The following is a 115,343-nucleotide window of genomic DNA, read 5'->3' on the forward strand; positions in this document are numbered from 1 at the left end:
CTTTTTTGTGACTTGAGGCAGGGTTCTTTAGTCACAGAATGAGTTTTTAAAGTATGATTTTTCTATACGCTTGCTATAGTCGAATCAAATTCATGAAATGATAAGTAAAAATAGGCTTTGGCTTGAAATAGGTGAAGCCCTTTCTATACACTTAGCGGCAGCTAAAGTTGCCTAGTTTCCATTTAGGAGTATTTTGTATGAGCAATATCGAAGAACGCGTTAAAAAAATCGTTGCAGAGCAATTAGGTGTTAAAGCTGAAGAAGTAGTAAACAGTGCTTCTTTCGTTGACGATTTAGGCGCGGACTCTTTAGATACCGTTGAGTTAGTAATGGCGTTAGAAGAAGAGTTCGACACTGAAATTCCAGATGAGCAAGCGGTAAAAATCACTACCGTTCAAGAAGCTATCGACTACGTTAACAACCACGCTTAATTTCTAGCGGCGGTTTTAAACAAGTAAAAAAGCCGTACTGCCTGAATCAGGAGTGCGGTTTTTTTTTGGCAGTTAATATGCAAAAAGGGGTTATCGCCATGTCGCGTAGACGTGTTGTGGTTACCGGGATGGGTATGGTTTCCCCGCTCGGAGCCGATGTTGAATCAAGCTGGAAAGCGGTATTGGCCGGAGAAAGCGGGATTGACGTAATTGAGCATATGGACGTCAGTGCTTTTGCTACTCAATTTGGCGGCACAGTAAAAGATTTTAATATTGAACAATATATGCCGGCTAAAGATGCACGTAAGCTGGATTTGTTTATTCAATATGCATTGGCCGCTAGTTATCAGGCACTAGAACAGTCTGAGCTAGAGGTGAGTGACGCCAATCGTGAGCGTATTGGTGTGACCATTGGTTCGGGCATCGGTGGATTGCCAAATATCGAAAACACTGCCAAAACGCTGTTTGATCAAGGCCCGCGTCGTATTTCACCTTTTTTTGTGCCTGGCTCCATTATTAATATGGCCGCAGGTACTTTATCGATTCGTTTAGGTTTACAAGGCCCTAACTACTCGGTAGCTACTGCTTGTACTACAGGTACGCACTGCATTGGTTTAGCCGCACGTAATATTGCTTATGATGAAGCCGATGTAATGATTGCTGGTGGTGCTGAAATGGCTACCTGTGGTTTAGGCTTAGGTGGTTTCTCTGCGGTTCGAGCACTCTCTACACGTAATGCTGAGCCCACCAAAGCCAGTCGACCTTGGGATGAAGAACGTGATGGCTTTGTGCTTTCCGATGGCGCTGGAATCTTGGTGCTAGAAGAACTAGAGCATGCTAAAGCACGTGGCGCTGAAATTTTTGCTGAAGTGGTGGGTTTTGGTTTAGGTTCCGATGCCTTCCATATGACTGCTCCGCCAGAAGATGGCGCCGGTGCGGCACGATGCATGGCCGCTGCGCTAAAAGACGCTAAAATGCAGCCCGAGGATGTGCAGTATATTAATGCCCATGGTACCTCGACTCCGGCGGGAGACTTGGCGGAAGTGCAGGCGATTAAAACGGTGTTTGGTGAGCATGCCCAGCAGCTTGTGGTGAGCTCGACTAAATCAATGACAGGGCACCTATTAGGCGCTGCAGGTGCGGTTGAAGCGATTTTTAGCATTTTAGCCATTCGCGACCAGATCGCACCGCCCACCATTAACTTGGAAAACCCAAGCGCCGGCTGTGATTTAGACTTTGCGGCAAATCAAGCCAAACCAATGAAAATTGAAAGTGTGCTCAGTAATTCCTTTGGCTTTGGTGGCACTAACGGCTCGCTAATTTTCAAACAATACAAATAATGCGTACTTGGATCAATGGTCAGCCAATCGCCAGTGTGTCGGTGGCTGACCGTGGTCTTGCCTTTGGTGATGGTCTGTTTGAAACCATGCGTGTGGTGCACGGGCGTATTCCTTTACTTGAACAACACCTTGCGCGCTTAAGCCAAAGTTGTCAGCGCTTATCAATACCGCTTGATGTGCCACAACTGTTGTCGGAGCTTGAAGCTTTTATTGCTGAGACGCCTGAAGGCGTGTGTAAGTTAATTTATACCCGTGGCGTAGGGCAGCGGGGCTACGCGACACCTGACCCTGTAGCTGTGCAGCGCATTTTACAGCTGTCGGCCTTGCCGAATTGGCCTGCGACAAACTTTAGCGAAGGCGTATCACTTTTTCCTTGTCAAACGCGTTTGGCGCATCAGCCGCTATTGGCAGGTATGAAGCATCTCAATCGCTTAGAGCAAGTTCTCGCTCGAGCCGAGTGGAGTAGTGCGGAGTTTGCTGAAGGGTTAGTGCTAGATCAGCAGCAGCAAGTGATTGAAGGTGTATTTAGTAATTTATTTTGTGTGCTCGAGGGCAGACTTTGCACCCCAGATTTATCTCAGGCTGGGGTCTTAGGCACTATGCGAGCATGGTTATTGGCACGAGCTCAGCAACTAGGCTATGCACCTGTAGTCAGATCAATTGGGCGCGCTCAATTGAGTAGTGCCTCCGAAGTGTTTATTTGTAATAGCCTATATGGCGTATGGCCGGTTCGCGCCTGTGCGAATGATCGCTGGCCCATAGGCCCCATTACTCAACAGCTACAGCAACAGGTGGCTGAGCTTTATTGTGGAACCTAAGGCGTGTTAAAAAAAATTTTAGTAGCCATGTTGCTGTTAGTCAGTGTCTTGGCTTTAAGCGCTGGGCTGTCGTGGCAATGGTATCAGCAAACCTTGCAACAACCGCTTAAGCTGGAGCAAGCGCAAGTCTTAGTGGCGGAGAGCGGCAGTACGCCTAGCGGCTTGCTGAGCCGTTTAGCTGCCGATGGCATTATTCAAGACAGTTTTTGGCTGCGTTTGCATTGGCGCTATTATCATCCGCAGCAAGCACTGCATGTGGGTGAATACGAGATCACGCCAACGATGACGGCTGCTGACTTGCTGCAAAAGTGGGTCAAGGGTGAGGTGGTGCAATATCGCCTGACGCTGGTTGAAGGCTGGAACATTCAGCAAGTACGCCAAGCCCTAGCCAGTCATCCCGCGCTTAAGCAAACCCTAAGCGCAGTAAGTAATGAGCAACTGATGCAGCAGCTAGGATTACCAGCGCAGCATCCAGAAGGGCGTTTTTTCCCCGATACTTACCAGTTTGTGCGAGGACAAAGTGACCAGGCCTTACTCAAGCAAGCCAATCAAAAACTCGAGCAAGTGCTGCAGCAAGAGTGGCAGCAGCGGGCCGAAAGCTTGCCTTATCAGTCTAAAGAGCAGGCGTTGGTGATGGCCTCGATTATTGAAAAGGAAACCGGCGTTGCCCATGAACGGGCAGAAATTGCCGGAGTGTTTGTCCGCCGCTTAGCGAAAGGGATGCGTTTGCAAACCGATCCCACGGTGATTTATGGCATGGGCGAGCGTTATCAGGGTAAAATTACCCGCGCTGATTTACGTCAGCCTACGCCCTATAACACCTATGTGATTGAGGGGTTACCGCCGACTCCAATTGCTATGGTTGGGCGCGAGGCAATTCATGCAGCATTGCACCCTAAAGCGGGTGATAGCTTGTACTTTGTGGCTAAAGGCGATGGCAGCCATGTATTCTCTCGAACTTTAGCCGAGCATAATCAAGCGGTGCGTCAGTATCAGTTACAACGCCGTGCTGATTATCGCTCGAGCCCAGCCCCTAGCGTTACTCCATCTGAATCGGCTCAAGGAGCCCAGCCATGAGTGGACTATTTATTACTTTAGAAGGCCCAGAAGGGGCGGGTAAAACCACCAATCGCGCCTTTCTAGCCGACTTTCTGCAGCGCCAAGGCTTGCCTGTTACCCTAACTCGTGAACCTGGAGGCACCCCATTAGCCGAAGAAATTCGGCATCTGTTGCTGGCGCCAAGAGACGAGCCAGTAGCCACTGACACCGAGTTATTGCTCATGTTTGCCGGCCGCGCGCAGCATCTTGAGCAGCTGATTAAGCCAGCCTTAGCCCGCGGTGAGGTGGTGCTGTGTGACCGCTTTACCGATGCCAGTTATGCCTATCAGGGCGGTGGGCGCGGGGTGGATCCGCAACGTATCGCAACGCTTGAACAATTTGTGCAAGCCGATTTGCGCCCTGACTTAACCTTACTCTTTGACTTGCCAATTGAAGCGGGTATGGCAAGAGCTAAGGCGCGGGGGCAGTTAGATCGTTTTGAGCAAGAGCAGACGGATTTTTTTAATCGAATTCGTAATACCTACTTAATGCGTGCTGAGCAAGAGCCCGAGCGCTTTGTGATTATTAATGCCGACCAGCCATTGGCTCAGGTGCAAGCCGATTTGCAACAACTATTTCCGCGTATCTTGGAGCAGTTGGGTGGCTAGTCTTTATCCATGGCAGCAACCTATTTGGCAGCAGCTGATAAACAACCCAAAACCAGCCCATGCGTATTTATTGCATGGACCAGAGGGCACGGGTAAATACCAGCTGGCTTTGGCTTTGGCTAAGTATTGGTTATGCCAACAGCCTAAGCAGCAAGCCTGCGGTCAATGCTCAAGTTGCAAGCTAATAGCGGCCGATTCGCATCCCGACTTGCTACAGTTATTGCCAGTTGAAAAAGGTAAAAATATCGTTATCAGCCAAGTACGGGAGCTGGTAGATACCATTATGCAAACCTCGCAACAGGGCGGGCGGCAGGTGGTGATTATTGAACCAGCCGAAGCCATGGGCGTGGCGGCAGCGAATGCTTTGTTAAAAAGCTTAGAAGAGCCAACTAAAGACACCTACTTTATTTTAGTCAGCCATCAGTTGGGCTTTTTGCTGCCGACTATTAAAAGTCGTTGTTTACTACAGCGCTGCCCATTACCTACGGTGGTTGAAAGTCAGCAGTGGTTGCAACATCAGGTGGCTGACCTGACAACTCTGCAAGCCCAGCAGTTATTACAAATTGCTGGATACTCGCCTTTATTAGCGTTGGAGTTAGCCAAGACTGAGGGCTTAGCCCAGCGGTCAACGGTAGTGGAAGGGGTGAAACAGTTATTTAAAGGGCAAGCAACGCCTAGTGATCTAGCCGGAGCTTGGGCTAAAATTCCATTAACCCTGATTTTTGCCTGGTTTGCTGCTTGGGGGCATGAGTTATTTAGTTTTAAAGTTACTCAGCTGCCAGCAGCGCTAAGTTCAACCGATATGGCGGTGGTGCTGGGCTTTTTAGCTAAGCACGCAGAGATCACAGAGATTAATCAAACTCAGCAGTGGGTGCTAGCAGAGCGGCAAAAGGTGCTGCAGCATGTGCCGTTACGGGCTGATTTATTATTAGAAAGTTTATTGATTCGCTGGCAGGCCTTATTGCGCCGCTAGCTAGGCTTGAGTTTCAAGCGAGGAGAAGGATATGGCATTAGGGCCAGGACTAGGTATTTTAAACCTTGCGATCAAAGATCTGGGCGTGCTCTATTCGTCCTATATGTCGTTTATCAAAGAGGGCGGTTTGTTTATTCCCACCACGCGCAAATATGCCATGGGTGATGAGGTGTTTGTTCTACTGTCACTGATGGATGAACCAGAGAAACTGCCAATTACCGGTAAGGTAGTCTGGATTACCCCGCTGGGAGCCCAAGGCAATAAGCAGGCTGGGATTGGTATTCAGCTGGGTGAGAAAGACCTAGCGGTGCGCAAAAAGATTGAAGCCTATTTAGCCGGTGCGCAGAAATCCGATCGCCCCACCTTTACTATTTAATTTAGGACATTGCATGTTTATTGACTCCCATTGCCACTTAGACCGTTTGGACTTAAAAGCCTATGACGGTTGTTTGCCCAGCGCGTTACAGGGTGCGCGAGATAAAGGAGTAAAACACTTTTTGTGTATTGGCATCAGTATGGACAATGCCGCTGCGGTGCGTGAATTAGCGCGTACCTATCCGGATGTGGATTGCTCGGTGGGCGTGCATCCGTTAGATGTGGAAGCTAATAAAGAGCCACAACTGGACTGGTTACTTAAAGAACTAGCACACCCTGAAGTAGTGGCAGTGGGTGAGACTGGGCTGGATTATTACTACCAGCAAGAAACTAAGCAGTTACAGCAAGACTCGTTTCGTTTGCACTTAGAAGCGGCCAAGCAAACCAATAAGCCGGTGATTGTCCATACCCGTGAAGCCCGGGAAGACACCATTGCCTTGCTACGAGAAGCTGCGCTGCCAGAGGCCGGGGTAATGCATTGCTTCACTGAAAACTGGGAAATGGCCAAGCAAGCACTGGATCTAGGCTTTTATATTTCACTGTCTGGCATTGTTACCTTCCGCAATGCCGAGGCTTTACGTGAAGTGGCCCTGCAAGTACCAGCAGATCGCTTATTAATTGAAACTGATTCGCCGTATTTAGCGCCTGTGCCGTTTCGTGGTAAACCCAATTTGCCTGAGTATGTGGTTGAGGTGGGTAAATTTTTGGCTGAATTACGCGGCGTTTCCGTTGAAGCCTTTGCCGAGCAAACCAGCGCTAACTTTAAGTGTTTATTTCCTCAGGCGCGGGTTGCCTAAACCTCGCTCAATTAAAACGCGCTGCCTGATGACTCAGGGAGCGCCTTGTTGATTTACTCTATAGCTAACTAGCGACTAAGTCATCACCGCTTGCCACTGCTTTTTCAGGCGTTTATCTGAGACTGGCATTTGTGTGCCCAGTTGCTGGGCAAACAGTGAGACGCGATACTCTTCTAGCATCCAGCGATACAGCGTAAGTTCTGGGTCATGTTTACCCTCTGCTTGATGTTGTGCGGCACGTTTATTGAGTTGTTCTTGATAACCTTGTAACTCTAAAGTCCAGACTTTATCGCGTTGGGCTTGGCTGCCCACTTTATCTAAACGCTGGGCGATAGCGCTTAGGTAGCGCGGGTATTGTTCTAGCCACTGGTAGGGGGTATTGCGCACAAAGCCAGGATAAATCAACGTTTGTAACTGGTTTTTTATATCCGTTAAGGCAAAGGCAACGCTGAGATCAATCCGGCCTTTCAAGCGCTTTTTTAGCTCATGTTGTTGTTGCAAAATCCTCAAGACTAGTTGGGCTAGCTGTTCTGCTGTGTGGGTCCAGTTGGCTCTATATTGCTCAGTAGCTTGTTGCAGTTGCTCGGCATTACGTGGCAGCTGCTCTAAAGGTGCCAGCAAGCAGCGGTCGACACTGGCCAATAAAATATCTTCAATTAACGCTTCAGTGCGACCAAATTCGCGATACAACAGGGCCAGCTGTGTCTGTTGGGAGAGCTTTTGTCGTAAGTATTTGGCTTGCTCGGGTAATTGCTGTAACAGTAAACGTTGCAAAGCACGGCGATGCTGGTAATCGGCTTCGGCTTGGGTGGAAAAGCGATTTTCTTGTACCTCGCCTTGCTCATCAACTAACGCGGGAAACACAGTTAAACTCATTCCGGCCACTTTTTGTTTAGCCGTTGGCTTGATTGAAAACGCGTGGCCGGAAACCGCTTGCTTAGCTGATTCTGGGCGACGAACTTCTAGCGCTTGTTGACTCACATCGGCAAAGCGGGCTAAGAGTGTGCTTAAACTGCGCTCTTCTCCCAGTAGCTTACCGGCAGCATCAACCACCGCAAGATTGACGCGAAAGTGGCTGTCGAGCTGTTGTTCAGCTGCCAGCCAGTGTTCATCACTGACGCGCACGCCAGTCATGCGCAGCAGTTCATGACCCAAGGCGTGATATAAGTTGCCTTCAGCAAAGGTTAGGCGCTCAACTGCGGCCCCGACAAAATCTGGCACCGGTACAAAGTTTTTGCGAATCGCTTTTGGCAGGTTACGTACTAGCGCAATACAGCGTTGCTCGAGCATGCCAGGCACCAACCAAGGCAAGCGTTCGCTAGGCAATTGAGCAAGTAGCGGCGCCGGCACGGTTAAGGTGACGCCATCTCGCGGGTGGCCAGGCTCAAAATGGTAGCTTAAGGGCAGCTGTAAATGGCCTAGGGTTAATTTATCGGGAAACTGATTGGCAGTGACTTCAGAGGCATCCCGCGCTAAGACATCACTTTCTTGCATTAACAATAATTGTGGTTGCTTAGCGCTTTCGCGGTTGTACCAACGATCAAAACTGGCGGTTTGATAAATATCTTGGGGCACGGTTTGGCTGTAATAGTTAAACAGTACCTCTTCATCGGCCAAAATATCGCGGCGCCGGGCTTTAGCCTCTAACTTGTCTAAACGCTCTAGTAATTCACGGTTAGCCGTTAGGCACTGGGCGCGGCTAAAAATATCGCCCATCACTAGGCCTTCACGGATAAACAGCTCGCGGCTGATGACTGGATCTATCGGGCCGTAATGAATCGGGCGTCTGGGGATAATAATTAAGCCATACAGCGTCACTTGCTCATCAGCGACTACTTGGCCACGGCGTTTTTCCCAATGGGGCTCTAGGTAATTGCGTTTAACTAAGTGTTCGGCTAAAGGTTCTACCCATTCAGGCTCAATTTTAGCCACCATCCGAGCAAATAGCTTACTGGTTTCTACAAGCTCTGCGGCCATGATCCATTTTGGCTTTTTACGCCCAATAACTGATGAGGGATGAATCAAGAAGCGTCGCTGGCGCGCACCTAGATAATCAGTGTCATCGGTTTTTTGTCCGATTTGGCTAAGCAATCCTGAAAGCAAGGCTTTGTGTAGCGCTGCGTACTCAGCAGCACTGTCATTGAAAGGCAGTTTAAGATCCCGGCAAATCAGGGTCAGTTGGCGATGGGCATCGCGCCATTCGCGTAATCTTAGATAATGCAGAAAGTTTTTCCGGCACCAACGGCGTAGCGCATTACTGCCAAGCGCGAGACGTTGCTCTTCAAAGCCACGCCAAATATTAATCAAGGCCGCAAAATCCGAGTCTGGATCTTTCCATTGGGCATGGGCTTGATCTGCGGCTTGTTGGCGGTCAGCCGGGCGCTCGCGTACATCCTGTACCGATAATGCGCTAGTCACAATCAGTACTTCGCGCAAACTATTGTGGTTAGCCCCTTCCAGCAGCATACGGCCTAAACGAGGATCAATCGGTAACTGCGCCAGTTGTCGACCAATCTGGGTCAGCTGGCCTTCTTTGCTAACCGCACTGAGTTCTTGTAATAAGTTAAAGCCATCATTAATCGCCCGACTTTCTGGCGGCTCAATAAAGGGAAATTGCTCAATTGCGCCCAGGCGCAAATTCAGCATCTGTAAAATAACTGCGGCCAAGTTGGTGCGCAAAATTTCTGGGTCAGTAAATTCTGGGCGGGCAAGGTAGTCATCTTCGCTGTAGAGGCGGATACAAATTCCAGGCTCAACCCGACCACAACGGCCTTGGCGCTGGTTAGCTGAAGCTTGGGAAATAGGCTCAACCGGTAAGCGTTGCACTTTAGCGCGGTAACTGTAACGGCTAATCCGTGCAGTGCCGCTATCAATTACATAGCGAATACCAGGCACTGTGAGCGAAGTTTCCGCTACGTTAGTGGCGAGTACAATTTTGCGGGCAGGGCGTGGCTGAAATATTTTTTGTTGTTCGCTCGGTGACAGCCTGGCATATAAAGGCAGAACTTCTGCGTGTTTGAGTTGGGCTTTACGTAAGGCTTCCGCACAGTCACGAATTTCCCGCTCGCCGGGTAGAAACACCAACACATCACCGGGCAACTTGCTCTGGGCACGCTCATGGGCGGCAATTTCGGCTAAGGCCTGCAAAATACCTTGCTCAACACTCAGGTCTTCTTCAACGCTTTCTTCGGGATCATCCGATTCAATCAGTAGCGGGCGATACCAGGTCTCAACCGGATAGGTGCGGCCTGAGACTTCAATAATCGGCGCATCATTAAAGTGTTTAGAAAAACGTTCTAAATCAATGGTGGCCGAGGTAACAATGACCTTAAGATCAGGGCGTTTTGGCAGCAGCTGCTTTAGGTAACCCAAGAGAAAATCAATATTCAAGCTGCGCTCATGGGCTTCATCAATAATCAGCGTGTCATAGCGCGATAAGAAACGATCATTACGGGTTTCGGCCAGCAAAATTCCGTCGGTCATCAGCTTAATCAGTGAGCCATCATGACTATGATCTTCAAAACGTACTTGATAGCCCACTAACTCGCCCAGTGGGGTATGTAATTCTTCGGCAATCCGTGTGGCTACGCTGCGCGCTGCTAAACGTCGAGGCTGAGTATGACCAATTAAACCGCGCGCGCCTAAGCCTAACTCTAAGCAAATTTTAGGCAGTTGGGTGGTTTTACCCGAACCGGTTTCACCGGCAATAATCACCACCTGATGCTGGGCAATCGCCGCCTTGATTTGTTCTTTTTTATCGGCAATCGGCAGTTGCGTGTCGTAGTGCAATGGCGGAATACTGGCTAAGCGTTGGCTAACCTGTAAAGCCGATTGAGTATAACGCTCGAGGATTTTTTCCAGTTTTTGCGCATTAGGCTGCCGATCCAGTTCGCGTAACTGGCGATATAACGGAAAACGATCACGGCAAAGCACCGCATCCAGTTGCTTGATTAACGCTTTAGGAGAAGGACTGTGTGACATCAAACCATCGCAAATAATGAAAAAAAGTATTGTCGCAGATTTAGTGTAAAACTGCTGCTTAGGGCTAATTGCTCTGTATGGCTTTTAATATGTGGGCTGAGGATTCGATTTAAACGCTGAGCGGTATCATTGAAACTGCTAAAAAAGATTGGCGAAACTGCTAACATAGGCCACTTTTATTGCCTTGCTAATTGAATCTATCTTTATGTCGTTACTCAGTCATCAACTTGAGCTGCTTAGTCCAGCCCGTGATATTACCATTGCCAAAGAAGCCATTTTACACGGCGCCGATGCAGTTTACATTGGCGGCCCTAGTTTTGGTGCGCGGCATAGTGCCAGTAACAGTGTCAGCGATATTGCACAATTAGTTGAATTTGCTCACTTATTTCATGCCAAGGTGTTTGTCACCATTAACACCATTTTGCATGACGATGAGCTAGAGCCAGCGCGTGAACTGGTTTATCAACTGTATGATGCAGGGGTTGATGCACTGATTGTGCAGGATATGGGGATTTTAGAAATGGATATCCCGCCCATTGAGTTACATGCCAGCACTCAAACTGATATCCGCACCCTAGATAAAGCAAAGTTCTTATCCCAAGCGGGCTTTTCTCAGTTGGTACTAGCCAGAGAGCTAAACCTGCAAGAAATTAAGCAAATCAGCAGCCAGGTTGACTCGGCGATTGAGTTTTTCATCCATGGCGCCTTGTGTGTGGCCTTTTCTGGGCAGTGTAATATCTCCCATGCTCAAACCGGTCGCAGTGCTAACCGCGGCGATTGCTCCCAAGCCTGTCGTTTGCCCTATACCCTCAAAGACGATCAGGGCCGCGTAGTGGCGTACGACAAGCATTTATTGTCAATGAAAGATAATAATCAAAGCGCTAACTTACGGGATTTAGTGGATGCGGGCGTGCGCTCATTTAAAATTGAAGGGCGCTATAAAGATGTCAGCTATGTAAAAAATATTACCGCTTACTATCGCCAATTATTGGACCAAATATTAGAGGAGCGTACTGATTTAACGCGTTCCTCCAGTGGCTTTGTCGAACACTTTTTTGTGCCTAATCCAGATAAAACCTTCCACCGCGGCAGTACCGATTATTTTGTGCAAGATCGCTTGATTGATATTGGTGCGTTTGATTCGCCCAAGTTTGTCGGTTTGCCAGTGGGTGAAATTCTGAGTGTAGGCAAACAGGATCTGACGGTACAAACCACCGAGCCGCTCAGTAATGGCGATGGTTTAAACGTACTGCATAAGCGTGAGGTGGTCGGTTTTAGGGCTAATACTGCCCAGCCACTGTGTGAGTTTGAACAAGAGGGGCAGCAGTTTTATCAGTACCGCATCGTACCCAATGAAATGCCCCCCGAGCTTAAACAACTGCGTCCACAGCATGTGTTAAATCGCAATATGGACCACAATTGGCAGCAGGCACTGCTGAAACCCTCGGCTGAACGGCGTGTGCTGGTAGATTGGCAGGTGCAACTAACTGAGCAGCAGTTGTTGTTGAGTGCCAGCAGTGAGGAAGGGGTGCTGGCGCAGGCAAGCCTAGCGGGACCTTTTACCTTAGCTAACAATCCACAGCAGGCCGCAGAGCAATTAAAAGATACCTTAACTAAACTAGGTACTACTATCTATCACGCCCAACGAATTGATTACCAAGCACAGCAGCCGTGGTTTGTGCCTAATTCCAAGCTTAAAGCCTTGCGCCGCGAAGTGATTGAGCAGCTAACGGCTAATCGCCTATTGGCACATCCAAAAGGCAGTCGTAAAGCAGTCAGTAATCCGCCTCCGGTGTATCCTGATAGTCATCTTACGTTTTTAGCCAACGTGTATAACGAAAAAGCCCGTGCCTTTTATAAACGTTATGGCGTTGAGCTAATTGATGCTGCTTATGAAGCCCATGAAGAAGCCGGCGAGGTGCCAGTGATGATCACCAAGCACTGTTTGCGCTTCTCGTTTAACTTGTGCCCCAAACAAGCCAAAGGCGTCACTGGTGTACGGACTAAAGTTAAAGATATGCAGTTGATTAATGGCGATGAAGTGCTGACGCTAAAGTTTGATTGTAAGCCGTGTGAAATGCACATTATTGGCAAAATGAAACACCACATTTTGCAGCAGCCACAGCCTGGTAGTAACGCCAGTATGGTGGGTTTTATTACCCCAGATGACTTATTGAAAACCATTAAGCGAAAAAACTAAGGGCTGATGAGTATCAGTTTAATGGGCGCGAATTTATGCTTTGATAGCATAATCGCCCAGCTTAAACAGCGAGTTTTGCTTGTATGAATGTAACGCGGTGTGTATCTTTGATCGTTTTTCGGCTGGCAGTTGCTAGTAACTAACTAGCCAAAAAACTGTTAGTTAATCAACAAGAACTCCGCTGGATGCAGGTGGACAAGCCTTGATGGTGCATTTACAGCGTTGAGTCAGTGACCAAAAATACCGTTTCCGTAGTGATCGAGCTGATTGCTCACTTAGGTTTTGATTTAAATGTTTGTCGTTATATAAAAATATAGGAGCATAAAATGCGGGTTATCTTATTAGGTGCACCGGGTGCAGGAAAGGGAACTCAAGCGGGTTTCATTACAAAGCAGTTCGGTATTCCGCAGATCTCTACCGGAGACATGTTGCGTGCAGCAGTTAAGGCAGAATCAGAGTTAGGCTTACAAGTTAAGCAGGTAATGGAAACTGGTGGTTTGGTTTCTGATGAAATTATCATTGGCTTAATTAAAGAGCGTATTAAGCAAGCAGACTGCGCTAACGGCTTCTTGTTTGATGGCTTTCCTCGTACCATTCCGCAGGCTGAAGCATTGCGTGAGGCCGGCGTTGAAATTGATCATGTGATTGAAATCGCGGTTGATGATGAAGAAATCGTAGGCCGTATTGCCGGTCGTCGTATGCACCCAGCTTCAGGTCGCACCTATCACATTGAGCACAACCCACCGAAAGTGGCAGGCAAAGATGATGAAACCGGTGAAGAGCTGATTCAGCGAGATGACGATAAAGAAGAAACAGTACGTCACCGTTTATCGGTTTATCATTCACAAACTAAGCCATTAATTAAGTTTTACCAAGACTTAGCCCAAGCTGAAGGCAAGCCAAAATATAGTGCTATTGCTGGGGTGGGTAGTGTTGAGTCAATTACCGAAAAAGTGCTCGCTGCATTGTCTTAAGCAACGCGCTGCACAAGGCAAAACCCGTTCCGGCGGGTTTTGCTGTTTTTACAGAAACTGTTTGTAGAAGAAGGGCATCATGACCACTATTTTAGCCATCGATACTGCGACTGAAGCGTGTTCGGTTGCACTCAGTTATCAAGGGCAAGTGTTTCAGCACAGCGAAGTTATTCCTCGTGAGCACGCTCAGCGCCTATTGCCCATGATTGAGCAGGTATTACAAGCGGCCAATTGCCAGCTCAGTGAGGTTGAGGCGATTGCGTTTGGTCGAGGGCCTGGTGCCTTCACTGGTGTCAGAATTGCTGTTGGCATGGTTCAGGGCTTAGCTTTTGCTTTGGCTTGTCCTGTGTTACCGGTGTCGAATCTTGCTGCCTTAGCTCAGCGTGCCTATCGTGAACAGGGCGCTACTGAAGTCGCAGCCGCAATTGATGCGCGAATGAATGAAGTCTATTGGGGCTGTTATCAATTGCAGCAAGGAGAAATGCGCTTAGTTGGAACTGAAGCGGTGCTGGCACCTGAGCAAGTGAGTTTGCCAGCGGCTTTTAATTCTGAAAATTTGTGGGCGATTGGTACCGGCTGGCAAACCTTTGCTGACAGCCTAGCCGTGCAGCCAACACATCTGGCGCAACAGCACTTACCGGATGCACTAGATATTTTACAACTAGCCCAGTTTGCATGGCAGCGAGGCGAGCAGTTAGCGGCAGAGCAAGCCCAGCCGGTGTATTTACGTAACAACATTGCAACACCTAAGCAGGCAAATTAATGCTGTTAGAGAATCCATCGGTCAAAATTGTCGTGCAAGCGCTGCTGCCTGAATTACACCCAGTAGCTAAACAGCTTGCCGAAGAGTTAGCGCTGCCTTTAGTGGCCGTTAATAATGCCCCTAGTGATGCTGAGTTTGCTTTGCAATGGGGGCCACAGGGATTATGGCTGCAAGAGTTAGGTAAGAAGGCACCAGGGCCAGTTCAGGTTGATTTTGTCAGCGGAGCGGCTGCCCATCGTCGACAATTTGGCGGAGGCAGTGGGCAAATGATTGCTAAAGCGGTGGGGATACAAAGTGGTGTGCGGCCGAGTATTTTAGATGCGACGGTGGGTTTAGGCCGTGATGCCTTTGTGTTAGCTTGTCTTGATTGCCCAGTCATCATGATTGAACGCCAGCCAGTGATCGCCGCTTTGTTAGCCGACGGTTTAACCAGAGCGGTACTGAGTCCAGAGGTAGCACCTATTGCTCAGCGTATGCGTTTGCTCACAGGCGATGCAATAAGTCTAATGCAAGACTGGCAAGAGCAAGCACCGCAAGTGATTCATTTAGATCCAATGTTTCCAGAGCGCGATAAAAGCGCGTTAGTGAAAAAAGAAATGCGGGCATTTAAGCCGATTGTCGGCGATGATCAAGATCAGGCGCAGTTACTTGCAGCAGCGCTCGCCTTAGCGAGTCATCGGGTGGTCGTTAAACGCCCACGTAAAGCCCCAGCAATTGATGGCATTGAGCCTAGCTATGTGCTAACGGGTAAATCCAGTCGCTATGATATTTACACTAAGAAATCGCTGAAAGCGACTGATTAGAGTCACTTACTTAGAACGTTATTTATGAAGATTCAACCAGGCATTTATCAGCACTACAAAGGCCCTTTATATCGCGTGATAGGTGCCGCTCGGCATTCTGAAACCGACGAGTGGCTAGTGACTTATCAAACCCTGTATGGTGAGTTTGATTTGTGGGTACGGCCTTTAGCAATGTTTTTAGCAACGGTTACCCTTGACTCTGGGGAACAAGTGGCGCGTTTTAAACTGATACAGCCTTTAGCCCCTTTGTAACCTTTTGTCTCGGTCTGTCAGGGTGCACAGAAACTAGAGTTAAAGGCGTTGAAGGCGCAGAATAGGTACAGGTTACTCGCTTAACACTGAGGCAAAATTGCCAGACAAATAGCAGGTCATTACTTGACCTCAGCTGTGAGCCGCTATATATATCGTGGCAAATTTTATTTAGTGCAGTGGAAAATTGATCACTGCCATGCATATTCAAATTAGGAAACTACCAACCAATGGGTAAATCGCTGGTTATCGTCGAGTCCCCGGCTAAAGCCAAGACCATCAATAAATATTTAGGCAATGACTACATTGTGAAATCCAGTGTGGGTCACATTCGAGACTTGCCAACCAGTGGCTCGGGTGGTGCAAAGAAAGCCAGCACCGCTAAAGAGCTTAAATTAACGCCCCAAGAAAAAGCCCAACGCCAATTAGTAGCGCGTATGGGGGTTGATCCTGAGCATGGTTGGAAGGCCCGCTATGAAATTTTGCCGGGCAAAGAAAAAGTCATTGAAGAGCTGCGCCGTCTGGCTAAAGATGCCGACACCATCTATCTGGCAACGGACTTGGATAGAGAAGGAGAGGCGATTGCTTGGCACTTAAAAGAAGCAATTGGTGGCGATGACACGCGCTATAAGCGCGTGGTATTTAACGAAATCACCAAAAAAGCCATTCAACAAGCTTTTGCTGAACCCGGCGAGTTAAATATTGATCAAGTCAATGCCCAGCAAGCCCGTCGTTTTCTTGATCGAGTAGTAGGGTTTATGGTTTCACCCTTGCTATGGAAGAAAATTGCCCGTGGCTTATCCGCTGGTCGCGTGCAATCAGTTGCCGTTAAATTAGTGGTCGAGCGGGAAAAAGAAATTCGTGCGTTTATTCCAGAAGAGTTTTGGCAAGTACACGCTGAGCTGGCCAATCAGGAAAAAAACCAAGCACGCTTTGAAGTCACCCGTGAGGCAGGTAAAGCATTTCGCCCAGTCAGTGAAGCACAAACCAAGGTAGCGCTAGCAAAGCTTCAAGCGGCTACCTACCAGTTAGTTAAACGCGAAGATAAGCCAACCAGCACTAAGCCGACCGCGCCCTATATCACCTCAACCTTGCAACAAGCGGCCAGTACGCGCTTGGGGTTTGGGGTGAAAAAAACCATGACCCTTGCTCAGCGATTGTATGAAGCGGGGTATATCACCTATATGCGTACCGACTCGACTAACTTGTCGCAAGATGCCATAGAGATGGTGCGCGGCTTTATTGAAAGCGAGTATGGCAAAAAATATTTACCGGCTAAACCCAGTGTTTACAGCAGTAAAGAGGGCGCACAAGAGGCTCACGAAGCGATTCGCCCCTCAGATGTGAGTCGCTTACCTACGCAATTAAGCGGCATGGAGCGTGATGCAGAGCGCCTGTATGAGTTAATTTGGCGTCAATTTGTGGCCTGTCAAATGACCCCAGCAGAGTATCTCTCAAGTAGCTTAACTGTTGAGGCGGCTGAGTTTGAGTTGCGTGCTCGGGGTCGTATTCTGAAATTTGATGGTTTTACTCGGGTGCAGCCACCCCAAGGCAAATCGGCAGAAGATGCTGTATTACCTGATATGCAGCAAGGTGAAGTGCTGAGCTTACAAAAGCTTGATCCAAGCCAGCATTTTACCAAGCCACCGGCGCGTTACTCAGAGGCCAGTTTGGTGCGAGAGTTAGAAAAGCGTGGCATTGGTCGTCCCTCGACCTATGCCGCGATTATTTCAACCATTCAGGATCGTGGCTATGTCACCGTGCAAAACCGCCGTTTTTATGCGGAAAAAATGGGTGATATCGTCACTGAGCGCCTTGGGGAAAGCTTTGCCAACTTAATGGACTATGGTTTTACCGCGCAAATGGAAGAGCAGCTCGATGATGTCGCGCAAGGTCAGTTGCAGTGGAAACGCCTGCTGGATGATTTCTATGGCGACTTTAAGCAAAAGCTTGAGCTGGCCGATAGTAAAGAAGGCGGCATGCGAGAAAATACCCCAACCTTAACGGATATACCATGTAAGGCCTGTGGTCGACCGATGGTGATTCGAACCGCCTCAACGGGTGTATTCTTAGGTTGCTCAGGTTACGCCCTGCCGCCTAAAGAGCGCTGCAAAGAAACCATGAACTTGGTTCCGGGTAATGAAATTGCGGCCGATGATGAAGGCGAGTCTGAATCGTTGCTTTTGCGCCATAAGCGTCGTTGTCAAATTTGTGATACGGCGATGGATGCTTACTTAGTCGATGAAACCCGTAAGCTGCATGTGTGTGGTAATAATCCAGACTGCGAAGGATATGCGGTTGAGCAGGGACAATTCCGGATTAAGGGCTACGAAGGCCCAAGCCTAGAGTGCGATAAGTGCGGCAGTGAAATGCAGCTGAAAACCGGGCGTTTCGGTAAGTTTTTTGGTTGTACTAATAGCGAGTGTAAAAACACCCGTAAACTGCTGCGTAATGGTGAAGCAGCGCCACCGAAGATGGATCCGGTGCCTATGCCTGAACTTAAATGTGAGAAGGTAGATGACACCTACGTCCTGCGTGATGGCGCTTCGGGATTATTTTTAGCCGCCAGTCAGTTTCCAAAAAAACGTGAAACCCGCGCGCCTTTAGTGAAAGAAATTATCCCGTATAAGGATGAAATTGATCCAAAACACCACTATCTAATGAGTGCGCCAACTGAGGATCCAGACGGTTTACCGACCATTATTCGCTATAGCCGCAAAAACAAAGAGCAATACGTACAGTCTGAAGTGGAGGGTAAAGCTACGGGCTGGCGGGCTTTTTATGATGGAAAACAATGGCAGGCCGAAGATAAGCGTAAAAAGTAAACGGCTGCTAAGTGCTAACTGCCTGCAGTGGTTTAACCATCGCGGGCAGTTTTGTTTTATTAAAATAATTTTTTAAGAGTTTAACCTTAATTATGTCGTCATCGTTTTTAGAAATTGTTGAATTATCCGACGGTCGCATTGTGTTGCGCCGCTCTGAAGAAGAACAGCCTTTAGTGACCTTAACCTTTTCCCCAGAAGTTAAGTCGTTTCTGCAAGAGCGTTATATTGATGTAGCCAAAGCCATGTTCCATACCGGTTTACAAAAAGCGGGGGGCTTAGAGGAAAACGAAGTCTGGTTGGACGATGAGGATGAAGATGCCTCCAGTACCATTCACTGACTGTCAGTGCTTAATTTTAGCTGTTGCCTGTTAGGTATTGCATAAATGCATCGGCATAACTCTGCGCTGATTGGTGCCAGCCGCGTGCATCTGCCTGCAGGTAATTGGCCTACGGTGTATGCTTTTTTATGTGAGCATTTTGCCCAAGTATCAGCGGAGCAATGGCTACAGCGTTTTAGCCGGGGGCGGGTGTTAGATCAAGACGCTCAACCCTTAGCGCTCGATACACCTTATCAGCAAGGGCGGCGGGTGTATTATTTTCGCGAAGTAGCGAAAGAAACGCCGGTGCCGTTTCAGGCAGATATTTTGTTTCAGAATGACGATTTATTGGTGGTGGATAAACCTCACTTTTTACCGGTGAGTCCGGTGGGCGTGTACGTTGAAGAAACTCTACAGCGACGGCTAATGAGACAGTTAAATAATCCGCAGCTCACTCCGATTCATCGTCTAGATCGTTTAACCGCAGGTTTAATTTTATTTTCGACTAATTCCGCCACGCGAGATGCCTATCAGCGTTTATTTCGTGAGCAGCAAGTGAAAAAGCGTTATGAAGCCTTGGCTGCCCCATTGCCTGAGCTTAGTTTTCCACGTGTGCATTGCTCTCGTTTAGTTAAGGGCGAGCCGTTCTTTTGCATGCAAGAGGTAGCCGGCGAGGCAAACAGTGAAACGCGCATTGAAGTGGCAGAAAAACAAGCGGATTATTGGCGTTATGCGCTGTATCCGGTTTCAGGTAAAAAGCATCAATTACGAGTGCATTTGGCCAGTTTAGGCGCGCCCATTATTAATGATGATTTTTATCCTCAGGTGTTACCTGAGCAAGTGGATAATTTCAGCGCGCCCTTACAGCTATTAGCTACCGACTTGTGGTTCACAGATCCAGTGACGCAGCAGCCCTTACATTTTAAAACACAGCGTCATTTAGCGCCGTTGGTTAATCTTGCTAACTAAAAACGCTCAGGCGCCATAAGCGACTGAGCGTTTTTATGGACGTTAGGATTACATTTCCCAAACTAAATTAACTGCAGCGTAACGTCCTGGTTGACTAAAGCGTGCACTATTAATATCACCGGTTTGTTGGCTTAGGCCACGCATATCAGCCCAGTGCCAATAGCGTTTATTGGTCAGGTTGTATAAGCCGGCATTGATTTGCAACTGCTCGCTCATTTGCCACCAACCATTTAAGTCTAGTACCCCGTAACCAGCAGTCTTAAACTGAGAAGGTAGTTGTTCGGTATTCACGCGATTTTTTGCAGCGACTAAGGTCCAGTTAAGATCCCCACCAAAGGTGCCATTGGGTTGCTCATAGCCTAAGCCAAATACAGCTTTCAGTGGATCAACACTGTTAAGCGGTTGACCTGATTTTTTATCTTTACCACGAGCATAGGCAAGGCTTGAGCGTGCTAGCCAACCTTCGCTAAAGCCGACCTCGTCTAAGAACAGTTCACCTTTGAGCTCGGCACCGTAAATAGTGACGCGATCTTGGTTGATGTATTGAAACTCGCCAAAGGGATAGCCGGGTTTATTAGAGGGGCGGCTGACTTGCTCAATAAAGTCATCGTAACGGTTATAAAACACAGCTAAGTCTAGATTACCGAGAGCGTAGTTAGCGCGTAATCCCAACTCAAAACTGTCACTGGTTTCGGCTTTTAGGCGGGTGTTGGCCAAGGTGCGGTACATGCCTGGATTTTCAAACTCACCGAAGATTTGTACAGCTTGAGGTGCACGATAGCCTGCGGCGTATTGTCCGTAGAGACTGTGTTGTGGATTGAGTTGATAGGTTACTCCCAGCTTCGGTGACAGCATTGAGTCGGTAAAGGTGCTGGGGTTGGCATCTTGTGCTTGGCTATTTAGATAACGCTTGGTGGCATGGGGCTGCATTTTGTAATAGTCATAACGCAGGCCAGGTAAGAACGTCCACTGACCCCACTGGATTCGATCTTGGGCAAATAAGGCGTATTCACTAGTGGTGGGGTCTGGAAAGTCACTAACCGGAAGCATTGGCTTACTAATACCCGTGCTGAGCAGGGTTTCTTGTCCCAGCCGTGCATCGCGGTTTTTATTGCGCTTGATTTCTAAACCATAGCTGAGCTGGTGCGCAGTGGCGCCCCAAGCGAATTCTGTTTGCGCCAAACTGTTTAGTACCCAGAGTTTTTCTTGGTATTTAGAATCACGACTACGGAAAGAGGCCGCACCCCGTGAAACGCGATCTTCATAGGTTTTTTGCCGGGTATCACTGGTTTGTTGGCTAAGCTGCGTGGTTAAGCGATCCAACCATGGTTGGTCTAACTGCCATTCATGTTGCAGGCTAAAGCGTTCACGCTCGGTGGTATCTTTAGCTTGCTGGGTACGAGTGGCTGCAGTGAGACTGTAGTTAGTTAAGACATTGGTGTTCGTATCTTGCGCAAAGCGATCATAGGTGAATTGTAAACGGTGCTGCTCATTAAGCTGCCAGCCGAGCTTAGCCAGTAAATTATCGCGGGTATATTCTTGCGGATTGCTTTTTCCTCGGGCGTTACCGATGCCGCCAGTTTTACTGTGGCTATCGGTGGCTTGTCCACTGCGTCGCCCAATATGCACTAGGGCATCAAGGTCACCGCTTTGTCCCGCCAGAGTGGCGCTACGTAACCAGCTATCATCGGAGCCGTCATAGCCCGTTTTTAAACGGAAAAAATGGTTTTTGCCATCGGCTAAATAATCCCGTGCGTCTTTACTGACAAAGCTGATCGCACCACCTAAGGCATCACTGCCGTATAAAGAACTGGCTGGCCCGCGAATAATTTCTACTTGCTTGATGGTGTCTAAATCGATGTAGTCGCGCTGGGCACTTAAGAAACCACCAAAAGAAAAACTATCCGCCACACTGACGCCATCCATTTGGGTGAGTACCCGGTTGCCGTCCATGCCACGAATATTAATGCCTGATAAACCAAAGCGACTATTGGTACCGCCGACCGATAACCCGGGTTCATAGCGAATTAAATCTTGAATGTTTTTGATGTTCTGCTGATCAATTTTTTGCTCAGTGTGCACCGACACCACGCTGGGCACCTCGCTGATTTTTTGCTCAGAACGAGTGGCAGAGACAGTAACGGCATTTAAGCGAGTCGCATTTTTAGGCGATTCAGCGTGCACCAGTGAAGGATTTAGACACAGAGCAATCCATAACGGCTGTAAAGCAAAGGCAGAGGATAAACGCATGGACAACAAACTCCTGAAGGGAAGTTAGACGTAAGGCAGATAGTTATTTTGCCCATACACGGTAAACGCTATTGATTGTCAAATGCAAATGGTTCTTAATAGTATTTGTTTTTTGGGGAGTCTGTGTTTAACGATGTTCAAAGCGTTGGCTTATATTTTATTGTCTTGCGCTGTACATGCTTGGTTATGGCTGAGCCTGTCGTTGCCTGCTGTGTCAGCTTCTGCAACGCAGGCAAGAGTGGCCCTCATCGCTTTGCACGTACCCAGCATGCAAGCAGCGCTGACCGTGCAAGAAAGCCAGGCACCAGCAAAACCTGTTAGCCCAGCATCACCTGCAACCGCTAAGGTGCAGTCTAAGGCTGTTGTGAAGCCGGCACCTGCTGCGCCCAAAGCCGCTGAGCCTAAATTAAAGACGCCTGAGCGCCAAGAAAGGGTAAATCATGCAGCAGCACCACGCTCAGTCGCCCAGAGCACGCAGCCGATAACCACTCATCGGGCGGGTAGAGCGCCCACGGCTGCAGCACTGAATAGCGCCGCGGCTGAAACAAGCACGCCGGCCACGCCAATTGAAGTGCTGAGTCAGCAACCAAGATTTAAGCATCAGCCTAAACCGCCGGTCTATCCGGCCTCCGCCAAGCGTAAAAACCAGCAAGGGCAAGTCTTGGTTGAGGTGCGTTTAACTGCCCAAGGGCAACAGCAAGAATTACGGATTATCCAGTCCTCAGGCGTCAGTAGCTTAGATCAGGCGGCACTGAATGCTGTACGGGGTTGGCAGTTTTTACCTGAACTGCGTCAGGGCTTGCCAGTGGCCAGTCGAGTGCAGGTTCCGGTTAATTTCACTTTAAATCATCGGCGTTAAGCCTAGGAGTCACTATGAGCCTTATGCAAACAACACTCGCTACTGTTGCAGCCGAGGAGCAAATGCAAAATTTAACAGGGCCAGAGCTGTATCAAGCTTGGCAACAGCTTAAGCAAACTCATCCAAGATTACGGGCCCGTGATGTGGCCGAGACGCTTGGCGTGACGGAAGCGGAGTTAGTTGCCAGTCGCCTAGGGGTAGATACGGTACGTTTACGGCCACAATGGAAAACCTTGCTGCCCGCCTTAGCTGGTCTTGGCAAAATTATGGCGCTGACTCGCAATCAAGATTGTGTGCATGAGCGTAAAGGCGTGTACCGTGAAACCAGCATTATGCCCAATGAGAAAATGGGTTTAGTGGTGTCCGCAGATATTGATTTGCGTTTATTTCTTAGTGGCTGGAGTTCAGTCTTTGCGATTGCCGAAGCCACCGCGCAGGGCGTACAGCGCAGCATCCAGTTCTTTGATCATCAAGGCGTGGCAGTGCACAAAGTGTTCTTAACTGAGGACAGCGATGTCGTAGCCTGGGAGCGTTTAATCCATGATTTTACTGCGGCAGAGCAAACCGCTGAACTACAGCTTAAGCCTAAGCCGCCAGCAGTGGTTGAGTTGCCCGATACACAAATTGATCAAGACCGCTTGCAGCAAAAATGGTCGGAGCTAAAAGATACCCATCACTTTTATGCGCTACTGCAAAAACATCAGGTCACGCGTACTCAAGCATTACGTTTAGCCGGTTCGCAGTGGGCTGAAGAGTTACCAGTAGAGGCTATCGCACAAGTATTTGAGCGCGCAGCAGAGCAACAAGTACCCATTATGGTCTTTGTCAGTAACCGTCATTGTGTACAAATTCATAGTGGCCCTGTGAGTAATCTGCGTTGGGTGGGTGACTGGTTTAATGTACTGGATCCTGAATTTAACTTGCACCTTAAAGTCAATGCGATCAAACAGTTATGGCGCGTTCGCAAACCCAGTACTGATGGCTTAATCACCAGTTGGGAAGCCTTTGATAGCGCGGGTAACTTAATTGTGCAGTTATTTGGTGCGCGTAAACCAGGTATTCCAGAGCTGGCAAGCTGGCGCGCAATCGCGGAGCAAACGCCCGCGCTGGAGGCGTAGGATGCCGGCTTGGTTTGGTAGCATGGGGCCGCTGGGTTGGCCTTTAGCGCTGTGTTCAGTGTTGGCCTTGGCCTTGGTGCTGGAACGCTTGAGTGTGTTCCTGCGCCTGGTGCCACTGAGTCAAAAAAAGCTGCTGCGCACGGTGGCGGCCTGTCAGGCCTGCTATGCAGAAAACTCAGCAGAAAAAAATGTCCGTAACACAGCCAACATCACCCAAGACTCACCCTGTTCAAAGCGCAGTAGCACCTTAGCTGGCTGGCGCTATGGCGTGGCGTTATTACAGCAGCATCGCCAGTTAATGGCAGAGCAACGAGAAGAAGTGCTTACCTGCTGGCTGCAAGAAGAACGCGGACGTTTAATTAAAAACCTGCGTATTTTGCAGATGATTGGCATGCTCGCTCCGATGCTGGGTTTGTTGGGCACGGTACTGGGCATGGTGACCATGTTTGCCGGTATCGCTGAGCAAAATACTGCCGTAACACCAGCTGTGTTAGCTGATGGGTTGTGGCAAGCATTATATACCACCGTGTGGGGCATGCTCATCGCGATTCCAGCATTAGCTGCAGGGCAAGGCTTTAGTTTATGGGCCGAGCGCTATTTAGAGCGAGTACAAGTACTGCTCAATCGCTGTCAGCTAGCGCTTAGTGGCTTAGCCATTGAATTACCGGGTAAGACCACCGCTGAGTTTGATCCGGGCTTGAACTGGAGTGGGGCATGATTCGTTTACCGCCCAGCATATCGCCAAACAATACGTTACTTCCAGATCTCACCCCGTTGTTAGATGTGATCTTTATCGTCTTGGTGTTTTTCTTATTAACGGCCAATCAGCCACTACTTGAAATGCCGGTTGATTTGCCCGCCACCGAAGAAAGTTTAGCACCAGCAACGGCTGAACAGAGACGGGAGGTGATTATTCTCGATCAGACTGGGCAATGGTATTACCGCAACCGTTTACAGACTGACTTTGCCAGCCTAAAGCAGCAACTGATTGGCGATTCACCGCAGCATCTGGATCTGGCGCTGCATAAACAAGCCCCGTTGGCGGATTTTTTACAGCTGATGGCACTGCTTAACCAATTGCAGATTACTGATACGCAAATCCTGATGGAGACCAAAATACCATGAAGCGCTTTACATTTTTGCTGGCAGGCATTGGCAGCCTATTAGCGATACCCGCTGCCTTAGCCGATGATTCAGTGAGCCGTATTATTAGTGTCGGTGGATCATTGTCGGAGTGGGTGGTAGAGCTAGGAGCTGAAAACCGGTTAGTTGGAGTGGATACCACCAGTAGTCATCCTAAACAGCTAACCCAGTTACCCAGTGTGGGCTATCAACGGCAGCTGGCTGCTGAGGGGGTATTGGCACTTAAACCGCAGCTGGTTTTGGGAACCGAAGAAATGGGGCCACCGCCGGTACTTGAGCAACTTGCAGCGGCCGGGGTCAAGGTGCAAATTTTGCCCAGTGATGCTGATCTATCCGTATTAAATGCCAACCTGCTGCGCTTAGGTGAGCTGTTGCAAGCTAAAGATGCAGCAGATCAAGCCTGGCAACAGTTTGAGCAGCAATTAACACAAGCCACACCTAAAGCAACAGTGAACAAACCCAAGATGCTGATGTTGTTTGGCGCACAACATGGCAGCCCATTAGTAGCAGGTAAAAACACCGTGGCCGATTGGCTAATTGAGCAAGTAGGGGCAGAAAATCTGGCTCAACATAGGGGTTATAAAGCGTTATCCAACGAGGCTTTGCTGGGGCTAAATCCTGAAGTATTAGTGATAGCCGATCGCTCGGCGGAGCAACAGCATGCATTAACCACGATGCTGAGTAGTTTACCGAGTTTGGCCAAAACTCAAGCAGTTCAACACCAGCAGGTAATCAGTATGGACCCAACCTTACTCGTTGGTGGACTGGGGCCGCGTTTACCGGCTGAAGTCGCGCGCTGGTCACAGATTATTTATCCTGCGCTCAGCCAGCAAAATAGTCAGTAAGTTAATTCCCTCCACTCGCACTAGGCGTAAGGTTGAGTTGCACTATGGATAAACAAGCATGATTGGTGAACGAGGAATCTTCATTGGCCTAACTGGGTTATTGCTGATCGTGTTTTTGCTATCACTGGCTTTAGGTCCGGTGAGTTTGGCCTTTGAGCATGTATTAAAAAGTCTTGGTTACTTGCTCGGTATTTATGCTGAAGCCGATGCAGCGCAGCAGCAAGCCAACTTAATTATTGGCCAAATTCGTTTGCCACGTACGTTATTAGGGCTGGCGGTGGGTGCTGTGCTCGCTTTATCGGGGGTGGCAATGCAGGGTTTATTTCGTAATCCTTTAGCCGATCCTGGTTTAATTGGCGTATCCAGTGGCGCGGCCTTAGGTGCGGCGGTAGCAATTGTTGGCACCACCTTAGTTTCGGTAGATATTCCACTGTTATGGCAGCCTTATGTGTTATCCATTTGTGCTTTCACTGGTGGATTGGTGATCACCGCGATGGTGTATCGGTTGGGGCGGCGTGATGGACAAACCCATGTGGCCACCATGTTATTAGCCGGAATTGCGTTGGCTGCTTTGGCGGGTGCATTGATTGGCTTATTCACTTATTTAGCCGATGACGCCACCTTACGTAGTTTAACTTTCTGGAATTTAGGCAGCTTAAATGGAGCGAGTTACGTCAGATTATGGCCGCTGCTCATCATTACAATAGGTGTGGCGTTATGGTTACCACGCAGTGCCAAAGCATTAAATGCCTTACTGTTAGGCGAGTCTGAAGCCAGACACCTAGGGATTAATACTGAACAGCTTAAACGTGAGCTGGTCTTTATCACCGCGCTGGGGGTAGGGGCTGCGGTGGCAGCAGCTGGAATGATTGGCTTTATTGGTTTAGTGGTGCCGCATTTATTGCGCTTAATTGTCGGGCCTGATCATCGCCTATTATTGCCAGCCAGTGCCTTAGCTGGGGCAAGTTTATTATTGCTGGCCGATTTAATTGCGCGTTTGGCTTTAGCGCCCGCTGAGTTACCAATTGGCATAGTGACGGCCTTAATTGGTGCACCCTTCTTTTTATATCTATTACTGCGGAGTCGAATCTGATGCTAAGTGCCAAGCAGCTAGAGGTGAAGCGCGGTAGCAAGACTATTTTGCAGGATATTAATCTGAGCTTAGTTTCAGGGCAGATAACAGGTGTACTGGGTTCTAACGGCGCAGGCAAAAGCACTTTGTTAGCCGCCTTGTGTGGTGAGTTAACACCCACTCAGGGCGAAGTGATGTTTGCAGCTAGCCCATTAGCCGACTGGGATAATCAACAACGGGCGCAGCATTTGGCCGTATTACCGCAAACCTCAACGCTTAATTTTGGCTTTACGGTGCAGCAAGTAGTGGCTATGGGACGTTTGCCCTACACCACAGGGCAAGCAGTTGATCAACAGATTATCGAGCAGGTATTGCACCAAGTGGATGCCACCCATTTAGCTGAGCGTAATTACTTGCAGTTATCAGGTGGGGAGCGGCAGCGGGTGCATTTAGCACGGGTCTTAGCGCAACTAATGCCCGTTGCTGGACGGCAGGTCTTATTGTTGGATGAGCCAACCTCAATGCTTGATCCCTTGCACCAACACAGCACCTTGCAAGCCGTTCGCGCGTTTGCTGAGCAAGGCGGTGCGGTGCTGGTGATCTTGCACGATCTGAACTTAGCTGCTCGTTATTGTGACCAACTGCTGCTACTGGATCAGGGCCAGATAGTCATTCAGGGTTCGCCAGCTGAGGTATTAACTGCCCAGCGAGTGGAGCAAGTGTTTGGTTTAGAGGTGTTGGTACAACCCCATCCTGAACGTGGACATCCAGTGGTGATTAGTCGTTAGAGGTGCTTAATGAAAGGTTTACTGATACTCGGGTTAAGCCTAGTTTTAGTGGCTTGCCAATTAACTACACAGCCTCTATCGGCGCCACCTTTACCCAGCTGGCAGCCAAGTACCGGCGTTACTTCACCCCATAGTGTGGGAGCTATTATAGATCTTGCCAGCGGCGAATTATTAACCGCTGAGGCACTGGTGCAGCAGTTGGCTAAGGTGCCTAGGGTATTAATCGGTGAAAAGCACGATAACCTTGCACAGCATCAAGCGCAGCTATGGTTATTGCAAGCAGTAGCAGCCCAGCGACCAACGGGCAGTGTGGTGCTGGAGATGTTGCACCAGGAGCAACAGCCCTTGGTTACTGCAGTACAACAACGTTTGGCTCAGGGCAAGCAGGTAGCCGACTTAGCCCAGGCGCTTCAGTGGCAAGGCTGGGACTGGCAGCAATATGCCGAATTGATCCGTTACCTCGTCGCACAATCAGCGCCAATTAAGGCGGCTAACTTTTCCCGTGAGCAGCTGCTGGCAATCTATCAACAGCCTCCATTATTGGCAGGTGTGCACTCTAATGCGGCAGAGGTGCAGCAGCAATTACAGCAACAGATAGCGCAAGCGCACTGCCAGCAATTACCGAGCAGTCAGCTGCCTAAGATGTTAGCGGTGCAACAACAGCGTGATCGTTTAATGGCTGAAGTGAGTTTGGCGGCAGCTACCCCGAGCCTTTTACTTGCAGGAAGCTATCACGTACGCAAAGATTTAGGTGTGCCTTTACATTTAAAAGATTTAGCCCCAGCTGCTGCCGAGCCTACTCAACTTAAGGTGCTGATCTTGGTTGAGCAGGGAGCTGCGCCATTGAGCCTACAGCAGGCTGATTACCTATGGATCACACCTGCTGCGCCGGCTCAAGATTACTGCGCGCAGTTAAAGAAAGCGGGCAAGCAGTAGGAAGTGGCAAAAAGTGGCAATTAGTTAAACACGTTTTGGAAAATTTCGTAGATTAAGCCCGTGGCGGCAGCGACCAGCACTACATTATTGCCTACTTGTTGCCACTCATAGCCCTGATAGTGAGGGAGCTGCTGGTATAAGGCTGGTGTAAGCTTTTTGGCGTGCCCTGGAGGTAAGGGCTTACCGCGCGCTAACTGTTTTTGAATACCAGGTGGCAAACTGCTGTAAGGCTGGTGTATGGGTTGCCCTAAGAGTAACTGCAAGATCGCGGCCCGATTCAGCTGCTCAATAGATGCATAGGGCTGATGGTGCTTAGATGGTTTGTGTTTATAACGTTTATGCTGGTGTTTGTATTTATGCTTATCTTTGTGAGCAGCTTTATGCTCATGTTTGTGTGCTTTACCATGGGCGTGAGCATGCCAAGGTGGATCAGCCAAGGCGTGGCTGCTGATGCCTAAGCCACCAATAGCTAGCAATGAGCTGAGTAAGTAGGCAGTAATAGCAGGTTTTTGCATAGTCTATAACCTCATTAATTCGATGAGGTTATAGAGCGATTGAATGCTTAAAAGTTCGAGCGGCTGATTTAGTCCTCTTCGGGTAGGCTAGGTAACGCGCGTAAGCCTTGCTCATAGCGAACTAAATCAAATGGACGGTCTTGTTCCAGCATCGCAGAAATCTCCCAGGCTAACACTTGGGCCATTAGCGTGATAATTTCATCGCGTGGTGTTTCGATCAATGTCAGCTTGTTGTATACCGCCGTAACAAACTCGGGGTTATTGGCGGCCAATTGATTTTCAATACTTTGTTCCAGCTCATTTTCTACAAAGCTGTCTTCATCTTGCTCATCAATGGCAGGGGTGGGGCTATCAGACACGGGGGACTCCTGGGGAGAGGCTGATTCTACTGGCACGCCGCCTTCATCCATTTGACACAATAGGCATTCACCATCGCTCATTTGGCTGGTTTCTACGTAACGTACTCGGCGGCTGCCAGAGTGACGATCAGCAGATACTTGAAAACGGGTGTCTCTAGATTTCTCAGTCATCATGATGCTCCTAGGGCAGAATGCAGTAAGTCAATGGACTGCATTCCGCGTAGAAAGTTAAGTAACAAGCTTGTGGCTTGATTAGTTGCGTTGGCTCAACAGTTCGCGTCCGCGCTGGACAGCTTGGCGTACTTGCGCCGGTGCTGTACCACCAATGTGGTTACGCGCATTCACTGAGCCTTCTAAGGTCAGTACTTCAAATACGTCATCGGTAATTTTATCGCTAAATTGGCGCAACTCATCTAACGACATTTCGGCTAAGTCTTTTTCTTGCTCAACCCCATAACGCACCGCTAAGCCAACAATTTCATGGCAATCACGGAAGGGCAAACCTTTACCCACTAAGTAGTCGGCCAAATCCGTTGCAGTGGAGAAACCACGAATGGCCGCTTCGCGCATAAACTCACGTTTAGGCTTAATCGCAGGCACCATATCGGCAAAGGCACGTAGGCTGTCGCGCAGGGTGTCTGCTGCGTCAAATAGTGGTTCTTTGTCTTCTTGGTTGTCTTTGTTATAGGCCAATGGTTGCCCTTTCATCAAGGTGAGTAAGCCCATTAGCGCACCAAAGACACGGCCTGATTTACCGCGCACTAACTCAGGTACATCGGGGTTTTTCTTTTGCGGCATAATTGAGCTACCGGTGCAGAAGCGATCGGGTAGGTCAATAAAGCGAAACTGCGCTGAAGCCCACATCACCAATTCTTCTGAAAAGCGTGAAAGGTGCATCATCGCAAGGCTTGCTGCTGAGCAAAACTCAATGGCAAAGTCACGATCAGATACGCCATCCAATGAGTTACCCGAGATCGCCTCAAAACCTAACAGCTCGCAAGTAATGGTGCGATCAATCGGGTAGGTGGTGCCGGCTAAGGCCGCGCTGCCTAAGGGCATGCGGTTGGTACGTTTGCGGCAATCAACTAAACGCTCATAATCGCGCGAGAGCATTTCAAACCAGGCCATTAAATGGTGACCAAAAGTGACAGGTTGGGCGGTTTGAAGGTGGGTAAAGCCTGGCATAATAGTATCGGCTTCAGCTTCGGCTAAGCCCAGCAAGCCTTCTTGCAAGCGAGTGATTTCAGCTAAAATCGCGTCAATTTCATCACGTAACCATAGGCGAATATCCGTTGCCACTTGGTCATTACGGCTGCGTCCGGTGTGTAGTTTTTTACCGGTAATGCCAATTCGATCCGTTAGGCGTGCTTCAATGTTCATGTGCACGTCTTCTAAATCAACCCGCCATTCAAATTCGCCGGCTTCAATTTCTTGCAGAATAGCGTGTAGCCCATCAGTAATGGCTTGGCATTCCTCGGCAGTGAGCACGCCGACCTTAGTCAGCATTTTGGCGTGGGCAAGAGAGCCCATAATGTCGTGCTTATACAGGCGCTGATCAAAGTCGACCGATGCGGTAAAGCGGGCTACAAAGGCATCCACGGGCTCACTAAAGCGGCCACCCCACGATTGATTGGTTTTTTCGCTGCTCATAACGGTGCTCTTACTGGGTTTATTAATAACAAAAAAGTGGCCTTATCATAGCAGAAAAGCCTTGGTAATTAATGCTAGGCCTCTTGACATCCACTAGCCCGAGGGTTGCTTGCCATAGGTAAAAGGCAGAAAAAAGGATTTCTGTAAAAACTGCTAGCGCTTAAACGTTAAATACTTTTTTCAGATAGGTAGACAAACCGTCCACGTCGCGGACGATAAAGTGTTCAGAATAGTCAAGAATTCAGCATAGGCTTTTCTGCTTGACTCACTGTAGGTAGCACAATATATAGTGCTTATTTTGTATTGGCATACAATATATAGAGTTATTTTGTTGCTGCTGTAGGCATAAAGTAGAAACCAAATAGCTCAGCTCCTAGACAACATCATCAAGCCTCGGAAAATGCAATACACAAAACCTTGGATAAGTTTTACTGAACAATTGGATCAGCTGATTGCACGTGGGCTAGAAGTTACCGACAAGCCACGCGCACTCGACTATCTGGAACGCATTGGTTACTACCGTCTGAGTGGCTATTGGTATCCGTTCCGTGAGCGTAGCGGTGCTCTGTGTCTACTGGATAATAAAGGCAGAAGTGGCAAAGTTTGTTGTTTGGTACTGGATGAATTTCAAGCGGGTGCCCACTTTCAGCACGCGCTAGACCTTTACGTGTTCGACAAGCAACTGCGACTGTTGGCACTGGATGCGTTAGAGAGAATCGAAATTGCTCTGCGCGTAGATATTTCGCATCTGCTAGGGAAAAAAGATCCGTTCGCCTACTTAAATCCCAACTTATTTCATGCAACATTCAGCACTAAGCTAGATCCAAAAAATGGGCTTACAGCGCACCACTCTTGGCTTAGTAAACATGCACAATTGATTAATCGTTCCAAAGAAGACTTTGTGCGTCACAACAAGCAAAAGTACGGTTTGCCTCTAGCCATCTGGGTGGCCTGTGAGCTTTGGGATTTTGGCAGCCTGTCGACATTATTCAATGGCATGCAAGAGAACGATCAGGATGAAATTGCCACTCGTTACGGGCTCAACAATGGCCGTATCTTTGCAACTTGGCTACGCTGTCTGAACTATCTGAGAAATATTTGTGCCCACCACAGCAGGCTATGGAATCGGAATATAGTGGACCAACCTAAGCTGCCTTCCAGTCAAGAGTTACCTTGGATTGCCTTCTTTGAAGGTAACGAACATGCAAGAGCACGTTGTTTTTTACTGCTTAAGATCACACAGCAGGTCTTGGATGTAGTCAATCCCCGGTCCAGTTGGTCAGTGCGCATGCAGGCACACCTACAAAGCTTTCCCGTAATGCCTGATCTAAACATCAACCACAGAAGTATGGGAGCTCCAGATAAGTGGCAACAAGTCTGGGAAATGCGGGCAATAAAAAACCCCTCAGCAGTTTCACCTGCCTAAGCAGAGTCAACCGAGAGGGGCCGTGTTGGCGTTAAAATTAAGCCATACAGCTGTCCTAGTCAAGAAAAATGTAGTCAACCCAAAAGGCTGCGGAGCCAAAAACTCAACGCAAAGGCCCCGGCCCCAAGGGCAAAAGGGCAGCACGGCAAAACGACCGTGTAATTTTAATCGTGAATTAGCTGCAGCAGAAAAAGAATTTAATAAAATATCTGCAGTGAATTGATCACTACATCTCGCTTGGCGAAGAAGTTAGCCTAAGTACGTTCAATATTTTTAAGTTTTGGTTGTGTGGGGAGCAGGTGTATTCGCCACCCACAAGACCGAGTCTTGTAGCGCATCGTAGGCGGTACGGGTATCTACATCTATCACTAATGTTTAATCTTTGTTTAATGGTTTTTTGCTTAAGATTAGGGTCTGCTCTGCTAACCAGAGTAGACTGCACTTAGATACCTGCAGGGGTATCAAAGTAAATCATCTAGGAGATCGAAACTATGAGTACTGCAAGCTTTTTTATGCCAGTTGTTTCCTTATTTGGAGCGAACGTTCTAAATGAGCTGCCTGATCGAGTGACATCTTTAGGTGGAAAAAAACCGTTAATTGTGACGGATAAAGGAATGACGCAATTAGGTTATACCAAGCAAGTAACTGATTTATTAGATGCTGCTGGTATTAGTTACAGTGTATTTGATGAGACCGTGCCCAACCCAACCGATGAAAACGTCGAGCAGGGCGCAAAGGCGTATCAAGCTAATCAGTGCGATATGCTAATTTCCTTAGGTGGAGGAAGTTCCCACGATTGCTGTAAAGGCGTTGGATTAGTGGTGGCCAATGGTGGGGTTATTGCTGATTATCAAGGCGTGGACGTAGCCCAAAAAAACTTACCGCCCTTTATTGCAATTAATACAACTGCGGGAACCGCCAGTGAAATCACCCGCTTTACGGTAATTACCAATACCTCTAATCATGTCAAAATGGCGATTGTGGATTGGCGCGTGACGCCAGATTTGGCAATTAATGACCCGGCCTTAATGGTCAATATGCCGCCTTCACTCACCGCTGCCACCGGGATGGATGCCTTAACCCATGCGGTAGAAGCTTATGTGTCAACGGGGGCTAATCCAATTACCGATGCTTGTGCATTACAAGCGATGCGTTTAATTGCCGAGTATCTGCGAGTGGCTGTGGCCCGTGGTGATGATTTAGAGGCACGGGACCGCATGGCTTATGCTCAGTATTTGGCAGGCATGGCCTTTAATAATGCTGGGCTTGGACATGTGCATGCGATGTCGCATCAGTTGGGCGGTATGTATAACTTGCCACATGGCGTATGTAATGCGTTGTTATTACCGCATGTCTGTGAAGCTAACTTGATGGCAGCCCAGGCGCGTTATGCGGACATTGCCGAAGCCTTAGGCGAAAACGTGTATGGCCTGCCGTTGCGTGAAGCTGCAGAAATGGCAATTGTAGCGATTCGTTGCTTGTCAGAAGATGTAGGGATTCCTGCAACCCTGAGTGAATTGGGGGTGAAGGAGTCAGATATTGAAGAAATGGTGAAGCACGCGCAATTGGATGTGTGTGCGGTGACTAACCCGCGCAAGTTAAATGATCAAGAGGTGGCCGCGATCTTTAAAGCAGCGATGTAGTAGGCATAAGTCTTTTGCTTACAGCAAGCTCAGTGATGCTTGATAAAAAATCCCCAGGTCAATTAGGCCTGGGGATTTTTTGTTTGCTGAGGATTAATGCTTAAGCTTGTAAGCGCCACGCCCGAACACTGGTGAATAGCAAAATAGCTAAGGTTAGGGGTGCCAGATACCACAGAGTGATCTCCAGTAAAGAATGTGCAGCTGGATTACCTTGGGCATTAAAAATCAAGTAGCAGGTATAGGCGGCGTAATAACCTAAAAACAGTAGGCCTTCCCAGCGACTAATTTTCCAGCCAGTATAAAAAATCGGTAAGCAAGCCGCCGCCACCACAATCATCACCGGGTAATCAAAGGCAATCGCTGCGGGTGAAATGTTAATTGGAATTGGTGAGACCAAACCGGCTAAGCCTAAAACTGCCAGCAGGTTAAACAGGTTACTGCCGACAATATTACCCACCGCCATGTCACGCTCGCCTTTAATCGCGGCGATTAGCGAAGTGGCAAGCTCAGGCAGGGAAGTACCTACGGCAACAATGGTTAAACCAATGACGAGTTCAGACATACCTAAGGCTTTCGCTAGGCTCACCGAGCCATTGACCAGTAAAGTCGAGCCGCCCACTAGCATCACTAGGCCAACAATAATAAAGGCCAGGTGCTTTAACGTAGTGAATTTGCCGCTGCTGCCATCAAGGTACTCGTCATCCACCTCAACCGCTTCGCCCCGTTGTTTTGCCCGAATACTGCTCACGACCAGGTAACCGGTATAGGCCACAATACAGCCGAACAAGATGGCGCCGTCTAAGCGATCGTATTGGCCATCAAAGCCCAAAAACCATGCCAGTAAACTGGCTAAAATCATCAGCGGCACATCCACTATGACCAAACGCTTAGAAACCACTAAAGGGGCAATCACGGCGCACAGCCCAAGAATCAGCAGGACGTTAAACAGGTTGCTGCCCACTACGTTACCAATGGCAATATCGCCTTGGGCATTAAACGCTGATTGGGTACTAACGGCCATTTCTGGGGCGCTGGTGCCAAAGGCTACCACCGTCAGTCCCACAATAAGAGGGGAAATACCAAAGCCGGCCGCCAGGCGCGCTGCGCCACGCACCAGCACTTCGGCGCCGATCACTAATAAGATAAAGCCTGCAATAAGATACAGAGCAATGGTTAAGGACATGGAATCTTCCTAGGGATTAAAGGGGACTTAAGCCTAGCAGAAAATAGTGAATCTGAAGTCAGTGCTCACCAAAAAATTATTGCTGGGGAGACGTGCGGCTGAAGGTGAAGACTCGGCTTCAAGTGGCAAACTCAGAAGCCGAGTGCTATTTGCCGTTACATTAAAAACAAGTAACCCCAAGCTGAGAGAATCACAATACACAGGATATTTAATAAGCCACCGGCTTTGAGCATATCGCTTTGTTTGATCACGCCGGTACCAAACACAATCGCATTCGGTGGAGTCGCTACCGGCAACATAAAGGCACAGGAAGCACCAATACCGATCATCATCACTAGCACTGAAGCTGGCATGCCCATTTTTTCAGCAATGCCAGCAAATACTGGCACTAATAGTGCAGCGGAAGCTGTATTACTGGTGAACTCGGTCAGAATAATAATAAAGGTGGTCACGGCGATAATAATCACCAGTGGGCTGGCGCTGCCAAAAAAGTGCGCTACTTGATCACCCAGTACGGCTGAGGCACCTGAGCTACGTAAAATCGCGCTGAGGGTTAAGCCACCACCAAATAGAAAGAGTACGCCCCAGTCGGTATTGTCGGAGATTTGTCGCCAATTCGAAACGCCAAACACCACCACCGCAATCGCGGCGCAGAGCGCTACAAAGGTGTCGGGGCTGGCAATATTAAAGGTGCTTTTAATCCATGAGCCAGAGATCCAAGCGGCGGCGGTGATCAAGAAAATAGTCATCGCAATCACGCGCGAAGTGGTCCAAGGAATGCTCTCGGTTTTTACTTCGATTTTACGGTTTAGGTTCGGCCGAAAAACTAAAAATAAAGCCAGCATCATGACCGGCATCAGTACTCCCACTAAGGGTAGGCCATAACTCATCCACTGGCTGAAATCTAAATCCAAGGCTTTGGCGGCAATCGCGTTAGGCGGTGAGCCAACTAAAGTACCTAGCCCACCAATACTGGCCGAGTAGGCAATACCTAAGAGAATAAATAAGAAGGTCGAGCGTTCGTTTTTAGCATCGAGGTGACTCATAATCCCCATGGCTAAAGGCAGCATCATGGCAGCGGTGGCGGTATTACTGATCCACATGGATAAGAGCGCTGTCACAGCAAACATAAAGAGTGCGGTAATGCCTAAGTGTGAACCTGACAAAGAAATTAACCAAAAGGCGATTTTCTTATCTAGCTTTTGCACATGTAAGGCAGAGGCAAGGGCAAAGCCACCAAAGAATAAGAAAATAATCGGATCAGCAAAAGCGCTTAAAGCTTGCTTGGTATCCATATCCGGAATGCCCATTAGCACAGCGGTGACAGGAATCAACAGCGCAGTAATGGTCACATGGATCGCTTCAGTGAGCCATAAGATGGCAATCAGTACTAACAGCGCCAGTCCTTTATTGGCTGAATCGTCAAACGGCAGAAAGCGATAAGTCGCCCAAGAGGCAAGCACCGCAAGGGCGCAAATGATTAAACCGCGAACGATTTTATTATCCAACTGCTCTGGTGTATCAGTAGGGTGTAACGGATGTTCCATAACAAGACCTAATTTTATCGTGTGCAAAAAAATCGACATTTTATAGACTTTAGCCGCAGAAGGCGCATAATTTTTTCTAATTGGACAAAATGTAGCAGTCCAGCACGAATTTTTAGCTGGCCTGCGCAGCGCTTCAGCCAAGGACTCTTGGGTGAAACAGAAAAAACATCTGACTTATTAGAATAACTGCGCTATACTTCGCGCCGCTCTAATAAAGAGCCTTCGTTCAGGTTGCATTTCTTCGAAGAGCATCTTCGACTGCTTCGCTTAGCACGTATTACAGTGACTAGCGTCCTTAACGTTTTACCATTTCATTTACCGCGTTTTGCAAACACTCGCCGATAAGCTGCCTGGGTGATTCTTGATGAATCTTTCACGGAGTGCGCAGCCTCGTTTATGGGTTTTTGCGAATGCACACGAGGCATATCCATGACCCAAGAAACCGGCGGTTTTTCCGCACTCGGCATTCATCCTTCTGTTGTTGCAGCTATTACTGCAGTTGGCTACGAAGAACCTTCCCCTATTCAGGCACAATCAATTCCGTTGATTATTGCTGGCCACGATATGATTGGTCAGGCGCAAACCGGTACCGGTAAAACTGCAGCCTTTGCCTTGCCGATTTTATCGAAAATTGATCCTAGCCGCCGCGAACCACAAGTTTTAGTGTTGGCGCCGACCCGTGAGCTAGCGCTGCAGGTAGCTACTGCGTTTGAAAGCTTTTCTAAGCAATTACCTGGCGTCAATGTCGTAGCCATTTATGGTGGAGCACCGATGGGCCCGCAGCTTGGGGCGATTCGTCGTGGCGCACAAATTATTGTGGCAACCCCAGGTCGCTTAGTTGACCACCTTGGACGTAATGACAAATTACTTGGAACCATTAAGCACCTAGTGCTTGATGAGGCCGATGAAATGTTAAAGCTCGGCTTTATGGATGACTTAGAGGTAATCTTTAATGCCATGCCGGCTGAGCGTCAAACGGTATTGTTCTCAGCTACTTTGCCTAGCTCAATTCGTGGCATCGCCGAAAAGCACCTGCGTAATCCGCAACATGTGCAAATTGCCAGCAAAACCCAAACGGTTGCGCGGATCGAGCAAGCCCACTTAATGGTGCATGCGGATCAGAAAATTAATGCCGTGCTGCGTTTGCTAGAAGTTGAAGACTTTGATGCAGTGATTGCCTTCGTACGCACCAAGCAGGCGACTTTAGATTTAGCCTCGGCTTTAGAAGCTAAGGGCCATAAAGTGGCAGCACTTAACGGTGATATTGCGCAAAATCAGCGCGAGCGAGTGATTGACTCGTTAAAAGATGGCCGCTTAAACATTGTAGTCGCCACTGACGTCGCTGCCCGTGGCCTGGATGTGCCGCGTATTACTCACGTATTTAACGTGGATATGCCTTACGATCCAGAGTCCTACGTGCACCGTATTGGCCGTACCGGTCGTGCCGGTCGTGAGGGGCGTGCATTGTTGTTAGTCACGCCGCGTGAGCGTCGTATGCTGCAAGTGATTGAGCGTGTGACCCGTCAGAAAGTAGCCGAAATGACCTTGCCCGATGCAAAAACTGTCTTACAGGCACGTATTCGTCGCCTGCAGCAAGACTTGGCACCGCGTTTAGAGTCAATTAGTGATGAGCAGAACTTCCTGCTGACTCAGCTGACCCAGGATTTAGGTTGTAGCATTGAGCAATTGGCCGGTGCTTTATTAGCTAAAGCCACTGAAGGCCAAGCCTTTACCTTAAAAGGCGTAGAAAAAGAGCAGCCGGTGATTCCAGTGGCTGCCCGTGGTGAGCGCCGTGACCGAGGCGAGCGCGGTGATCGTGGTGATCGTTCAAGCCGTGGTGAGCGCCGCGAGCGTCGTCCACATTTACCAACAGCTGAAGGTCGAGTACGTTGCCGTACTGCTTTAGGTACCCGCGATGGCATTGCTGCGCGTAACCTGTTAGGCGCGATTTTGAATGAAGGTGGGCTGGCCCGTGAAGCGATTGGCCGGATTCAGATTCGTGATACGTTCAGCTTGATTGAGCTGCCAGAAGATGGCCTAGAGCGCATCTTAGGTAAGTTAAAAGACACCCGAGTTGCTGGTAAAGCGCTAAAACTGCGTCGTTACCGCGAAGACTAAACTGTCTTTTGCGAGATAAACAATAGCCGGTCATTTGATCGGCTATTTTTTTATCTAGACTTTAAGCGTTTAGCTTACAAGGCGAGAAAGAGGCGATTTAGCGGCGACTTAACGCAGGCTGGGCAAAGTTTAGACCAGCAAAACCACTGAGCATAAATTGCCGGATATTTTGATGGTCTTGCCCATTGGGGGTGGCCAGTACCTGCTGGTAGTGCTCGCCAAAGGCTTGCAGTGCCTGTTCTTGGCTTAGCTGCTCAAGTAGGGCCAAGGAGAAAATCTTGCAAGAGCCTTGGTTTTCGCCAGCCGCATTATGCAGCGGCCCATTACTAAAGGAGCAGGGGTGATAATGATAATGCTGAGCAATAAAGGCTAAGGTATCGGCAAAGCGGTGGCTAGGCTGCTGCAGTGCCTGAATAAATTGATCAAGTGGTGTTGGCATAGATTGATTAAGAGTTGTTTTTAGCAAAAAAAATAGCTAGTTGTTCAGTGGATTGATATAGATATAGCGCGAGTCAGCGGCGAAAACTCGCCGCTTGCAGTGCCAGTGGTTGTGATTCAGTTATCTTGAGTTAGCGACCTTTTACTGGCTTGCCAGCAACTTCAGCTTGCTCTAAGACGATTTGATACTCTTTACCGTCTTTTTCTACTTGGCGTAAGCTAACTAATAAGTAATCCCAGTCTTTGGCGAACCATAATTGGGTCTCGCGTTTACTTTGGCTAGGATCACGTACTCGCTCAACTTTAATGGCCTCAATGCGACCGGCTTTAGTTTTGACTGATTCGCTGCCAACCACACGAAACTCGTAAGTATCAATATCATCGCCATCCACTACGCGATAACGCATACTTTTCTTGCCCGCTGCCACATCTTCTTGTAGTGCCAGTTGATAGGTGGATTTATCCAGTAAGCCGGGCGTTAGGGGCAGGCTAATGGCTTTGCCTTTTTCTGAACCGGTCACGGTTTTGGCGCTCCAGTCAAATGACTGTTTAATCTTTTTGCTTTTACCTAAACCGCTGCGGCTATATTCATAACTCAATGGCACTAGCTGATTGTTGGTTTGCTTAAGAGTACTGCTTTCTTTTAGGCTAGCCACCATCATTGCAGCCTGAAAGCTTAGTTGCCAAGTGTCCCCAGCTTGCTGACTGAGGGAGCGCTCTGCGGTGCCGCTAAAGGGCAGTTGTTTAAAGTCAGCGGTATAAGAGGCATGGAAGGGCTTAAGTTCAGCAGCCAAGGTGGCGCTGCTTAGTAATGAAAAAGCTAAACCAATCAATAGGCGACGCATAACTTATGCTCCAGTGATTAATAGAATAATTGTTTGCCGCTGCTAGGTAATAGTTGGCCATCTAGGCTGGCGCCTTGGGCGGTAAGCACCAAGCGCTGTTGGGCAAACCATTGCACGGCGAGTGGGTAAATTTGGTGTTCGATTTGATGCACTCGCTGGGCTAATGACTCAGCAGTGTCTTCAGCTTGTACTGTTAAAACACCTTGTATGACTGTTGGCCCACCGTCAAGTTCAGCAGTTACAAAGTGCACACTGCAGCCATGTTCACGGTCTTGGGCGTCTAAGGCGCGCTGGTGAGTATGCAGACCTTTGTATTTCGGCAGAAGTGAAGGGTGAATATTCAGTAAGCGTCCAGCGTAATGCTGAGTAAACTCAGGAGTTAAAATTCGCATAAACCCAGCCAATACCACTAAATCAGGCTGATACTGATCAAGGGTGTCGATCAGCGCCTGATCAAAGCTTAAGCGATCAGCAAAGGCGGTGTGGTTCAGGGTATGGGTGGGAATCTGTGCCTGCTGGGCGCGCTGTAAGCCATAGGCCTCATTGCGATTACTGAGCACAGCGACAATCGAGAACAGATCGGGTTGTTGTTGCGCGGTATCAATCAGGGCCTGCAGATTACTGCCAGACCCTGAGATTAATACCACTACCCGACAAGGTGAGTGAGTGGGCATTAGTGTTTCTTTAGGTTGTTTAAAACAATGCGTGGCGCATCGGCGTCCGCTGGGGTGATTTGACCAATAATCCAAGGCTGCTCGCCTTGACCGCGTAAGTGCTCAAGCGCAGTCTCTGCTTGATCTGCAGCCACACAGATAATCATCCCTACACCACAGTTTAGAACACGGTGCATTTCGGTTTCATCAACGTTGCCTTGGGCTTGTAACCAGTCAAATACTGCAGGGCGCTGCCAGCTGGCAATATCAATGACTGCCTGGGCATTTTCAGGTAGGACCCGTGGAATATTTTCCAGTAAACCACCGCCAGTGATGTGGGAAATAGCATGCACTGCTGCGGTTTCTTTGATTAGTTTAAGGACAGGTTTAACGTAAATCCGCGTAGGCGCCATTAATAGGTCGGCGAGCTTTTCGCCCTCTAGTTCAACCTGATTAATATCTGCTTGGCTGACTTCAATAATTTTACGAATTAAGGAGTAGCCGTTAGAGTGTGGGCCGGATGAAGGCAGGGCAATGATCACATCACCAGCCTGTACTTTGCTGCCATCAATAATGTCAGATTTTTCTACCACACCAACACAAAAGCCAGCCAGATCATAGTCTTCGCCTTGGTACATGCCTGGCATCTCAGCGGTTTCACCACCAACTAGGGCGCAACCTGCTTGCTCGCAGCCCTCGCCAATCCCCGTCACTACCCGCGCAGCAACATCCACATTAAGTTTGCCTGTGGCATAGTAGTCAAGGAAAAATAAGGGCTCCGCACCGCTAACCACGAGGTCATTAACGCACATCGCGACTAAATCGATACCGATGCTGTCATGTTTGCCAAGGTCCATGGCTAGGCGCAGTTTGGTACCCACACCATCAGTGCCTGAAACCAGTACCGGTTGGCGGTAGCCTGCAGGGATTTCGCATAATGCGCCGAAGCCACCTAAGCCACCAAGAACTTCAGGGCGCGAGGTGCGTTTGGAAACGCTTTTAATGCGTTCAACTAAAGCTTCACCTGCGTCGATATCAACGCCGGCATCTTTGTAGCTTATGGAAGGTTGCTTGTTGCTCATGGATAGCCCTTTACAAAACACTGCGGAAAAATGGTGATTTTATCAGGCTTAAGGGCATCGGGCTATCATCAAACCACGGAAGCCGCTAGAGGAGGCAAAATTGCGTGACCGAAGTAACCCCGTTACAGATAACTAAGTACTGTTTTCAACAACCCCCGGTGCTGCCAACAGCGCCGCGGTTACTGATTAAAGTGGTGCAGTCCCAGCCCTTAACACTACGACCGGTCAAGGGCCTAGTGGTGCTTTGGCATGGCTTATTATGTGATGCTGGCTTTTGGTTATCGCGGCGCGGCCGAGGGTTAGCGGCTTATCTTGCTGCGGCAGGTTATCAGGTGTTGATTCCAGAATGGCAACAGCTAGTCGTGAGTGGCGAGCAATTAGTGCAGCGTTATTTGCCAGCGTTTTTATGGCAGCTCGCTGTAAGCCAAACGCCGGTGCATTTAATTGCTCACTCTTTTGGCGGCTTATTAGTGACGCGGGCTCTACAGGCGTTAGCAATATCTGCTCAGGACCCATGGTCAACTCCTGATGCCGCCCCGTTTAACAGTTTGACCCTGTTAGCCGTGCAGGATCAGTACCAGCAACCAGAGTTTTTTGCAGCGGTTAAAGCCAGTATGCAGCAAGGACAGAGCTTAGCTGAAAGTTTGGGGCTATCTGGCATGACTAATCAGAGCCAGCATTTGGCGTATTTTTTAGCTTGTTATCAGGCTAAGTGCCAGCCAGTGTCTGATTTAAGCCCTTGGGTAGCGCAAGGTTTTGCTTATTCAGGGGCTGCAGATTTGAGTGATCCAGTAGCAGCTTGCGCCCAATTTTCCCAGCAAGTATTAGGCAAAAGGCAAAGCTATCAGTGTCTGTCCTTGGAACAAGGCTATCGGCAAGACTATAATCATCACTCGCTATTGATTGGTCGATCGGCGCAACAAGAAATCTGGCCATTGCTGTTGGCCAATCTCAACGCCACCAATTGATGCTTTTTACCTAAACTGGAGACGTTCATGAATATTGTTACCCCTGATCTATGCGATGAGTATCCACACGTACAAGTGGTTGAGCCAATGTTCGCCAATTTTGGTGGCCGTGATGCTTTCGGTGGACAGATTGTGACGGTCAAGTGTCACGAGGATAACTCAGTAGTTAAAGCCCAGGTTGATCAGCCAGGCGCAGGTAAAGTGATGGTGGTTGATGGCGGTGGTTCGCTGCGTCGCGCGTTATTAGGCGATATGTTAGCAGCTAAAGCAGCCAAAAATGGCTGGGCTGGAATCATCATTTATGGCTGTGTGCGTGATGTGGATGTCTTGGCAGAAACCGATTTAGGTATTCAGGCACTGGCTAGCCACCCAATGAAAACCGATAAGCGCGATATTGGTGATTTAAACGTTGAAGTAACCTTTGGTGGCGTCACTTTTAAACCTGGTGAGTACGTCTATGCCGACAATAACGGCATTATTGTATCTCCTACCGAGCTTAAGCTCTAAGTCACCAGTCAATGAGCGCCCCTGAAGTAATGCTGCAAGATAACGCCAAACCTTTATTAAAGGGTTGGGTGTTGAATGGGCAAGGGGGCGCCCGTTCTATTCAGTATCAACAATTAGCAAACCTTGAGCTGCAGGCTGATGAAACGCTGTGGCTGCATTGGGATAAGCAGCAACCAGCCACTGCGGCTTGGCTTAAAGCCAGTCACAGTATCAGTCGATTTGAGCGCCAGTTGCTCCTAGAAAAAACGACTCGGCCGCGTTTTTTGGCGTTAACCGAGCATACCTTGTTGTTGTTTTCCCGCGTGATTCAACCCAAGGCTCGGGCCGATAGCAGTGAGCTCTTTTCAGTTAGGGTGCGTTGTACCGAGCAAGTGGTGTTGTCTTTTGCTCAGCCTGGTGCAGTTTTTGGTGATGGCTTGAAGCAACTATTTAAAGAAAAGTTAGGCCCCAAAACCACAGCTGAACTCTTGCTACTTTTGATACGTGAAGCCACCGAGCAAATCGATCATGCGGTAGAAGCGCTGGCCGAATTTGTCGATCAGCAAGAGCTGCGAGTCGATCAAGAAGAAAAGTATGAGCCTGATCATCAAGAGTTGCTGCAGATTAGACGTAATTCAGCCAATTTGCGTCGTTATTTAGCACCGATGAAAGATCTCTTTGCTGCTTTGGCCAAGGCACAGCCTGCTTGGTTTGACAAAGGCACTCGACCCTATTGGAATGAAATCAGTAACATGCTGATTCGTTGCTTAGAAGAGCTGGATCTGTGCAAAGAGCGAGTAGGCTTTATTTTAGACTCTGAGCGCCGTAAGCGCGAACAGCGTACCGGGCGGGTGATGTATTTATTGGCGGTGGTAACCGCTTTTTTCTTACCCTTAAGTTTTGTCACCGGCTTATTGGGGATTAACGTGGGCGGCATTCCGGGCAGTGATGCAGGCCATGGGTTTTTAATTGCCTGTTTAATTATTGCCGGATTGGCCGCTATTCAGTTTATGATCTTGCGCGTTCTGCGTTGGCTATAAGTGTGACCATTAATGAGGAGTCTAAGCATGCATGAGCAAGATGCCTTTGAGCAAACCTTAGGCGAGCTATTTAAAGAGGGGCAAGGGCCAACCCCTGCGCTCAGTGAACAAAAAAAACTGAAAAAAGTGTTAAAGCGCGCCAACCGGCAGGTGGGTGCTTCGGCATTGTTTAGTTTGTTTGGCCGGGCGTTAGAAGCCTCGGTAATCGCCTTGCACAGTGGCTCGGCGCATATTCGTCCGGTAACCGCCTCGGCTAAAACGACGCGAGGTCAAACCGAGACAGGTACGGATGCCCTTATTAAATCTTTAGAAACAGAGAGTAGTCATGAAGCTTGATTCTTGGACGGCCGGATTAGTGCATGCGATGTCGGCACTATGGGAAAAAATAGTCAATTTTATTCCTAACTTATTGGGCGCTGTGGTGTTAGTGCTCTTAGGCTTTATTGTGGCTAAATTACTAGACACTTTAATTTCTAAGCTATTGGCGAAACTGGGTTTAGATCGCTTAATGGCCGGCACGGGCCTAAATAAGCTGATGGCTAAAGTGGGCGTGCAGTCAGGTGTTTCAGAGCTGATTGGTAAAGTATTTTACTGGTTTGTACTGTTGGTGTTTTTAGTCGCCGCCGCTGAATCCTTAGGTTTAGAACGCATTTCAACCACCTTAGATGTGCTAGCGCTGTATATTCCAAAAATTTTCGCTTCAATGCTGGTGCTGGTGTTCGGGGTATTACTGGCTCAACTGCTAAGCGGTATGGTGCGCGGGGCTGCAGAAGGTGTGGGGCTTGAATACGCCGCAGGACTTGGGCGTGTAGTGCAAGGCTTAGTTATTATTGTTAGTATTTCGGTGGCGATTGGTCAGTTAGATATTAAAACAGAACTACTTAACTATGTTATTGCCATTATTTTATTGACCGTCGGCCTAGGTATTGCCTTAGCGTTAGGGTTAAGCAGTAAAGAAATCGCTAAGCAGATTATTGCTGGTATTTATGTTCGAGAATTATATGAGGTCGGTGAGTGGATTGAGATTAATCAGGTAGAGGGTGAAATAGAACAAATTGGTACCGTTAAAACCGTACTGATAACAGAGCAGGGGCAGCGGGTATCTTTGTCTAATCAATTGCTGTTAGAGCAGCAAGTTAAAAGCCGTTAAGTGCGAACTGGCTTATTCATTCCTATCACTTATTGGTTTTAATTTTGTCGAACATAAAGTCTGTTGCAGTCAGTTATGATCCTGCAGAATTGACGGATGAAGAACTGGTTGAACGCGCTAAAACTGAGCTTTTTCACATTACAAAAGCTTATGAAGCCCTGATGTCTCGCTATCAGGGAACGCTATTTAATGTGTGTGCAAGGTACTTAGGTAATGAGCGTGATGCCGATGATATCTGTCAGGAAATAATGCTCAAAGTCCTGTACGGGCTAAAAAAATTCGAGGGTAAGTCTAAATTTAAAACCTGGCTATATAGCATTACTTATAACGAGTGTATTACTCAGTATCGTAAAGAGCGGCGTAAAAAAAGGCTGATGGATGCGTTAAGTCTTAATATGCCTGAGGATGCTGAAGCTGTAGAGCCAGACTATAAAGAAAAAAATGGGCTAGATCGTTGGTTAGCTTACGTTAACCCTATTGATAAAGAAATTTTAGTGTTAAGATTCGTTGCCGAGCTTGAGTTTCAAGAGATTGCAGATATCATGCGACTCGGTTTAAGCGCGACTAAAATGCGCTACAAAAGGGCAATAGATCGACTTCGAGAGAACTTTTCTGATAGAATTGAGGTCTGATTGATTGCAAGATCACCCGAACAGGATGTTTTTCCTTCCTAAAAAGGGTGTATTCTTACTGTGATACTATTTAATTAATAACCACATATCATAATGGGGACATAACCTATGAAGCTGAAAAACACCTTGGGCGTGGCCATCGCCTCAATTCTCGCGGCGTCTTCCTTGAGTGCATTTGCACAAGGCCAAGGTGCAGTTGAGGTTGATGCTTTTGCGAAGCGTTATTTCACTGACAGCACACGCAACATGGAAAACGGTAACCTAATCGGTGGTTCTGTTGGTTACTTCTTAACTGACGATGTATCTTTAGCACTGTCATACGGTGAGTACCACGACATCCGCTCTAAAGATCGTGAGAGCGATACTCGTGGCCGTAAAAACGTTAAGGGCAACTTAACCTCTTTAGATGCTGCTTATCACTTTGGTGAGCCAGGTGTTGGTTTACGCCCATACGTTTCAGCAGGTGTTGGTCATCAGAGCATTAGTAACCTAGCGCCACGTAGCGGCCGTGACCACACTACTTTCGGTAACATCGGTGCTGGTCTGAAGTACTACTTCACTGAAAACCTCTTTGCTAAAGCAAGCGTTGATGGTCTGTACGGCTTTGATAACCACCAAGGTGAGTGGCAAGCAGGTCTAGGTTTAGGTGCTAACTTCGGTGGCGCGCCTAAAGCAGTTGAAGAAGTAGTAGTTCCTGTTGAGCCAGTAGCGTGCATCGACAGCGACAACGATGGCGTATGTGATGACGTTGACCTCTGCCCAGATACCCCAGAAGGTACTCAGGTAGACGCTAATGGCTGCCCAATCGAGCCAGAAAAAGTACGCGTTGAGTTAGATGTTAAATTTGACTTCGACAAAGACCAAGTTAAGCGTGACAGCTACAGCGATATCCAAAACCTCGCTGACTTCATGAAGCAGTTCCCACAAACTGCAACTACTGTTGAAGGTCACACTGACTCAGTAGGTAGCGAAGCTTACAACCAGAAGTTATCTGAGCGTCGTGCTAACGCAGTACGTAACGTATTAGTTAACGAGTTAGGCGTTGAAGGTAACCGTGTAGATTCAGTAGGTTACGGTGAGAGCCGTCCTGTAGCTGATAACGCTACTCGCGAAGGCCGTGCGATCAACCGCCGCGTTGAAGCTGAAGTAGAAGCTGAAGTTCAGCAGTAATACTTCGCTAAATTTTAGGTGACTAAGATTTAGTACAAAAAGCCCCCTTAATTGGGGGCTTTTTTTTGGGTTTAAATAGGTAGGATAATATGGCAGGCAAGCAGCAGACGCACTCCCAGGCACGTCCATGGTGCTGGTTACAGTGGTGCTTGCGTTTAGTTTTTTGGCCAGTTTTTTTGCTGTTAGCTGTTTTGATTTTAGGTGCTAGCTTGGCTTTAAAGCAGCTATCCCATAGCGGATTATTTATTGACTGGCAGGGCGCTAAGCTAGAGTCTCATGCCTTGACAGTTGAGCAGCTCCGGCTTAATTATCAGGGCAGTCATTTCACTGTGCAGGATTTGCGTCTGGATTGGTTGTATCAAGCTTATCCCTTGCAGCGCCTTTATCTGGGGCGCTTGGCTGGTGAGCTGGTTGGGGGTGAGTGGTTACAGGTCAGCTCTGAATCTGAGCAAGAGTCACTTGGCTGGCAGCAGTGGTTGCAGTATTTACCTAAGCAGCTTGAGCTGCAGCAATTAGATGTCAAGGCGCCCGACTGGCTGCGGGTGCAGGGTCAGGTTTGCTTGGCGGCCAAAGAGGATCTTTATCATCCTTATGGCTTGCAGGTGGAGTTAGCGCTAAGTGAGATTAATCCTCAGCTATTAGCGGCTGTGCCCACAGAATTTAGGCCAACTCAAGCTAAATTACAGATAGTTAAACAGCGTAGTGATGCATCAGCGGTGGCTCAGTCCTTAACTGACTCAGAGTTTAAGTTGAGTGCTGAAGTCAAGGGCGCAACCCAGGCGCAACTTGAGGGAGTAGTCAGTCTAGCTGAGAGTCCGTGGCGCGCCGAGCTCAATCAAGCTCAGTTAAAGGTGCAATTACCGCGCTGGCAGTCGAGTGACCTGAAGTTGCAGCAGCTGGAGTTGCAGGTACAGCCGAGCCTTGTCATAACTGAAAATCAGGGGCAGCTGCGTTTAGCTAAGGGCTCAAAGGCGCTGATGAAGCAGCTGCAAGTTGATGATTTGCAGCTAACGAGTTTGCAGGCCGATCTTTCTCAGCTGCATCTGCAGTGGCAGCTCTCTACTACTGGCAACGCCATTGCGCAGTTAGATAGTCCGCTTAATCTCAATGCTCGGCAAGTGGCTTATCCTGGGCTAAGTAAGCAGGCATGGACGGCGATAGGGCATATCAGTGGTGAGCTGCCCAGCATCATTTTTTCGGCGCAAATTAAAGGTGCTCAAGGGCTGGCCGGTCAATTTAAGGGGCGCTATCAAAATCAGGCATTAACTGGAAACTTTGCTGTAGATGAGGTGTTTTTTCGTGGGGGGAACCCAGTTCAGCGGTTGCTGCCCAGCTACTGGCCTGAGTGGTTGATTATTAATAGTGGTCGACTGGCTGCCTTAGGTGATTTGACCTGGCGCGCAGCGACTGGGCTAACGCTGAATTTCAGTGCTAACGCTGCTGGATTATCTGGTGAGTTTAACCGCAGTGTGCTCAATGGTTTGGCATTTCAGTTAACGGGCCGCTTAGCTAAACAGCAGCTAACGCTTAATGTTGCTGACTTGCAGGTTAAAGATTTGGATCCAGGGGTACCACTGGGGCCAATTCAAGTGCAGCAGCTGAAGGTTGAAGTGCCCTTGGCTAAGGTAGAGGCTACCCATTTAGCTTGGCGGCAAGCTACGGCTGGTTTGTTAAAGGGGCAGGTCAGTGTGGCCCAAGGTGATTTGCGATTTAATCAAACAAGCCGCTTTACTGCTGAAGTTAAAGGGGTTGATATTCAGGAGCTGCTTAGGGTTTATCCGGCGGAAGGCTTGCAAGGAACCGGTATTTTAGATGGTCGCTTACCTTTTTATTTTGATTTAAAGCAGCAGCATTTTGCCGTGGAAGAGGGCTTTATTAAGGCGCGAGCGCCCGGTTACTTGCGTTTTGATAATGATAAAATTAAAGCCATGGGGCAATCGAATCAGGCGATGCGGATTGTGACCGATGCCCTTGAAGATTTTCATTATGATTTATTAAGTGGTCAGGTTAATTACAATGAAACAGGGCGCTTATTGCTTAATTTGCGGTTGGAAGGGCGTAATCCCGATTTAGAAAAGGGGCGGCCGATCCATTTTAATATTAATTTAGAAGAAGATATTCCGGCATTGTTAGCCAGCTTGCAATTAAGTGGTAAAGTGAGCGATACCATTCAGCAGCGTGTACGAGAGCGCTTAGAAAATAGAGCGAGGAAATAATATGAGGCAGCTTCAGCAGCTGGGTCTGCTAGCGGTAGTCCTAACTGGGCTGATGGCCTGCACCCCAACCGTGCAGTTAGCAGTACCCAATGAGCCGATCAATATTAACTTGAATGTTAAAATTGAGCATGAAATCTATATCAAGGTGGATAAGGCGCTCGATAATATTTTAGATGAATCCAGTGGCCTGTTCTAAGGAGGCAGTATGAAACTTAAGCAAATGATGATCGGTGGCTTGCTGGCTTTGACGCTTTCTGGGGCCGCTTGGGCGCTTGATTTAAATGGGGCAATGGGTGCCTTAAGCGCGGCTAAGTCATCCGGTTTGGTTGGTGAACAGCCTAATGGTTATCTAGGAGTGGTTAAAAATAGTGGCGATGCGGCAGAAATTGCCCGCTTAATTAATGCCGCACGTAAAGCAGAGTATCAGCGCCTAGCTAAGCAAAACAGCATTCAGTTGTCTGATGTGGAAAGCATGGCGGGTAAAAAAGCCCTAGAAAAAACTCCCGCAGGGCAGTATATCCAGGTAAATGGGCGCTGGATGACCAAGTAGGCTTTACAAAGCCTGGGCTTTGGCTTAATATCCCGCCCTGTAAATCGGGTGCAACATAGTTTGCTCAGGATTTCGTCGGGGCGTAGCGCAGCCCGGTAGCGCACTTGCATGGGGTGCAAGGGGTCGAGTGTTCGAATCACTCCGTCCCGACCAATAATTTCCCCAAAAAGGCCACTTCAATTAAGTGGCCTTTTTTATTGCGCTGGAAAAAGTAGTTACTGGTAGTCAATTGGCGCTTGCTTGTATTCTGAATAGAGGCAATTTAGCCGCGATCAAATAGTGTCAGAGTGGCTAAAATGGCTGCTAATGAATGTGGCGCTAGCCAAGGCAGGCAGCTGCGGAGTGAGAGCGAGCTAAAAATGCACCAGTAAAGGTGGGGTTTTGGACAAAATGCGCGCTAGGTTGTGGCTTGAAGCTGAACAGGGGCTGACTAAAGCTTAATTAAACGCTCTTAAAAGATCAGCTTAAGAGCGTTTAATTAATAGTTTCTAACAGCTTTGCGCGGGGCCGCCGGCTAGTTGGCAGAGCTCTTCGTTGTTAGTGATTTTAATTTCTTTGCCTTCGGCTTCTATTAGGCCGGCTTGTTGAAAGCGGGTAAAGACGCGGGATACGGTTTCTACTGCTAGGCCAAGGTAATTACCAATTTCGTTGCGTGACATGGCTAAACGAAACTGAGTGGCTGAGTAGCCGCGGGCGCTAAAGCGGGCGGATAAATTCACCAAAAAGGTGGCAATGCGCTCATCGGCGGTTTTTTTCGAGAGCAGCATCATCATTTGCTGATCATCACGAATTTCACGGCTCATAATGCGCATTAGTTGGCGGCGCAGTTGGGGTAGGGTGGCGCTCAGTTCATCGAGACGTTCGAAGGGGATTTCGCAGATTGAGGTGGTTTCTAAGGCAATCGCCGAGGTTGGATAAAGCTCGGTATCCATTCCCGACAGGCCAACAAACTCACTGGGTAAGTGAAAACCGGTGATTTGTTCTTCACCGCAATCAGATACGCTATAGGTTTTTAAGCTGCCTGAACGTACGGCAAATACCGAAGCAAAGGTATCGCCTTGACGGAAGAGGTATTCGCCTTTTTTTAGGGGGCGTCCACGTTTAACGATATCGTCTAGAAGGTCTAGATCTTCCATGTTTAAAGATAGGGGTAAGCACAGCGTCGATAGACTGCAGTCTCGACAATGCGCTTGGTGCACGCTGCGCACACTAGTATTCTCAGACATGTTTTATTCTCGTACAACAAACACAGGCAAGGCGTAGAAGGTCGCGCCACTCACCTTCTCGGAGCAAGAAGCATATAGCATAGGCTTAAAATAGCAATCATGCATTGAACTTTTTATAAAGGGGGAAACTATCCGGTATCGGGAATTATTGGCATTAAATAGACGAATATCTATGAATTGACGCAATCTGTCTTTGCAATGCAATAAACTCAAGGCTAGAATGCTCGCGCTGTAGTCATAAAAGTTGTAACAGGCTGTGAGTGGCTTGATATAAGCTGCTTGTTTGTTACGCTAGACTAACGCTGTCACAGTTCGTGTATAGTGCGTACTGCGACAGGGAAGTAAGGGAGCTCTGATCTAGGAAGAGACAACTTTTTTCCAAAAACTGATCAGAGGAAAAGCGAGGGTTGCTAGTGTGCAAGTGAGTGTATTAGGCCTTCGATTGATTCATATGTGGGCTGAAACCATAAGGCCTGCAAACCACTTAACTTAAAGAGAAGTATTATGCGTAAATCATTCACAGCATTATCTTTAGTTGCAGCGCTTTTTGCAGGCCAAGCGATGGCAGATCAAGCCACCCTAGACGCTTTGCAAGCAGCTGGCGTTGAGTTAACACCTGCACAAGCAGCAGTAATTGCAGACGCAACGGGTGACGAGTTAGTCGCGATCATTGCTGAGTTAGCCGCAGCTAACCCAGAGCAAGCAGCAGCGATTGAAGCAGCAGCTATCCAAGCTTCACCACATTTAGCAGATCAAATCAAAGAAGCTATCCGCGTTGCGTTAGGTGATGCTGGATTAACTCCTACTGGCACAAGTGGTATTACCTTGCCAAGCAACAGCATTCCTAGTGCTGGTGGCAGTGGTGGCGGTGGTAACCCAGCCGGTTCTGTAGCAAGCCCTAATTAATTTTGCTGAGCTTTAGCTGACTAACTTTAGTTAGTCAGCTAGTAGTGGTTATTTACAGTTATCCAAGGAATTTACAATGACTTATAAGCAAAGCAAACTTGCCTTAGTAGTAGCGGCTACTATTGGTTTCAGTGGTACAGCATCCGCATTAGACCCGCAAAGCATTCAAGTAACTGATGGCGTTCAGTTTACGCCAACACTTAGACTGGCAGAGCGTCATGATGACAATATTTATGCCACCAAAAAAAATCGTAAATCCTCCTGGATCACTCAGTTACAGCCATCTTTTACATTGAACTTGGATCAAGCAAAGAGTGCTTATCAGTTACAGTACTCAGCCGAGCGCAATATCTATCATTCAAGCCATAGCGATGACCACACCAATCATCACTTAACAGGTGCAGCAGGCTTTGAATTTAACAGTAAGAATCGTTTAGTGCTTGATGCTGGTTATCACAAAATGGAAGATACAGCATCAGATAATGAATTTTATCGTAATGATAAATGGAACACTAAAAACATTGGTGGGGTGTACACCTTTGGTGCTCGCACAGCACGTACTCAAGTTGATTTTGCAGCTAATTATGAAGAGCTGCGCTATGACAATAATAGTCGGCTAAATGGTGAGCGGATAAACAAAGACAAAGAGCGAGATACCAGCAAGTTTGGTGTCACGGGTTATTATCAGGTTGCTCCTAAAACTAAAGCCTTGTTAGAGGCGCGTTATACCGATTATGACTACAAGAGCAATAACAGTCGTGATAGCGATAACAAAGCATTGCTTGCGGGTGTGACGTGGGAGGCAACAGCTAAAACTACGGGTACGGTGAAGGTAGGTCGTGAGAAAAAGTCTTACGATAAGTCTGTGTACAAGGATAAAAGTATGAACATGTGGGAAGCTGCAGTTGCTTGGGCGCCACGTACTTACTCTACTTTTGATTTTAAACTGCGCCGTGGTTTTGATGAGGGAACTAACTACTACGATGTTGATGATTTAGACATCAATGAGCATGTAAGTAGTAGTATTAAAACCACTGCTTACCATGTAGGTTGGAATCATCGGTGGTTAGATCGTTTATCGACTAAGATGCATTACACTCGTACCGACCGTAAATATCAGCAAATTAGCCGAGATGACAAAATCAATCAGTATGGAATTGGCGTGAACTATGAAATGCGCCGCTGGTTGGATGTTGGTTTAGGCTACACCCACCGTGAAAATGATTCAAATATCTCTTCGCGCGACTATAAGCGTAATATTTACGCGTTAACCTTTAACGCGAGTCTGTAATAGTGCTTAAGTGCACGGTCTTTTCAGGCCGTGCACTTTTTAATGGGTACTGTTGATGTTGTTTTAAGCCGCCGTTTACTATGGTGCTAGCCAATAATAATACATGGCTAATTGGGCTATTTAATTTAGAGACATAGATCATGGCACTACGCTATACCTTTGGACTGTTTTTTACCTTGGTAATGACAATGTTGAGCTTGGTGATTTCTAGCTCAGCTGCACTAGCGCAAAACTTAGGTGAAAACTCGACCTATAAGTTAGCTTCGGGCGATATCATTCGAGTTCATGTGTTTGGTGAGCCAGACCTTAGCTTTGAAGAGATTCGTTTAACTGATGCGGGTACTTTCTCTTATCCGTTTCTGGGTGAAGTACGTGCGCGTGGTAAAACTGCTAACGAGTTAGCAGGCGATCTAACCGCAGCTTTGCAGGGTGACTTTTTAGTCGATCCGCGTGTTTCTATTAGTGTTTTAGAGTACCGCGAGTTTTTTATCAGTGGTGAGGTTAAGCAGCCAGGCGGCTATAAATATCAGCCAGGATTAAACCTGCGTCGGGCGATTGCCTTAGCTGGCGGGTTAACTGAGCGTGCCTCTACTAACCGGATTACCGTGGTGCGTGATAATGAGCCTGGGCGCAAACCGGTTCGGGTGACCCTAGATTCACCGGTTATGCCAGGCGATACGATCAATATTGATCAGGGATTCTTTTAATCCGCTTGCACTGTTGTTCAGGGTTTAGTCATTGGCGGCTAAACCGCTAAGCCATCTTACTAGCTTGAGTTACCTCTTATGGAAAGCAATCAGCAACTTGCTAACCGTCCGCTCGCTGTCGAGCAAGACGATGATGAAATTGATTTATTAAAACTATGGCAAACCATTTGGAATCGTAAATGGAGCATTATCACCTTAACCCTCGTTGTCGCGATGGTCACGGTGCTGATTGTGTTAAGCCTAACGCCTATTTATCGTGCTGCTGCCACGCTGCTGATTGAGCAAAAACAAGCCAAGGTGGTGTCGATTGAGCAAGTCTATGGCTTAGAAGGCAGTGGCAATGAGTACATGCAAACGCAGTTCGAATTGCTAAAATCGCGCTCCTTAGCCGAGCGGGTAGTGCGTGAACTGGGCTTAATCACCCATCCCGAATTTGATCCACGTCAACAAAAAGCACCATTAATTGACGTTAAAGGCTGGTTGAGTAGCGTAAATTTAAACTCCTTAGTACCTGGAGTGTTTCCAGAGGACTTAGAAGAGCAGCCAGAGCTCACTGATGAGCAGATTTTTGAGCGTGTAGTTGCTAACTTTATGGGGCGAGTAACTATTGAGCCGCAAGGTAAAAGTCAGCTAGTTCAGGTGCAAGTAGATATGGCAGATCCGCGTATGGCTGCCCAAGCTGCTAACCGCTTAGCCCAAGGCTTTATTGAAAGCCAGCTAGAGGCCAGCATGGAAATGTCAGCCTCTGCCAGCAGCTGGATGAACAGCCGTTTAGGCGAGCTGCGCAGTAAACTCAAAGAAGCCGAAACCGCGCTGCAAGCGTTCCGCGAAAAAGAAAATCTAGTGGATGTGGGTGGTGTAGCCACCATTAGCGCCGCAGAGTTAGCTGCTACCAGTGATCGCATGGTGGATGCCCGCCGTAATCGTGCCGAAGCTGAAAGCTTGTATCGCCAAGTACAATCGATGAAAAGCGGCGGCTGGCGTAAATTGGCCACAGTATCTGCTGTATTAGGTGATCCCCTGATTCAGCAATTTAAAGTGGATGAAGCCCGCGCCAAAGCCAAAATTGATGAGCTGTCTAAGCGTTACGGTGCCCGTCACCCCACTATGGAAGCGGCCCGTACTGAGTTAGCCGCAGCCGAGGCTAGTTTGCGTGGCCAAGTCGAGCAGGTGGTTGCGGCAATTGAGCGTAACTACCGTTTGGCGGTGGCTAACGAGCAGTCTCTGCGTAGCTCAGTAAACGAAAACAAAGCGCAGATTCAAAATATTTCTCGTAAAGAGTTCCAGCTCAGCGAGTTGCAGCGTGAAGTGGATACCAACCGGGCGCTGTATGACACCTTCTTAACCCGAATTAAAGAAACCACTGCTACCAGCGACTTAGATACCGCTAATGCGCGCGTGGTAGATAAAGCAGTGGTGCCAAAGACACCGGTTAAACCGAAAAAAGCCTTAATTGTGTTACTGGCTACCTTCTTAGCTGGCTTAGTCGGCGTGGGCTTAAGTCTGTTGCTTGAAATGCTTAACAACACCTTTAAATCACCTGAAGATGTTGAGCAAAAGCTGAATCTGCCGGTGCTGGGTTTGTTGCCGCTGATTAAAAAGCATGATCGCAAACAATTAGCTCACTTATTTGCCGCTGATACTAACCATAGTTTCTCTGAGTCGGTACGCAGCATTCGCACCAGTGTGGTGTTGGCTGGTTTAGATCGTGCGCAAAAAATTCTGTTGATAACTTCAACCGTGCCAGGTGAAGGTAAGTCTACGGTATCGGCCAGTATTGCTACGGCTTTAGCTCAAGTAGAAAAAGTACTGTTGATTGATGCCGATATGCGCCGTCCAACGTTGGCAAAAAACTTTGATCTGGCCGTAGGCACCCCTGGGTTGGCGAATCTGATTGCTGGAACTGCCGAGCCTGAGCAAGCGATTCAGCAGATTAATGGGGTTGATATGATCAGCGCCGGTACGGTACCGCCAAACCCATTGGAGCTGCTGTCGAGCGAGCGCTTTGCCCAGCTAATTCAGCAGTTGTCCGAGCACTATGACCGCATTGTAATTGACTCACCGCCAACCCAAGCGGTTAGTGATGCCTTGGTAGTAGGTTCGCTAGCTGATGCGTTGATCTATGTAGTGAAACATGACGACACCGCCATTCCATTGGTACAAAAAGGTGTAGGCCAGTTGCTGCAGCATAATGTGCCGGTGACCGGTGTGGTGTTGAACCAGGTAGACGTTAAAAAAGCTAAAAAACAGGGCTATAGCTATGGTGGTTACTATGACTACTATGGTTACAGCAAGGATAGTAAAAACAGCTAAGGCTGCCTCTCTGTACCTTACAGGTAACTCGCGAGCCGTTAGGGCTCGCGGGTTAGCAGGGAAGCTAACTTAAATTTAGGGTGCCTAAGGCACGTTGCGGGTAAAGCCACGTGATTGATTTACACAGCCATTTGTTACCAGGTATTGATGATGGTGCGCCAGATCTAGCCACTGCTTTGCAGTTGGCTAAGGTTGCATTAGCAGATGGCATTACCCATATGGTCTGTACTCCACATATTCATCCAGGGCGGTATGACAATACCCCACAAACTATTGAGCAAGCATTGGCAGAGCTGCGTGCCGGCTTAGCCGAGCAACAGTTAGCGTTGCAGGTGAGTGCCGCAGCGGAAGTGCGTTTTGGCATGGAGCTTATGCTAGCGGTTAAGCAGCAACAGATTCCTTTTTTAGGGCTATGGCAGCAGCGCCCAGTCTTACTGTTAGAATTTCCCCATGGTGAGTTACCCTTTGGCGCCGAGCGCTTAACCCAATGGTTATTGCAACAGGGTATTCAGCCCATGATTGCCCATCCCGAACGTAATAAAGCGTTACTGCGTGATCCAAGCAAAATCAAACCCTTGGTGCAGCAAGGTTGTTTATTTCAAGTAACAGCGGGCTCTGTAGCGGGGCGGTTTGGCCAGCCTGCCCAAGACCTAGCCGAGCGCTTTTTAAGCGAAGGTTTGGTAACGATTTTAGCCAGTGATGCCCATAACCTAGAGCATCGTCCACCGGTGTTATCTGAAGGTTTAGCCGCCGCTAGTGCACTGCTGGGCGAGGCCGAAGCCTATAAACTGGTGCAGGATAATCCTTGGCAACTGGCGCAGTCTAAGTTTGCCGCCTCTACCGCTACAGGCAGTGCAGGCTAATGGCACTCACTGGCACTTACAGCAAATCGCGTCGCCGCTCATCTGAGTTAAGCCCTAGGCAGCGGCTGTTATTGGCTGGGCTGATAGCCTGTTTAGCCTTGGGCAGTTTGTGGTTGGGCGGGCGTTTGCTGGTCTCGGCCTTTAAGAGCTATCAAGCCAATCGTTTTTTAACCAGTTGGGAGCAGCAACGGCAAATCCCCAGTGAGCAAGCATGGCAGGTGGGCTTAGCCGCGGCCGAGCAGGCTAAGGCTTGGTATCCTGGGGCTAATGGTCAGCTTGAAGAGCAGTTGGGTTATTTTTGGCAGTGGCGCGCCCAGCAGTTAAGCACTCAGCATCAGCAAGTGGCGCAACTTGCCGCCCAGCAGCAAGCCATTAGCCAGTTTCGCCAAGCCACGCAGTTACGCCCCCAGTGGCCGTTTGCTTGGGTGGGTTTGGCTTATGCCAAGTTAGTAGCCAATGAATTAGATGCCGAATTTAGCCATGCGCTTAGTTTGGCCCAAGTCTATGGGCCTGAGCGCAATCCGATTAATGCCCGGGTGGCGGAAATTGGTTTAATTGCTTGGGATCATCTAACCGCTGCTGATCAAGGGTTAGTCTTACGCAGTATGCATAAAACCCATGCCTATGGGCCCAGTAGTCGTAAACGTTTATTTACCTTAGCCAGCGAGTTACAGCGCTTGCCTTGGTTATGTCGCCAGTTAGCTGATCAGCGTGCTCCGTGCCCAGCAGCTAAGGAGCCACAAGCATGAGCCGTACTTCGGGATTACTTGAGCGCAGTTTAGTAGCCGGTGTTTTAGGCTTGCTGCTGTGGTTGCCGTTACCTTGGGGCAGTAACCGTTTGTGGTCGATGGCATTGTTGCTGATTGCCGTGGCTGGCTTAAGCATCGGTTTTGCTTGGGGCCTGTGGCGTGGCCAATGGCGTGCCAGTCGTGCGTTGCTGGCGGCTTTACCTTGGTTTGGGGTGTTGCTGTTAGTGCAGTTATGGGTCGCGTTGCAGTTAAGTTTGGGGTTAACCGCTGATGCAGGGCGCACTGTGTTGTATTTGGGCTTAGGGCTGGCCTATAGCCTGTTGTTTTTGTTGGTGGTTGGTTTATTTGCCGAGCGTAAGCGCTTAAATAGTTTGCTGGCTGTATTAGTGGTCAGTGGCATTGCTCAGGCATTTTATGGTGCTTTTATGGCGCTGTCTGGTATCGAGTGGTCGTTTTTAGGGATCACCCAGGTGAGCAAAGGGGTAGCCACGGGTACCTTTGTTAACCGTAACCATTTTGCCGGTTATTTAGAGTTAACCCTAGGCTGTGGCATTGGTTTGTTAATGGCGCTGCGCAGTAACGAGCGTTTTAGTTGGGCCAATTTTATTGAGTTAATTATGGGGCCGAAGGCGCGCTTGCGTTTAGCCTTGGTGATTATGGTGATTGCCTTGGTGATGAGTCGCTCGCGAGGGGGCAACTCGGCGTTTTTTATTGCGTTGCTGGCGGTGGGTGCTTTGTTTGTGATCCGCACTAAGCAAAACCGTAAGCGTAATATTTTGATTTTGCTCAGTATTATTCTGATCGATACCTTGGTGGTGAGTCAGTATTTTGGCCTTGAGCGGTTAAAAGATCGCATTGTTAGTACCCGTTTAGTGGATCAAGTCGCCACCAATAGCCGCGGTGAGGTGGAGGTTATTCAGCAGGCCAATGAGATTCGAGGCCAGGTGTTTAGTGATGCGCTGCCGTTGGCCCAAGACAAGCTGCTGTTGGGGCAGGGAGCCGGTAGTTTTGAGTCGGTATTTTCCCAGTACAGCAGTGCGGCGGTGCGTTTGCATTTTGATCATTTGCATAATGATTATTTGCAGTTTGTGATTGAGTACGGCGCAGTGGCTACAGGTTTGTTGGCTTTATTTGTGCTGGGTTGTTTGTGGTTTGGGCTGCGGGCGTTGTGGCAGTCGCGCTCAGAGTATCGGGCGGGTTTGGCGTTGGGTGTGTGTATGGGCTTGGTGTCTTTGCTGATTCATAGTTTAAGTGATTTTAATCTGCAAATTCCGGCCAATGCGGCCACCTTTGTGGTGCTCTGTGCTTTGGCGATCTTAGCTAAAGAACATAGCCATAAACAGCGGCATCACGCGGTAATTGATCAGTAACAAGCTGCTTGCGACAGGTTGTTAAGTTTAGGTAAGTAAGGCCAAGGGGCCAGGGGAAAATATGTTGACACTAGCAACCGTTAAGTTAGCCGTGATCGGCTTAGGCTATGTTGGGTTACCACTTGCGGTAGAGTTTGGTAAAAAACGTTCGGTAGTGGGCTTTGATATTAATCAGCCACGAATTGATGCCTTGGTAGCTGGGCATGATGCCACCTTAGAGGTGAGTGACGAAGAGCTGGCCCAAGCTCATTTGCTTAGCTATACCGCTAATTTAGAAGATTTACGTCAGTGCAATGTATTTATTGTAACGGTGCCAACCCCAATTAATGAGCACAAACAGCCAGATTTAACGCCGTTAATTAAAGCCTCGGAAACCATTGGTAAGGTGTTGAAAAAAGGCGATATCGTAATTTACGAATCAACGGTCTATCCAGGTGCCACTGAAGATGATTGCGTGCCGGTATTGGAGCGCGTTTCTGGCCTAACATTTAATCAAGACTTTTACGCCGGCTACAGCCCCGAGCGGATTAACCCAGGCGATAAAGAGCACCGCGTCACCAACATTAAAAAGGTAACTGCCGGTTCTACCCCTGAAGTGGCTGACTTGGTGGATGCGTTGTATAACGAAATTATTACCGTGGGCACCCACAAAGCCAGCAGCATTAAAGTGGCCGAAGCAGCCAAGGTCATTGAAAACACCCAGCGCGATGTGAACATTGCGCTAATTAATGAGCTGGCGATTATCTTTAATAAGTTAGGGATTGATACCGAGGCGGTATTGCAAGCAGCCGGTACTAAATGGAACTTCTTACCGTTTCGTCCAGGCTTAGTTGGCGGCCACTGTATTGGTGTGGATCCCTATTACTTAACCCATAAAGCGCAAAGCATTGGTTATCAGCCCGAAATTATTTTATCGGGCCGTCGTTTAAATGATGGCATGGGTGCCTATGTGGTTGGTCAGTTGGTGAAAGCCATGCTGAAAAAGCGCATCCATGTGCAGGGCGCGCGAATTTTAATCATGGGTTTAACCTTTAAAGAAAACTGCCCAGATTTACGCAATACCCGAGTGGTAGATATTGTTAAAGAGTTAAATGACTACGGCATTCAGGTGGATGTGTTTGACCCTTGGGTAAACCCAGAAGAAGCCCAGCGCGAGTACGGTATTTCGCCAGTAGCTAGCCCAGAGCAGGGTGCCTATGATGCGATGGTGTTAGCCGTAAGCCATGCTGAGTTTAAGCAAATGGGCGCGGCGGCTATTCGTGCCTTAGGTAAGCCTGAGCATATTTTATATGACCTTAAATATTTGCTAGCAGCAGATGAGGCGGATTTACGCCTGTAATTACAGCTAATGCCCCCTTGCTTGGTTGCCTGTGTCTGGGTAACCAAGCGTTGATTCACTGAGTATTGGATAACGACATGACAATTAACGCTTCATCTACTAGCGCTTATGCCCAGTTACAAGTAACGCTTAAGCAGGCACCTAAAACCTGGTTGGTGACTGGGGTAGCGGGTTTTATTGGTTCTAACCTGTTAGAAACCTTGCTTAAGCTCGATCAAACCGTGGTTGGTTTAGATAACTTTGCTACCGGACATCAGCATAATTTAGATGAGGTGCAGGGATTAGTCTCGGCCGAGCAGTGGGCGCGTTTTTCTTTTATTGAAGGGGATATTCGTAATCTAGCCGATTGCCAGCAGGCCTGTGCTGGGGTGGATTATGTGTTGCACCAAGCGGCTTTGGGTTCGGTGCCGCGCTCAATTAATGATCCTATTTTAACCAACAGTGCCAATATCACCGGTTTTTTAAATATGTTGGTGGCCGCGCGCGATGCCAAGGTGCAAAGCTTTACCTATGCCGCCAGTAGTTCAACCTATGGTGATCATCCGGCGTTGCCTAAGGTAGAAGCCAATATTGGTAATCCGTTATCGCCTTATGCGGTCACTAAGTATGTAAATGAGCTGTATGCCGATGTGTTTGCTCGCACTTATGGCTTTAATTGCATTGGGCTGCGTTATTTTAATGTGTTTGGCCAACGGCAAGATCCTAATGGTGCTTATGCGGCGGTGATTCCTAAGTGGACGGCGGCGATGATTCAGGGCGAGCCGGTGCTGATTAACGGTGATGGCGAAACCAGCCGTGATTTTTGTTTTATTGAAAATACTGTGCAGGCTAACTTATTAGCCGCAACTACGGATAATCCTGCAGCTAAAAATCAGGTGTATAACGTGGCGGTGGGCGATCGCACAACATTAAACCAACTGTTTGAAGCCATTCAAATAGCACTAAAAGACAATGGCGTGGATTACAAAGAAACACCGACTTACCGTGAGTTTAGAGCAGGTGATGTGCGCCATTCACAGGCGGATGTGACAAAGATTAGTACGCTGCTGGGCTATAAGCCTGAGTTTGTTATTAAAGACGGGATTGCCCAAGCGATGCCTTGGTATGTCAAGTTTTTAGGTTAATAGCCAAGTCAAATCGATAGCTAAGCCTAAATTAATAATCATAATCATAATCATAATCTGAACTGAAAATGAAAATGAAACTACAAAGCATATTGAGTTCGCGTCTATTTAAGACGCTTGCAGGCACATTTGTTGTGCGTGTATTAAGTGTAGGTGCTACTTTCTTATGCTCTGTTTTATTGGCTAGAACTCTGGGGAGTGAGAACTTTGGAGTGTATTCATATGTGCTTGCTTTAGTAAGCATTTTGGCTATGCCAGCTCAAGCTGGAATGCCAACTTTAGTTTTAAGAGAAACTGCAAAAGCAAAAGCATTAAAAGACTGGGCGCGAATGAAGGGAATCTGGCTGTGGAGTGGCTCTACAATTATCGCGATATCATTATGCATATACATTGCAGCTTTGGTTTTAAAAAACACTTTATTTTTCGATGCTTGGGGTACTAGCACTACTCAGATATTTACCTTAGGGCTTTTAATGTCCCTATTAGTTGCAATGGGTAATGTTCGTGGTGCTGCATTAAGAGGGCTTGGGTTTGTTATCCAAGGGCAGCTACCAGAAGAGCTTGTAAAGCCACTATTGTTTGCTGTTTTAATTTTTATAACTATTATCTTAGATGTTAATATTTTCCCTGCATCTGCGATGGCATTGAACCTAGTTTCTGCAATTATAGCCTTTGTTGTAGGTACTTGGTTAGTATTGAAAGTTAAACCAAAAGAGTTTAAATCAGTAAAAGCAATTACTCATACGCGAACTTGGCTTATAACATTGATGCCACTTGCCATGATGACTGGAATGCAAACTTTAAGCGGACAAATTGATATTTTAATGCTTGGCGCATTAGCTACGGTTAGTGATGTTGGTATATATAAAGTTGTTGTATCTGGTGCTGCGCTAACAGTATTTGGCTTGCAAGTCGTTAGCATAGTTATTTCGCCTAGACTAGTGACTGCTTTCGCAAAAAAAGACCGGTTAGAGATTCAACGACTTGCTTCTATCGGCTCGCTGGTTAGTTTTTTGCTGACTTTACCAGTGGTTTTTATTTTCGGATTTGGTGGCACTGAAATACTTGGATTTATATTTGGAGATGAGTTCTCTGGTGGTCACCAAGCACTATTTATTATAACAATTGGACAAGCAATAAGTGCTTTTTTTGGATCATCCATCTCTATTTTAACTATGTCTGGTAATGAGAAATATGTAATAAAAGGAATGACTATATCGGTTTTTGTAAACGTAGGATTGAATTTGTTTTTGATACCTATGTTAGGACTTAGTGGTGCTGCGTTAAGCACCTCAATATCTATAGTGGTTTGGAATTTATACTTATGGTTTGCAGTTCGGACTCAAGCAGGAGTCGATAGTACATTTATTAAACTTTTTTTGAGAAAGTACCTATGAGTAGAAAGAAAATTATTGTTGCGGGGGAGGTGTTTAGCACTAATCTTGGTGACTACGCTATATTTGATAGTTTAAGTACTATTTTGAAAACTCAGGGTATTGATGTGATACCGCTTGACCTTTCTCTTAGAAAAGGGTGGTCTAGTAGCGCTAAGATAGAACCTCATGATAAAAAAAACTGGAAAAGAATACTTCCAAAACAGATTAAGTATAATTCCTTTTTCCAATATTTAGTTTCTAGAACTTTATGGCATTTGTCTCTTAAAAATAAATCAGAAAAATATTGGGAGAAGCTGATCAGTGAAGCTGATGGCATCATTATAGGGGGAGGGCAACTACTTACTGAAAGCTCGGCTAGTTTTTATTTAAAGCTTGATATTCTTTTAAAAGTTATTCAACAAAATAAAAAGCCATTATCAATAATTGGTTGTGGTGTTGGTAGTAATATCAATAATAATAATTTAGAAATATATAAGAAAGTTCTGACTGAAGCTAAGTATATCTCTCTGCGGGACTATGAGTCATTAAGGAAAGTAAATGCCTATTTTGACTCTGAGTTTAAAATTGATGTCTACCCTGATTTGGCGTTTGCATTAGATAATCATATATCTGTAAGTAATTTTAATAAAAAAAGAGCTGTGTGTGGATTTAACGTTATGCCTCTATCTGTATTTAAAAAACATGCTCCTAGTCTCGGTGATATTAGTGAAATTGATTATCTTGTTTTTTGGAAGAAATTGGCGCGTGGAGCTGTAGATTCTGGGATGCAAGTTGTAATTATGACTAATGGTGCTTTAAGCGATGACAGGCAGGCTCGAGTTGTATACCAAGCACTTAAAGATGATGGGGTCAATGCTTTTTTATTCGACAGACCTAGAGAGCCGGCTGATTTATATCGCCAGATAGAGAAGGTAGATTATTTGGTTGCAATGCGTATGCACGCAGGCATTGTTGGACAAGCTTTCGGACGAAGTGTAGCGACAATCATATGGGATGATAAAATACCTGATGTTTGGGATGTTGTCGGCGGGAAAGAAGCTACTCTTGATTGCAGTATATTAAAAAGTGATCATCCTTGGGATAAAATAAAGTTGTCTTTTAATAAGTCTGCATCTGTTTATAAAGAACGAGCGGAATTGCGTAGAAAAATTAATGATGGCGTGAGTGATTGCTTGAAATCACTCACGTAGTACATAATTTGCTTTATGAACAATTGTTTGTTTTTTTAGATATTTAATTAAAGTGGTTCATCAACTTGCATGCTAAGAACTCTTTTATTGTGAGTGATTTTTTAATGTAGGCGACTCGAATATTTTATTTTATTAAATGTGATGTGATAATTTTAATTTTAGTTATTTGACTTGGATTGTTTATCCGGTGGAGTCTTTTTTGAAAAAAATAGCTATTTATATACCATCAATGCTTGGTGGTGGTGCAGAAAAGGTTATGCTGCTTTTGGCTAACGGGATGGCTGCGCGAGGAATAAAGGTTGATTTAGTTTTAGCAAAGGCTATTGGTCCTTATTTGAAAGAGCTTTCGCCAGCAGTACGTGTTGTAGATCTTGGTGTGAAACGTGCTGCAACAAGCCTCTTTCCTCTAGTAAGGTATTTGCGTAGAGAGCGACCGCAAGCACTGCTTTCAGCGCTTAACCATGCAAACATTATTGCTGCACTAGCTAAAAAATTATCTAACGTAAATTTCCAGCTAGTATGGAGTGTGCATAATGATATTTCTAGAGCGCGCGATGGGTCTGAATTGCTTCGTGGAAGGGCTACGTTGCCATTGCTGCGCCTGCTTTCAGCGAGTGCTGATGGTGTTGTAGCCGTATCTCAAGGTGTTGCTGATGGATTTGTAGACTATGTTGGTCTACCTAAGTCTTCTGTCAGTGTTGTTTATAACCCAGTTGATGCTGAAAAAGTACGCGAGTTAGCGAGTGAATCAACGAATTATTCGTGGCTTCAGTCTGAAGGGGAGCCAGTACTCATAAGTGTCGGTCGGTTGGTGTCACAAAAGGATTTTTCTTGCCTTATAAAAGCGTTTGCAATACTTCGAGAGTCTCGTGAAGCGAGATTGATCATTCTTGGCGAAGGGCCTTTGCGAGGAGATATTGAGCTTGAAGTTAGAGCACTTGGATTGCAGGGGAAAGTTTTTCTTCCTGGGTTTTTGGAAAACCCATTTGGAGTAATGCATCAAGCTGATCTATTCGTACTGTCTTCTGCATCAGAAGGCTTTGGTAATGTGCTTGTTGAAGCTATGGCATGTGGTATCCCAGTCGTATCTACAGATTGTCCCTTTGGGCCTTCTGAAATACTCGAAAAGGGTAAATGGGGAAGTTTAGTACCTGTTGGCGATGCTGAAGCGCTTGCCCATGCAATGTCCTCAGCGTTAGATAGTGTTGAGCACCCTGATGTAAAAACTAGAGCTTCTGATTTTAATATAAATCAAGCTGTAGATGGTTATCTAAAACTAATGTTACTTGATTAGTTGATTTCATATGATGGTTAAAACTATTTTTATATATGAATATAAGTGGTTTTTCTATTTTAATTATATACATCATAAGGGAATTTAAATTAATGAGAGTTGCTCATATTATTATTGGGCTTGGCATTGGCGGTGCAGAGTTAATGCTTAAGCGCTTAGTTGAAGGGCTGAATAGTAAAGATGGTATGCATCACTCAGTTATTTCATTAACTGACCTAGGACCTGTTGGGCAACAATTATTGGATAATGGAATTCATGTCACATCTTTAGGTATGAAAAATGCTTTGAGCTTGCCAGTCACTTTTTTCAAATTACGTCGTGAGTTAAAGAAGCAAAAGCCAGATATTGTACAAACATGGATGTACCATGCTGATTTTTTAGGTGGGTTAGCCGCTAAGTCATTAGGTATTCAGAATATTATTTGGGGTATTCGCACAACTGACGTTACCCAAGGCAGTTCTAGGCTTACAGTTATTTTGCGTAAGTTATGTGCTTGGCTTTCTTATTCGGTACCTAAGGTAATTATTTGTGCGGCTGATGCAGGGCGCAAGGAGCATGAAAAGGTAGGTTATGACTCTAAAAAAATGCGAGTGATTCCTAATGGATTTGATCCAAATTATTTAAAAAGTAGTCCTGATAAAGTAGATAAATTACGAAATGAGAATGGCTTACAAAACAAGCACATTGTGATTGGTTCTGTTGGCCGATTTAATATAGAGAAAAACCAAGAGTTATTTGTTAAAGCGGCTGCTTTGATAGCAGAAAATCATGATAGATTACGCTTTATGATAGTTGGGCGCGATAATAACTTTGAAAATTTAAAGTTAGTTAGCTGGATTAAACAGTATAAATTACAAGATCGCTTTATTTTATTAGGTGAACGTTCGGATGTCCCTATTTGTTTGTCGGCTATGGATATTTTTTGTTTGCATTCAAATACAGAAGGCTTTCCTAATGTATTAGGTGAGGCAATGGCGATGGGTATCCCTTGCGTATCAACAGATGTGGGTGATGCAAGGTTATTATTAAACTCTTATGGTTGGGTTGTGGATAGTAGCGCAGAAGCCATCGCTAACCAAATCAATAAACTTTTACAGCTGGATTTTGATCAGTTAAAAAATATTTCTGAATTAGCTCAGGAGCATCTTTATGAGAATTACTCTATATTAAGTATTCTTGATAATTATAAGGAAATTTATAGGGAGCTGAATTGATTTTTTATTTTTAATTTCTTGCGCGCTAAAATATTTTTAATAGTTAGGGGCATTTTGTAATGTGCGGTCTTATTGGTTTTAATCAGAATGGTTGTAATTCAGCCTCAATTGCTTCTGATATGTGCAAGGTAATTAGTCATCGCGGTCCAGATAGTGCTGGAGTTTGGATTGAGGATGATAGCTCTGTTGTTTTAGGGCATGTAAGGCTATCTATTTTAGAACTTTCTGAAGCCGGGAATCAGCCGATGATTTCCGAATGTGGCCGGTACGTACTTGTTTTAAATGGTGAGATTTATAATCATCAATCCTTACGTAAACAGCTTGCCGAGTCTGGCTTGGTAATAAACTGGCGCGGACATTCTGACACTGAAACTTTACTGGCTTGCTTTGTTGCATGGGGTATCGAAAAAACCTTGCAAGCAACAATAGGTATGTTTGCAATTGCTGTGTGGGATAAGCAAGAGCAAATGTTAACGCTGGCTCGCGACCGCATGGGTGAGAAGCCACTGTACTGGGGTTGGTCTAACGATTTATTGATTTTTGCATCTGAACTTAAATCTATAAAAGCCCATCCTGAGTTTGAGGCAGTCATTGATCGTGATGCGTTGACTTTATTATTACGCCACTGCTATATCCCTGCGCCTTATAGCATTTATAAAGGCATTCAAAAGCTGATGCCCGGCCATATACTGCAAATCCCCTTACAAGGCGACTTGAGCCAATCTAAGGCTGCCGCTTCTAAGCCTTATTGGTCTTTAAATAAGGTGGTTGAGCAGGGCTTGGCTAATCCCTTTGTTGGTAGCCCAGAAGCTGCAGTTGATGCTTTAGAGGAGCAGCTTAAGAAGAGTGTTGCTGATCAAATGCTCGCTGATGTGCCCCTAGGTGCATTTTTGAGTGGTGGGGTAGACAGCTCAACAATTGTTGCTTTAATGCAAGCACAATCTGATATGCCTGTGCGTACATTTACTTTGGGCTTTAATGAGCCTGGCTATAATGAAGCGGAGCATGCAAAGGCAGTTGCTAAGCATCTTGGTACAGCACATACAGAACTTTATGTACAACCAGATGATGCTTTATCTGTCATTCCTAATTTAGCCAACATGTATTGCGAGCCTTTTGCAGATAGCTCGCAGATTCCCACTTTTCTAGTCAGTCAGTTAGCTAAACAACATGTTTCTGTTGCGTTGAGTGGTGATGCAGGTGATGAGCTATTCGGCGGTTATAATCGTTACATTGCAGCTCAAAAAGTTTGGGGGGCTGTACAGAAAATGCCAAGTTTTATACGGCATTTAGCAGCGGGAGGATTACGTTCTTTATCACCAAACAGTTGGGATAAGTTGTTTGAATTTGCCAAACCCATTCTACCTAAAAAGCTTCAGCTATCTATACCTGGTGAAAAAGCTCGTAAACTTTCAGAAGTGTTAACACTGTCTAGCGGAGAAGCTTTTTATAGACAGCTCACAAGTCACTGGACAGACCCAGCTAGCGTTGTGATTAATGGCCAAGAACCCATTACACTTCTCACAGATCCTTCTGCTTGGCCAAAAACTGACTGTTTAGAGCATGCAATGATGGCAATGGATGCTCAGACTTACATGTCCGATGATATTTTGGTTAAGGTTGACCGGGCTGCAATGGCTAGCAGCTTAGAAACCCGCACACCTATGTTGGATCACCGTGTTGTCGAGTTGGCGTGGAAAATGCCTCTTGAATATAAAATCCGTAATGGACAAGGCAAGTGGGTATTAAGACAAGTTTTATATAAATATGTGCCAAAAGATTTAATTGAAAGACCTAAGGCCGGTTTCGGCATTCCGTTAGCAAGTTGGCTGCGCGGGCCTTTACGGGAATGGGCTGAAGCTTTGCTCGATGAAAAACGTTTAAGGCAAGAAGGATATTTTCATCCGGCACCAATTCGAAAGCTATGGCTTGAACATTTAAGTGGAAAGAAAAACTGGCAGTATCATCTTTGGAATATATTGATGTTTCAAGCGTGGTTAGAAAACCAGTAATTTATTCTTAATAAGAAGTGATTTTATGTTTGAAAACAACTGGTCAATAATTAGTGCTTTTATAGTTTTTAGTATTGGTTCTTTAATTTTAACTCAATTAGGCAATGCTTTTAGGTTGACTAAAAAGCGTAGTCTAACTATTTATATATGGCATTCTATTTTTTGCATAATTTATTTGCTCTATGCGAATAAGTTTGGTGCTGATGCGATTGTTTACTATCAAAAAGCCCTAGTAGGGCGATTTGACTTTACTTTTGGAACCGCTGTTGTAGATGGATTGACTAGCTTACTCGTTCATGGTTTAGGTTTTGGAATATTAAGTTGTTTTTTGTTCTTCAATATTTTTGGATCTATAGGGCTGCTTGCTTTTGATGGTTCTTTGCAGCAAGCAGTAAAGAATAAATCTAAGTTTTTAAAACGTTTAGCGACGCTTATAGTTTTTTTGCCTTCAGTTAGCTTTTGGTCTTCCGCAATTGGCAAGGATGCTATTTCATTCTTGGCTATGGGCTTAGCCATGTGGGCTGCTTTGCAGCTAAATAAGCGAGTCTGGTTGATGGTGCTTGCTGTTTTTATCATGCTTACAGTTCGCCCGCATATGGCTGGCATGATAGTTGTTGCCTTGGCTGCTTCGATTATGTTTGACCCTAAAACGAGTCTTGTTAAACGATTTTTACTGGGCTGTATTGCATTAGTGGGAGCCGCAGTGATGGTGCCTTTTGCACTACAGTATGCAGGAGTTTCAGATCCAAGCAGTGCAGAAGCTTTAATGGAATATGTTGAAACTAGGCAATCTTATAATATGGATGGTGGCGGTGGTGTAGATATTGCCAGTATGAGTTTGCCTATGCAGCTGTTTACTTATATGTTTCGACCTATTATTTTTGAGGCACGTTCAATAACCGCTATGGCAGCAGCTCTAGATAACTTAATACTTTTGTATTTGTTTATTATGGGTGGCTATGCGCTTATTAAGAAAAAAGCTAAAAGCTTTACTGAAAACCGAAAGTTTATGTGGGTATATGTTGGCTTAGCATGGTTGGTATTAGCCATGACTACAGCTAACTTAGGTATTGCAGTACGTCAAAAATGGATGTTCGCACCTATATTAATTTTCTTGCTTATTTCTTTGATCGGTAAAGATAAGAACAAGGTACAATTAACGGCTGCATCACACCAGGTAGCGCTACGGCCTAGGATTAAGTGAGATGAAATTTCTTCTTTTGGCAGGCTTTGCTGATTCATTAATTACTTTTCGTAAGCCGCTTATTCAAACTTTACTTGATCAAGGCTTAAGCGTTCATGTCGCTGCTCCTGAGCTATTAGAAAATACTCAAGTGATGGCAGAGCTTAAACAGCTAGGGGTAACTGCGCATAATATTCCTATGCAACGAGCAGGAATGAATCCTTTAGCCGATTTAAAAGCCCTGCTAGCCCTGTGGCAACTCATGCGGAAAGTCAAACCTGACTATGTATTGGGCTATACAGTTAAACCAGTCATTTACGGTAGCCTTGCTGCTTGGTTAGCAGGGGTGCCTAAACGCTTTGCACTTATCACAGGGTTAGGCTTTGCCTTTATTGATCAAGAAGGGCAGCGCAGTAAAGTAAGGGCGATAGTACAGCGCCTGTATCGCATGGCCCTTAGCCGTTGCCATAATGTGTTTTTTCAAAACCCTGATGATCAAGCGTTATTTAAACAGTTAAATATTCTTGCACCTAATGCCAAAAGCACCGTAGTTAACGGATCAGGCGTTGATGTTGCACAATTTAATGTGGTGCCACTGCCTAATACATCGGCACCACGGTTTTTACTAATTGGCCGTTTATTGGGTGATAAAGGCGTTAGAGAATACGTACAAGCAGCCAAACTGATTAAACAGCAATATCCTGAAGCCCAGTTTGATTTGGTCGGTTGGATTGATGCCAACCCTAACACCATTACTCAGCCAGAGCTGGATCAATGGATACAAGCTGGCACCATTAACTTCTTAGGACGGTTAAGCGATGTGCGCCCAGCCATTGAGAATTGCTCGGTTTATGTGTTGCCCTCATACCGTGAAGGCACGCCGCGCACAGTACTTGAGGCTATGGCCATGGGTAGAGCCGTAATAACCACCGATGCACCGGGTTGTCGCGAAACCGTAACCGAGGGTAATAACGGATTTTTAGTGCCAATTAAAGATTGCCATGCGTTAGCTGAAGCGATGCTTAAATTTATTGAAACCCCCGAACTAATCAGCCAAATGGGGCTACGATCGCGTCTATTAGCCGAGCAAAAATACGATGTCCATATTGTTAACCAGCAAATGCTAAAAGGAATGGGATTCTAGTGCTTAAACGTCTCTTTGATATTTTCGCTTCTGCCCTTGGTTTAATTATTCTTAGCCCAGTCATCGCTATTGTGGCGTGGCAGATTAAGAAAAAACTCGGCTCGCCTGTCTTGTTTCGTCAGGTACGCCCAGGCTTAAATGGCAAACCCTTTGAAATGGTTAAATTTCGTACTATGCGTGATGCAGTCGACTCTAATGGTAATCCATTACCTGATTCAGAGCGCATGACGCCTTTTGGCAGTTTTTTACGCTCCAGCAGCCTAGATGAACTGCCAGAGCTATGGAACGTACTTAAAGGCGATATGAGCTTAGTAGGGCCACGGCCATTACTGATGGAATACCTACCACTCTACAACGATGAACAAAAGCGCCGCCATGAAGCTAGACCCGGTGTTACCGGCTGGGCGCAAATCAATGGCCGCAACGCTATTAGCTGGGAAGAAAAGTTTAAACTAGATACCTGGTACGTAGATAATCAAAATCTGTGGCTAGATATTAAAATCATCTTCCTCACTATTAAAAAAGTCTTTATCCGCGATGGGATCAGTGCCGAAGGTGAGGCGACCATGAGCAAGTTTACCGGCACGCCCAAACCAACCTTAGCCATTTTAGGGGCCAGCGGGCACGGCAAAGTGGTAGCAGAAACCGCAGAACTCTTGGGTTACCAGTGTGTTTTTTTTGATGATGCCTATCCAAGCGTGCAAAATAATGAAGGCTGGCCAGTGATTGGCACCACCGAGAACTTATTAGAACAAGCGACAAGTTTTGCAGCAGTCACCGTTGCAATAGGCAATAACCCAATACGTCTTGCAAAAATACAGCAGTTACAAGATGCAGGGGCTAAGTTAGTAACCTTAGTTCACCCTCAGGCTATCGTTAGTAGTTACGCCAACTTGCAACCTGCAAGCGTAGTATTTGCAGGTGCAGTGATTAATCCCTTTGCGCAAATAGGACGTGGCTGCATCATTAATACCGCTGCCAGCATTGATCATGATTGCGTAATTGCCGATGGCGTGCATATCAGCCCAGGTGCGCATCTAGCGGGGAATGTTTCTGTTGGTAAAGAAACGTGGGTGGGAATTGGAGCAGCAGTAAAGCAAGGCATCACTATTGCCGCCAATTGCACAGTAGGAGCAGGGGCAGTAGTGGTAAAAGATGTTGTTAGTGGTGCGACAGTAGTGGGTAATCCTGCTAAGCCTTTAGAGAAAAACTGATTGCTTCTATAGGGCGTGCAAGACCCTTAAAATCCTGCCACGAAACTATCCGCACATTGCGGCCCAAGATGCTGAAACAAGTTCAGCACGACGAGGATGTTTGGGCGGGTAGGGTTTGGGGAGTAAGTGATATTTTCTTGATCTTTTTGCCGTATGTCGCAGATCAAACCAATTAAAGTACTCGTCGTGCCGGATTCAGTCCGGCACCTCAGGACTCAATGCATAGCCGTGAACCCAAATAAATCCAGGCCCTGCCACGAACTTATCCGCACTCTGCGGCCTGAGGTGCTGAAACAAGTTCAGCACGACGAGGGTGTGTGAGTGGGTGGAGTAAGTGATATTTCTTTGATTGTTTTGCCGTATATCGCAGATCAAACCAATTAAAGCACTCGTCGTGCCGGATTTAGTCCGGCACCTCAGGAGCCAATGCACAGCCGTGAACCCAAATACATCCAAGCCCTGCCACGAACACATCCATACATTGCGGCCCAAGATGCTGAAACAAGTTCAGCATGACGGGGGTGTTTGAGCGAGTGGGGTTTGGTGTGTAGGGCGTGCATTTATGCACGTGCGGTTACACCAAAGCCAATCGTGTAATATGGGTAAAAATTATCGTCGTGCCGGACCTGATCCGGCATCTCGGCAACCAAGGCACAACCTACATGGATCCCGGGTCAAGCCCGGGAAGACGGGGTGGGGGGGTAGCGTGGGGTTTTGGTTCAGCGATCGTCATCTTTCCAATCCGTCATCCCCCAATCTGTCGTGCCGGATTTAGTCCGGCACCTCAGGAGCCAAGGCAGGGCCGTAAACCCAACACATCCAAACCTCAAACCCACCCCCATATTCGTCGTGCCGGACTTGATCCGGCATCTCAGGACCCAACGCACGCTATGCATCAAATCAGCATAAGTCTAATCTCACGTCCGGAGTGCAGGGCTAGGTAATGCGCTGCAGCGGGATTAAATCAAGCTATAGACTAAAGTGTTAAAGCTGTAATAGCCAAATAAAATAAAACGAGTAAACTCAGTCTCCATTCATGTAAGCTACGGCTTCGCTCATTTAATTGCCTGTCAAGCATAGGAAGTAACAGTGCTCAATACACCTTTTTCTCCTTGGCCATCCTTCACCGAAGAAGAAGCCAACGCCGTTCGTGATGTTCTACTCTCAAACAAAGTTAACTATTGGACAGGCCAAGAAGGCCGCCTATTTGAGCAAGAATTTGCCCAGTTTGCCGGTACCCAGCATGCCATTGCCCTAGCTAACGGCACCGTAGCTTTAGATGTCGCCTTATTAGCCATGGGGATTGGCGCTGGCGATGAAGTGATTGTTACCTCCCGCACCTTTTTAGCCTCGGCCTCCAGTATTGTTAACACCGGCGCAGTACCGGTATTTGCCGACGTAGACCTAGACAGCCAAAATATCACTCCCGAGAGCATTGCCAAGGTGCTCACCGATAAAACCAAAGCCATTATTTGCGTGCATCTAGCCGGTTGGCCCTGTGAGATGGGCGGCATTATGCAATTAGCTGAACAGCATAAACTTTGGGTGATAGAAGACTGCGCCCAAGCCCATGGAGCTTTATATAACGGCCAACCCGTCGGCTCGATTGGCCATGTAGGCGCTTGGTCATTCTGCCAAGACAAAATTATGACCACCGGTGGCGAAGGTGGCATGGTTACCACCAACGATACCGCGCTGTGGAAAAAAATGTGGTCAATCAAAGACCACGGCAAAAGCTGGGATGCCGTATACGAGCGTGAACACGCACCAGGTTTTAGATGGCTCCACGAAAGCTTTGGCACCAACTGGCGGATGACCGAATTATCCGCGGTGATTGGCCGTTTGCAACTTAAGCAAATGCCACAGTGGCAACAACAGCGTCAAGTAAATGCCCAGCAGATTTGGCACACCGCCAGCCAGCTGAAGGGGCTACGCGTGCCAGAAATTCCGGCGCATATTCGCCACGCCGCTTATAAGTGCTATGTCTTTGTCGAGCCTGAGCAATTAGCCGAAGGCTGGGATCGGGATCGTATTCTAAACGCAATAACTGAGCAGGGCGTACCTTGCTATAGCGGCTCGTGCTCAGAAGTTTACTTAGAAAAAGCCTTTGACAACACCGGCTGGCGTCCAGCTGAGCGTTTAGCCAATGCCAAACAGCTAGGTGAAACCAGTTTGATGTTCTTAGTGCATCCTACCTTAACAGCAGCAGAAATTGATAAAACCTGCCAAGTACTGCAGCAGGTCATGCAACAAGCCAGCGCTTAGTCGCTGCATTCAGCGTCTGCCACTGGGGAGTGACTGGCGCTGGCTTTCTCTAGTTACGTCACGTTAATCAAGGAAATGAAAAGGGGATTACCAGCATGCGGCACTGGCTACTGCATTTAACTAGAAAACAAAAGCGAATCTTACAAGTCCTCACCGATTTGGTGTTATTACTGCTGTCGGTTTGGCTGGCTTTTGTGGTTCGGGTCGGTGCTGGAAGTGCCAATGACTACTTAATGGAAAACCTGTGGTTATTGTGGGCTGCGCCTTTAATTAGCTTTCCTATTTTTACCCGCTTGGGCATGTATCGCGCCGTATTGCGTTATATGGGGCTCGATAGCATTAAAGCTATAACCAAAGCCATTACCTGGTCCGCCATCGTCTTGGCGCTAGTAATTTATCTAAAGGGCGGCAGTGCCGATCATATTCCACGCTCTTATGTATTTAATTACTGGATTATTAACCTGATTTTAATTGGCGGATTACGCATCTTAATTCGCGATTACTTCCGTGGTGAACTGTTAAAAAATACCGCACCTTTTCTATTTCTTCCGCGTAAAAGCAATAAGCAAGCGGTAGTGATTTATGGCGCTGGGGCCTCGGGTAACCAATTGCTGCATGCGCTGCGCTCAGGTAAAACCATGGAGCCAGTGGCCTTTTTAGATGATGACCCTAATATCAGTAACCGCGTAATTGCAGGGCTAAAGGTTTATAAGCCCAAGCATATTCAGCGCATGATCAAAGAAACCGGTGCCACCCAGCTGCTATTGGCCATGCCATCGGCCAGCCGGGCTCGGCGGCGGGAGATTTTAGCTAAACTTGAACCCTATCCTTTGCATGTGCGCACCATTCCCGGGTTTATGGATTTGGTCAGCGGCAAAGTCAAGGTGCAAGACTTACAAGAAGTTGATATTGCCGACTTGCTAGGGCGGGATGCGGTCGAACCCGATGCCGAGTTATTTGCTCGCTGTATTAAACAGCAGGTGGTGATGGTCACCGGAGCGGGGGGCTCGATTGGCTCTGAGCTATGCCGCCAAATTATCAATAGCCAACCTAAAGCACTGATTTTATATGAGCATGCCGAGTACAACCTGTACAGCATTCACCGCGAGCTAGAAAAGTATCTGCACAGCCATCAGCTAGAGATCGAGTTATTACCGATTCTAGGCTCAATCCGTGAGCCTGAGCGAATGCTAGAGGTAATGCAGTACTGGCAGGTGAATACGGTGTACCACGCGGCGGCTTACAAGCATGTGCCGATTGTCGAGTACAACAGTGCCGAAGGCGTAGATAACAACGTGTTTGGCACCCTAAACACCGCCGAGGCAGCGATTTTAGCCGGGGTGGAGAACTTTGTTTTAATCTCCACCGATAAAGCTGTGCGCCCAACCAACATTATGGGCGGCACCAAGCGCTTTGCTGAATTGGTGTTGCAAGCACTCAGCCATGAACCACAGGTCGCATTAAAAAGCTTTGCGCAGCATCCTGCAGCTAGCCCGCGGGTAACCAACAACACCCGCTTTACCATGGTGCGCTTTGGTAATGTGCTGGGCTCGTCGGGCTCGGTGATTCCATTATTTCGCCAACAAATTGCCAACGGTGGCCCAGTAACGGTAACCCATCCCAATATCACCCGTTATTTCATGACCATTCCTGAGGCCGCGCAGTTAGTAATTCAGGCGGGTTCTATGGGGCAAGGCGGCGATGTCTTTGTCTTGGATATGGGCGAGCCGGTGCGAATTGCAGAACTTGCCGAAAAAATGATCAACCTTACCGGTTTAACCGTAAAATCAAAAGCCACCCCCAGTGGCGAAATTGAAATACAGTACACCGGCCTGCGCCCAGGAGAAAAACTCTACGAAGAGTTATTGATTGGCGATAACGTGGTAGAAACTAGCCACCCGATGATTATGTCAGCCAATGAAAGCTATCTGCCCTGGGATCAGTTGCGCGCAGTACTTAATCAACTCGCCGCTGCTAGCCAAACCGGTGACTGTCAACAAATTCGCCAAATACTCTGCGACCACGTCGACGGCTTCAACCCCCAAAGCGAAATCGTCGACCTGATCTACCGCCAAATACAGGTAGGCTAATCTTTATTCCTACATAGATCCCGGGCCAAGCCCGGGACGGCGGAGGGGAGAGGTCGTGTTACTCCAATCTGTCGTGCCGTATATCGCGTACAAGCCAACTAAAAATCCCGTCGTGCCGGATTTAGTCCGGCACCTCAGGAGCCAACGCACGTTATAGCTCAAATCCGCATGGATCCCGGGTCAAGCCCGGGAAGACGGGGAGTGTGGTGTTTATGGCTCAGTAATCGTCATTCTTCCAATCCGCCATACTCTCAATCCGTCGTGCCGGATTCAGTCCGGCATCTCAAGACCCAATGCACAGCCGTGAACCCAAACACATCAAGACTCAAACCCACCCCCAATCTGTCGTGCCGGATTCAGTCCGGCATCTCAGGACCCAATGCACGGCTGCGAACCCAACGCACAGCAAACCCAATTCCCAGTTGCTAAATAAGCCAGTTAATTGAATAAGCTTAAATAAAGGTCCTGCCACTCAGGATTATGTTGATTGATTAAATTAATCTTCCAAGCCCTACGCCAGCGCTTAAGCTGTTTTTCTCTACTAATTGCAGAGTACATATCAACGCAAAGCTCATAATAAACCAGCATGTGTAGATTATATTGCTGACTAAAACTGGGTACTGAGCTTTGCTTGTGTTGCCAAATACGCTGAGTTAAATGACCAAAATGCGTGACAAGCCCCGTACTTCTAGTGCAGGGAAGGATAGCGCTGGGAGGCGTTAGCCTCCCTTAATGCGGTCGGGCTTGTTGCTCAATGTATTGTCTAATCACTGAAATAGGAGCACCACCCACACTTCCCGCGTAGTAGCTGGGACTCCAGAGCGCGTTTTTCATGTATGCAGGTTTAACCAGCTCAGGGTGTAACAGTTTGAGCCTCCGGCTCGACACCCCTTTCAAACTATTCACCAGTTTCGATACCGATACTTTCGGTGGAAAGTTCACCAGCAGGTGAACGTGGTCGGCTTCGTCATTGAATTCCACTAACTCCGTTTCAAAGTCCGTACACACGCTGCGAAAGATACTTTCCAGCGACCTAAGATGATTATCGGCAAACACAGCGCCACGGTACTTCGTAATAAAGACCAAGTGAGCATGAAGATCAAAAACGCAGTGTCAGCCTGTTCTATATGTATTGTTTTTTCTCATAGACCAAATATAATCGAAAGCATGAAGCAGACCAAGACTTTAAAAGTTCGAGTTAAAGATAAGCACCGACCACTGCTAAATAACATGGCGCGGTCGGTGAACTTTGTCTGGAACTATGTGAACGAACTTAGTCACCGCTCAATCAAAGAGCGTGGCGTGTTTTTGTCTGCCTACACTATCCAGAAGTACACGCAGGGTGTGCACAAAGAGCTGGGATTGCATAGTCACACGGTGCAGAAGGTAGGTGCTGAGTACGCTACGCGCCGCAGACAGTTCAAGAAATCACGCCTTAGTTGGCGCAAGTCTGGCGGTGTACGCCGCTCACTGGGCTGGATACCGATCAATACAGGCATGGCCAAATGGAAGAATGGTCAGGTTTATCACAACGGCCACTACTTCAACGTATGGGACAGCTACGGTCTGTCACAGTATACGTTCAAGTCTGCCTCGTTCAACGAGGATGCCCGTGGCCGCTGGTACTTCAATGTGGTGGTTGAAGTTGATGTAGTGATGCCCAAGGGACAAGACTGTATCGGTATTGATCTTGGCTTAACCGACACAGCCACCTGCTCGGACGGCACAAAGCTGGAGGCGGGTCGCTTCTATCGCGGTCTTGAGGAAAAATTAGCCATAGCACAACGGGCTAGAAATAAAACTCAAGTCAAAACCATTCACGCCAAGATTGCTAACCGTAGAAAAGATACGCTGCACAAGTTCAGTCGCACGTTGGTCAACCGCTGCGGTGAAATCTATGTCGGCAATGTCAGTAGTTTAAAACTCGTTAAAACCAAGATGGCCAAGTCAGTGTTGGACGCTGGCTGGGGTCAATTAAAAACAATGCTGAAGTATAAAAGCGATCACGCTGGCATTGTTTTTAAGGAAGTGAACGAGGCATACACCACCCAAACCTGTAGCTGTTGTGGCGCACTGCCCGATAGCAGGCCGAGAGGTATCGCAGGGCTTGGAATAAGAGAATGGATGTGCAGTGCGTGTGGTGTCACGCACAGCGACCGCGATGTAAACGCGGCCAAGAACATTCTCGCGGTCGGGCATGGCCGTCTAGCTGTAGGAATCCCCGCCCTTTAGGTCGGGGAGGATGTCAAGAATCGCTCCAAGTATAGAAGAAGGAAACCATTAGTTGATTATTCCACACACCTTACAAAATCTGCAGAATCTAATGTAGGTGCTGTTTTAAGGTTACCTAAAGGCTCGCCAAAGTATAAAAAGCCTAAAATCTGCTCATCATCTTTGAGCTTTAAATAGCGATGCACAGATGGATGGTAAGCCATATCGCCGGTACGCCACACGGCGCCGATTTGTTGTGCGTGGGCGGCATAGAGCATAGCGTGAGCAGCACAACCTGCAGCCAGTTGTTGCTCTAGCAATGGCACTTTAGGGTGAGCCGTAGGAGAAACCACCACTGCCACCACCCAGGGTGCGCGTAACAACGACTTGGCCGCTTTTTCATACTGCTCAATCGATAGCTCAGGATTATCTGCTTGTAGCCCATCAGCAAAGGCGGTACCTAGATGCTGTCTGGCATCCCCTTCAATACTAAAAAAACGCCAAGGGCGTAACTGGGCATGATCTGGAGCACGCAAAGCGGCTTGAAAAATAATTTCACGTTGTGCCGCACTGGGTGCATTACCGCCTAGGCGCGGAACAGATACGCGATGCAACAAAAGATCAATGACCGTCATGGATACCCTCGTAACTATACTTAAGCTATTAAGGCTGCACTATTAGTTGTTTAATAGCTCTGCCTAATCAGAAACCGCTCCATCATAGCAGCCCCTAGCAAGCGAATGAAAAACATTAATCCATCAACCCCAAATCCGTCGTGCCGGATTCAGTCCGGCATCTCAAGACCCAATGCAGGGCCGTGAACCCAAACACATCAAGACTCAAACCCACCCCCAATCTGTCGTGCCGGATTTAGTCCGGCATCTCAAGACCCAATGCACAGCCGTGAACCCAAACACATCAATACTTAAACCCAACTCCCCAATCCGTCGTGCCGGATTTAGTCCGGCACCTCAGGAGCCAACGCACGCCCGTGAACCCAAACACAGCAAACCCCAAACCCAACTCCCCAATCCGTCGTGCCGGATTTAGTCCGGCATCTCAGGACCCAATGCACGGCCGCGAACCCAAACACAGCAAACCCCAAACCCAACCCCCCAATCCGTCGTGCCGGATTTAGTCCGGCATCTCAAGACCCAACGCATGGCCGCGAACCCAAACACAGCAAACCCCAAACCCAACTCCCCAATCCGTCGTGCCGGATTTAGTCCGGCATCTCAGGACCCAATGCACGGCCGCGAACCCAAGCAACCCAAAGCCCTGCCACGAACCTATCCGTACTCTGCGGCCTGAGATGCTGAAACAAGTTCAGCACGACGAGGATGTTTGAGCGGGTGGGGTTTGGGGAGCAAGTGATATTTCCTTGATTGTTTTGCCGTATATCGCGAATCAAACCAATTAAAGCACTCGTCGTGCCGGATTTAGTCCGGCATCTCAGGAGCCAACGCACGGCCGTGAACCCAAACACATCAATACTTAAACCCACCCCCAATCCGTCGTGCCGGATTTAGTCCGGCATCTCAGGACCCAATGCAGGGCTGTGAAACCAAGCACATCAATACTCAAACCCACCCCCAATCCGTCGTGCCGGACCTGATCCGGCACCTTGGCAACCAACGCACGCTATAGCTCAACCCCACATAGGTCCCGAGTCAAGCCCGGGAAGACGGGGTTGGGAGCACGTCGCATTACCCCCCAAAATCGTCGTGCCGGACCTGATCCGGCACCTTGGCAACTAACGCACGCTATAGCTCAACCCCACATAGATCCCGGGTCAAGCCCGGGAAGACGGGGGGTGAAAGCTCAGCTAATCCTGATCCACATTAAACACCTGCTTTAAATAAGCTAAAAAAGTGTAATCCGTACACAACGTTTTACCTGGGCTGTCGGAGAGTTTGGCCACTGATTGACCATTACAAGTAACCAGTTTAATCACGATCTGGAGCGGCTCTAGGCCCATATCATTGGTTAGATTAGTCCCAATCCCAAAGCTGGTTTGAATACGGTCACGAAAATGCAAATACAGCGCATAGGCTTTTTCTAGCGTTAAGCCATCACTAAAAGTCAGCATTTTAGTAGCGGGATCAATCCGTAAACTCTGGTAGTGTTCAATGGCTTTCTCACCCCATACATAAGGATCACCACTGTCATGGCGCAGACCATCAAAGAGCTTGGCAAAATACAGATCAAAATCAGCCAAAAAAGCATCCATGGTGATCACATCAGTCAGCGCAATCCCTAAATCACCTCGGTATTCTTGCACCCAAGCCTCAAGTGCGGTTTTTTGAAAATCCCGCAACCGCACATTCAACCCCTGAAACGCCTGTAAAAACTCATGGGCCATAGTGCCAATTGGGGTGATGCCTAGCTCTTTGGCCAGCAACACATTACTGGTGCCGCGGATAATACTAGGGGCAGCTTGATGCAAGGTAGTCACCACATGCCGTTGCCAGTCTTTAGAAAAACGACGGCGAGTGCCAAAGTCCGCGACTAAAAATTGGCTTTGCCGTGGATTAGCCGATAAGGCAAGTTGTTGCAGATACTGCGCTTTAGTTTGCAAGCGACGTTCACCTTCAGCCCGCACCTGAGGATTATCTAAACGCTGGAAAAACAACTGATTGACCAAGGCTAAAACAAAGACCTCAAAAAACATCGCCTGAATCAGAGGCCCTTGGATATGAATGTGCAAGCGTTGCTGCTCATCGCTCGATACTTGAATAAAGCGGCGCTTTAGCTGAAATAGCTCAAGGTAGTCGACAAAGTCACTTTTAATAAAACGCAGCGAGCGTAAATAGTTTAGTTCATCAGTGGTGAAGCGTAATTGGCAGAGTAAATCCAGCTGTTGTTCTAGCTCAGCCTTGAGTTCTGCTAAGGGGTATTGCACCGAATCATTATTATGGCAGCGAAACTCATAGCTACCGGTTGCCTGGGGAAACTGATGTAAGACTACTTGCAGCATGGTGAATTTATACAGATCAGTATCTAACAGCGAATGAATTAGGGCAGTCGTGGTCATAGCACACTCAATTTAATCGATACGTGAGGCCAAATTACAGCATGCAGCTAGGGATTTGCCTAGTGGACAAGGGTTGAAGCTGTTGGCCAATGAAAAAAAACAAGGAAAATATGCCTTACTTTGGTAAGCTGCGCGCTTTTATCTTGCGCTTTTGCCTTTAAAGATAAAGAGCCTATCTAATTACTCAGCTAAGGAGCCGTCTGTGGAGTGGTGGACAGCCGTTCAGGCATTAATTATTGGAATTGTTGAAGGATTAACCGAGTTTTTACCTGTTTCCAGTACCGGGCATCAAATTATTGTGGCCGACTTGCTGGGCTTTGGTGGACAGCGGGCTAAAGCCTTTAACATTATTATTCAGTTAGGCGCAATTTTGGCGGTGATGTGGGAATATCGCCGCAAGATTATTCAGGTGGTGGTCGGTTTACCCAGTGAGGCGCCTGCGCAAAAGTTTACCGCCAACTTATTAGTGGCCTTTATTCCAGCAGTGATTATGGGCTTATTATTCGCTGACCTCATTGAGCAGTGGCTGTTTAACCCAATTACCGTAGCCAGTGCGTTAGTGGTGGGTGGCTTGGTCATGCTGTGGGCCGAAAAGCGGCCGCATCAGGTGCGTGCCAAAGAAGTGGATGATATGACCTGGCAGCAAGCTTTAAAAGTTGGCTGCGCCCAATGCTTAGCCTTAGTACCCGGTACCTCGCGCTCAGCTTCGACCATTGTTGGTGGCCTGTTTTTTGGCTTGTCGCGTAAAGCAGCGACTGAGTTCTCATTTTTTCTGGCCATGCCGACCATGGTTGCCGCAACGGTGTATTCGGTGTTTAAACACCGCGAATTGTTTAGCAATGCCAGCGATATCGGTATTTTTGCCATTGGTTTTGTTACCTCCTTTATTTTTGCCATGATTGCGGTACGGGCATTGCTTAAGTTTATTGCTAACAACAGTTATGCAGTGTTTGCTTGGTATCGAATTGGCTTTGGTTTACTGATTTTACTAACTTGGCAAATCGGCGTGATTGATTGGTCAACCGCCTTAGATTAGTCCAATTTATCCAGCACTTAATGTTCGCTGGCTTAGGTTTGTTTATTTTCTTTTTGTTTGACGGATTGGCGGTATATGGCGCAAGCAACCACAATGGAACGCATCTTAGATGCAGCAGAATTACTCTTTGCCGATAAAGGGTTTGAAGAAACCTCATTGCGTACCATAACCAGCAAGGCCAAAGTGAACTTAGCCGCAGTTAACTATCACTTTGGTTCGAAAAAAACTTTAATCCAAGCGGTGTTTAGCCGCTTTTTAGATCCTTTTTGCCAAGGCTTAGGCGCGCAACTGGATGCCTTAACCGAGCAGCAACTAGAACAACTCACCCTTGAGGATTTGCTGGCGCTGTTGGTCAAGCAAATGCTGGCAGTAGAGCCCCGCAGCGGCAATGATTTATCGATCTTTATGCGCTTATTGGGCTTGGCCTTTAGCCAAAGCCAGGGGCATTTACGTCGCTATTTGCAAGTCAACTATCATCAATTGTTTAAGCGCTACACCTTACTCTTAGTTAAGGTGGCGCCGAACTTACCGCCCTTAGAACTGTTCTGGCGGATTCACTTTATGATGGGCAGCGCGGTGTTTAGTATGTCGGGGATTAAAGCCTTGCGCGCCATGGCAGAAAATGATTTTCGGGTACAGGTATCAGTGGAGCAGGTGCTCAATATGATGGTGCCCTTTATGGCAGCAGGCTTGCGTGCTGAAAGTAGTTTGCAAGATCCCCAGTTGAAGCAGGCCCAGGTGGTACGTAACCTAACAGAGGGTACGAGGCGCTGAGTTAAGTTAATGGAAGCCAAGATGCAAAGCTCAATGATTAATCGCTTAGAAATATCTATTACCGAACAGCGCCTGCAAGGGTTTGCTGATGGGCAATTAGTCGCTGAGTACAGAGTATCGACCGCGTTAAATGGCCCCGGTGAGCAAAATGGCTCGGGTTGTACTCCACGGGGGCTACATTATGTGCGGGCTAAAATTGGTGCTGGCTTACCGGAAGGAGCCGTGCTGAAAGGGCGGCGCTGGACCGGCGAAATTTGCACCCCAGAACTTTATGCCGCAGCGCCTGAGCGCGACTGGATTTTGAGCCGTATTTTGTGGCTAAGTGGCTGTGAGCTGGGCAAAAATCGCTTAGGCACGGTGGATACCTTTCGCCGTTATATCTATTTGCACGGCACCCCCGATGCCGAACCGATGGGCGTTCCCCTCAGTCATGGTTGTGTGCGGATGCGTAATACTGACATTATCCAGTTATTTGAACAGCTCGCGGTGGGGTGTCAGGTGTTGATTCGCGAGTAATCGCAAAAAAATTATTACAGTTATCGTCCGCTTAGTGAGCATCTTGAGTACAGCGCTTAAGCGGAAGACTAAGGATTAATCATGCAAGGCTCGATTATTGTTGATGTGGCAGGTACTTGGCTAACTGCTGAAGATCGCCAGTTACTGCGTCAACCCGAAGTGGCGGGAATTATCTTATTTGCCCGTAATATTGAATCACCGGCGCAGGTCCGGGATCTGTGTCGTAGCGTTCGTCAGGTGCGGGCTGATTTACTGATCACCATTGATCAAGAAGGTGGCCGAGTCCAGCGCTTGCGGCGTGATACTGTGGCGTTACCGGCGATGGGGCGTTTGGGTGAGTTAGCCTTTCACTCGCAGACGCCAGTCAATCCAGCACAGGCTGCAGAACAGTTGAAAGCAGTACAGCAACTGGCCACCGCGTGTGGCTGGCTGATGGCCACTGAAGTGCTAAATGCAGGAATTGATTTTAGTTTTGCCCCGGTGCTCGATGTGGATTATGGGCGCAGCCAGGTCATTGGTGCCCGCAGTTTTGCCCATACGCCAGAGCAAGTTACCCCATTAGCGGGGGCCTTTATTCAAGGCATGGCTGAGGCGGGGATGCCAGCGGTGGGTAAACATTTTCCGGGTCATGGTTGGGCCGAAGCTGATTCCCACGTGGCCATTCCCTATGATGAGCGGAGCCTAGAGCAGATTAGTCAAAGTGATTTACAGCCCTTTGCCCAATTAGCACCCCGCTTAGCAGGGGTTATGCCAGCCCATGTGATTTATCCCCAAGTTGATACGCAGCCCGCTGGATTTTCTTCGGTCTGGTTACAACAGGTGCTGCGTCAGCAGTTAGGCTTTACTGGGGTGATTTTTAGCGATGATTTAGGCATGGCCGGTGCACAAGTTGCCGGTGGCGCGGCCGAGCGTGTGGCTGCCGCATTAGGCGCTGGCTGTGATGTCGGGCTGGTATGTAATGATCGCAGCGCGGCAGAACAAGCGTTGAGTTTTCTGCAACAAAATGCCATAGCGCCGTGCAGCAAGTTGGCTGCATTACAAGGGCGTTATGCTTATAATCCGGCCTATCGCCAAGCACCTCGCTGGCAGCAAGCGGTCACTTTATTACGCTCTGCGCAGCTAATTTAGCGCGCTTTTGTAAGGATGAGTCCATGAGTAAGTATGCAATTATTGGTGGCACCGGTTTAACCCAGTTAGAAGGCTTAAAAATTCAGCAAGCGACCTTGGTTGATACCCCCTACGGTGCGCCCTCGGCGGATATCTTGCGTGGCACCTATGCCGGTCGTGAGGTACTGTTCTTAGCTCGCCACGGTCATCCGCATCGCATTCCACCGCACCAGGTGAATTACCGTGCAAACCTGTGGGCATTACGCTCACTAGGCGCCGATAAAATTGTTGCGATTAATGCGGTGGGTGGCATTACCTCAGAGATGACCACTGGACAGCTATGTGTTCCCGATCAGATTATTGACTACACCTCAGGCCGTGAACATACGCTGTATGCAGGGGATTTGCAGCAGGTAACCCATGTCGATTTTAGTTACCCCTATGATGAAAATCTGCGTCGCTTATTGATTGCTGCAGTAGCTGCCTGTGGTTTTAGTTGCAGTAATCGTGGCGTATACGGCTGCACCCAAGGCCCACGCCTAGAAACCATCGCCGAAATAGCCCGTATGGAGCGCGATGGTTGCGATATCGTTGGTATGACGGGCATGCCTGAAACCGTATTAGCCCGCGAGTTAGGCCTGAGTTATGCCTGCTTATCCTTGGTGGTCAACCCAGCAGCGGGTAAATCTGAAGGCATTATCACCATGTCGCAAATCCAAGAAGCGCTAAACGGTGGCATGAGCAAAGTCAAAACCATCCTCCAGCACTTACTAAAAGCCTAAACTGGCAGCACAAGCGTTGTACCACATATCGCGCACCAACCAACTATAAACCACGTCGTGCCGGACCTGATCCGGCACCTCAACAACCAAAGCACGTTGTAGCTCAAATCTCCATGGATCCCGGGTCAAGCCCGGGAAGACGGGGTTGGGGTAGCGTGGTGTTTATGGCTCAGCAATCGTCATCCTTCCAACCCGCCATACTCTTAATCCGTCGTGCCGGATTTAGTCCGGTATTTCAGGACCTAATGCACGCCCGTGAACCCACGCACATCAAACCCCAACCCCCAATCGTCGTGCCGGACTTGATCCGGCACCTTGGGAATCAACGCACGTTGTAGCTCAACCCCCTATGGATCCCGGGTCAAGCCTGGGAAGACGGGGGTAGCGTGGTGTTTATGGCTCAGCAGTTGTCATTCTTCCAACCCGCCATACTCTCAATCCGTCGTGCCGGATTCAGTCCGGCACCTCAGGAGCCAACGCACGCCCGTGAACCCAGGTAAATCCAAGCCCTGCCACGAATCTATCCATACTTTGCGGCCTGAGATGCTGAAACAAGTTCAGCACGACGGGGATGTCTGGGCGGGTGGGGGTTAGTGCGTAGGGCGTGCATTTATGCACTGAAGCTAAAAGTTACACCAAGCTCAACTCTGTAAAGCAGATTAAAAACCACGTCGTGCCGGACCTGATCCGGCACCTCAGTAACCAACGCACGTTGTAGCTCAAACCACCATGGGTCCCGGGTCAAGCCCGGGAAGACGGGGTAAAGCGTAGGACAGGATGGGTAGAGGGGCGGAATCGCCCCTTGATCACTGCGCTAAATACTTCATGCCTTCTTCAAGGCCTTCAATGGTTAGCGGATACATCTTATCGTCGATTAACTCGCGGGTGAGTTGTGTCGACTGAGTATAGTGCCAAGTATGTTTGGGAAACGGATTCAGCCAAATGAGCTTTTTAAACTTCTCGGTGAAGCGTTGCATCCACACGTAACCCGCTTCTTCGTTCCAGTGCTCAACACTGCCGCCCGCTTGGGTGATTTCGTAAGGGGCCATGGCTGCATCACCGACGAAAATCACCTTATAGTCACTGCCATACTTATGCAACAAATCGAAGGTGGAATAACGCTCGGTGGCGCGGCGGAAGTTATTTTTCCAGACCGACTCATAAATAAAGTTATGAAAATAGAAATAATCCATGTGCTTAAACTCGGTTTTGCACGCAGAAAATAACTCTTCACAGACTTTAACGTGGGCATCCATAGAGCCACCAATATCAAATAACACCAGCAACTTAACGGTATTACGTCGCTCAGGGCGCATTTGGATATTTAACAGACCACCGTCTTTGGCGGTGTGATCAATGGTGCCATGCAGATCAAACTCATCGGCGGCGCCTTGGCGGGCAAACTTACGCAAGCGACGCAGGGCAACTTTAATGTTGCGCGTACCCAGTTCTACCTGATCATCTAGGTTACGGTATTCCCGCTGATCCCAGACTTTGAGCGCTCGGCCTTGGCGTTTGCCGGCATCACCTAGACGAAAGCCCTCAGGGTTATACCCACCAGAGCCAAAGGGGCTGGTGCCACCTGTACCAATCCACTTATTGCCGCCTTGGTGCTTATCTTTTTGCTCTTCTAAGCGCTTTTTAAACTCCTCAATCAGCTTATCTAAGCCGCCTAAGGACTGAATTTGCGCGCGCTCTTCGGGGCTTAGATGACGTTCAAACTCGCGGCGCAGCCATTCATCTGGAATCAACGCCTCAATATGCTGATCAAGGCTTTCAAGACCTTTAAAATAGGCAGCAAATGCCCGGTCAAATTTGTCGTAATGACGCTCGTCTTTGACTAAAATCGCGCGGGATAAGTAGTAAAACTCATCCATATCGGCAAATACCACGTTATGCTTCAGCGCGTTAATTAAGTCTAATAACTCCCGCACGGAAACCGGCACTTTGGCGGCACGCATTTCATTAAATAAGTTCAATAACACCTAAAGGGCCTCGCAAGTCAATGGCTTTGAGCTAAGCGCTAGGCACCCCTTAGCGTTGGGTGCGGCGGCTCATAAAGGCTAAACGTTGCAGCAAGGTCACATCTTGCTCATTTTTTACCAAGGCACCGGCCAGTGGCGGAATGGCTTTGGTGGTATCGCGCTCACGCAGCACATCGGCGGTGATATTGTCGGCCATGAGCAGTTTTAACCAGTCCACCAGTTCGCTAGTTGAAGGTTTTTTCTTTAAGCCAGGCACATTACGGATATCAAAGAACACTTCTAAGGCTTCGTTAACCAATTCTTGGCTAATGCCTGGATAGTGTACGTCGACAATTTTTTGCAAAGTATCGCGATCAGGGAAGGCAATGTAATGGAAGAAGCAGCGACGCAAGAAGGCGTCGGGTAATTCTTTTTCGTTATTCGAAGTGATAATAATAATCGGGCGGTTTTTGGCTTTAATGGTTTCATCGGTCTCGTAGACGTAGAATTCCATTTTATCGATTTCTTGCAGCAGGTCGTTGGGGAACTCGATATCGGCTTTATCGATTTCATCAATCAGCAAAATAACGCGCTTATCGGCTTCAAAGGCTTCCCACAACTTGCCCTTATTGATGTAGTTACGTACATCGTGAACTTTTTCTGAGTTAAGCTGAGAATCGCGTAAACGGCTGACCGCATCGTACTCATAGAGTCCTTGATGGGCCTTGGTGGTGGATTTGATATGCCAAGTAATTAACTCGGTATCAAAGGCTTCGGCTAATTGTTCAGCCAGCATAGTTTTACCGGTTCCTGGCTCACCTTTAACCAGTAACGGGCGCTGCAAAGTAATGGCTGCGTTAACCGCCAGTTTAAGATCTTCGGTTGCCACATAGGATTCTGTGCCAGCAAACTTCATACAAAACCTCATACACATAAAGGCGTTAGAGCGCCAATCAATCAACAGGAAAGCCCAAACTATACGTGGCTTGGGCTAAAAAGTGAACGCGCAGCGCTTTTTAGTCACGCTAATCTACGCTGTAGCCAGACCTGCTTGCTGGGTTTAGTCCAGGTTAGCTTAGTACTGATACAGGACAAGGGATTGGGCCAGATTCCAGTGGGTAAAGATCAGTAAACTGAAGACCATTACCGCCCCGACAATTGACCACTGGCGCTTATCTAAAGCGGCCATCGGTTGCTCCCACTGCATAATGGCTAACCACACAGCGCTGCTTAAGCTAGCTAAAATGGCCCCAGCAATCACATCAGTCGGCCAGTGGGCACCCAAATAAACCCTAGAGATCGCAATTAGGCAAGCCGGCACCGCGGCAATCGCTAGCCAAATTAAACGGCCGCGGGGGATTTGCTCGCGTCCGGCTAAAACCCCCAGTGCTAAACATAAGGCAAAGCCTGCAGCGGTGTGGCCGCTAGGAAAACTAAAGCCAGATAGGGGCTCAATCAGTAACTCGGGGCGGGGGCGGGTGATTAGGTGCTTAAGTAAGGTGTTAAGCACAGTGGCGCTTAAGGTAACCAAGCCCACATATAAAGCAGCGCGATACCGTTTTAACAGCCAGAGGGTGCTGCAAATTAATCCAATTAACGGCACCTGGGTTTGGATATCGGCCAGTTTCGTCAGTTGCACCATGAATCGATCCAGCCCGCTGGAGCGAATCAGTTGTAATGATTGATGCAGATGGAGATCAAACACGGCCAGATAACGCCAGCCAATCACCAATGCCAGTAAGCTCAACAAACAGGCAATCGCAGCTGTAATACTGGCCCAGCGGTGCTGGCGCAGACTGCCATAGCTGGCCAAACCAATTAAACAGCAAACAATAGTTAATACGCTAAGTGCTTCCGGCCAAAAGTGTTCGGGGGTCGGGTGATCTAAGGCGGCTCCCACTAACCAACCAGGCACTGAGTAGGCGATCGCCCAGCCTAGTGCTGCCAGCAAACTGATCGCGATAAACTTAGCTTTAGACATATCCAACATGCCAGCAGTCATTGGCAAAATAGGCCGCAAAGGCCCAATAAAGCGGCCAATCAATAAGCTAACAGCCCCAAAGCGCTCGAAATAAACTTGGGCATGGCTTAGCCATTCAGGATGGGTACGAATTAACGGAAGCTTAGCAATGCTGGTTTTAAAACGCTGGCCAAACCAAAACGACAGGATGTCGCCCAGTAAACCGCCTAGCCAGGCGGCAGCAATCACTTGCCACAGGGGTAGCTGATGAGCGCCGGCGAGCGCGGTGATCGCCATCATCAAGACGACGCCGGGCAGAATAATACCGACTAAAGCCAAGCACTCTAAAAAAGCCACGATAAAAATACTTAAGTGCAGCCAGTGCGGGTTAGCACTTAGCCATGCAGTAAGGGTGTCAAGCATGGGGGGAAACCACCGTATAATCTAAGCCTTCTAGCTGACCACGGCGCAGCGGATTTTGGGTGGCAAAACGTGCAAAGTCGGCATCTACAAAGCGATAAAACAAATGCTCATCTCGTCCTTGAGGGATTCCTAAGCGGCGAGTACGAATAATCTGTGAGGGAAGCAGACCACAATCTTCAACAAAAAGTCGCTGGTAATCAAATGCCTGAGCGTCCCATTCAGGTACGGTTAAGCCTAAGCTCCTACACAGCAAAGTTTGTCCGGCGCATAATCGCTCCTTGGGACGTGGGCCTGCGGCGGGATTGGCCGGTGGATTATTAGCTTGCATTTGTGGCAAGCACAGCGCTTGGGGCGAGGCCTGATCAAAGTAAGGAAAGCCGGACTTAATCAGCACCGCATTGCCAGGGCCTTGGGCGCTAAAGTTGATCGAATCCTTGCCCCGAGCGTAGTACATATAAATAGTGCCACCTGGCATAAACAGCGCTTTGCGTTTTTCGGTGTAACCCAAGGAGGAGTGGCTGCCTTTCTCGGCCAAATAGTAGGCTTCGGTTTCAATGATGCGTGCACTTAACCACAACCCCGATGGATGCTTAAAGCGAATGACACAGCCCAGCAAGTCCTGGGCCAAGCGTTGTGCGTCGCGCTGAAAAAAGCCAGCAGCTAGGGGATAAGCCGTCCAAGGCAAAGCATGTGCAGCGAGGATTTGGGGAAAACGTTGATAGTGCGGACGAGTCAAGATAGAGGAGGCTCCTAGTCAGCGGTGAACCGGTAATAAAGATCAGTTTTATGGGGCATAGACCGAGGATAAACTCTTTTGTGCGTTTCCTGTTGTACATGGCTATAATCCCAGCTCCGATCACCTTGAGATGAGAGTTAATCCATGACTGAGTCCGTTCTCGATTATATGCAGCGTTTAGGTCAAAGTGCACGCTTGGCGTCACGGGTATTAGCCACGGCAGCCACCGCGCAAAAAAATCAGGCGCTCTTAGCCGCTGCCACAGCGTTAGATAAAGCCCGCGAGCAGGTTTTAGCGGCCAATGCCGAAGATATGGCCAAAGGCCGTGAGAACGGATTAGACGAGGCGATGTTAGATCGCTTAATGCTCAATGAGGCGCGCATTGATGAGATGATCGAAGGCTTGCAGCAGGTGGCCAGCTTGCCGGATCCGATTGGTGAAATTCAGGATATGCGCTATGTGCCCTCAGGCATTCAGCTGGGGAAAATGCGGGTTCCGTTAGGGGTGATTGGTATTATTTATGAGTCGCGGCCCAACGTGACCATGGAAGCCGCCAGCCTGTGCTTAAAATCCGGTAATGCCACTATTTTGCGCGGCGGCTCTGAAGCGATTCATTCTAACCAAGCGCTTGCCCAGTGCATTAGCCAAGGCTTAGCCGCTGCCGGGTTACCAGAAACTGCGGTGCAGGTGGTAAAGACCACTGATCGCGCGGCGGTGGGGGCAATGATTACCATGCCTGAATACGTGGATGTGATAGTGCCACGCGGTGGTAAAGGTTTGGTTGAGCGGATTAATCGTGATGCGAAAGTGCCAGTGATTAAGCACCTTGATGGGGTGTGCCATGTTTACATTGATCAGGCGGCAGATGACGCTAAAGCGATTCGAATTGCCGATAACGCCAAAACTCAACGCTACGCGCCTTGCAATGCCATGGAAACCTTATTGGTTCATCCCAGTAAGGTTGATAGCGTGTTACGGCCTTTGGCCGAGCTGTTGCTCAATAAAGGGGTAGAGCTACGGGTGTGCCCAAGAACCATGGCACTGTTAGCTGATCAATATGGGCCGGCCTTAACCGCAGCCAGTGACGAGGATTGGTACGCCGAATACAACGCACCGATTTTAGCGATTAAACTGGTGGATGATTTACAAGCGGCCATTGAGCATATTAACCACTTTGGTTCACACCACACGGATACCATAGTGACGGAAAACTTTACCGATGCGCGCCACTTTTTAACCGCAGTGGATTCCAGCTCGGTGATGATTAACGCCTCTACGCGCTTTGCCGATGGCTTTGAGTATGGGTTAGGCGCAGAGATTGGCATCTCTACCGATAAACTGCATGCCCGTGGTCCGGTTGGCTTGCTGGGGTTAACCAGTGAGAAGTACGTGGTCTTTGGTGATGGACACATTCGTGGCTAAACGCATTGGCTTGCTCGGTGGCACCTTTGATCCGGTGCATATCGGGCATTTGCGTAGTGCGCTTGAGGTGGCCGAAGCCTATAAGCTTGATGAGCTACGTTTGATCCCCAGTGCCCAGCCGCCGCACCGTGAAACGCCGATGGTGAGTGCTGAGCAACGCTTAGCCATGGTGCAATTAGCGGTGGCTAAGGTGCCGGTGTTGACGGTGGATGATCGTGAATTAAAACGAAATAAACCCTCGTGGACCATAGATACCTTGCTATCATTGCGCGCTGAACTGGCAACTGATGATCAACTGCTGTTGCTGTTGGGCTGGGATGCCTTTTGTGGCTTACCCAGCTGGCATCAGTGGCAGTCACTGTTAACCCATTGCCACATTGTGGTGTTGCAGCGGCCAGATGCCGATACTGAAGCACCGCAAGTGCTTAAAGATTTGGTGGCGGCCAAATCGGTGGCTAATGTGAATGCTTTGCAGGGTGCCAGTGGGCAAATAGCCTTTGTCTGGCAAACCCCCTTGGCTATTTCCGCGACCCAGATTCGCCAGCGTTTAGCCGCTGGGCAATCGGCCCAATTTCTGGTGCCCGATGCCGTATTAGACTATATCGATACCCATCGCCTGTATCGGGCGATGACTTAATTTAGAGAAAGAGAATTTATGCAAACTGAGCAACTGGTTGAAATCGTAGTAGACGCCTTAGAAGAGTTAAAAGGTAAAGACATTACGGTAATTAATGTTCGGGGTAAAACCAGTGTGACTGATGTAATGGTAATCGCGAGCGGTGCTTCTAACCGTCAAGTTAAAGCCATGGCTGAGAACGTACTGGAAAAAGTTAAAGCCCAAGGGGTAAAACCTTTAGGTAACGAAGGGTTAAGCGAAGGCGAGTGGGCCTTACTGGATCTGAATGACGTGGTGGTGCATGTCATGCAACCGGCTACCCGTGAGTTTTATGACTTAGAGCGTCTGTGGCAAGGTACGGCTGAAAGTCGCGAGCAACAGGCTGAAGTGAGCCAGTCTTAATGCGGATTCGGCTAATTGCAGTGGGCGGTAAAATGCCGCGCTGGGTAGAAATGGGCTGGCAAGAGTACGTAAAACGCTTGCCCCCAGAAATTACCCTTGAGCTGGTGGAAATTCCACTCTCGACTCGCGGTAAAAATACTGATGTGCAGCGCCTGATTCGTCAAGAAGGTGCGGCTATGCTGGCTAAGGTACAGCCCGGTGAGCGGGTGGTGACCTTGGAAGTAGAAGGCAAACCCTGGAGTACCGAGCAATTAGCCGAGCAATTAGATGCTTGGCGCTTGGATGCACGCACGGTGAACTTAATGGTGGGTGGCCCTGAGGGCTTGGCGCCTGAAGTCTGTGCTAAAAGCGAGCAGCGCTGGTCGTTGTCGCCATTAACGTTGCCCCATCCGCTGGTGCGGGTGTTGTTAGGTGAGCAAATCTATCGAGCATGGACCGTTCTAGCGGGACATCCTTACCACAAATAATCACTAGCCGAAGATGAGTGCTGCATGACGTCTCCGATTCGCTTAAAAGATCATGAGCGAGATGCCAGGTTAATTGGTCAGCGATTAGCCATAGGGGCAGGCTTGGTGGTAGTAGTGCTGGTGATACTGCTGGCGCGGATGTATTACTTGCAGGTCATTCAGTATGAGCATCATTCAACCCTAGCTGAAAATAACCGGATTCATGTGCAGCCCTTGCCACCGGCCCGGGGCTTAATTTACGACCGTAACGGGGTAATTCTGGCTGATAACCGCCCAAGTTTTAGTTTAACGCTGACCCGTGAGCGGGCCGGTGACTGGCCGGCGGTATTAGATACCTTGGTTGAGGTGTTAGAGCTGACGGAAGAAGACCGTGAACTGTTTGAGCGCCGGGTACGCCAAGGGCGGCGCGCTTTTGAGCCGATTCCGATTCTATTTGAGCTAGATGAGCAGCAAATTGCCTTAATTGCGGTTAATCAGTTTCGATTGCCGGGGGTCGAGGTGGATGTCAAGCTGGTGCGAACTTACCCGCAAAAAGAGCATTTTGCCCACTCGGTGGGTTATGTTGGGCGAATTAATGAACGGGACCTCAAGCGCATTGATAATGTGGCCTACAGCGGTACTCACCATATCGGTAAAACCGGCCTTGAGCGTTTTTATGAAGAGCAATTACATGGGCAAGTGGGCTACGAAGAGGTAGAGACCAATGCCCGAGGGCGAGTGCTGCGGGTACTCAATCGAGTCGAGGCGGTTTCTGGCCAAGACTTACATCTAACCCTTGACGTTAAGTTACAAGAAGCCGCCGAGAAAGCCTTAGCTGATCGTCGTGGGGCGATTGTGGTGATTGAGGTTAACACCGGTGAAGTGTTGGCCATGGTCAGTCAGCCAAGCTTTGATCCTAACCCGTTTGTTACTGGCATTGGTTTTAAAGCCTATGCTGAGCTGCGCGATTCGCCAGACCAACCACTGTATAACCGTATTTTACGCGGACTGTATCCGCCAGGCTCGACCATTAAACCGATGATCGCTGCCGCTGCTTTAGATGCGGGGGTGATCACTGGCACCAGTCGGGTGTTTGATCCTGGATTTTATCAGCTGCCCAATAACAGCCATAAATTTCGTAACTGGAACCGCTGGGGCGATGGTTGGGTGAGTTTAGATTTAGCCTTAGCCCGCTCCAATGATACCTATTTTTATGACCTAGCCCACCGTATGGGGGTTGATCGTTTACATGAATACATGACTCGCTTTGGTTTTGGTCGGCGGGTAGCTTTGGATATGTTTGAAGAGACCGGCGGCATTATGCCGTCTCGGGAATGGAAGCGCGCTCGGTTTAAGCAGGTATGGTACCCGGGAGAAACCCTGATTTTAGGCATTGGTCAGGGTTATATGCTGTCGACGCCGTTACAGTTGGCCCAAGCGACGGTATTGATGGCCACCAATGGGGTGTGGCGGCGTCCGCGCTTAGCCCGCTTGATTGGCGATCAACCACCGGTAGATCCCGAGCCAATTGCTGATATTGTGTTTAAAGACGCTAGCAGCTGGACTTTAGCTAAGCGCGGTATGGAATCAGTAGTACATGGTGCGCGGGGGACAGCACGTAAGGTTGGGCAAAATGCTGCCTATCGGATTGCCGGTAAAAGTGGTACTGCCCAGGTAGTAGCGATTAAGCAGGGCGAGCGTTATAACCGTAACAAATTAAATGAGCGTTACCGTGACCATGCGCTATTTGTCGCCTATGCACCCGCTGATCGTCCTGAAATTGCCGTGTCGGTGATGATTGAAAATGGTGAGTCAGGCTCAGGGGTGGCGGGGCCAGTGGCAAAGCAAGTCATGGATGCTTGGCTATTAGATGCTCGGGGGCAATTAAAGGAAGCGTTTCGCCAGCCACGTACTCCAGCTGAGGTGCAGCCATGAATCGTAATTTTGATCGTTACTTACCTGAAGGTGATGTGTTATTGCGTCATCGTAGCTGGTTAGCGCGTTTACACATTGATGGTTGGCTTTTATTGTTATTGCTGATCTTGGTCTGTGCCGGTCTGTTTGTGTTGTATTCAGCTAGCAGTAAAAACACTGACTTATTGGTTAAGCAAGCGGTTTCTTTTGGTTTGGGCATAGCCTTAATGCTGGCTATTGCTCAGTTTGAGCCGCGTTTTTTAGCCCGTTGGAGTTTGCTTGGCTACGGCATTGGCGTGACCTTATTGGGTGTGGTTGAAGTCATGGGGCATAACGCCATGGGGGCTACCCGCTGGATTAATATTCCGGGGGTGATTCGTTTCCAGCCTGCTGAATTAATGAAGCTGGTTATGCCGATCACCATTGCTTGGTACATTTCGCAATATAATTTACCGCCACGTTTTAAACATTTACTGGTTTCATTGGTCTTGATCGCCGTGCCTTTTGCTTTAATTGCTCGGCAACCAGACTTAGGTACAGCACTTTTGATCTCAGCCTCTGGGATTTTTGTGTTGTTTTTAGCCGGTTTGCGCTGGCAGTGGATTGTTTCAGCAATTGCCGCGGTAGTGCCTCTTGCTGTTATCATGTGGCTGTTTTTTTTACGCAGTTATCAGAAGCAGCGGGTACTCACTTTTTTAAATCCTGAGTCGGATCCTTTAGGCAGTGGTTGGAATATTATTCAGTCGAAAGCCGCGATTGGCTCAGGTGGAATTTGGGGTAAAGGTTGGCTGCATGGTACTCAATCACATTTAGATTTTTTACCTGAAAGTCATACCGACTTTATTGTGGCAGTGCTAGGCGAAGAGTTTGGCTTGATAGGGATTGTGTTGTTGTTGGCGGTCTATGGGTTAATTATTTTTCGCGGGTTGCGGATTGCTCAACAGGCACAAACCTTGTTTGGCAAGTTATTGGCCGGTTCTATTACCCTGACGTTCTTTGTTTATGTGTTGGTAAATATTGGTATGGTAAGTGGCTTATTGCCTGTAGTGGGTGTGCCATTACCTTTTATTAGTTACGGTGGTACTTCTATTGTGACGCTCTTAGCTGGCTTTGGCTTGTTAATGGCAGTGCACACTCACCGTAAATGGATTACGTAAACTGATTTAAGGTTTTGTTAATGCAAGGTGTAACGTTTAACATGAAAAAAATTATTTTATCTCTGGCATTAACGTCCGGAGCTGCGTTTGCTGCGGCTTCTGCAAGTGCCGCTGATAACTATGCGGCCGGTAATCCATTAGTGGATGAATTTATTCAGGAGATGGCTGCGGAACATGGCTTTATTCCTGAGTCACTGCACAAAGTATTTGCAGAGGCTAATAAGAAACAAAATATTTTGCATGCTATCTCACGGCCTGCCGAGCGGGTAAAAACCTGGAAAGAATATCGCCCAATCTTTATCACCCAGCAGCGGATTGACCGGGGTTTACAGTTTTGGCAGAAAAATCATGAGGCCTTAGCCCGTGCTGAAGCAGAGTACGGTGTGCCTGCGGAGTATATTGTAGCGATTATTGGGGTTGAAACTATGTACGGTGGTAATACCGGAGGGCACCGAGTGATTGATGCCTTATCGACCTTAAGTTTTGATTATCCGCCCCGGGCACCATTTTTCCGCGGACAGTTAAAAGAGTTTTTACTGCTAACCCGGGAAGAGCAAATTAATCCCTTGGTACCGACCGGTTCCTATGCCGGCGCTATGGGGTTACCGCAGTTTATGCCCGGTAGTTTCCGTGCTTATGCGGTAGACTTTGACCATGACGGTCACATTGATATCTGGACCAATCCAACCGATGCGATCGGCAGTGTTGCCAACTACTTTATCAAGCATAAATGGCAACCCGGTGAAGCAGTGGTGGTGCGGGCTAAAGTCAGTGGTGACAAGGTAGATCAAGGCTTAGGCGAAAAAATTGATGACACTAAAAGTGTCGCTGAACTGGCCAAGCTGGGCTGGCAGCCAGAAAAACCATTGCCTGCAGACTTACAGGTAATGACCTTCAAGTTTGAGGGGGTAAAAGGCACTGAATATTGGATGGGATTACAAAACTTCAATACGATTACCCGCTATAACCGCAGCACCATGTACTCCATGGCGGTGCATGATTTAGCTCAATTAATTAAAAAAGCACGTAAGGATTAATCATCGATGCTTAAACCCGCTTTTCAAGTGCTGGCTTTATCTGCCTTGAGCCTAGCACTCATTAGCTGTAGTACTAAAACCACGCAACAACCAGGGGCCACAACCTCGGGTAAAGCTGCAGGAATTAGCGGTCCTAATAATTTTAAGCGGCCAGGTAATGATGGGGCGCCCTGGTGGGATGTGGATATGTCTAATATCCCTGATGCAGTGCCAATGCCCCATACCGGTAACTTTAAAGCCAGCCCCTATGTGGTTTTTGGCAAGCAGTATGTCCCGATTCAAAATGCTCATAATTATCGCGAAGAGGGAACGGCTTCTTGGTATGGCACTAAGTTCCATGGACAAAATACCGCCAATGGGGAAGTCTATGATTTGTACGGCATGACCGCCGCGCATAAAACCTTGCCCTTACCCAGCTATGTGAAGGTCACTAATTTAGATAATGGTAAGCAGGTTACGTTGCGGGTTAATGACCGCGGCCCCTTTTACTCGGATCGTATTATTGATCTATCCTTTGCTGCAGCTAAGCGATTAGGTTATGCCGAGAAAGGTGTAGCGCGAGTGCGAGTAGAAGGAATTGATCCTGTGGCGTGGTGGGCAGCCCGTGGACAACCGGTGCCGAGCGGGCTTACCGATGCACATTTAGCTAAGGTGCAGGTGCCAGAGCCTGCACCTGGAACGACAGAGGTTTATACTCCGCCAGTGACCCAGCATGCGGGAGCCTTATTGCCGCTACAGGTGTCTGAGTCAGCATTAGAGCGTCCTGGGCATTATTTGCAGATGGGTGCTTTTGCCAATCCTGATGCCGCGCAGTTGCTCCGTGATAAACTGGCGCAACATGTAGAGGTGCCGGTCGAGGTGAGCTCAATTGCCCGCGATAATCAGGTGCTGCATCGTGTGCGCATGGGGCCAGTAAACTCTCGTTTACAGGCTGAACAATTGCAGCAACAATTAGCTGCTGCAGCATTAGGTGCTGGAACCGTAGTAGATATTAATTAATGGTGGAGAATCTTTAGTCCTTGTGCTGTAAGTAGTTAAACAAGGCAAAGGTTAGCAACGGAATAATAACTTCATTTATTGTGAAAAGAGTAAGCATGAAAATAACTCAGTATGTAAAACACTTATTTTTTGCAGCGAGTGTTGTAGTAGCTCCTGCTACCTGGGCAAATACCTCAGCGGTACCGGCTATGCCAGAGCTGGCAGCGAAGTCTTACGTACTGATGGATGCGGTGACTGGGCAGGTGATTGTTGAGCATAATGCCGACGAGCCATTACCACCGGCCAGTTTAACCAAGCTGATGACCTCATATATTGCCACCCAAGAAATTAAAGAGGGCAAATTAGCAGAGTCTGATTTGGTGACGGTCAGTGAAAAAGCCTGGCGGACCGGCGGCTCGCGAATGTTTATTAAAGTGGGCAGCCAAGTCTCGGTTGAGGATTTATTACGCGGAATTATTATTCAGTCCGGTAATGATGCCAGCGTTGCGTTAGCGGAGCATTTAGCCGGTACCGAAGAGGCCTTTGCCGAAGTGATGAACCGTAAAGCCAACAAATTAGGCTTGCGCAATACTCACTTTAAAAATGCCACTGGCTTGCCAGCACCGGATCATTATTCCTCAGCGATGGATATGGCCAAGTTATCACGGGCGATTATTTATGATGATCCTGCCCATTACGCATTGTATGCGGAAAAAGAATTTACCTGGAATGGCATTAAGCAGCCCAACCGTAACCTTTTGCTGTGGCGTGATAGCTCGGTAGATGGCTTAAAAACCGGGCATACCGATGAAGCGGGGTATTGCTTAGTGGCTTCTGCAGTACGCGATGACATGCGTTTAATTGCTTCAGTGTTTGGTACCACTAGCGAAGCCTCGCGCGCCGCTGAAACACAAAAGCTGCTAACCTATGGCTTTCGTTTCTATGAAGGTAAAACCTTTTACCGTAAAGGCACTTCGATGGCCGATGCGCGGGTTTGGAAAGGTCAAACTGATCAGCTGAAAGTGGGCACAGCAACTGATTTGGCGGTAACCTTACCCCGTGGTCAAGCGGAAAAAGTAGTGCTTAACATGAATTTACAGCCTCAATTAGTTGCACCGATTGCTGCTGGTGATGTGGTGGGCACAGTGGATGTCATGTTAGAAGATAAAGTCTTAAAAACAGAGAATGTGATCGCCTTAGAGGCCATTGAAGAAGCGGGTTTCTTTGGTCGTTTATGGGATAGTATTCGTTTGTTTTTTGCTGGTTTATTCAACTAATTAAAGGTAGCTGTACTTAAGCTAAAATACTATGACTGATACTGAACAGGTTGCACCTCCTAAAATTGAATTTCCTTGTGAGCATTATCCGGTAAAAATTATCGGTGATAATCGCCCAGGCTTTCAAACAATTGTGCTTGAGATTGTTGAACGTCACGCTCCTGGTTTTGATATTGAAACCTTAGTTAAGCGTGACAGCAGCAATGGTCGTTACTTATCGATTCAAGTGCATATTACCGCCCACAGCATTGAGCAGCTGCAAAAAATCAATGAAGAGCTACGGGCTACCGGCCTAGTTAAAATGGTGCTATAAATGAATCATTTGGGGGTTCGGCAGTTAGGGCTGGTTGACTATGAAACTGCTTGGCATGCCATGCAGCGTTTCACTGATCAGCGTACCGCCGATACCCTCGATGAGCTGTGGCTGCTTGAGCATCCAGCCGTATTTACCCAAGGACAAGCCGGTAAAGCCGAGCATCTCTTAGCGCCAGGGAATATTCCTGTGGTGCAAGTCGATCGCGGCGGTCAAGTCACTTATCATGGGCCGGGTCAGCTAGTGGCGTATTTTCTGTTGGACGTACGGCGTAAGCAGTTAGGAGTGCGCGATCTGGTGTCACGGATTGAGCAGATTCTGGTTGACTTATTGGCCGCTTATCAGCTTAGCGCCTATGCCAAGCCCGATGCACCTGGGGTGTATATTGATCAAGCCAGTGGGCAGGCGGCTAAAATTGCCTCGTTAGGTCTGCGAATTCGCCGAGGCTGTTCATTTCATGGCTTAGCGCTAAATGTGGATATGGATTTATCGCCTTTTCAGCGGATTAATCCTTGCGGTTATGCGGGCATGCAAATGATTCAGTTAGCCAGCCAAACCACCAGTCCGGTGAGCATGCAGCAGGTACAACAGCAGTTGATTTCGCTTGTTGTAGAACATCTTGAATACTCGAATTATCAGCCGTTAGCGGCGGAGTTATAGCTTTTATGTCCAGTGCAGAAACCAGCAGTCCGAAAAAAGTAGAAGCCGGCGTTAAGCTGCGTGGAGCAGATAAGGTTGCGCGCATTCCAATTAAGGTGATTCCTACCGATGAACTACCGCGGAAACCTGATTGGATTCGGGTGCGGGTGCCAGTATCGCCAGAAATTGACGCAATTAAACAGACTTTGCGCAAACATAAGTTGCATAGCGTCTGCGAAGAAGCTTCCTGCCCGAACTTAGGCGAGTGTTTCTCAGGGGGTACTGCCACCTTTATGATTATGGGTGATATTTGCACCCGTCGTTGTCCGTTTTGTGATGTGGGGCATGGTCGGCCAAAACCCTTGGATGAAAATGAACCGCGTAATTTAGCGGTCGCTATTGCCGAAATGAAGCTCAAGTATGTGGTGATCACCTCAGTTGATCGGGACGACTTGCGTGACGGTGGGGCCCAGCACTTTGCCGACTGTATTCGCGAGATTCGCGCCTTATCGCCAACGATTGAGTTGGAAACTTTGGTGCCGGATTACCGTGGGCGGATGGATATTGCCCTTGAAATTACTGCAGCAACTCCGCCTGATGTATTTAACCATAACTTAGAGACGGTGCCGCGTTTATATAAAGCTGCGCGTCCTGGCTCTGATTATGCCTGGTCACTGAATCTGCTCAAGCGCTTTAAAGAGCTGGTGCCGAATGTGCCCACCAAGTCAGGTTTAATGCTTGGCTTAGGTGAGACCGATGAGGAAGTGATTGAGGTCATGCGTGATATGCGTGCCCATAACATTGACATGTTAACCCTCGGTCAATATTTACAGCCATCGCGTGATCACTTAGCCGTCCAGCGTTTTGTGCATCCCGATACCTTTAAATGGTTTGCAGAAGAGGGACTAAAAATGGGCTTTAAGAACGTTGCTTCTGGGCCTTTAGTACGTTCTTCTTACCATGCTGATGAGCAAGCTAAACAGGTTGAGTGATTTTTAACGAATCACCCATAATGAGGCTAAGGCTAAATATTTTTACTGAGCCTTAGCCTGAGCGTGATTGAAAACTATGAGTGAGTGTTGTGACGACTGAATTAGCCCCTGAGTTAATTGAATTTTTACCTTGCCCAACCCCCAAAGCTTGGATTGAACAGGCTTTGGAGCACCAAGAGTTATTGCTGATTGATCACGCTAACTGCGAGAAAAAAGCGGCCGGCACGGCGATGACTTTAATGTTTCGCTACGCGGAAAAAGAGCAGTTACAGCAAAAGCTATCCCGTTTAGCTCGGGAAGAGTTGCGTCACTTTGAGCAAGTCACCGCGTTGATGAAAAAGCGCGGTATTAAGTATCGCCAGCTGAGTGCTTCCTTGTACGCCCAGCGCCTGCATCAGCATATTCGCAGCCAAGAACCTGAGCGCTTGATTGATACCTTAATTGTTGGTGCTTTTATTGAGGCACGCTCGTGCGAGCGGTTTTATCAGTTAGCGCCGTATTTGGATGAAGAACTAGCCAAATTTTATCGTTCCTTACTGAAAACTGAAATGCGTCATTACCAAGATTATTTAAATATGGCTGAGCTGTATGCCAAAGAGCCCATTGAGCCGCGGATTGCTTTTTTTAAGGAAAAAGAGCAGGAGGCTATTTTAACGCCGGATGAAAAGTTTCGCTTTCACAGTGGAGCGGCGGCTTAGATTAGCAAACTGTTTTAATGGATCGAGTAAAAAGCGCCGTAATTGGCGTTTTTTGCTTTCTAGTTAGCAGATTATTTAGCCCGATTCGCCTTTTGCTGCAATCTCTGCGATAGTGCTGTTACCAGTACTTTAGGAGGCCTTTGAATATGCAGTGTCAATGAGTGCGGTAACTTATCAGCTTAAACAAGATATCATTCAGTTAAATGCGCAGCATTCGCTGACCATTAAATCACTTCTCGATCATCAACAGTTTTACGATCCACAGCAACAAGCGCAACGCTTAGGTATTTGCTCAGCCGCCTGGCCAATTTTTGGACTAGTTTGGCCTTCGAGTATTCAGCTAGCAAAAAAACTATTAAAACGAACCATCGCAGCAGACCAGCGGATTTTAGAAATTGGCTGTGGTTTAGGTATTGCCAGCATGGTCGCCAAACAGCTGGGGCTTAATATCACCGCCAGTGACCGCCACCCCTTAGCGCCAAAGTTCTTACGCAAAAATACCCAGCTTAATAATTTAGCTGAAATCCCTTTCTTGCATGGGCAGTGGGGAGTTAATCAGCCGGCATCTATTTTGGATACCAATGCGCCGTTACTCTCTGGAACTTACGATTACATCTTAGCTAGCGATATTTTGTATGAGCCAGACAATGCATTGCAGGTGGCGCAGTTTATTCAGCGCTATGCGGCGCCAGAGGCGACTATCTGGTTGGTTGATCCTAACCGCGGTTACCATAACCATGTACGCCGTCATTTGGCTGAGTTCGGCTTTCAATTAGCTGAGCAGGTGCGGTTAGAGCATGGGCCAGGTGAAGAGCAGTACCGGGGCCGGTTATTAGTTTTTCAGCGCTAGCAGTGCCTGCAGGCGACGCGGGTTTAGTTGTGCGGCGTTTGATCCTGTAGGTATTCCACTAAGCTGTGAAAGGATTGGCGATTTTCTTCGTTTAAGCCCATCAGAATTTGGTGGGCTTCCAGCACTCTGGCTTTTACCGTGGCCTCAGATAGCGGTTGCGCTGGCAAATCATTTAAGCATTCAGGGCAGGGTTGCTGGGTATGCACCAGATTAAATACCTGATTAAAGCCCATCGAATCAAGTAAGTGGCTAATATCAGGGTTAGTGGAAACAATAGTAGGAAAAATACCCAGTTGCTGTTGCGATAAAATCGACAATTTAGCCAAGAGCCCAAGGGTCGTGCTGTCTAAGCTAATGGCTTCGGTTAAATCCACCAAGATTGAGGTAAAGGGCTGGGTATTTAGCGCTTTATGGATAGCCGTGCTGAGCTCATTACACAGCGTAAGACGCACATCTCCTGAGAACTTCAGAATGAAGGTCGGCATCTGGATCGCGTATTGAATTTTACCTGTATTCATTAAAGCATCCGGCTAATGGTCAATAGAGCCACATCATCGTCAATTACTTCCGAGCGGTCTAGTCTTAGCTGGCTCAGCAGCTCACTCCATTGGCCAGAGGTCTGTTCAACTAGTTCTAGCAGTTGTTGCTCTTTGGCTTGTAAACGTTGGGCATTGAGCAGCTCAAAGACGCCATCGGAAAATAGATGCAGACTAAAGGGCTGACTTAAGTCTAGGCTATTGTCGCTGTATTGAGCATTGGCAAATAAACCAATTGGCTGCCCTTTGCCACTTAAAAAACGAGCCTGACCTTGTTGCATAAACACTGGAGCGGGTAGATGACCGGCCATGCTCCAGGTGAGTTGTTGGCTACGCTGATCAATGCAACCTAAAATTAACGTGGCATGTTTTTCAATACCAATGGTAAGCCACTGCTGATTAATCGCTTGTAGGATACTGGCTGGCGTTAAATGATTTTGGCCGTTAGCAATCGCTTGGCGCATGAGTCCTTGTAACAGCACACTGCCAAGAGCAGATGCTGTACCGTGTCCCGCTACATCCGCCAGATAGAAAAAGTGCCGGTCTTGATCTAAGGCTAAGTAATCCAACGTATCGCCGGATAAATACAGTGCCGGGCGGACTAACGAATGAAAATCATAGGCCTGCCAGCTGAGTTCGGCAGCAGGTAATAAGCTGGCTTGCAGTTGCTGACCTAGGCGCTGGTCAGCCAGTACACGGTGTAGCGTCGCTGATTCAGATAACTCGGTATGAGCTAAGGAGGCGCATGCCTGAATTGGCTGCTGGGGACTTTGCATAAAAAGCCAAATGTAATCGTTATTAAGTAAGAGCTGCAAAAGGTACTCTTATCGGTACTAGGTTTCAACTTTTTAGCTTTTTCTATAGCGAAATGGAATTATTTTTTGGGTGTCCAGTCTGAATAGATAACGGATTTAAGCAGTTTATGGCGTGTTTTATCCTAGGCAACACGTCTTTAACCACAGGATTGTATTCGATCTAAAATCTGTATTTGTTTTACTACTGGAGAACTATCATGAAGAAGCTGATGACCTTAACCACTGCCTCCATTGCTGCACTGGCTTTATCTGCAGGACTGGCTCAAGCACGTGATTTAACTCCTGAAGAAATTAATCAATTAACTGGTGCTGGCACTATTCAGTCGGTTGAGCAGTTAAATCAAGTGGTATTAGAGCAGCATCCTGGTGCTGAAATTTACAAAGCCGAACTTGAGCAAGACGGTAACCGCTATGTGTATGAAGTGGATTTAAAAGATGCGCAAGGTGTGAAGTGGGATTTAGAGCTGGATGCAGCCAATGGCCAAGTGTTAAAAAACAAGCAAGATGACTGAGCCAAAGAGTAGGTGGTGTATTTGACCCCAAGGTTACCTGACCTTTGATACACAGGTTTAATTAAATAGGTGTCACTAAATAGCGAGCTTCGGCTCGCTATTTTTATGGCGCTAAATGGGGGTTGGTTGCAGTTTATCGGCAGCGCTGATCGTCTCAGGGGCAAGTGTGTTAAAATTACCCTAATTTAATTATGTGTCAGTTTAAGCTGCGAGGTAGCAGCTTAGTCAGGCGTCGTTGACGCGGAGAAAACAATGAGTAGTGATTTGCGTGCTGCCCAGCAGCAAGCGTTAGTTAAGCGTTTAGCACGAGTAGAGGGACAAATTCGGGGTATTCAAGCGATGGTCTTGCGCGAAGAAAATTGTGAAGCCATTGCCCAACAATTTAGTGCGGCACGCCGCGCGTTAGACAAAGCCTATCAAGAAATGCTGGCTTGCCTGTTAGAAGAGGCAGTGTTAAATCCTGAACTCGATAAAAGCGACACCTTGCTTGAGGTGCGCAAAATCTTTACCAAGTACACCTAACTGATTTAGGCGACTCAAGCATGCCGATCGATGCCTTACTTTTGGAAGCCTTAGCCATTGGCGGAGTGCTAGGCTTGTTGCTTGGGCTCACTGGAGCCGGTGGCTCGTTGGTAGGGTTGCCTTTATTGCTGAGTTTGCATTTGCCTCTGCGCGATGCAATTGGTGTGAGTTTAGGGGCAGTGGCTTTATCTGCGCTGATTGGTGCGATTCCCCGCTGGCGAGCCGGACAAGTTAAGCTGGTTCCGGTGTTTTTACTGGCCAGTACTGGTTTGCCGGGAAGCTGGCTAGGGCAACAAATAGGCCAGTACATTCCTGAGTTTTGGTTGATTTTAGCCTTTTGTTTACTGGTGTTATGGTCCGCGTGGCGGATGTGGCGTAATGCCAGTTTGAGCGAGCAACGGTCGGTTCCCGAGTTAAAGCCTGCAGCGTTGGTGGTAATCGGTTTATTGGTTGGCGTGTTATCCGGCTTAATGGGGGTAGGCGGCGGCTTTTTAATTGTGCCGGCACTGTTATGGTTTAGCCCTTTATCGATGCTTGCTGCAGCTGCTACCTCGATGGCGGTGATTGCGATTGTTTCGGGGGCTGGCTTTGTTATTTATCTATCCAGTGCTGAGCCTTCTACTACTTTACTGGCAGGATTAGCCTGCGGTGGCATGCTAGGTGTTTTGCTAGGTAATAAGCTGGCAGAGAGGCTCGGTGGTGTCATACTGCAGCGCATTTTTTCGATTATGTTACTGTTGGTCAGTTTGTCGATGGCGCTGCAAAAGTTAATTTTGGTTTAAGTCGTTGCCATTTGGTTGTTTTTTCTTGCGATTACTCAGTGCGTTAGTCAATTGGCACTGGGTCAAAATTTTGGAGTAAGGCTGTGGAACGCGCGTTAAAAACCTTAAAGCAAGTATTTGGGTATGACGCTTTTCGCGGTCAGCAAGCCGCCATTATCGAGCAGGTGGTAACGGGGCATGATGCTTTAGTGCTGATGCCTACCGGTGGTGGCAAATCCTTATGTTATCAGTTGCCGGCATTACTGCGAGAAGGGCTCGCGGTGGTGGTTTCACCGCTAATTGCCTTAATGCAAGATCAGGTCAGCACACTGCTAGAACAAGGGGTACAAGCAGCTGCCTTAAACTCCAGTCAGTCCTATGAAGAGCAAAAGCAGATTGCCGATCAACTACGCTCAGGACAACTCAAATTATTGTATGTGGCGCCAGAGCGTTTATTGCAACCACGGATGCTGGCCTTTTTACAGCGCCTGCAAATTAGTTTATTTGCCATTGACGAGGCGCACTGCGTGTCGCAATGGGGGCATGACTTTCGCCCCGAATATTTACAGCTAAGTCAGCTGGCTACGTGGTTTCCTAAGGTACCGCGAATTGCCTTAACTGCCACCGCCGATGCCCGCACCCAGAATGAAATCGTGCAGCGCTTACATTTAGAGCAAGCCCAGCGCTTTGTTTCAAGCTTTGATCGGCCTAATATTTTTTATCGGATTGTGGTGAAAGATCGTCCACAACAGCAATTGTTAAAATTTTTAGCCAGTCGCAAAGAGGATGCAGGCATTGTTTATTGCATGTCGCGGAAAAAGGTGGAAGAAACAGCGCAATTTTTAACCGATAAAGGCTATTTAGCGCTGCCCTATCATGCTGGGCTGGAGCCCGAAGTGCGCGCCTTGCATCAGCAACGCTTTATCAATGAAGAAGGCTTAATCATGGTGGCGACCATTGCATTTGGCATGGGGATTGATAAGCCGAACGTGCGCTTTGTCGCGCATTTGGACTTGCCTAAATCCCTTGAAGCTTACTACCAAGAAACCGGGCGTGCTGGGCGCGATGGTTTACCAGCGGATGCCTGGATGACCTACGGCTTAAATGATGTATTGTTTTTAAAACGCATGTTGGCGGAGTCTGACAGTGAAGCTAAATATAAGCGGGTTGAGCAGCACAAACTTGATGCCATGCTGGCGCTCTGTGAAGAGGCTCGTTGCCGCCGCCAGGCCTTGCTTAACTATTTTGATGAAGAACTAACTCAGCCGTGTGGCCATTGTGATAACTGCGTTGATCAGGTGCAAACCTGGGATGCAACTGAGGCTGCTCGTTTAGCCTTGTCGGCGATTTATCGTACCGGACAGCGCTATGGTGTCGGCCATGTGACGGATGTGATTGTGGGTAAAGACAATCAACGTATTCGTGAAGTAGGGCATCAGCACTTATCGGTGTATAACGCGGGTGCCAATTTTAAAATGGATGAAACTCAGTGGCGAACCTTGTTCCGTCAGTTAGTTGCCCGCGGCTTAGTTGATGTGGATGTCGAGGGGTATGGCGGCTTGCGTTTAAATGACTCTTGTCGGCCTTTATTGCGTGGTGAGCAAGCACTGGAGTTACGCCTTGATCTAGCGCCAAAGAAAACCTATAACGCCTCAGCCGCTAGCCAGCTGGTAAAAGAGCATGAGCGTGCATTGTGGGAGCAGTTGCGCCAGCTCAGACGGCATTTGGCCCAAGAGCATCAGGTGCCTCCCTATGTAATTTTTCCCGATGCCACGTTATTGGAGATGCTCCGTAGTCACCCCACCAGTTTGGCCGAGTTAGCTGCAGTCAGTGGGGTCGGCGAGCATAAGCTCAAACGTTATGGCAGTGCCTTCCTCGCGGTGTTTACCGCTGCTGAGACAGAATCTGCCGCGCAGCCAGCAGTTAAGCCCAGTGATTTAACCCACGAGCTGGTATGTTTAGCACGGGCAGGGATGTCGCCGGAGCAAATCAGTCAACAGCTGCAGTGCAGCAGTAAAAATGTTTACGCATTAATGGCCAGTGCCTTGGCCGATGGACAGCTGACGTTAGAGCAGGCTATAGATATTTCTAATCCATTAATTGAAGAGATTCAGGATGCTTTTTTAGCTATGGGCGACGAGCAACAAGGGTTACCTAAAGTTAGTGAGCTACAGCCTATGTTTAAAGGGGTTGACCCTGGAATTCTGCACTGTGTGCGGGCAGCCTTACAGCGCGAGCTTATGCAATTTGAGGAGGACTAATAAGCAAAGTTGGTGCTTTGATAGATTTATGCTATAATCGCACCTACGATTGGCTCCCTAAACTTTTTTATGTCTTGTTTAAGCATAGTTCTTCAGTTATCTAACACCTCCCTACAAAATCATCATTTCTATGAAATCGGCTGGCGCGGTGGCCGCTAGCGTACTCTCGTACCTATTGTTTTAACCTGTGTTGTTTAACGCATTTATTATTAACAATTCAGACGCGCTTGTAGATTACAAGACTCTTATTCCATGTGCAGTGGCACCTAAGAGCGGCGTCTAAACGAGGTTCACATGTATTATTGGCTAATGTTATTTCTGGCTGTAGTGGCGGAAGTAATTAGTACAATCGGCATGAAATACGCATCCAACAGCTCGCCAGTCCTAGGTTACCTAGTGATGGCAACCATGATTTCACTTTCGTTTTATGCTTTTTCTCGTGCGGTAATTCGCATTCCTTTAGCCGTGTCCTATGCGATTTGGGAAGGTTTAGGCCTGTTCTTAATTGCCATGGCTGGCATTGTATTCTTTGGTGAATACCTAAATTTAAAAGAAATTGGCGCTATTGGCTTAATGATGGTGGGGCTGATGCTGATCACTTTCGATAGCGCTAACGATGAAGCTGACAACGAACTTAAGCCTTCAGTAGAAGGACCGAAAAAAGGAAAGGTGACCCTATGATTATTCCAGCATCCTTATTAGTAGGATCGGTGACGCTGGACCTACTGGCAAACTATTGCGTAAAGCGTTCGAAAGGCTTTAAGAAAAAAGCCTGGGCTGCGGGCAGTATTGCATTAATTATCTTAGCCTTTGTTTTATTAAGTTTTGTGGTGCGCTACATTCCATTGGGCGTGGCCTATTCGGCTTGGGGTAGCCTAGGTATTTTAGGTACCGTGGCGATTGACCGCTTAGTGTTTAAATCACGCTTAGGAACTAAAGGAATAGTTGGTGTGGGTTTTATTGTGGTAGGTATTATTATTCTACAAGTTTAATCAGCATTGCTTAGCGCAAGGCCAGCCTAATGAGCTGGCCTTTTTTGTTGCTAAATAAAATAGCATTAAAACTCTTTAAGCCCATCTTGATAGTCTTGGTTATAGCCTTTAACCAATTGTACTTTTTCTTCTGCTGATAAGAGTTTACCGGCCATTTGAAAGAAACGATGCTCTTCTTCTTGTAGATGGTGTATACCAGATCGCTCAATTGCTTGGCATACACTAACCAAGTAGGACTTGAGTACTCGGTTGCTTGTAGTTGTTCAATCAATTCATCCATTTCATGGTGTTCAGCAATGGCGTGGCGGCTTAAATCTACTCCTTGGTCATACTTCATTAAGGGTAAATAGAAAAACCGCTCTTCAGCCCGAGCATGGGCTTTAAGCTCACGGACTAACTGTTGAAAGAGACTATCGCGTTCACTGGATTCACCTTGGGTGTTGCTGACTTTAGCGCAGAGTTCGCGCTGGATATCGTGGCTTTCTCGAAGTGCAGTAAAGCTATTCATAGCTCGTCATCTCTCGGTTATAAAGTTATCACTGGCCAGCTTAATTAATTATCAAACTGACCAGGTTAGAGAATAGGACTTGCCACCCGGGCTTCGGTTCGTGAAAACCGCCCAGAGCTTGTTTATTATTAGCGAATACCTAGCAATTTATGGGTTTGTAAGCTCAGCTGCCAGTGCGGCTGGCCCTGTGCTCGTTGGTTTAACCGGCCCAGCAGTTGTAAGGTTTCAAGCAAGGTAAAGGAAGGGGAAGACGTCTTGCTGCTGGATACAGTGATTTGCTCGCAAGGCGATAGATAGTAATGCTTGGCAGGCAAGTGCTGCTCAATAAACTGGCAAAAGTCAAAGACATCACCATCCACTACAATCCGCACCTCATCGGCTTGAGTTAGCATCTGACTATGATATTTCTTGGCGTAAAGCGCTTTAGGGCTAGCACTAATAAAGTCAATTTCACTGGGTACTGGCTGTAAGCCATTGGTTTCTATCGTTAGAAAGTAGCCGCGCTGCTTGAGTTGTTTTAGTAGCAGATCAATCTCTGGTACTACACTAGGTTCGCCGCCGGTAATAATGATATTGGTTGCATTCAAAGCCTCTACTTGCTTAAGAATTTCGCTGAGTGACAGCGTGCTATAGCTAAGATAATCCGTATCACACCAAGGGCAGGCGAGATTGCATTTACCAAAACGGATAAAAATAGCGTCCATCCCGGTGTTATAGCCCTCACCTTGCAGGCTTTGAAAAATTTCGACGATATTAAACTGTGGTTCTGTGGCCAGCTTAATCATCACTGGCCTCCTTGCTTGAGGGGCTGTTGCACTCAGCGTAAGAGCTGGGCGTTTCATAAAGCCGTATACGGCTGATAGGCAGCTTGGTGCTGAGTTGATCAAAGATAAACTGGCTCAGCATTTCGGCCGTGGTCCGCCCTTTAAAAGCAAAGGTTTTCATCTGCCAGCTTTGCAGTAGCTGGGCGATGGTGCTTTCTTTTTCGCTATGTATATCGTAAATAAACGCATGGTCAAGGTGATCGACTATTTGCTGTTTAACTGCTTGCTTGAGGTCGGCAAAATCCAACACCATGCCGGCTTTGGGGCCAGATTTAATCAGTGGGCCTTGCACCTCTACTTCGAGTTGGTAAGTGTGCCCATGCAGGTTTTGGCATTTACCATCATGGCAATCGAGTAAGTGTGCGCTGTCAAAACTAAAGTGCTTTACAATTTTCATCGATTACTCCTTAGCGGTGCTGGCACAGCGCTGGGCGAGGTATTCAGCAAGGCCTTTTTCCCGTAATAAACAGCTAGGGCATTGATGGCAACCGCCTTTCACGCCCTCATAGCAGGTATGGCTGTAGTCTCGAACAAACTCTAGGTGTTGTAGTTGATCGGCCAGTGCCCAGGTTTGCGCTTTAGTGAGCTGCATTAAGGGGGCATGGATTTTAAACGGAAAATCCATGGCGAGTTGCAAGGTGTTTTCCATTGACTGAATAAAGGCTTGGCGGCAATCGGGATAACCACTGGAGTCTGCCTCGCTTACGCCAATAATCAGTTGTTGAATGTCTTGGCTTTTGGCGTAAATTGCGGCGTAGAGTAAGAACAGTGCATTGCGTCCTTCAACCAGCGTATTAGGTGGCGCATCATCGTAGTCTTCAATGGGGGCGCTACTGTCCATCAGCGCATTAGTCGTGACTTGCTGTAGCAGTGAGAGATCTAGCAGAGTCTGCTTAATATTGAAGTGCTGTAAAATTTTGCTGGCACACTCTAATTCAATGGCATGCCGTTGCCCGTAAGTAAAAGTAATGGCTTCTACTTGTGCAGCGCCGTAGTCGTGAATGGCTTGAATTAAGCAAGTGGTTGAGTCTTGACCGCCAGAGAAAATAACTAAGGCTCGTGCCGTATTGCTCTGAGCGTTAGCTGGATTTGAAGGGGGAGTCGCAGAATGCATAAAGAGTCCTTAGTTTTGGTTTGGGGTAAACCCCGCGTGGGATGGGATTACGAACCACGCTAGAAAACAGAGTCAGTTGCAACTAATAGATAGTCGTTTGTATCGCTTAAGATTGGTGATCACTGACTGATAGGGCAGTGATCACCAAAAATATCTTAGTATGAGGCTGTGCTGGCTTTTTGTGGCTTCATGCTAGAAGGCACATTCGGCTGAATCGCGGTAAGCACCGCTTTAAAGCATTTAGCGTTACCCGCTACAATATGCCCACTTTCTAAGTGGCTATGGCCACCCACAAAGTCACTGACTAAACCACCAGCTTCTTGAATTAGTAGGACGCCTGCAGCCATATCCCATTCAGATAGGCCATACTCCCAGAACGCATCAAAGCGGCCAGCAGCCACATAGGCTAAATCTAAGCTGGCTGCACCGGCACGGCGAATACCGGCGGTTTGTCCGGTAAGGTTACGCAGCATGCCAAGATAGTTTTCAAAATGTTCCATCTGCGAGTCGCGGAACGGAAAACCGGTACCTAATAAAGCGCCATCGAGGCTTTTTTGCTTGCTGACTCGAATTCGGCGGCCATTTAATGCGGCACCACGGCCACGGCTAGCGGTAAACTCTTCTTGGCGAACGGGATCAACCACCACCGCGTGCTCTAAACGGCCACGGTACTTACAGGCAATACTTACCGCAAATTGGGGAACGCCACGAATAAAGTTAGTAGTACCATCGAGTGGATCGATAATCCATTGGTAATCAGCACCGGCACCGGTGCCTTGGATACGGGTACCTTCTTCACCAAGAATGGAATGATCAGGGTGAGCTTTGAGTAGGGCTTCAACGATGATTTTTTCGGCAGCGCGATCAACCTCGGTGACATAGTCTTTAGCGTCTTTCTCGCTCACGGAATTAGCATCAAATCGTTCAGTAGCGCGAATAATAAATTCGCCAGCGGCACGCGCAGCGCGCAGCGCGATATTCAGCATAGGCTGCATAGTTAAGTCACCAGAAATTGTCAAAGAACAGGGCGCAAATTCTAGCACGGGATTAGACTTTTGTCTTGCTTAAAACTACCAGTGATTAATCTTGCCAGGCCAAATGGAAAAAGCCCAAGGCTGACGTTATCTTCAGCCTTGGGCTTAATTGCTAATCAAACACAGGTTTTGGTTAGCGGTTTAGGAGTGGATTTAGAGATTAGTATTTTTCACTAAACTCTTTGAGTTCTTTCTCGGCTTGCTCTTTAGTCCAGCCATAACGCTCTTGTAACTTGCCAGCTAAGTACTCGGTATGACCTTCAGCCACATCAAGATCGTCATCGGTTAATTGGCCCCATTTTTTCTGAATATCTCCTTTTAGCTGTTTCCACTTACCTTTAATAATATCTGTGTTCATTGCGACTCACCTTTTATGGATGGTTGTAGTTGCATTAGCTAAATGGAAAGACTAGCTAGCATGCTTGAGTGCTAGCTAGCCCTACAAGAGAGAGCTTATTAATGGCCGGTGACTTTTAGACCATCGGCAGCGACATTAGTGACGCCTTTAATACCTTGGGCGCGCTCAATTGCAAGGTCGCGTTCAGCTGGCGTGTTAACGGTACCACTGAGAGATACCACACCATTGTTGGTTTCTACTTTAATATCAAGACCGCTAATCGCGTGATCGGCTAAGAAAGTTGATTTTACTTTACTGGTAATCCAAGTATCTGAGCTGGCTTCTTTTACTTCAGAAGCGGCGTGACTAACTGAATCTTTAACAGAATTTTCAGCGAAAGCTTGTGACAAAGGTAAGCCAGCCAGTAGGGCGGTAGTCATAGCAACGCAGGCAAATTTGTTAGTGGTTTTCATAATGATTACTCCGTAATTTATTATCAGTCTCACATTGGAACCTAGGCTCAGGTTCTTGCAACGCTCGTAAAATCAGAGTGGATTCACCAAAAAAATGTTCAGCTTTCCTGATAAACGGTCATAGATTGCTGTGGTAGGGATAGCGCAGCGAGGCTTACGCTAAAAGAGCAGAAGGGGAAAGCGGTTAGGGCTGAAAGGCTTGAAAAAAGGATTGTCGCCTAGAGGTTGGTTGGCCTCTAAGCGAGTCAAGGAGGGGCTTAGGCAAGCTTTTTTAAT

General features: G+C 47.7%; 109 protein-coding genes, 1 tRNA gene and 4 pseudogenes (1 of these 114 only partly in view). 84 read left to right on the forward strand and 30 right to left on the reverse strand.

Going from position 1 to position 115,343, the window contains the following annotated elements:
* The first annotated feature begins 197 nt into the window (after positions 1-197).
* From acpP to AC2T15_RS03635, 8 genes are all read left to right on the forward strand, one after another.
* Entirely contained in the window at positions 198-431 is a 234-nt protein-coding gene (gene acpP / locus AC2T15_RS03600) for an acyl carrier protein (protein WP_053101578.1), read from the forward strand.
* Between the two features lie 98 nt (positions 432-529).
* On the forward strand, positions 530-1,771 hold the full coding sequence (gene fabF, locus AC2T15_RS03605; RefSeq protein WP_486778747.1) for a beta-ketoacyl-ACP synthase II: 1,242 nt from the start codon (positions 530-532) through the stop codon (positions 1,769-1,771).
* A complete protein-coding gene (pabC, locus tag AC2T15_RS03610) occupies positions 1,771-2,589 on the forward strand; it encodes an aminodeoxychorismate lyase (RefSeq protein ID WP_486778748.1) in 819 nt (272 codons plus the stop codon). Before fabF ends, pabC begins: the two co-directional genes overlap by 1 nt.
* 3 nt (positions 2,590-2,592) lie before the next feature.
* Positions 2,593-3,666, forward strand: coding sequence for an endolytic transglycosylase MltG (gene mltG, locus AC2T15_RS03615; protein ID WP_486778749.1), 1,074 nt, complete (start codon positions 2,593-2,595; stop codon positions 3,664-3,666).
* Complete coding sequence (tmk, locus tag AC2T15_RS03620) at positions 3,663-4,295, forward strand: dTMP kinase (RefSeq protein WP_486778750.1); 633 nt, start codon at positions 3,663-3,665, stop codon at positions 4,293-4,295. Before mltG ends, tmk begins: the two co-directional genes overlap by 4 nt.
* Positions 4,288-5,268, forward strand: a complete 981-nt coding sequence (locus AC2T15_RS03625; protein WP_486778751.1) for a DNA polymerase III subunit delta' — start codon at positions 4,288-4,290, stop codon at positions 5,266-5,268. Before tmk ends, AC2T15_RS03625 begins: the two co-directional genes overlap by 8 nt.
* 31 nt (positions 5,269-5,299) lie before the next feature.
* Positions 5,300-5,644, forward strand: a complete 345-nt coding sequence (locus tag AC2T15_RS03630; protein WP_286592828.1) for a PilZ domain-containing protein — start codon at positions 5,300-5,302, stop codon at positions 5,642-5,644.
* 13 nt (positions 5,645-5,657) lie between these two features.
* Positions 5,658-6,440 carry a TatD family hydrolase gene (locus tag AC2T15_RS03635; protein ID WP_486778752.1) on the forward strand — a complete coding sequence of 261 codons (783 nt, stop codon included), beginning with the start codon at positions 5,658-5,660 and terminating at the stop codon, positions 6,438-6,440.
* Between the two features lie 75 nt (positions 6,441-6,515).
* Here AC2T15_RS03635 and hrpA read toward each other — a convergent pair whose 3' ends face one another.
* On the reverse strand, positions 6,516-10,421 hold the full coding sequence (hrpA, locus tag AC2T15_RS03640; RefSeq protein ID WP_486778753.1) for an ATP-dependent RNA helicase HrpA: 3,906 nt from the start codon (positions 10,419-10,421) through the stop codon (positions 6,516-6,518).
* 205 nt (positions 10,422-10,626) lie between these two features.
* On the opposite strand from hrpA, the gene AC2T15_RS03645 reads away from it, so the two are divergent.
* The 8 genes from AC2T15_RS03645 (at position 10,627) to AC2T15_RS03680 (ending at position 19,521) form a co-directional block, all read left to right on the forward strand.
* Positions 10,627-12,621 carry a peptidase U32 family protein gene (locus AC2T15_RS03645; protein WP_053111049.1) on the forward strand — a complete coding sequence of 665 codons (1,995 nt, stop codon included), beginning with the start codon at positions 10,627-10,629 and terminating at the stop codon, positions 12,619-12,621.
* A gap of 326 nt (positions 12,622-12,947) precedes the next feature.
* A complete protein-coding gene (gene adk / locus AC2T15_RS03650; protein ID WP_053101588.1) occupies positions 12,948-13,595 on the forward strand; it encodes an adenylate kinase in 648 nt (215 codons plus the stop codon).
* Between the two features lie 79 nt (positions 13,596-13,674).
* Entirely contained in the window at positions 13,675-14,358 is a 684-nt protein-coding gene (tsaB, locus tag AC2T15_RS03655) for a tRNA (adenosine(37)-N6)-threonylcarbamoyltransferase complex dimerization subunit type 1 TsaB (protein ID WP_053101589.1), read from the forward strand.
* Positions 14,358-15,161: a class I SAM-dependent methyltransferase gene (locus AC2T15_RS03660; RefSeq protein ID WP_486778754.1), complete on the forward strand. Its 804-nt coding sequence runs from the start codon at positions 14,358-14,360 to the stop codon at positions 15,159-15,161. Before tsaB ends, AC2T15_RS03660 begins: the two co-directional genes overlap by 1 nt.
* A 24-nt stretch (positions 15,162-15,185) precedes the next feature.
* Complete coding sequence (locus AC2T15_RS03665; protein ID WP_486778755.1) at positions 15,186-15,413, forward strand: DUF1653 domain-containing protein; 228 nt, start codon at positions 15,186-15,188, stop codon at positions 15,411-15,413.
* A 227-nt stretch (positions 15,414-15,640) separates the two neighbouring features.
* Entirely contained in the window at positions 15,641-18,235 is a 2,595-nt protein-coding gene (topA, locus tag AC2T15_RS03670; RefSeq protein WP_486778756.1) for a type I DNA topoisomerase, read from the forward strand.
* A 92-nt stretch (positions 18,236-18,327) separates the two neighbouring features.
* Positions 18,328-18,573 carry a hypothetical protein gene (locus AC2T15_RS03675; RefSeq protein WP_053101593.1) on the forward strand — a complete coding sequence of 82 codons (246 nt, stop codon included), beginning with the start codon at positions 18,328-18,330 and terminating at the stop codon, positions 18,571-18,573.
* 45 nt (positions 18,574-18,618) lie between these two features.
* Positions 18,619-19,521 carry a pseudouridine synthase gene (locus AC2T15_RS03680; RefSeq protein ID WP_486778757.1) on the forward strand — a complete coding sequence of 301 codons (903 nt, stop codon included), beginning with the start codon at positions 18,619-18,621 and terminating at the stop codon, positions 19,519-19,521.
* 48 nt (positions 19,522-19,569) lie between these two features.
* Here AC2T15_RS03680 and AC2T15_RS03685 read toward each other — a convergent pair whose 3' ends face one another.
* Positions 19,570-21,771: a TonB-dependent hemoglobin/transferrin/lactoferrin family receptor gene (locus tag AC2T15_RS03685; protein ID WP_486778758.1), complete on the reverse strand. Its 2,202-nt coding sequence runs from the start codon at positions 21,769-21,771 to the stop codon at positions 19,570-19,572.
* Positions 21,772-21,904: 133 nt separating this feature from the next.
* On the opposite strand from AC2T15_RS03685, the gene AC2T15_RS03690 reads away from it, so the two are divergent.
* Genes AC2T15_RS03690 through AC2T15_RS03725 form a run of 8 tightly spaced genes read left to right on the forward strand, consistent with a single transcriptional unit; the run spans position 21,905 to position 28,532 of the window.
* Complete coding sequence (locus AC2T15_RS03690; protein ID WP_486778759.1) at positions 21,905-22,630, forward strand: energy transducer TonB; 726 nt, start codon at positions 21,905-21,907, stop codon at positions 22,628-22,630.
* Between the two features lie 23 nt (positions 22,631-22,653).
* The gene (locus AC2T15_RS03695) at positions 22,654-23,748 is read left to right on the forward strand and encodes a hemin-degrading factor (RefSeq protein ID WP_414820327.1); all 1,095 of its coding nucleotides are present in this window, start codon (positions 22,654-22,656) and stop codon (positions 23,746-23,748) included.
* 1 nt (position 23,749) lies between these two features.
* Positions 23,750-24,466 carry a MotA/TolQ/ExbB proton channel family protein gene (locus AC2T15_RS03700; protein ID WP_053102183.1) on the forward strand — a complete coding sequence of 239 codons (717 nt, stop codon included), beginning with the start codon at positions 23,750-23,752 and terminating at the stop codon, positions 24,464-24,466.
* Positions 24,463-24,873, forward strand: a complete 411-nt coding sequence (locus AC2T15_RS03705; RefSeq protein ID WP_486778760.1) for an ExbD/TolR family protein — start codon at positions 24,463-24,465, stop codon at positions 24,871-24,873. The genes AC2T15_RS03700 and AC2T15_RS03705 overlap by 4 nt, the downstream gene beginning before the upstream one ends.
* Entirely contained in the window at positions 24,870-25,736 is an 867-nt protein-coding gene (locus AC2T15_RS03710) for a heme/hemin ABC transporter substrate-binding protein (RefSeq protein ID WP_486778761.1), read from the forward strand. Before AC2T15_RS03705 ends, AC2T15_RS03710 begins: the two co-directional genes overlap by 4 nt.
* 58 nt (positions 25,737-25,794) lie before the next feature.
* Positions 25,795-26,829: a FecCD family ABC transporter permease gene (locus tag AC2T15_RS03715; protein WP_486778762.1), complete on the forward strand. Its 1,035-nt coding sequence runs from the start codon at positions 25,795-25,797 to the stop codon at positions 26,827-26,829.
* Positions 26,829-27,596 carry a heme ABC transporter ATP-binding protein gene (locus AC2T15_RS03720; protein ID WP_486778763.1) on the forward strand — a complete coding sequence of 256 codons (768 nt, stop codon included), beginning with the start codon at positions 26,829-26,831 and terminating at the stop codon, positions 27,594-27,596. The genes AC2T15_RS03715 and AC2T15_RS03720 overlap by 1 nt, the downstream gene beginning before the upstream one ends.
* Before the next feature lie 9 nt (positions 27,597-27,605).
* Positions 27,606-28,532, forward strand: coding sequence for a ChaN family lipoprotein (locus AC2T15_RS03725; RefSeq protein ID WP_486778764.1), 927 nt, complete (start codon positions 27,606-27,608; stop codon positions 28,530-28,532).
* Positions 28,533-28,552: 20 nt separating this feature from the next.
* Here AC2T15_RS03725 and AC2T15_RS03730 read toward each other — a convergent pair whose 3' ends face one another.
* From AC2T15_RS03730 to argH, 3 genes are all read right to left on the reverse strand, one after another.
* Positions 28,553-29,047, reverse strand: a complete 495-nt coding sequence (locus AC2T15_RS03730) for an anti-virulence regulator CigR family protein (RefSeq protein ID WP_286592815.1) — start codon at positions 29,045-29,047, stop codon at positions 28,553-28,555.
* A gap of 68 nt (positions 29,048-29,115) precedes the next feature.
* Positions 29,116-29,580, reverse strand: coding sequence for a hypothetical protein (locus AC2T15_RS03735; RefSeq protein ID WP_486778765.1), 465 nt, complete (start codon positions 29,578-29,580; stop codon positions 29,116-29,118).
* Between the two features lie 78 nt (positions 29,581-29,658).
* Positions 29,659-31,056: an argininosuccinate lyase gene (argH, locus tag AC2T15_RS03740; RefSeq protein ID WP_053108636.1), complete on the reverse strand. Its 1,398-nt coding sequence runs from the start codon at positions 31,054-31,056 to the stop codon at positions 29,659-29,661.
* A gap of 400 nt (positions 31,057-31,456) precedes the next feature.
* Between argH and AC2T15_RS03745 the strand changes: the two genes are divergently transcribed.
* Both AC2T15_RS03745 and AC2T15_RS03750 read left to right on the forward strand, forming a co-directional pair.
* Positions 31,457-32,482, forward strand: coding sequence for an Abi family protein (locus AC2T15_RS03745; RefSeq protein WP_486778766.1), 1,026 nt, complete (start codon positions 31,457-31,459; stop codon positions 32,480-32,482).
* Between the two features lie 491 nt (positions 32,483-32,973).
* Positions 32,974-34,125, forward strand: a complete 1,152-nt coding sequence (locus AC2T15_RS03750; RefSeq protein WP_486778767.1) for an iron-containing alcohol dehydrogenase — start codon at positions 32,974-32,976, stop codon at positions 34,123-34,125.
* 100 nt (positions 34,126-34,225) lie between these two features.
* Here the strand turns inward: AC2T15_RS03750 and AC2T15_RS03755 are convergent, their stop codons facing one another.
* Entirely contained in the window at positions 34,226-35,308 is a 1,083-nt protein-coding gene (locus AC2T15_RS03755; protein ID WP_053101607.1) for a calcium/sodium antiporter, read from the reverse strand.
* A 155-nt stretch (positions 35,309-35,463) separates the two neighbouring features.
* On the reverse strand, positions 35,464-36,855 hold the full coding sequence (locus tag AC2T15_RS03760; RefSeq protein ID WP_486778768.1) for an SLC13 family permease: 1,392 nt from the start codon (positions 36,853-36,855) through the stop codon (positions 35,464-35,466).
* 429 nt (positions 36,856-37,284) lie between these two features.
* On the opposite strand from AC2T15_RS03760, the gene AC2T15_RS03765 reads away from it, so the two are divergent.
* Positions 37,285-38,973 carry a DEAD/DEAH box helicase gene (locus AC2T15_RS03765; protein ID WP_053105222.1) on the forward strand — a complete coding sequence of 563 codons (1,689 nt, stop codon included), beginning with the start codon at positions 37,285-37,287 and terminating at the stop codon, positions 38,971-38,973.
* Positions 38,974-39,070: 97 nt separating this feature from the next.
* Here AC2T15_RS03765 and AC2T15_RS03770 read toward each other — a convergent pair whose 3' ends face one another.
* The 4 genes from AC2T15_RS03770 to purM all read right to left on the reverse strand — a co-directional run bounded on the left by AC2T15_RS03770 (position 39,071) and on the right by purM (position 41,991).
* A complete protein-coding gene (locus AC2T15_RS03770) occupies positions 39,071-39,412 on the reverse strand; it encodes a HopJ type III effector protein (RefSeq protein ID WP_486779011.1) in 342 nt (113 codons plus the stop codon).
* A gap of 130 nt (positions 39,413-39,542) precedes the next feature.
* Complete coding sequence (locus AC2T15_RS03775; RefSeq protein WP_486778769.1) at positions 39,543-40,256, reverse strand: DUF3108 domain-containing protein; 714 nt, start codon at positions 40,254-40,256, stop codon at positions 39,543-39,545.
* Positions 40,257-40,273: 17 nt separating this feature from the next.
* Positions 40,274-40,930 (reverse strand): phosphoribosylglycinamide formyltransferase, encoded by a 657-nt coding sequence (purN, locus tag AC2T15_RS03780; RefSeq protein ID WP_053101615.1) that lies wholly within the window; start codon positions 40,928-40,930, stop codon positions 40,274-40,276.
* Complete coding sequence (gene purM / locus AC2T15_RS03785; RefSeq protein ID WP_486778770.1) at positions 40,930-41,991, reverse strand: phosphoribosylformylglycinamidine cyclo-ligase; 1,062 nt, start codon at positions 41,989-41,991, stop codon at positions 40,930-40,932. Before purM ends, purN begins: the two co-directional genes overlap by 1 nt.
* A 104-nt stretch (positions 41,992-42,095) precedes the next feature.
* Between purM and AC2T15_RS03790 the strand changes: the two genes are divergently transcribed.
* From AC2T15_RS03790 to AC2T15_RS03840, 11 genes are all read left to right on the forward strand, one after another.
* The gene (locus AC2T15_RS03790) at positions 42,096-42,959 is read left to right on the forward strand and encodes an alpha/beta fold hydrolase (RefSeq protein WP_486778771.1); all 864 of its coding nucleotides are present in this window, start codon (positions 42,096-42,098) and stop codon (positions 42,957-42,959) included.
* 27 nt (positions 42,960-42,986) lie between these two features.
* A complete protein-coding gene (rraA, locus tag AC2T15_RS03795) occupies positions 42,987-43,466 on the forward strand; it encodes a ribonuclease E activity regulator RraA (RefSeq protein WP_053101618.1) in 480 nt (159 codons plus the stop codon).
* A gap of 11 nt (positions 43,467-43,477) precedes the next feature.
* Complete coding sequence (locus AC2T15_RS03800; protein WP_486778772.1) at positions 43,478-44,485, forward strand: CorA family divalent cation transporter; 1,008 nt, start codon at positions 43,478-43,480, stop codon at positions 44,483-44,485.
* A 27-nt stretch (positions 44,486-44,512) separates the two neighbouring features.
* Positions 44,513-44,821 (forward strand): CrfX protein, encoded by a 309-nt coding sequence (locus AC2T15_RS03805; protein ID WP_486778773.1) that lies wholly within the window; start codon positions 44,513-44,515, stop codon positions 44,819-44,821.
* A complete protein-coding gene (locus AC2T15_RS03810; protein ID WP_486778774.1) occupies positions 44,811-45,635 on the forward strand; it encodes a mechanosensitive ion channel family protein in 825 nt (274 codons plus the stop codon). The genes AC2T15_RS03805 and AC2T15_RS03810 overlap by 11 nt, the downstream gene beginning before the upstream one ends.
* Before the next feature lie 44 nt (positions 45,636-45,679).
* Complete coding sequence (gene sigX / locus AC2T15_RS03815) at positions 45,680-46,267, forward strand: RNA polymerase sigma factor SigX (protein WP_486778775.1); 588 nt, start codon at positions 45,680-45,682, stop codon at positions 46,265-46,267.
* 108 nt (positions 46,268-46,375) lie between these two features.
* A complete protein-coding gene (locus tag AC2T15_RS03820) occupies positions 46,376-47,437 on the forward strand; it encodes an OmpA family protein (protein ID WP_486778776.1) in 1,062 nt (353 codons plus the stop codon).
* 89 nt (positions 47,438-47,526) lie between these two features.
* Complete coding sequence (locus AC2T15_RS03825) at positions 47,527-49,653, forward strand: intermembrane phospholipid transport YdbH family protein (RefSeq protein WP_486778777.1); 2,127 nt, start codon at positions 47,527-47,529, stop codon at positions 49,651-49,653.
* A gap of 1 nt (position 49,654) precedes the next feature.
* Entirely contained in the window at positions 49,655-49,849 is a 195-nt protein-coding gene (locus AC2T15_RS03830) for a YnbE family lipoprotein (RefSeq protein WP_486778778.1), read from the forward strand.
* 9 nt (positions 49,850-49,858) lie between these two features.
* Complete coding sequence (locus tag AC2T15_RS03835) at positions 49,859-50,203, forward strand: YdbL family probable chaperone protein (protein WP_486778779.1); 345 nt, start codon at positions 49,859-49,861, stop codon at positions 50,201-50,203.
* Between the two features lie 76 nt (positions 50,204-50,279).
* Positions 50,280-50,356 (forward strand) — tRNA-Pro (locus AC2T15_RS03840).
* 335 nt (positions 50,357-50,691) lie between these two features.
* On the opposite strand, the gene fnr is transcribed toward AC2T15_RS03840, so the two are convergent.
* Positions 50,692-51,429 carry a fumarate/nitrate reduction transcriptional regulator Fnr gene (gene fnr / locus AC2T15_RS03845; RefSeq protein ID WP_486778780.1) on the reverse strand — a complete coding sequence of 246 codons (738 nt, stop codon included), beginning with the start codon at positions 51,427-51,429 and terminating at the stop codon, positions 50,692-50,694.
* A 504-nt stretch (positions 51,430-51,933) separates the two neighbouring features.
* On the opposite strand from fnr, the gene AC2T15_RS03850 reads away from it, so the two are divergent.
* From AC2T15_RS03850 to AC2T15_RS03945, 20 genes and pseudogenes are all read left to right on the forward strand, one after another.
* Complete coding sequence (locus tag AC2T15_RS03850) at positions 51,934-52,335, forward strand: hypothetical protein (protein WP_486778781.1); 402 nt, start codon at positions 51,934-51,936, stop codon at positions 52,333-52,335.
* 76 nt (positions 52,336-52,411) lie between these two features.
* Positions 52,412-53,626, forward strand: a complete 1,215-nt coding sequence (locus AC2T15_RS03855) for an outer membrane beta-barrel protein (RefSeq protein ID WP_486778782.1) — start codon at positions 52,412-52,414, stop codon at positions 53,624-53,626.
* Between the two features lie 140 nt (positions 53,627-53,766).
* The gene (locus tag AC2T15_RS03860; RefSeq protein ID WP_486778783.1) at positions 53,767-54,333 is read left to right on the forward strand and encodes a polysaccharide biosynthesis/export family protein; all 567 of its coding nucleotides are present in this window, start codon (positions 53,767-53,769) and stop codon (positions 54,331-54,333) included.
* Positions 54,334-54,411: 78 nt separating this feature from the next.
* Positions 54,412-56,646, forward strand: a complete 2,235-nt coding sequence (locus tag AC2T15_RS03865; protein ID WP_486778784.1) for a GumC family protein — start codon at positions 54,412-54,414, stop codon at positions 56,644-56,646.
* Positions 56,647-56,756: 110 nt separating this feature from the next.
* Positions 56,757-57,509 carry a tyrosine-protein phosphatase gene (locus AC2T15_RS03870; protein WP_486778785.1) on the forward strand — a complete coding sequence of 251 codons (753 nt, stop codon included), beginning with the start codon at positions 56,757-56,759 and terminating at the stop codon, positions 57,507-57,509.
* Entirely contained in the window at positions 57,509-58,258 is a 750-nt protein-coding gene (locus AC2T15_RS03875) for a hypothetical protein (protein ID WP_486778786.1), read from the forward strand. The genes AC2T15_RS03870 and AC2T15_RS03875 overlap by 1 nt, the downstream gene beginning before the upstream one ends.
* Positions 58,255-59,628 (forward strand): O-antigen ligase family protein, encoded by a 1,374-nt coding sequence (locus AC2T15_RS03880; RefSeq protein ID WP_486778787.1) that lies wholly within the window; start codon positions 58,255-58,257, stop codon positions 59,626-59,628. The genes AC2T15_RS03875 and AC2T15_RS03880 overlap by 4 nt, the downstream gene beginning before the upstream one ends.
* Before the next feature lie 61 nt (positions 59,629-59,689).
* Complete coding sequence (tviB, locus tag AC2T15_RS03885) at positions 59,690-60,967, forward strand: Vi polysaccharide biosynthesis UDP-N-acetylglucosamine C-6 dehydrogenase TviB (protein ID WP_486778788.1); 1,278 nt, start codon at positions 59,690-59,692, stop codon at positions 60,965-60,967.
* Between the two features lie 77 nt (positions 60,968-61,044).
* Positions 61,045-62,091, forward strand: a complete 1,047-nt coding sequence (locus AC2T15_RS03890) for an NAD-dependent epimerase/dehydratase family protein (protein ID WP_486778789.1) — start codon at positions 61,045-61,047, stop codon at positions 62,089-62,091.
* Between the two features lie 68 nt (positions 62,092-62,159).
* Positions 62,160-63,488 carry an oligosaccharide flippase family protein gene (locus AC2T15_RS03895; protein WP_486778790.1) on the forward strand — a complete coding sequence of 443 codons (1,329 nt, stop codon included), beginning with the start codon at positions 62,160-62,162 and terminating at the stop codon, positions 63,486-63,488.
* On the forward strand, positions 63,485-64,678 hold the full coding sequence (locus tag AC2T15_RS03900) for a polysaccharide pyruvyl transferase family protein (RefSeq protein ID WP_486778791.1): 1,194 nt from the start codon (positions 63,485-63,487) through the stop codon (positions 64,676-64,678). Before AC2T15_RS03895 ends, AC2T15_RS03900 begins: the two co-directional genes overlap by 4 nt.
* A gap of 199 nt (positions 64,679-64,877) precedes the next feature.
* A complete protein-coding gene (locus tag AC2T15_RS03905) occupies positions 64,878-65,972 on the forward strand; it encodes a glycosyltransferase (protein ID WP_486778792.1) in 1,095 nt (364 codons plus the stop codon).
* 92 nt (positions 65,973-66,064) lie between these two features.
* Positions 66,065-67,186, forward strand: a complete 1,122-nt coding sequence (locus AC2T15_RS03910; RefSeq protein ID WP_486778793.1) for a glycosyltransferase family 4 protein — start codon at positions 66,065-66,067, stop codon at positions 67,184-67,186.
* A 59-nt stretch (positions 67,187-67,245) separates the two neighbouring features.
* The gene (gene asnB, locus AC2T15_RS03915; protein WP_486778794.1) at positions 67,246-69,198 is read left to right on the forward strand and encodes an asparagine synthase (glutamine-hydrolyzing); all 1,953 of its coding nucleotides are present in this window, start codon (positions 67,246-67,248) and stop codon (positions 69,196-69,198) included.
* Positions 69,199-69,223: 25 nt separating this feature from the next.
* Positions 69,224-70,402, forward strand: coding sequence for a hypothetical protein (locus AC2T15_RS03920; RefSeq protein WP_486778795.1), 1,179 nt, complete (start codon positions 69,224-69,226; stop codon positions 70,400-70,402).
* A 1-nt stretch (position 70,403) separates the two neighbouring features.
* A complete protein-coding gene (locus tag AC2T15_RS03925; RefSeq protein ID WP_486778796.1) occupies positions 70,404-71,525 on the forward strand; it encodes a glycosyltransferase family 4 protein in 1,122 nt (373 codons plus the stop codon).
* Positions 71,525-72,118: pseudogene (locus AC2T15_RS03930) on the forward strand (sugar transferase); the annotation flags it as partial. The gene AC2T15_RS03925 and the pseudogene AC2T15_RS03930, both read left to right, overlap by 1 nt.
* Before the next feature lie 18 nt (positions 72,119-72,136).
* Positions 72,137-72,739: pseudogene (locus tag AC2T15_RS03935) on the forward strand (acetyltransferase); the annotation flags it as partial.
* 1,089 nt (positions 72,740-73,828) lie between these two features.
* Positions 73,829-75,004 (forward strand): DegT/DnrJ/EryC1/StrS family aminotransferase, encoded by a 1,176-nt coding sequence (locus AC2T15_RS03940; protein ID WP_486778797.1) that lies wholly within the window; start codon positions 73,829-73,831, stop codon positions 75,002-75,004.
* Positions 75,005-75,099: 95 nt separating this feature from the next.
* On the forward strand, positions 75,100-77,094 hold the full coding sequence (locus tag AC2T15_RS03945) for a polysaccharide biosynthesis protein (RefSeq protein ID WP_486778798.1): 1,995 nt from the start codon (positions 75,100-75,102) through the stop codon (positions 77,092-77,094).
* A gap of 438 nt (positions 77,095-77,532) precedes the next feature.
* Here AC2T15_RS03945 and AC2T15_RS03950 read toward each other — a convergent pair whose 3' ends face one another.
* Both AC2T15_RS03950 and tnpA read right to left on the reverse strand, forming a co-directional pair.
* The gene (locus AC2T15_RS03950; protein ID WP_486779012.1) at positions 77,533-77,799 is read right to left on the reverse strand and encodes a GIY-YIG nuclease family protein; all 267 of its coding nucleotides are present in this window, start codon (positions 77,797-77,799) and stop codon (positions 77,533-77,535) included.
* Positions 77,800-77,823: 24 nt separating this feature from the next.
* Positions 77,824-78,240 (reverse strand): annotated as a pseudogene (tnpA, locus tag AC2T15_RS03955) (IS200/IS605 family transposase).
* A 21-nt stretch (positions 78,241-78,261) separates the two neighbouring features.
* Here tnpA and AC2T15_RS03960 point away from each other — a divergent pair.
* Positions 78,262-79,326 carry an RNA-guided endonuclease InsQ/TnpB family protein gene (locus AC2T15_RS03960; protein WP_053099499.1) on the forward strand — a complete coding sequence of 355 codons (1,065 nt, stop codon included), beginning with the start codon at positions 78,262-78,264 and terminating at the stop codon, positions 79,324-79,326.
* A 56-nt stretch (positions 79,327-79,382) separates the two neighbouring features.
* On the opposite strand, the gene AC2T15_RS03965 is transcribed toward AC2T15_RS03960, so the two are convergent.
* Complete coding sequence (locus AC2T15_RS03965; RefSeq protein ID WP_053109557.1) at positions 79,383-79,940, reverse strand: nitroreductase family protein; 558 nt, start codon at positions 79,938-79,940, stop codon at positions 79,383-79,385.
* Positions 79,941-81,130: 1,190 nt separating this feature from the next.
* Entirely contained in the window at positions 81,131-82,339 is a 1,209-nt protein-coding gene (gene pncB, locus AC2T15_RS03970) for a nicotinate phosphoribosyltransferase (protein ID WP_486778799.1), read from the reverse strand.
* A gap of 202 nt (positions 82,340-82,541) precedes the next feature.
* On the opposite strand from pncB, the gene AC2T15_RS03975 reads away from it, so the two are divergent.
* From AC2T15_RS03975 to AC2T15_RS03995, 5 genes are all read left to right on the forward strand, one after another.
* Positions 82,542-83,375, forward strand: a complete 834-nt coding sequence (locus AC2T15_RS03975; protein ID WP_486778800.1) for an undecaprenyl-diphosphate phosphatase — start codon at positions 82,542-82,544, stop codon at positions 83,373-83,375.
* Positions 83,376-83,450: 75 nt separating this feature from the next.
* Positions 83,451-84,149 carry a TetR family transcriptional regulator gene (locus tag AC2T15_RS03980; protein ID WP_486778801.1) on the forward strand — a complete coding sequence of 233 codons (699 nt, stop codon included), beginning with the start codon at positions 83,451-83,453 and terminating at the stop codon, positions 84,147-84,149.
* Between the two features lie 33 nt (positions 84,150-84,182).
* Positions 84,183-84,665, forward strand: a complete 483-nt coding sequence (locus AC2T15_RS03985; protein ID WP_053103588.1) for a L,D-transpeptidase — start codon at positions 84,183-84,185, stop codon at positions 84,663-84,665.
* A gap of 81 nt (positions 84,666-84,746) precedes the next feature.
* The gene (gene nagZ, locus AC2T15_RS03990) at positions 84,747-85,793 is read left to right on the forward strand and encodes a beta-N-acetylhexosaminidase (RefSeq protein WP_486778802.1); all 1,047 of its coding nucleotides are present in this window, start codon (positions 84,747-84,749) and stop codon (positions 85,791-85,793) included.
* Positions 85,794-85,816: 23 nt separating this feature from the next.
* Positions 85,817-86,554 carry an S-methyl-5'-thioinosine phosphorylase gene (locus AC2T15_RS03995; RefSeq protein ID WP_053101638.1) on the forward strand — a complete coding sequence of 246 codons (738 nt, stop codon included), beginning with the start codon at positions 85,817-85,819 and terminating at the stop codon, positions 86,552-86,554.
* An 806-nt stretch (positions 86,555-87,360) separates the two neighbouring features.
* On the opposite strand, the gene AC2T15_RS04000 is transcribed toward AC2T15_RS03995, so the two are convergent.
* The 4 genes from AC2T15_RS04000 to AC2T15_RS04015 form a co-directional block, all read right to left on the reverse strand.
* Complete coding sequence (locus tag AC2T15_RS04000; protein WP_053101639.1) at positions 87,361-88,539, reverse strand: vWA domain-containing protein; 1,179 nt, start codon at positions 88,537-88,539, stop codon at positions 87,361-87,363.
* A gap of 49 nt (positions 88,540-88,588) precedes the next feature.
* Positions 88,589-89,434 carry an AAA family ATPase gene (locus AC2T15_RS04005; protein WP_053101640.1) on the reverse strand — a complete coding sequence of 282 codons (846 nt, stop codon included), beginning with the start codon at positions 89,432-89,434 and terminating at the stop codon, positions 88,589-88,591.
* A gap of 159 nt (positions 89,435-89,593) precedes the next feature.
* Positions 89,594-90,901: a bifunctional DedA family/phosphatase PAP2 family protein gene (locus tag AC2T15_RS04010; RefSeq protein WP_486778803.1), complete on the reverse strand. Its 1,308-nt coding sequence runs from the start codon at positions 90,899-90,901 to the stop codon at positions 89,594-89,596.
* A complete protein-coding gene (locus AC2T15_RS04015; protein WP_486779013.1) occupies positions 90,894-91,604 on the reverse strand; it encodes a DNA-3-methyladenine glycosylase in 711 nt (236 codons plus the stop codon). Before AC2T15_RS04015 ends, AC2T15_RS04010 begins: the two co-directional genes overlap by 8 nt.
* Positions 91,605-91,781: 177 nt before the next feature.
* Between AC2T15_RS04015 and AC2T15_RS04020 the strand changes: the two genes are divergently transcribed.
* The 14 genes from AC2T15_RS04020 (at position 91,782) to AC2T15_RS04085 (ending at position 104,378) form a co-directional block, all read left to right on the forward strand.
* Positions 91,782-93,059: a glutamate-5-semialdehyde dehydrogenase gene (locus AC2T15_RS04020; RefSeq protein ID WP_486778804.1), complete on the forward strand. Its 1,278-nt coding sequence runs from the start codon at positions 91,782-91,784 to the stop codon at positions 93,057-93,059.
* The gene (gene nadD, locus AC2T15_RS04025; RefSeq protein WP_486778805.1) at positions 93,052-93,696 is read left to right on the forward strand and encodes a nicotinate-nucleotide adenylyltransferase; all 645 of its coding nucleotides are present in this window, start codon (positions 93,052-93,054) and stop codon (positions 93,694-93,696) included. Before AC2T15_RS04020 ends, nadD begins: the two co-directional genes overlap by 8 nt.
* A gap of 18 nt (positions 93,697-93,714) precedes the next feature.
* Complete coding sequence (rsfS, locus tag AC2T15_RS04030; RefSeq protein ID WP_053101644.1) at positions 93,715-94,077, forward strand: ribosome silencing factor; 363 nt, start codon at positions 93,715-93,717, stop codon at positions 94,075-94,077.
* A complete protein-coding gene (gene rlmH / locus AC2T15_RS04035; protein ID WP_486778806.1) occupies positions 94,077-94,544 on the forward strand; it encodes a 23S rRNA (pseudouridine(1915)-N(3))-methyltransferase RlmH in 468 nt (155 codons plus the stop codon). Before rsfS ends, rlmH begins: the two co-directional genes overlap by 1 nt.
* A 24-nt stretch (positions 94,545-94,568) precedes the next feature.
* Entirely contained in the window at positions 94,569-96,458 is a 1,890-nt protein-coding gene (gene mrdA / locus AC2T15_RS04040; RefSeq protein WP_486778807.1) for a penicillin-binding protein 2, read from the forward strand.
* Positions 96,455-97,594 (forward strand): rod shape-determining protein RodA, encoded by a 1,140-nt coding sequence (rodA, locus tag AC2T15_RS04045; RefSeq protein WP_286592774.1) that lies wholly within the window; start codon positions 96,455-96,457, stop codon positions 97,592-97,594. Before mrdA ends, rodA begins: the two co-directional genes overlap by 4 nt.
* Before the next feature lie 41 nt (positions 97,595-97,635).
* Entirely contained in the window at positions 97,636-98,631 is a 996-nt protein-coding gene (mltB, locus tag AC2T15_RS04050) for a lytic murein transglycosylase B (protein ID WP_486778808.1), read from the forward strand.
* Between the two features lie 6 nt (positions 98,632-98,637).
* The gene (locus tag AC2T15_RS04055) at positions 98,638-99,630 is read left to right on the forward strand and encodes a septal ring lytic transglycosylase RlpA family protein (protein WP_486778809.1); all 993 of its coding nucleotides are present in this window, start codon (positions 98,638-98,640) and stop codon (positions 99,628-99,630) included.
* A gap of 95 nt (positions 99,631-99,725) precedes the next feature.
* Positions 99,726-100,886 carry a D-alanyl-D-alanine carboxypeptidase family protein gene (locus tag AC2T15_RS04060; protein ID WP_486778810.1) on the forward strand — a complete coding sequence of 387 codons (1,161 nt, stop codon included), beginning with the start codon at positions 99,726-99,728 and terminating at the stop codon, positions 100,884-100,886.
* A gap of 31 nt (positions 100,887-100,917) precedes the next feature.
* The gene (locus AC2T15_RS04065; protein ID WP_486778811.1) at positions 100,918-101,199 is read left to right on the forward strand and encodes a DUF493 domain-containing protein; all 282 of its coding nucleotides are present in this window, start codon (positions 100,918-100,920) and stop codon (positions 101,197-101,199) included.
* Positions 101,200-101,859, forward strand: a complete 660-nt coding sequence (lipB, locus tag AC2T15_RS04070) for a lipoyl(octanoyl) transferase LipB (RefSeq protein WP_053101651.1) — start codon at positions 101,200-101,202, stop codon at positions 101,857-101,859.
* 5 nt (positions 101,860-101,864) lie between these two features.
* Complete coding sequence (gene lipA / locus AC2T15_RS04075) at positions 101,865-102,830, forward strand: lipoyl synthase (protein WP_053101652.1); 966 nt, start codon at positions 101,865-101,867, stop codon at positions 102,828-102,830.
* Positions 102,831-102,919: 89 nt separating this feature from the next.
* Positions 102,920-103,528, forward strand: coding sequence for a MiaE family protein (locus AC2T15_RS04080; RefSeq protein ID WP_053101653.1), 609 nt, complete (start codon positions 102,920-102,922; stop codon positions 103,526-103,528).
* A gap of 157 nt (positions 103,529-103,685) precedes the next feature.
* Positions 103,686-104,378, forward strand: a complete 693-nt coding sequence (locus tag AC2T15_RS04085; protein WP_486778812.1) for a class I SAM-dependent methyltransferase — start codon at positions 103,686-103,688, stop codon at positions 104,376-104,378.
* 23 nt (positions 104,379-104,401) lie between these two features.
* Here the strand turns inward: AC2T15_RS04085 and AC2T15_RS04090 are convergent, their stop codons facing one another.
* Both AC2T15_RS04090 and AC2T15_RS04095 read right to left on the reverse strand, forming a co-directional pair.
* Positions 104,402-104,896: an STAS domain-containing protein gene (locus AC2T15_RS04090; protein WP_053101655.1), complete on the reverse strand. Its 495-nt coding sequence runs from the start codon at positions 104,894-104,896 to the stop codon at positions 104,402-104,404.
* Complete coding sequence (locus AC2T15_RS04095; RefSeq protein ID WP_286592766.1) at positions 104,896-105,690, reverse strand: PP2C family protein-serine/threonine phosphatase; 795 nt, start codon at positions 105,688-105,690, stop codon at positions 104,896-104,898. Before AC2T15_RS04095 ends, AC2T15_RS04090 begins: the two co-directional genes overlap by 1 nt.
* Positions 105,691-105,926: 236 nt before the next feature.
* On the opposite strand from AC2T15_RS04095, the gene AC2T15_RS04100 reads away from it, so the two are divergent.
* The 6 genes from AC2T15_RS04100 (at position 105,927) to AC2T15_RS04125 (ending at position 110,777) form a co-directional block, all read left to right on the forward strand.
* Entirely contained in the window at positions 105,927-106,241 is a 315-nt protein-coding gene (locus AC2T15_RS04100) for a PepSY domain-containing protein (RefSeq protein WP_053102217.1), read from the forward strand.
* A 252-nt stretch (positions 106,242-106,493) separates the two neighbouring features.
* Complete coding sequence (locus tag AC2T15_RS04105) at positions 106,494-106,763, forward strand: metal-sensing transcriptional repressor (protein WP_053101658.1); 270 nt, start codon at positions 106,494-106,496, stop codon at positions 106,761-106,763.
* Positions 106,764-106,789: 26 nt separating this feature from the next.
* Positions 106,790-107,545: a sulfite exporter TauE/SafE family protein gene (locus AC2T15_RS04110; protein WP_486779014.1), complete on the forward strand. Its 756-nt coding sequence runs from the start codon at positions 106,790-106,792 to the stop codon at positions 107,543-107,545.
* Positions 107,546-107,628: 83 nt separating this feature from the next.
* Entirely contained in the window at positions 107,629-109,785 is a 2,157-nt protein-coding gene (recQ, locus tag AC2T15_RS04115; protein ID WP_486778813.1) for a DNA helicase RecQ, read from the forward strand.
* Between the two features lie 294 nt (positions 109,786-110,079).
* Complete coding sequence (locus AC2T15_RS04120; protein WP_053101660.1) at positions 110,080-110,466, forward strand: DMT family transporter; 387 nt, start codon at positions 110,080-110,082, stop codon at positions 110,464-110,466.
* Positions 110,463-110,777: a DMT family transporter gene (locus AC2T15_RS04125; protein ID WP_053101661.1), complete on the forward strand. Its 315-nt coding sequence runs from the start codon at positions 110,463-110,465 to the stop codon at positions 110,775-110,777. The genes AC2T15_RS04120 and AC2T15_RS04125 overlap by 4 nt, the downstream gene beginning before the upstream one ends.
* 65 nt (positions 110,778-110,842) lie before the next feature.
* On the opposite strand, the pseudogene AC2T15_RS04130 reads toward AC2T15_RS04125, so the two are convergent.
* The 8 genes and pseudogenes from AC2T15_RS04130 to nagB form a co-directional block, all read right to left on the reverse strand.
* Positions 110,843-111,285 (reverse strand): annotated as a pseudogene (locus tag AC2T15_RS04130) (hemerythrin domain-containing protein).
* Positions 111,286-111,413: 128 nt separating this feature from the next.
* Positions 111,414-112,070, reverse strand: a complete 657-nt coding sequence (locus AC2T15_RS04135) for a 7-carboxy-7-deazaguanine synthase QueE (protein WP_053101663.1) — start codon at positions 112,068-112,070, stop codon at positions 111,414-111,416.
* Complete coding sequence (gene queD, locus AC2T15_RS04140) at positions 112,063-112,506, reverse strand: 6-carboxytetrahydropterin synthase QueD (RefSeq protein ID WP_053102221.1); 444 nt, start codon at positions 112,504-112,506, stop codon at positions 112,063-112,065. The genes AC2T15_RS04135 and queD overlap by 8 nt, the downstream gene beginning before the upstream one ends.
* A gap of 3 nt (positions 112,507-112,509) precedes the next feature.
* Positions 112,510-113,223, reverse strand: a complete 714-nt coding sequence (queC, locus tag AC2T15_RS04145) for a 7-cyano-7-deazaguanine synthase QueC (protein ID WP_486778814.1) — start codon at positions 113,221-113,223, stop codon at positions 112,510-112,512.
* A 155-nt stretch (positions 113,224-113,378) separates the two neighbouring features.
* Complete coding sequence (locus AC2T15_RS04150) at positions 113,379-114,218, reverse strand: inositol monophosphatase family protein (protein WP_053101666.1); 840 nt, start codon at positions 114,216-114,218, stop codon at positions 113,379-113,381.
* Between the two features lie 199 nt (positions 114,219-114,417).
* Entirely contained in the window at positions 114,418-114,615 is a 198-nt protein-coding gene (locus AC2T15_RS04155; protein WP_053101667.1) for a CsbD family protein, read from the reverse strand.
* A 98-nt stretch (positions 114,616-114,713) separates the two neighbouring features.
* Positions 114,714-115,067: a BON domain-containing protein gene (locus AC2T15_RS04160; protein WP_286594570.1), complete on the reverse strand. Its 354-nt coding sequence runs from the start codon at positions 115,065-115,067 to the stop codon at positions 114,714-114,716.
* 257 nt (positions 115,068-115,324) lie between these two features.
* On the reverse strand, positions 115,325-115,343 hold the 3' end of the coding sequence (gene nagB, locus AC2T15_RS04165) for a glucosamine-6-phosphate deaminase (RefSeq protein ID WP_286594572.1). 731 nt of this gene lie beyond the right edge of the window; the window shows 19 of its 750 coding nt (coding positions 732-750); the start codon falls outside the window, past its right edge; the stop codon is at positions 115,325-115,327.

The organism is Thiopseudomonas sp. SA1F2-1K (assembly GCF_057443035.1).

What these genes read in the sequence shown, in the direction of transcription:
- acpP (WP_053101578.1), top strand. Translation starts at nt 198, where the DNA reads ATGAGCAATATCGAAGAACGCGTTAAAAAAATCGTTGCAGAGCAATTA.
- fabF (WP_486778747.1), top strand. Translation starts at nt 530, where the DNA reads ATGTCGCGTAGACGTGTTGTGGTTACCGGGATGGGTATGGTTTCCCCG.
- pabC (WP_486778748.1), top strand. Translation starts at nt 1,771, where the DNA reads ATGCGTACTTGGATCAATGGTCAGCCAATCGCCAGTGTGTCGGTGGCT.
- tmk (WP_486778750.1), top strand. Translation starts at nt 3,663, where the DNA reads ATGAGTGGACTATTTATTACTTTAGAAGGCCCAGAAGGGGCGGGTAAA.
- AC2T15_RS03630 (WP_286592828.1), top strand. Translation starts at nt 5,300, where the DNA reads ATGGCATTAGGGCCAGGACTAGGTATTTTAAACCTTGCGATCAAAGAT.
- AC2T15_RS03635 (WP_486778752.1), top strand. Translation starts at nt 5,658, where the DNA reads ATGTTTATTGACTCCCATTGCCACTTAGACCGTTTGGACTTAAAAGCC.
- hrpA (WP_486778753.1), bottom strand. Translation starts at nt 10,421, where the DNA reads ATGTCACACAGTCCTTCTCCTAAAGCGTTAATCAAGCAACTGGATGCG.
- AC2T15_RS03645 (WP_053111049.1), top strand. Translation starts at nt 10,627, where the DNA reads ATGTCGTTACTCAGTCATCAACTTGAGCTGCTTAGTCCAGCCCGTGAT.
- adk (WP_053101588.1), top strand. Translation starts at nt 12,948, where the DNA reads ATGCGGGTTATCTTATTAGGTGCACCGGGTGCAGGAAAGGGAACTCAA.
- tsaB (WP_053101589.1), top strand. Translation starts at nt 13,675, where the DNA reads ATGACCACTATTTTAGCCATCGATACTGCGACTGAAGCGTGTTCGGTT.
- AC2T15_RS03660 (WP_486778754.1), top strand. Translation starts at nt 14,358, where the DNA reads ATGCTGTTAGAGAATCCATCGGTCAAAATTGTCGTGCAAGCGCTGCTG.
- AC2T15_RS03665 (WP_486778755.1), top strand. Translation starts at nt 15,186, where the DNA reads ATGAAGATTCAACCAGGCATTTATCAGCACTACAAAGGCCCTTTATAT.
- topA (WP_486778756.1), top strand. Translation starts at nt 15,641, where the DNA reads ATGGGTAAATCGCTGGTTATCGTCGAGTCCCCGGCTAAAGCCAAGACC.
- AC2T15_RS03675 (WP_053101593.1), top strand. Translation starts at nt 18,328, where the DNA reads ATGTCGTCATCGTTTTTAGAAATTGTTGAATTATCCGACGGTCGCATT.
- AC2T15_RS03680 (WP_486778757.1), top strand. Translation starts at nt 18,619, where the DNA reads ATGCATCGGCATAACTCTGCGCTGATTGGTGCCAGCCGCGTGCATCTG.
- AC2T15_RS03685 (WP_486778758.1), bottom strand. Translation starts at nt 21,771, where the DNA reads ATGCGTTTATCCTCTGCCTTTGCTTTACAGCCGTTATGGATTGCTCTG.
- AC2T15_RS03690 (WP_486778759.1), top strand. Translation starts at nt 21,905, where the DNA reads ATGTTCAAAGCGTTGGCTTATATTTTATTGTCTTGCGCTGTACATGCT.
- AC2T15_RS03695 (WP_414820327.1), top strand. Translation starts at nt 22,654, where the DNA reads ATGCAAACAACACTCGCTACTGTTGCAGCCGAGGAGCAAATGCAAAAT.
- AC2T15_RS03700 (WP_053102183.1), top strand. Translation starts at nt 23,750, where the DNA reads ATGCCGGCTTGGTTTGGTAGCATGGGGCCGCTGGGTTGGCCTTTAGCG.
- AC2T15_RS03705 (WP_486778760.1), top strand. Translation starts at nt 24,463, where the DNA reads ATGATTCGTTTACCGCCCAGCATATCGCCAAACAATACGTTACTTCCA.
- AC2T15_RS03710 (WP_486778761.1), top strand. Translation starts at nt 24,870, where the DNA reads ATGAAGCGCTTTACATTTTTGCTGGCAGGCATTGGCAGCCTATTAGCG.
- AC2T15_RS03715 (WP_486778762.1), top strand. Translation starts at nt 25,795, where the DNA reads ATGATTGGTGAACGAGGAATCTTCATTGGCCTAACTGGGTTATTGCTG.
- AC2T15_RS03720 (WP_486778763.1), top strand. Translation starts at nt 26,829, where the DNA reads ATGCTAAGTGCCAAGCAGCTAGAGGTGAAGCGCGGTAGCAAGACTATT.
- AC2T15_RS03725 (WP_486778764.1), top strand. Translation starts at nt 27,606, where the DNA reads ATGAAAGGTTTACTGATACTCGGGTTAAGCCTAGTTTTAGTGGCTTGC.
- AC2T15_RS03730 (WP_286592815.1), bottom strand. Translation starts at nt 29,047, where the DNA reads ATGCAAAAACCTGCTATTACTGCCTACTTACTCAGCTCATTGCTAGCT.
- AC2T15_RS03735 (WP_486778765.1), bottom strand. Translation starts at nt 29,580, where the DNA reads ATGATGACTGAGAAATCTAGAGACACCCGTTTTCAAGTATCTGCTGAT.
- argH (WP_053108636.1), bottom strand. Translation starts at nt 31,056, where the DNA reads ATGAGCAGCGAAAAAACCAATCAATCGTGGGGTGGCCGCTTTAGTGAG.
- AC2T15_RS03745 (WP_486778766.1), top strand. Translation starts at nt 31,457, where the DNA reads ATGCAATACACAAAACCTTGGATAAGTTTTACTGAACAATTGGATCAG.
- AC2T15_RS03750 (WP_486778767.1), top strand. Translation starts at nt 32,974, where the DNA reads ATGAGTACTGCAAGCTTTTTTATGCCAGTTGTTTCCTTATTTGGAGCG.
- AC2T15_RS03755 (WP_053101607.1), bottom strand. Translation starts at nt 35,308, where the DNA reads ATGTCCTTAACCATTGCTCTGTATCTTATTGCAGGCTTTATCTTATTA.
- AC2T15_RS03760 (WP_486778768.1), bottom strand. Translation starts at nt 36,855, where the DNA reads ATGGAACATCCGTTACACCCTACTGATACACCAGAGCAGTTGGATAAT.
- AC2T15_RS03765 (WP_053105222.1), top strand. Translation starts at nt 37,285, where the DNA reads ATGACCCAAGAAACCGGCGGTTTTTCCGCACTCGGCATTCATCCTTCT.
- AC2T15_RS03770 (WP_486779011.1), bottom strand. Translation starts at nt 39,412, where the DNA reads ATGCCAACACCACTTGATCAATTTATTCAGGCACTGCAGCAGCCTAGC.
- AC2T15_RS03775 (WP_486778769.1), bottom strand. Translation starts at nt 40,256, where the DNA reads ATGCGTCGCCTATTGATTGGTTTAGCTTTTTCATTACTAAGCAGCGCC.
- purN (WP_053101615.1), bottom strand. Translation starts at nt 40,930, where the DNA reads ATGCCCACTCACTCACCTTGTCGGGTAGTGGTATTAATCTCAGGGTCT.
- purM (WP_486778770.1), bottom strand. Translation starts at nt 41,991, where the DNA reads ATGAGCAACAAGCAACCTTCCATAAGCTACAAAGATGCCGGCGTTGAT.
- rraA (WP_053101618.1), top strand. Translation starts at nt 42,987, where the DNA reads ATGAATATTGTTACCCCTGATCTATGCGATGAGTATCCACACGTACAA.
- AC2T15_RS03800 (WP_486778772.1), top strand. Translation starts at nt 43,478, where the DNA reads ATGAGCGCCCCTGAAGTAATGCTGCAAGATAACGCCAAACCTTTATTA.
- AC2T15_RS03805 (WP_486778773.1), top strand. Translation starts at nt 44,513, where the DNA reads ATGCATGAGCAAGATGCCTTTGAGCAAACCTTAGGCGAGCTATTTAAA.
- AC2T15_RS03810 (WP_486778774.1), top strand. Translation starts at nt 44,811, where the DNA reads ATGAAGCTTGATTCTTGGACGGCCGGATTAGTGCATGCGATGTCGGCA.
- AC2T15_RS03820 (WP_486778776.1), top strand. Translation starts at nt 46,376, where the DNA reads ATGAAGCTGAAAAACACCTTGGGCGTGGCCATCGCCTCAATTCTCGCG.
- AC2T15_RS03825 (WP_486778777.1), top strand. Translation starts at nt 47,527, where the DNA reads ATGGCAGGCAAGCAGCAGACGCACTCCCAGGCACGTCCATGGTGCTGG.
- AC2T15_RS03830 (WP_486778778.1), top strand. Translation starts at nt 49,655, where the DNA reads ATGAGGCAGCTTCAGCAGCTGGGTCTGCTAGCGGTAGTCCTAACTGGG.
- AC2T15_RS03835 (WP_486778779.1), top strand. Translation starts at nt 49,859, where the DNA reads ATGAAACTTAAGCAAATGATGATCGGTGGCTTGCTGGCTTTGACGCTT.
- fnr (WP_486778780.1), bottom strand. Translation starts at nt 51,429, where the DNA reads ATGTCTGAGAATACTAGTGTGCGCAGCGTGCACCAAGCGCATTGTCGA.
- AC2T15_RS03850 (WP_486778781.1), top strand. Translation starts at nt 51,934, where the DNA reads ATGCGTAAATCATTCACAGCATTATCTTTAGTTGCAGCGCTTTTTGCA.
- AC2T15_RS03855 (WP_486778782.1), top strand. Translation starts at nt 52,412, where the DNA reads ATGACTTATAAGCAAAGCAAACTTGCCTTAGTAGTAGCGGCTACTATT.
- AC2T15_RS03860 (WP_486778783.1), top strand. Translation starts at nt 53,767, where the DNA reads ATGGCACTACGCTATACCTTTGGACTGTTTTTTACCTTGGTAATGACA.
- AC2T15_RS03865 (WP_486778784.1), top strand. Translation starts at nt 54,412, where the DNA reads ATGGAAAGCAATCAGCAACTTGCTAACCGTCCGCTCGCTGTCGAGCAA.
- AC2T15_RS03875 (WP_486778786.1), top strand. Translation starts at nt 57,509, where the DNA reads ATGGCACTCACTGGCACTTACAGCAAATCGCGTCGCCGCTCATCTGAG.
- AC2T15_RS03880 (WP_486778787.1), top strand. Translation starts at nt 58,255, where the DNA reads ATGAGCCGTACTTCGGGATTACTTGAGCGCAGTTTAGTAGCCGGTGTT.
- tviB (WP_486778788.1), top strand. Translation starts at nt 59,690, where the DNA reads ATGTTGACACTAGCAACCGTTAAGTTAGCCGTGATCGGCTTAGGCTAT.
- AC2T15_RS03890 (WP_486778789.1), top strand. Translation starts at nt 61,045, where the DNA reads ATGACAATTAACGCTTCATCTACTAGCGCTTATGCCCAGTTACAAGTA.
- AC2T15_RS03895 (WP_486778790.1), top strand. Translation starts at nt 62,160, where the DNA reads ATGAAAATGAAACTACAAAGCATATTGAGTTCGCGTCTATTTAAGACG.
- AC2T15_RS03900 (WP_486778791.1), top strand. Translation starts at nt 63,485, where the DNA reads ATGAGTAGAAAGAAAATTATTGTTGCGGGGGAGGTGTTTAGCACTAAT.
- AC2T15_RS03910 (WP_486778793.1), top strand. Translation starts at nt 66,065, where the DNA reads ATGAGAGTTGCTCATATTATTATTGGGCTTGGCATTGGCGGTGCAGAG.
- asnB (WP_486778794.1), top strand. Translation starts at nt 67,246, where the DNA reads ATGTGCGGTCTTATTGGTTTTAATCAGAATGGTTGTAATTCAGCCTCA.
- AC2T15_RS03920 (WP_486778795.1), top strand. Translation starts at nt 69,224, where the DNA reads ATGTTTGAAAACAACTGGTCAATAATTAGTGCTTTTATAGTTTTTAGT.
- AC2T15_RS03925 (WP_486778796.1), top strand. Translation starts at nt 70,404, where the DNA reads ATGAAATTTCTTCTTTTGGCAGGCTTTGCTGATTCATTAATTACTTTT.
- AC2T15_RS03945 (WP_486778798.1), top strand. Translation starts at nt 75,100, where the DNA reads ATGCGGCACTGGCTACTGCATTTAACTAGAAAACAAAAGCGAATCTTA.
- AC2T15_RS03960 (WP_053099499.1), top strand. Translation starts at nt 78,262, where the DNA reads ATGAAGCAGACCAAGACTTTAAAAGTTCGAGTTAAAGATAAGCACCGA.
- AC2T15_RS03965 (WP_053109557.1), bottom strand. Translation starts at nt 79,940, where the DNA reads ATGACGGTCATTGATCTTTTGTTGCATCGCGTATCTGTTCCGCGCCTA.
- pncB (WP_486778799.1), bottom strand. Translation starts at nt 82,339, where the DNA reads ATGACCACGACTGCCCTAATTCATTCGCTGTTAGATACTGATCTGTAT.
- AC2T15_RS03980 (WP_486778801.1), top strand. Translation starts at nt 83,451, where the DNA reads ATGGCGCAAGCAACCACAATGGAACGCATCTTAGATGCAGCAGAATTA.
- AC2T15_RS03985 (WP_053103588.1), top strand. Translation starts at nt 84,183, where the DNA reads ATGATTAATCGCTTAGAAATATCTATTACCGAACAGCGCCTGCAAGGG.
- nagZ (WP_486778802.1), top strand. Translation starts at nt 84,747, where the DNA reads ATGCAAGGCTCGATTATTGTTGATGTGGCAGGTACTTGGCTAACTGCT.
- AC2T15_RS03995 (WP_053101638.1), top strand. Translation starts at nt 85,817, where the DNA reads ATGAGTAAGTATGCAATTATTGGTGGCACCGGTTTAACCCAGTTAGAA.
- AC2T15_RS04005 (WP_053101640.1), bottom strand. Translation starts at nt 89,434, where the DNA reads ATGAAGTTTGCTGGCACAGAATCCTATGTGGCAACCGAAGATCTTAAA.
- AC2T15_RS04010 (WP_486778803.1), bottom strand. Translation starts at nt 90,901, where the DNA reads ATGCTTGACACCCTTACTGCATGGCTAAGTGCTAACCCGCACTGGCTG.
- AC2T15_RS04020 (WP_486778804.1), top strand. Translation starts at nt 91,782, where the DNA reads ATGACTGAGTCCGTTCTCGATTATATGCAGCGTTTAGGTCAAAGTGCA.
- rsfS (WP_053101644.1), top strand. Translation starts at nt 93,715, where the DNA reads ATGCAAACTGAGCAACTGGTTGAAATCGTAGTAGACGCCTTAGAAGAG.
- rlmH (WP_486778806.1), top strand. Translation starts at nt 94,077, where the DNA reads ATGCGGATTCGGCTAATTGCAGTGGGCGGTAAAATGCCGCGCTGGGTA.
- mrdA (WP_486778807.1), top strand. Translation starts at nt 94,569, where the DNA reads ATGACGTCTCCGATTCGCTTAAAAGATCATGAGCGAGATGCCAGGTTA.
- rodA (WP_286592774.1), top strand. Translation starts at nt 96,455, where the DNA reads ATGAATCGTAATTTTGATCGTTACTTACCTGAAGGTGATGTGTTATTG.
- mltB (WP_486778808.1), top strand. Translation starts at nt 97,636, where the DNA reads ATGAAAAAAATTATTTTATCTCTGGCATTAACGTCCGGAGCTGCGTTT.
- AC2T15_RS04055 (WP_486778809.1), top strand. Translation starts at nt 98,638, where the DNA reads ATGCTTAAACCCGCTTTTCAAGTGCTGGCTTTATCTGCCTTGAGCCTA.
- AC2T15_RS04060 (WP_486778810.1), top strand. Translation starts at nt 99,726, where the DNA reads ATGAAAATAACTCAGTATGTAAAACACTTATTTTTTGCAGCGAGTGTT.
- AC2T15_RS04065 (WP_486778811.1), top strand. Translation starts at nt 100,918, where the DNA reads ATGACTGATACTGAACAGGTTGCACCTCCTAAAATTGAATTTCCTTGT.
- lipB (WP_053101651.1), top strand. Translation starts at nt 101,200, where the DNA reads ATGAATCATTTGGGGGTTCGGCAGTTAGGGCTGGTTGACTATGAAACT.
- lipA (WP_053101652.1), top strand. Translation starts at nt 101,865, where the DNA reads ATGTCCAGTGCAGAAACCAGCAGTCCGAAAAAAGTAGAAGCCGGCGTT.
- AC2T15_RS04085 (WP_486778812.1), top strand. Translation starts at nt 103,686, where the DNA reads ATGAGTGCGGTAACTTATCAGCTTAAACAAGATATCATTCAGTTAAAT.
- AC2T15_RS04090 (WP_053101655.1), bottom strand. Translation starts at nt 104,896, where the DNA reads ATGAATACAGGTAAAATTCAATACGCGATCCAGATGCCGACCTTCATT.
- AC2T15_RS04095 (WP_286592766.1), bottom strand. Translation starts at nt 105,690, where the DNA reads ATGCAAAGTCCCCAGCAGCCAATTCAGGCATGCGCCTCCTTAGCTCAT.
- AC2T15_RS04100 (WP_053102217.1), top strand. Translation starts at nt 105,927, where the DNA reads ATGAAGAAGCTGATGACCTTAACCACTGCCTCCATTGCTGCACTGGCT.
- AC2T15_RS04105 (WP_053101658.1), top strand. Translation starts at nt 106,494, where the DNA reads ATGAGTAGTGATTTGCGTGCTGCCCAGCAGCAAGCGTTAGTTAAGCGT.
- AC2T15_RS04120 (WP_053101660.1), top strand. Translation starts at nt 110,080, where the DNA reads ATGTATTATTGGCTAATGTTATTTCTGGCTGTAGTGGCGGAAGTAATT.
- AC2T15_RS04125 (WP_053101661.1), top strand. Translation starts at nt 110,463, where the DNA reads ATGATTATTCCAGCATCCTTATTAGTAGGATCGGTGACGCTGGACCTA.
- AC2T15_RS04135 (WP_053101663.1), bottom strand. Translation starts at nt 112,070, where the DNA reads ATGATTAAGCTGGCCACAGAACCACAGTTTAATATCGTCGAAATTTTT.
- queD (WP_053102221.1), bottom strand. Translation starts at nt 112,506, where the DNA reads ATGAAAATTGTAAAGCACTTTAGTTTTGACAGCGCACACTTACTCGAT.
- queC (WP_486778814.1), bottom strand. Translation starts at nt 113,223, where the DNA reads ATGCATTCTGCGACTCCCCCTTCAAATCCAGCTAACGCTCAGAGCAAT.
- AC2T15_RS04150 (WP_053101666.1), bottom strand. Translation starts at nt 114,218, where the DNA reads ATGCAGCCTATGCTGAATATCGCGCTGCGCGCTGCGCGTGCCGCTGGC.
- AC2T15_RS04155 (WP_053101667.1), bottom strand. Translation starts at nt 114,615, where the DNA reads ATGAACACAGATATTATTAAAGGTAAGTGGAAACAGCTAAAAGGAGAT.
- AC2T15_RS04160 (WP_286594570.1), bottom strand. Translation starts at nt 115,067, where the DNA reads ATGAAAACCACTAACAAATTTGCCTGCGTTGCTATGACTACCGCCCTA.